Here is an 82030-nt window from a genome sequence, read left to right on the forward strand (position 1 = left end):
TTCTCGGCGGCATCTTGTTCGATGTTGAGGCAGGCATACCATGCACCCGTGTGGTCTTTTTTGACCGTGACGTGTTTCACGTCAACGTCGTCTGGGAGTGGTCGGTGGAGTCGTATCGGAACGTCGATGTTGTCGCCGTTGACTTTCTTGAGTGTCAGGAGTCCACGTCCATTGGGGCCACTCTTCTCATCGAGTTCGAAACCCCGTTGGCGATACGTGAAACTCCGATACTCATGTGGCGCTTTCCAGTTTACCGACCCAACCGAGTAGCCTTTCTGCTTGAGCTTCCCGAGGTTCTCGATGTTGGTGGCGATCTACTCGACAGCCTGTTGAAGGACTGTCGAGTAGATGTTCGTCAGATCAGTTCACCAGTCTTTCAAATCGGGTATCTCATCTCTGACCTGTGTGACGCGCTGTTTGACAGTCCCCTCGGTTTCGGGTATCCGGTTGTAGCGGTGGAGTGCGTGGTTGTAGAGTTGTCGCACGGTGTCACGCACCCAGTCCAGTTGCTCCCGCTGCTGACTGTCAGGAAACAACCGATACTTGAATGCGTAATCCATGCGCCGTACCCCAATTATCTACCTGTAGGAAGTTAAAGGAGAGGTGTCCTTTCAGGGCGATTCATCCCCACCCTACTCGCTCCCATTCGGTCGCTCTTTGAGGGGGGCTTCTCACCCAATCTGCTAAAACCACTCTCTTTCTCCAATATGCTTGATCTCCAGATCGAGGAGTCTGGAACCAACATAGACTACCTCATCTCTACTGTCCAAGCGAGAATAGAACAACCGTGTTCTCGTTCCTATGCCAGTACTGAACTCTCATCGAGATAGTTACTCTCCCACTCTCGCCGGGCTTCTATTTCGCGCTGGCCGCGCTTGGTTAATTTGTAAACATTCGTTCGTTGGTCTTTCGTGCCTTTCTCGACGAGTCCCTTTTCGACCAGCGTATCGAGATTCGGGTACAGACGTCCATGATGGATTTCACTCTCGTAATACTTGTCCATGGTTTCCTTGATTGCTAAACCGTGAGGCTCCTCAGAGCCGGCAATCACGTACAACAGATCACGCTGAAACCCAGTCAGATCGTGCATACTACTCACGTTCTTATCGGATGCATTAAATTATTTCGGCGGCACATCTGAAACCCTGTTCGGGCGTGAGCCTGCCGCCGAGTGAAGACCATGTAGGTCCCAGTTCTCGATTGGCCAAGGATAGAATGCGCCGTGTCAGAGTTACCTCACAGTAGGGATGATTTCAAATAGTGGGGCGATCAGAGCGGGGCTCCATAGGCAGAGTAGGCTCAGTTAGTCGGAATTCAATCTTGGGTGTGTCTAGTAATCGCTAATTTTAGATCCTTTGCCAGGATTGATTTTATCCAGGTTTAGACCGTCAAGGCGGGAGATTTCGTTGAGAACTTCGACAACGATATCGATCGCGACTTGCAGTTCGAAGTGCCATGCGGGGCCACCGACTGACCCGGCTGCTCGTTTGCGTGCGTCGATAATTCCCTGCATGTCGAGTTCCATGAGATGGTCTCGCATTCGCCGCTGGACGAGCTTATCCGCGCCGACCTCGTCGGCAATATTTTGATAGATTGCGTAGACTGGTTTGGTTCGGACTGGCGTATCTCCTGACTTCTCGAGGACAGTGATTGCGGCAAGTGCCAGCTGTGCCTGCGTTGTCATTTCTCGCATTGCTTCCGTGACGGTTTCTTTCTCCACCTGAGATTGTGCTTGTCGGACTGTTTCTTCATCTAATTGCTCAATCCCATTCGCATCAGCGATCTCTCCTGCTTTTCTGAGGTACTTAATCGCCTGCCGAGCATCGCCTTTGTCTTGGGCAGCGAATGCTGATATCAGCGGGATAACATCGGAAGTGAGCACTTCACTCCGGAAGACGTACTGCTCGCCACTGCAATCAATCTCAACGACTTCACCTGGATCAGATCCAAATTCGCCGGTATCAATAATCGTGTCGTCCTCAACAGTCACGTCTGCCTCGTCGACTGGGATCAGTTCTGTGTCCTGGAAGGCCTTTGCAGCTCGGCGGCGAAGGATCTGTTTCAGCTGGATGGCATCGTATGGTGAGAAGAGGATCTGATCGTCGTATAGTGAACTCTTGACTTTTGAACTCAGGTTATCTCGCCACTGCAAGTCGTTGCTGATGCCGATGACGCTTGGGTAGACATGATCTCCAACGTAGTTTTGCGCTCGAGCCCGTGGAAGGCTGTAGAGCAATCTGTCATCGTCACCCAAAGTATCGATCTCGTCTAGAACGATGATGATTGTCCCGCCGACATCGTTCATCGCCTCGAACATCATATCCATGACGGCGTCTGTGGAGTGACCTGTTGGCCGTTCGTTCCCCGTGAGTTCCATATAAATCCGTGAGGCAGCACGGAAGCTGGTAGAGAGATCGTGGCTTTCACATGAGATATACAGTGTTGTCAAATCCAGACGGTCTGATTCTTCCTCTGCGTGATATTCAAGTTCGGCAAGCTCGGTTTTGGCGGCAGCTGTCTTCCCCTGGCCTGCTTTGCCGTAGAGGAATGCATTATTTGCACCGACACCTCGTGCGGCAGGAGAGAGTGCCATGTGCAGATTATCTAGTTCATCCTCGCGTTCGGGGAGTTCATCGGGCCGATAGTCTTCCCGGAGAACCTCTTCTTCCTGGAAGATATGAGAGGTGGAAGCATACCGTGATGGCATTGACCGGGGATTGTAACCGACGATACATAAACCCCCATGTCCGCAATGTCAGTGTTGTCTGGCTTGTCCAGAAATGGACCAACCCAAAACCCACCCACACCCCCATGTCTGCAATTTTCTTCGATAGACGGGGAGGGGGTACTACAAGCTGAATCCTCAAGCAACCCTCTAAACACCGTTTACTACAGTCAATTGGGTCTCTTCCTCTCTTTTTAGAGATACTGTCGCTCCATCTTTGCAATATAAATAAATACTTTTCTACTAGGTAAGGTAAAGGACAAGGAAAAGCAGCTTAAACCCTTGTATTCCACCCACTATCAATCTCTTCCATCGCCATTTATAAGTGAAACCCTCTATTTGTATATTTGGTCCCGCACTATTCCAGCCAATAATTGCGGACACGGGGGTGTGTGGGGGTCCAATACATTAACGTTCGCACCCAGGATACGTATGGACTCTTCAGGAGACGGCACACTGTCGGACGGTTCTCCTATGTTTTGACAATCAGGATCTAGTGGAACGGATGTTATCCAGTCTGTCGGGAGTGGTATTGTCAGCTTGAATGTATGCTTCTTCAGACTGGAATTCCAGACATGGGGGTGTGTCCGTCCCACCTAAATCAGCGAGGGAGTCCCGCCGTTCACGGCGGGCAGGAATCGCGTAAGCTCCTATAACTACCTGACCCGTCACAGCCCGGTGATCCGAGGACTTTCTACATCAAGAGTCGAAGCGACTGGTTGCAGAGGCCGTGTCACAGGGCTGTTCGGTGATCGTGTTCGAGGACTTAAACAGATACGCGAGCGCATCTCGAACGCCCCGAAATTCCAGCAGTGGGCGTTCCGCGAGTTGAGACGGCAGACCGAATACAAAGCCCGTGCCGAGGGAATTGCCGTTGAGTCGATTCATCCAGCCAGGAAGCCTCTGGGCTTGACCCCGAGGCGATTCACTGAGGGCAATAATTCCGCAAACAGGAATTGCGGACATGGGGGGTGTGTCTATTTCACTTTCTCCTGATAAGGGTGTATAATTCTACGGACTGTAATTGCGGACAATGGGGTGTGTCCACCCCGCCTTCTTTCCCATGAGAATGCATTATTGCATAGACTGTAATTGCGGACAATGGGGTGTGTCCACCCCGCCTTCTTTCCCATGAGAATACATTATTGCATAGACTGTAATTGCGGACAAAGGGGTGTGTCCACCCCGCCTTCTTTCCCATGAGAATATATTATTGCACAGACTGTAATTGCGGACAAAGGGGTGTGTCCACCCTAATTCACCGAGAGAATCCCAACCTCCAGACCGGGACATGAATCGCGTATCCGCGGTCATCCCAGTCACCCACGATTTCCCGACTCGACTCCCATAGATATTTTAACAATAATTGCAGACATGGGGGTGTGTCTATACCTGGTGTACACCGCAGGCCCCATGGACATACCGAAAACCATGATGACAAATCGGTCTTTGAATCCCTTGTCTCCAAGCGGTTCATTCCTGAACCCGTCTCTGTTCCTGAATCGTTTACTCTGCGCACTCTTCAGCCCGTGGCGGGACGATATCTGATTAACCAACAGACCTATACTCATGGGCGTTTTGTTGGTTAACACGAGGCGACTGCCGATGTCATACGAGCCACCGACGCCGGCGGCGGAGCTCCCGACAGAGATCGTCGAAACCCTCAACGGCTACTCCCCAGATCAGCTCCAACGTATTGCACGCTACGCTGAGGAACTGGCAGAGCACAAAGCTCGCAAAGCCCGCCTCGAGAACGAGCCGGATGAGAACGAGATCAACGAACGAACGGACGATCTTCCGGACGATGTCCCGTCGAAGGCGACGATCACAACCAAGGAGATCAACGACAACCGCTACTACTACTGGCAGTGGAGGGAAGGTGACAAAGTGAAGTCCAAATACAAGGGGCCAGTCAATTCTGACGAGTAGGAAGATACCCGAAAGAACGCGTGGTTTGCTGTTGGAGTGGCTCTCCATATTCGAAGTGAAAATCCATGTTCCAGACGGCAAGAGTCGGAGACTGACCGATCTTCATATCGAAGGCGCAGGGAGGGAGTGTGACCGCGGACCTCCATTGGTATCATTCACTGCTCGGTCACTGAAAATCAGTTAGCTCCGGCTCACGTATCCCTGAGAGTTTTTGTTGAATGTCCGTGCGATCCCACCCAAGCGGAGAGAGGAGACTCTCTATCGCCCGGACGAGTTGCGTCTCGTAATACGACGCATCGTATGACTCGACCTCCTCATGAGCCAATGCGACCCGTTCTCGCGACTGCTTCTCATCGTCGACGATAACGTACTCGATGTCCTGTCCGGGGTGGACAGCGAGTTCTTGATCACGAGCCCGCTTCAGCGCGGCCACATTCTGCGTATTCTGCGTGTACCCTTCGAGTGGCTTGGAGACGCGATTTCGTTCGACGAGTTCCTCAACCGGCACCGTTCCAGAGTGAAGCCGCTTGATCGCGTCTTGAAGACGGTCGAGTACTGCGTCCGGCGACCGAGTTGCGTCGAATCGCTCGAGACAGTCTCGCTGGACGTCCTTGATGAATCGTGGGGTTGAGCGCTGCCGAGCTTCTATACCGCGTATCTTGAACTCATCTTCGCCGGCGACCTTTCCAAAGTACTTCGTCAGCGCGCCGGCGTCGCTCTCGCGTTGCGGGACGAACGCCACCCAGTCGTAGTGGGCCTCGTGTTCCAGGCGGATTTCGATGCGTTCCGTAATCTCCGTCGCGAGCGTCTCGAGGTCCTCGCGGTCGTCGCTCTCAACCTCAGGGTCTGGTGTGACCCAGATCGAATCGACGATCCCGTGGACGACGCGCCAGCCGCCGGCTTCCAGCCGCTGTTTTGCCGTCAGCAGAATTTCACGAGCGAATGCGTTGATCGCCTCGTGGCACTCGATGCGTCCAAACTTTGCGTTGCTGAACCCCTGATACCCGAAGCAGGCGACGAGAATCCACTTCAGCGCTCCCGACCGTCCTTCGAGTTCTGTAAGCCGTTCCTCGTCAGGATTCGTGCGCTGTTGTTCGCGACGGATGGCTGCCTTGATCTCGTCGCGAGCGTCGATGATGGGCTGGAGGACGTCGACCAGGTAGCCGCGGTCGTCGCAGATAGAGTACCCGAGCCCGGGGACGTCGTCGCGGTCGCTGTGGCAGTCACACCGGATAACGTCGGGCGAGACGTTCCGGGTACAGATGATGTTCGGATACAGGCTCGAAAAGTCGAGTTCGTGGACGTTCTCGTGGACGCCGACTTCGGGCGCAAAGATGAACCCGCCACGGTCGGCGTCGTGGAGTGTGCCCATCGGCTTGTAGAACTCGTGGCGCCAGGAATTCCACGGGACGAGGACGTCGCGGTCGTGGGCCTCACAGATCTGGATCGCCGTAAGGACGTTCCCGATCGATGCCCACGCAAGCTCCTGGACCGGTTTCTTCGAGCGCGACACGAGATCGAGGACGCCATCGAGGTTCGTCTCCCCATAGAAGAACGTGTTTGACTCGTCGATGATTGCCCGGCCGGGCACGTTGTAGCGCGCTGGTGAGTGGCCGACGCGACCGTAGCTCGAGTACGTCGACTGACTTGCGAGCTGTTGGTAGCCCACGTCGGGCCACCGACTCAGCGTGAAGCCGTCGATGCCGGCGGTCGTCGCCATCTCATATAGCGTCGGGATGATTTCGCTCGTCGAGCAGACGAGGACGTCCGGCTTGTGTGCTTCGAGCGCTGCTTGGACGGCGGTCAGAATATCTGTCGGCGAGCCGGTGACGGTGTCGCCGGCGACGGACAGCTCCCCATAGACGTCGTTGCTCGTTTCGGTCACCGGGACGCTGAGCCGGAGCGTCGACAGCTCGCTCGCCGGCGTCGGATCGACGCCGGTCTCCAGACAGTACCGAAACTCTCGCGAGAAGTCGACGTTGAAACAGGCGAGATCCCCGACTGGATATGCGGACAACTGGCGCGCCTGCTGAGCGAGTGAGGTGACCCGGTCGATGTGTTCGACATCGACGGCGAGGACTGGCTTCTCTTCACGACGAAATCCGGGGCGTTGCGTCACCATCTCGGTCGTGACGACGTCCGGGTGCCGGTCGTAGACTGCCCGGAGGGCCTCGAGATCGACATCTACGTCAGATGCACGAGGAGCCACGTAGAAGCGGGGCGTGTAGACGTCGCGCTCGGTCACGATGGCACCGTCACTGGTTGCCTCCCATTCGAGTACACGGCCGTCGTCGAGGAAGTCGATCGTGAATGACATCCGTTGGTTACAGTCCTCCAACAATGTACAGAACAGTCGAGTCGCTGATTACTTCTGGCGTGTCGCTTCCGGATTTCAGGAATGAGTAACAAGGACTCTCTTACCGCTGTATTCCGACTTTTTAGCCAATTATTGGCTGTTTCCGGAATGCTTTCCAGAATTCCCAAACCAGCGATAACCAACAATCTCCAACTATCCCCGATGTTGGTTAATAGGTAGCGATCACTACCGATCTCTGCTGCTGATCAGCAACAAACCCGACTTGCTCGACGAACACACTTGCTTCACCGGGTCGCATCGAGATACTGCTGGCGCAACTGGGCCACATACTGTGCATCCCAACCTTTGGTCTCAACATAGTAGGTGAGCACAGCATCGACGTATTCCCCGGGTAAGATTTCGTGGGCCGCGAGCGTGCAGAGGATGTGTGGTGTCGTGAAGAGCGTATTTCGGTCGTCGAGTGCAAGATTGATGAATAGATAGTTGGTCGTATTGAATTCGTCCGTGATGATGAGGTCCGCCTCCAAGTCGTTGGCCAGCCAGATGCAGTCGGATTCCCCGCGATCAAGCCCGTAGTCAAGGGGCTCGTCAGTCCGGTCATTGACATCGTGGGTCGTGAGCTGGTGGGCGGCCTGAAGGACGAGATCGGCAGCTACAGCTAGGAGGTCATCGCCCCCTGTTGCATCGGTGACTTCGCCGAGGACGCTCGCAGGTGTGTGGACATCGTACGCGGTGAGGAGGGCTTTGAGTGGGTCCGCACCGGAGGGTGCCTGCGAACGTCCGTCAACAACTGGTGTCGCGAGATTCAACAGTACGTTCGTATCAACAACGGCGACTGCCTGCTCCGACATTGTCAGAGGTGGGACTCATCGTCCGACGATTCGGACGAATTCGAGTCCGTCCATTCGGAGATCTCGTCGTCGTAGAACGCTTCATCACTCGGAAGGTCGTCCTCAAGTTGGGGCTCGGCAGGTGTCCTGTCTATCGATTCCCGGAGGAGTTTCAATCGCATCGCCTCCTGACGACCGAGGATTGCTTCGACGGTCTCGTAGTCGACGTGATCGTCGTAGTAGGCGTCGCTCAGCCGCCGTCGGAACTCGTCGTCAGTTGCCAGATCCTCGAGCTCGTCCTCCAGAGCGTCAATGAGGAGCCGGGTCCGCGAGATATCGAGGATTTCAACGACGCTGTCAGCACGTTCGACGAGGGATTTTGGAGCATTGAAATCGACGCGGGTTTTCTCGTCGGCCATCACTCTATGTGTAGGGTCTACACATACTTAGTTCACTCGCCGATCAGGCGATCGACTCGAGGGATTTCATCGAGAAGTCGGACTTCGAACAGTACCGTTCCGCGAGATCCATCAACGCTCGCGTCCGCCGAATATCTGCGACATTGTGGGTGAGGAGCGGTTCGAATGCTCCGTCCTGCCACGTCGTGACTGCTGCTTCGCTGTCCGTGAATGGGTCGAGATCGTTCAACCCGTGGCCAATCAGTTCCTCATAGACACCACAGAGTGTGTTTTCAGACGTGTTGAATCGCTTCTCGAAGACATCCATCACATCCACGTAGGGAAGACTCCCGAACGGCCAGTCGATGGCGTGCGTGCACAATCTGGTCCGCAGGAACGGGAGGTCGAACCCGCCGGACCACCGCTCGCCGTTGTATGCGACGAGTTTCGCGTCACGCTGGGTGAGTGTCGACGTCACGAACACGGACATCTCGTGCAGAAGCTCCTGCTCACTACCGTGAACCGAGAGTCGGACCGGTGCATTCAGGTTCCCGTTGAGCCGCTCTTCGAGGTCGTCAGAAGGCATTCCGCCATCCGTATTGAGGAACATACGTGAGGCGACCGTGGAGTCGAAGCCGATGACCGTGAGTTGGTCGGCTGTCTCGAAGCCGGTCGTTTCGATGTCGAACGCCACTGTAGAGAGGTCCGTCATGTGTCGCCTCCAGTGTCCTCCTCTGGGGCTGTTGCTGACTGCTGTGTGTCGTGTTGTGCTATGGCCTGTTCAAGCTCAGCGAGTCGCTCTTCGTGTTCGTCGAGACGGGCCTCCTGTTCGAGATCGATACTGAACAACGCCGGCAGCAGCGGGTTCTGATGATTCAGCAGGCCGCTGGCGTCGGCGTGCTCGCGAGCGTACTCGAAGAGCCGATCGAAGTGGGGCTGATCACGACGGCGAAGCGCACGCCGGAAATCCGCCCAGCGCTCTTCGATAGCCCGCAGCGCATCTCGATACGTTGGATTCGTGCGCCCCATCGCTATCGCCCTCCAGTGCCAGGTGCTGTCCACGCATCGAGCAGGGGATCCGCAGTGACCGACACCGTCTCGCCGTCAGCTGTGACGCCCGTCCCGACACCCTCCGGGGTCGGCGTCGACGGCGCCGGCGTCGTCGGTTCCATGCCGACCTGTGTGGCGCGTGCCGCGAGCAGCTGCCGCCAGTACGCGAACGTCGTCTGGTAGTACGCGCCGTCGTCGACGGGATAGACGAGCGTCTCGAACTCGTCGCCGACGAAACGTGGCCCCATTCGCGTTTGCTCGCATTTCAGGTGGTGGCTGGCTGCCGTCGCAACCGGTTCGGTGAATTCGTTACGTTCGTTTCGCGTAACGAGCACCGGGATGTCGTACCCATCGGCGTAGGTCGCCAACCGAGCGAGTGTTCGGGCCTGAAGGGTCTGGGACTGCACCTCGCCAAGGGTATCATCCGTACGATACTGGGCATCGACGTCCGGCACGACGATGAGCGAAGGGGTGTGTAGTGATCCATCGCCCTGACCCGTGGGCTGTCGCCTTCTCGAGTTGTCGTCGGCTGTCGATTCCCGGATCGACTGATTGACCGCTCCCGTGAGATCGCACACAGCACCGTAGTGCTGGTAAGCGGTGAAGCCGCGTGTAACGTGGATCCGGTCGAGTAAGCGCTGGCTGGGAGCGATCTGTGCGAGTGAGGTTGTCGTCGCGTGGCCGTTTGCGTCCACCCAGAACGCGGGCCCATCGTGCAGGAGGAGATGGTCAAGCACGAGCGACTGAAGGACCGGGACTCCACGGCCACCGTCTACGTCAAGCAGCGTGATCCCGTCATCAAGTGATGGGAGCAACATCCCCTCGCTGGCTGGGTCGGCCTGTGTTGTAAGGGACCGATTTTGATCCGCACTCCGTGTCGGTTGATCCACTGCCAACCGGTCTGATGTCGATCTTGAGTGATCGGGCATAGTTACCTAGATACCCACATCCCGAATAAGCCGCGGCGTGTCGTTTCCGCGTTTCATGGAAAGGAGGCCTCAGCTAATAATCTGGACTCAGTCACGGGATTTCTGCGTGAGTTGGGCTGTTTCCGAGAAGGTTTCCGGAATCTCTCGCTGGACTACTCAATCGATGATATGCCAAAGAGAGGATGCTGAATACAGGGCGCTTAGTCAGCATTGAGAAATTACTGAGCTTGGACTACACTAAGTGCTCAATACAGAGTGCGAATGTAGCAATCACACTAGGACCAGTTCGGTTGTAGTGTTCAATGTGGATTTGACTGTACCCGCTGTGACAAGTGTGGAATATTAGTTCAGAATTTAAACGTCGAAAAGCACCGCTCACCTGTGTTATTACATCCCCATTGTGGTTTTTTAACCAAATTGAAATGAATGTTTTATACTTCCCTCATGATGTCGCCAGACATGAACCGAAGAGAGTTTCTTCAGACAAGTGCCGGTGGCATTGGTGGGATAGCACTATCTGTAGTACCTGTTCATGGTCAACAGGATACAGATCCGAACCCAAAAGTAGTCTCACAATTTGCACCTCCCAAACCAAATGCGAGGGGGATTACATTTGACGGCGAAAGCCTGTGGGTCGGTCACGAAAAAGACAATGGCGACCTTATTTATGAACTTGGGACTGATGGCCGAATCAAGCAGTCGTTCTCATTCCCTGGCGACGATACGATGCCGGACATCTACGGCATCACAGCGATGAACGATCACCTTTTTGCTGTCGGTGATGAGTTTATTCTGCACGAAAGCCGCCAGCCTGTCTTGTACAAAATCACCAAACAAGGTGAGCGAGTGACCCGATACGAAACCAGTGGGTCGTTTGGCTATCAGGGAATAGCTAACGATGGCACCCGACTTTTCGTGAGTAAAGGAGAACAGATTGTCCGGGTTTTGACCACCGCTGCAAACCAGTATCGGAGTATTGGTGTTCCTCAGGAATTTCAGGGGCTCTGTTACGATGGCACCGACTTCTGGGGTACTGCAAATGCCAATATCTTCAGGTTTACGTCAGACGGAACTGTTAAACAGCGGTTTAGCTATCCAGCTGACTACGGAATCGGTATTGCGCACGATGGCCGCTATCTCTACATGATTGATAAGGATCAGAATCGAATTTTCAAGCTTGACCCAGATGTTGCTGGTGGGAACACCGAAGCCGGTCCGTCGACCCAGCAACCCGACAGCGATGGTGACGGCATTTCAGATTCTCAGGATGAGAATCCGCAGAAACCATCGACGGCTCGGTCACATCGCACAGAGCAAGATAGCGACGGAGATGGCGTCCCTGACTCAGATGACTATGCGCCCGACGACCCAGAAGTCCAAGCTAAATCTGATCTTGAAGAAAGTGGTTCAAGTGGCATCGGACCTGGATTCGGTCCTTTTTCAGCCCTCGCTGCACTCGGGGGTGCCTCTGCATACTTCTTGAAGAAACGGATGACAGACGAATAATACAGAGTAGCTATTGATTACCCTCATCCAGAAAAAATATCAGAAACAAACGTAAGTACTTGGTATGGTTAACGCACTTCCTTTCATCCTTTTTTGGCTCCCTATTGTTTTTGCCTTCCTCGTCGGTGCGTCTTATCTTGGAACAAAACTTGCTCTCCGCTCATATTTTGATGACGAAGACTCACCTTCGAGATCTTGAGGATGAAAACGGTGAACGATAAGCAGGTTTACTGAGCGGGCCAGTTCAGCATGAAGTGAGTGAAATAACCCAATTGTCGCTGCTGTATACATTCTCTCCATTCAGCAACTCTCATCTGGTAGATACTGAGCAACTCACCCCTTGGACTGTCCCAGTACTCGCCAGCACTCCCAGAAGCCCAGCAACACTCTGGCTTAACCAACACAACCACCGGTCCCTGCCGTGTGTTGGTTAAATGGGTGAGCCCATGGGTAGCAGATGCCCCGACCGCACCGCACGCTCGATGAAACCTGCAACAGCGGGGTGAGCGTGTGATGGACGACGTGGATCGCGATGTCGTCGAACGTAGCTCCCCCAAGCGTATACGCGGGCGATCCAGCCAGCCAATCGCGAGCCTATCCACCATCCAGCGTTGGTAGAGTTAGCGCCGAACCCGAAGGTTCACTGAGTTTCCTAACTGCGGGGCATGGTGCTGCCCGTACGTCTCCGAGACCACGACTGTTGAGTGCCCTCGCCATAGCTTCCATTCAGAGCGGGTGCTGTATAGAGAGCATATCCGTCATAGAGAGTCCGTTAAAGAAACGCGTTCCCTCGCTCGTAGAACAGCCGTCGCTCCTCAGGGCCGGGAAGCCCGTGGTAGTCTTCAGGGGTCGTCTCGTTGGGACGCTCGGCTGGCAATTCGGGATATGCGTCAAGCAACTCGACCGCGAGGGAGGCACCCGTCTCGGCGAGTTTGCGGTACACCGAATCGACGGTGTCGGCGTCGTCGAGGGGGAACGCCTGCTGGGCGAGAATCGGGCCCGCGTCGAAGCGCTCGGTCATGCGATGTGCTGTGACACCCGTTCGGGCGTCGCCGTAGAACAGCGGCCAGAAGGCAGTCGCCCGGCCACGATACTTCGGCAATAGCGACCCGTGGAGATTCACCGCGTCGTCGGCACTCTCCAGTACCGGCCTGGGCAGTCGCTGGCCCGCCACGATCGAGAGCAGCAGGTCCGGTTCGAGGGCCTCCATACGCTCGACGAAAGTCGGGTCACTCACGTCGGGGATGCGTTCAACGGTGACGCCATAGGCTCGCGCGACCGCCGAAACCGAGTGATACCTACCAGTTACGCGCCGGGCGACCTGCCCGGGCAGCGCGTCGAGCACCCGACTCCGTCCGTAGCGGAGCGCCATCCGGATGCCCGCGCTGGCACCGTACATACCCGCCTGCGAGCGTAGTTCCTCAACAGTGGATGTATCGAAGGGTGCGATGACGACCTGGTCGATGGTGTCAGCGTGAGCCTCAAAGATGGGTTGGAGGTACCGAGGGAGATAGAGTGGTTCCGCACTCGTGAACAGGACGACTCGCACAATCGAGGGAGGGGGCCCTGAGGCGCATATAACTTCTGCTCGATTGGCACAAAGCCTATTTCATCCGGTTTGGATACGCAACTATGTCCCCCCTCTCCATGGGCAACGCCCTCACCACGATGTTCAGAGACGCCTGTCGGACTGTCGGTGTCCTCCTCGTCAGTGGCCTCGCCATCGCCGTACTGTCGCTTTGGCACAGGACCATCTCGTCGGTTCAAGCAGTTAGAGACGGACCCGGAGATGAACCACACGACAACCCCGAAATCCTCGAGTACGAACTCGACTGGTACCGGTACATCAAGGCCTTCGACGCCCATCACGGCCCTGGCGGGGGCCCCGACCGGGCGATCGACTCAGGGATGTTTGTCCGCGGACTGCGTGAGTGGCTGGCAACTCGCTGTCTCCGAGGCTATACGCTGGAAAACGAAGTGTACGTATGCCCGAAGGCGCCACAGATACTGCGCGTCCACCAGGCAGGCCATGCCCCCGCGTTCGGGAAGGAGTCTGAGACGCTGGTCCAGCCACGACGCGAAAACGGCGGTCTCGACGACGAACCGCTCTACACTCTCGACGTAATGCTTCCGGGCGACTTCCCGCATACGTTGCTCCGCCTGCGCGACCCACGCGGACTCACGGACCGATATGAGGCGTGGCTACGAGACGGTAATATCACACGGGTTCGAGCTTGAGGGAAACTTCTGCCGTCACCGCTCTTCGGAACTGAGCCTCTATATTTAGCCACACAGAGAAAGGGGGTGTATGTATTTCTCAAATTCTGGTCATCCCTGGTTGAACGGCTATATCCGAATTCGACTGGCATAGCGAGACGATCTCGTGTACTGGTCGCGGTACCGACTTCGTTGGATAATCAACAGTGCCAGTTGACCTATTCATCTGGATGTCCCTTCAGTAGGCGCTGGACGTTCTTGCAATTGGCCATACCTGGATTATCAGAGACCGTCTCGTAGATGCGGCTGTACCGCATCATCGATCTGCAGATGACTATTCGATGGAACCCTCGAAATAGCGGTCATAGTGCCTGCGACAGCCTGGATTGAACTCGACACCACAGGCTGGACACGTATGCTCCCCATCAAGATACTCAGAGACGGACAGAGCAGTTTTACAGACGCCACAGAGGACAGCCGGCTCCCCGAAGCGCTCACGGGGCCACGGCTGTGACTCGTGGTCGGTGACCGACTCGTGACACCGGTGGCAGGAATAGAAGTCTTCACAGCAGCCCAGTCGAAGCGCGATGACGTCCCGCTCGCTCTCGTAGTGGGCACACCGCGTTTCTGGACCCACGTCGATCCCGTGGACCTCGTAGCTGCCGACAGAACGCGCCATATCCGTGTACGACTATCGCGACTATTCAATTACTCGCACGCTCTTCTAAAGTACATTGTTGGTGGAGGACCATCTTGCGGTTCGTAGGCTACTGAGAACCAGAGGTGACTGAGTCAAGTTATAGGCTGAACAGGCGCAATACCACGCCGTTCACGGCGTGGATACGCGCCGTCACTTCGGGAAACAGATCACCGTTCAACCGCCTGCCCTGAGTTTCCCACGGTGAGGTTTAAGTGATAGGCCGCCCAACTTGTGAGTAGGAATTGGTCGGAACGGAGCGGATTCCGAACCGTCCTTCGGAGGTCGTTCGAAAATCAAAGATTTTCGTGATCACGAGAGACGAAGTCTCTCAGACGACGGCCTGTCCGCCCACGTAACGAGGTAGTATCCGCAAGGGTAGTCGGTGAACGCACATGCTCGAAGCGTGTGTCTGTGCTGACTGCTCGAAGCGAACCAGACGATACCCTCAACTCTGCTGACACCTGCCGGCGTCCCGCTGGCAAAAACAACACCGGGACGCCGTACATGGTCGAGGATAGGGGTAACGGCCATTTGGCATGGCCAGCAGTCCACCAGACCGACACTGTGGGACTACCCGTGCCCGAAAGGTCTGATAGTCCGGTGACTGGACTGCACACCTGAAACTCCCACCGCTCGGGATTCCTCCGCGTTCACGCGGAGGAGGATGTCAAGGTTGGGACCAGCTGAATACGGGTTCTACTACCTCAAGACAAGATCCGCTAAGGCCACCAACAACCTGCTTCCCAAGAGCGTTCCCTGAGAGTGACTTCGGCGACCGGTGACCACTCGGCTGGATGTTGCTGATCGGTGCTGTCGATGATACAGACAGACGAAAGGCGCCGTCGGAGACAAAAACGGAGACAGCACACCGACTGCGAAACAGTCGAAGACTGACGCGACCTAGAAGCCGAAACTGGAGCGGTCCGACAGAAGAGCGAAAAAGAGGGGGGTTTGGAAGTAGCGGGTGACTAGCGGAGACGGCTCTGAACCGTGGTCAGATACTGGGAGTCCCGCCTCTGACCCGGGCGGGTATGTCTAGTAGGGGATGTGGGTGTATCAACCGGGTGGCACTATTGCAGGGTCTGAAACACTCGCTTTATTCAACCTCAATGGGCTCGGCTATCTCGATCGTCTCCGATTCCGAGAGGTCGCCATAGAGGGTGTAGGTGTGGTTAGCAGACTCCCAGATGAGCATCGAGGTGCCGTCGAACTTGTTGTACCAGCCAGTCTGGTTACCGATATCGACGGCCTCGAACTCGTCGTTGTCGCTGTAGTTGTAGCCGGTATCAGTTCGCTTTGAGAGGCTCACTTCGCCGTCTGACCCGTTCGTGTAACGAAGGCGCACCACCGAGTAGTCGTCGCTCTCGGTGAGGTATGCTGACTCGTACTCATATTCGTCGGGTACCTCGGGTGAGGGCACCGATATTTCGGCTTCCGAACGGACATCCGAGAGTGAATCGAACGTGTGTCGTTCGTGATGAGGCGGCTCGGGTTCACTGGCGTTTGCTGGGATGTCGATTGTGAATCGCGAGTCCGACAGGTCATCGTTCAGGCTGACGTTCGAGAACTGCATCGTCATGGTGTAGTTCATTCGCTCGGTGTCGGTGTCGACGGTCACCTTCGTCGGGAAGTACGTCTCGGTGTCTACCCAGACTGTCCCGGTTACGTCAGCATTCCGGTCCGCCGTGGTGTTCGGAATCGCACGGAGTCGATAGACCTCGTTGCCGTCGACTGTCTCACTGGCCTCGTACTCGAACTCGGCGGACCCGACCATGCGTGTGGCAATCGTCGAGACGTTCGAGCCCACGTCGTACGTATTGTACTGGTTCTCATCAGGTCTATAGGTGATCGTCCCGGTTTCGTTCCGGACGGTGATCGTCTCCGAGCCAGAGCTGGATTCGGCGACTTCGCGTCGGATTCGATCAGTCTCGAAGTCGACCCAGAGTTTCGTCTCGGTCGTCGAGGTTTGGTTCCCGTTCATGGTCATTTTTGTCGTCTTGGTCATCACCAGCGTGTCTATCGAGTCGACTCGCTGTTTGAACGTGTCGACGATTTCCTCGCCGGACGTATCGGAGACGTCAGATGGTCCGTCAGCGGTCGGTGTACTGCCTATCGGGGCTGCCATTGCGGCAGCACCGGTCACGGCACTGAAGACCAAGAGGAGGGCTCCGAGCATCGCGACCAATCTGGAGGGCGGAAAGTCGTCAGCGGACATTGCACTCCCATCTTTCATTTCCATCATAGTAAGACGGGAAACAGGGTTTCCGACCCGGAATCACACCCCAAAAGGTTAAATAATGGATACACTGCTCGATGGGGAGCGGTCCGTCTCCAAGGTGGCCTTCACGAGAGATGGAGGAGGGCTTCAGTTACGGCCTCGCGCTCGTGGTGAATATGGTGTGTGCGTTAGGGACATCCGTAGCCGATCGTCGTCACAGTAGTTCACACTCTGTTCACCCATCGAGGGAGCGAGTCCGAGGTCGTCTTCGCTCCAGTGGATCAATGTCGGATGGGGATCATGATCCCGTGGCGCGTCTGTCCAGACCACCGAGTACTCGCTGCCGCCGAAGAATCCGAGACGGCATCCGACGGAGTTTCTAGCTCTGAAACACTGGCCCTTCGTTTATTATTCAGTTCCCACAAGGGACAGGTATGCGTCCTACTCGAACACAGTTCGCAGGTATTGTCACCATTACCATCACCGTTCTCCTCGCTCTTCAGCGCTGGCGAGGCTCGGAGGACGACACCAGCCACGAAATCGCTCGGACTGGTGACTGAGACTAACGAACAGCGGACAGCCCGAACAGGTGCCGGACACGCCCCAGGCGCCGAAGACCCCGAATTCTCCCGATAGTGATCCACTGACGTGTCTTGAACAGCTTCCCAGAGATCCGCGCCGTCAATCGAATTCCAGTCCGGGATCTCATCGGAAAGTGCCTGCTCAAAAACCACAATACTGACCAGAGCATCTGGGCAGTAGGCATCGTTAAAATCTGCGACTGTTTGCCCAGTTCCGGGGACATCCCACTCACTGGCAACCGTACCAGGTTAATGGACTATCACCATACTCGTCTGCCCATCCTTATCTCGGTCTAGAACATGTCGGCCAACAGAGTAGCGGTGCGTAAATTCCGCATCAGGGCTTGTTTCAGTATCAGACATCCGTGAGAGTCTAGCTATTCAGTCTGTTACTCGCTACTTGACTCTTTAGGAGTACTGTCGAGGAAGAGAATCCACTTTCCGGAAATTTCCGGAAATCCTGGATTTCCGCATACAAAATCGCATGATGGCGGCACAGTGGATCGCGGTCTACAGGTGCAACCATGCCATTTCCGGAAATGACCCGGTTACGTTTTTATTACTTGCCGGTAAAACCAGTCAGTTACAGATGATCCGCGATGCTCGTGTCCTCCGTGCTGGCTTCGTCCCTCGAGAAGTCGAGCATCGCGACGCCGAAGTCAACCACCTTTCAACCGTCCTCGAACCCATCACCAACGAAGAACCCGCAGATACCGCTATCGTCACCGGGCCCAGCGGGACCGGCAAAACGTGTATCTCGCAGTTCGTCACCGAGCGCCTTCGCGAAGAGGTCCTCGGCGTCGAAGCCACCTACGTCAACTGCTGGCGCAACTACACTCGATTCCGAACGCTCTACCAGATCCTCGACGATCTCGGTGCAACCATCGACATCCACCGCCAATCCACGCCCCACGACGAACTCGTCGACCGCCTCCAGCAATACGACGGCCCGCGAACCGTCATCATCCTTGACGAGGTCGACCAGCTCGAAGACCCAAGCGTCCTTTACGACCTCCACAGCCTCTCGCAGTTCGCAATCATCTGCATCGCCAACAAGGAAGAGGAATTGTTCAGCCGTGTCGACGACCGTCTCGTGAGTCGACTCCGTTCGAGTGAACACGTCCAAATGGACAAGTACCACGACGAGCAGCTGTACGACATCCTGAGTGCTCGGGCTAAGTGGGGGCTCGACGAAGACGTCATCACCAACGACCACCTTTACCGAATCGCCGATGCGGCCGCCGGTGACGCCCGCCTCGCAATCGGCATCCTCCGAACGGCCGCCGGCAAGGCCAACCGCGAGAACCACGAGCGCATCACCGACGACATCCTCCTGGACGCCGCCGAGGACGCCCGGGCCCAGATCAAGCAGAAGAGCATCGATTCACTCACGCCACACCAGCGCGTCGTCTACGACATCGTTCGTGAGCACGGCCCGCTCGGCCCGAGCGAGATTCACGACCACTATACGGACGAGGTAGACGATCCCCGGACGAAACGGACAGTCCGGTCCTATCTCTCGAAGATGGCTCAGTACAACCTCCTCGAGGCCAAGGGCACGAGCCGGGATCGAGAATACGCGATCATTGAGTCACCGCCTGCTGCAACAACCACTTAAAACATTCCAGAACATCGATACACTATGACCACACTCCCCACACTGTTCGAGACCTTCCTGTCAGACATCCGCCCGCAGGACGAGCACAATGATGCCTACAAGGAGGGCCACGAAACCCTCCGCGACCACTTGCAGAATGACGATGACATCGACGATTTCTACGTTTCAGACTTTCTACAGGGGAGCTACCGTCGGTGGACGGCACTCAGACCGCAAGAAGACGAGAAATCCGACGTTGACGTCGTCTTTGTCTCTGATCTCAGCAGTGATCTCGATACCGATGTTGCGCTAAGAAAATGCGAGCCGTTCCTGGATGAACACTATGAGGGGCAGTGGGAACCGAATGCCCACTCCTACAAAATCGAGGAAGAGGAGGTGGAGATCGATCTCGTCTTGACAGCGGCACCGAGCGAGGCAACACGAGAAGCCGTCAAATCACTGGGTTCACTGGACGTAGGCACAGCCCTGACTCCGGACGACCTTTCGACCGTGGCGGAGGCCCTCAATATGTCGGCAGATGGCGACGACGAGTGGAAGGACGAACCGCTCAAGATCCCACATCGAGATGAAAACGAGTGGGAGAATACCCATCCCCTCGCGACTATCGCCTTCACCGTAAATAAGAACGATATCACGGATGGCCACTACGTGAACGTCGTCAAAGCCATCAAATGGTGGCGGCGAACGAAGACACCCGACGTCGAAGGACCGACAAGCTATCCCCTCGAGCACATCGTTGGTCAGTGCTGTCCAGATGATATCGACAGCGTCGCTGAAGGCGTGACAAGGACGCTCGAAGAACTTACACGGCAGTTCAAGACCGAAGCAATGGCCGAGGAAACCCCCGTCTTGCCGGCTCACGGGCTCCCGGAAACCCCCGAGAATGACGTCCTCAAACAAATCGACGGGGACGATTTCGCGGCGTTCTACGATGAGGCCGAGGATGCCGCCGCGCTCGCGCGGACAGCACTGGATGAGGAGGACAAAGAAACATCGAGGGATTACTGGTACCAGCTCTTCGGCGAGAAATTCCCTCCATTCGGAAGCGACGACGATTCTGACGATGGAGGGGAGAAAGCCATGTCAGTAGGGTCGTCCTCACAGGTAGAGGATCCATCTGATCACCAGTTCGCCGAGTCGGACAGCTGACGTTACAAATGCCTCCCCACGAAATTACAGAAGCCGTTGCATCCATTGCCGAACGGGACGGAGTCACCGTCCTCAAAGAGCCATATCGACACGATAGCAACGGACGGTGGATCGTCAAGATCAGGCTTTCACCAGACGACTTAGAACCCCATCCGGACGTGCCACGCGAGACGGACTGGTATCTCCATCTACGGGATACGTACCCCGCCGGTTCAATTGGGATCTACCCTGCGGATCAAGAAGAGAACACCATTACCGCCACATTCCCCCACCAGAAGCTGAACGTGGCTGGGAGCAACGATACTCCATGGCGAAGAGGCGATATCTGTGTTGCTCGGTATGGGCACACTCTCAGTCAAACGGGAGCCACCGGCGAACCCAGCACAAGCCGTGATCGACTCTGCTGGCATATGGACCGAGCATTACGGTGGTTAAGTAATGCTGCAAAAGGGGAACTCCGGAAACCAGACGAACCGTTTGAAATCCCGGCCTTCGATACGAACTCGGCTTCGGCCCCGACCATCGCATTCAACGAGACGCAGGAGTCGTTCTCAGACTGGAGGGAGACGTATGGACAGTGGGGTACGGTCAACCTCTGCTCGTTGCCGACCGCTGAAGAGACATACGCGACTGGAACGTTCAAAGACAGCGACGATGAAGTCGTCTATCAGCCACAATGGGGTGGATACATCGATGCGAATCCTGAGGACTCTGTTTCCGGAGCGTGGGCACTGTTAGAAGAGGTGCCGATTGAACCCCCGTGGGAGGCCCCGGGAACGTGGCAAGATTTGGAAGGGTTTTTCGATGGCACCGAGACCGACCCGTACGAGCTACGGGCAAATATCAAGCCTGTGTTGGACGATGAACCGGTCAAAGTTCTTCTAATCGGGTTCCCTATCCCGGCAACGGTCGACGGCGATCCTGAGATCATCTATTGGCAACCAATCGAGATAGAGGAGTTCAAAGATCCGAATGACCTCTCCGGCGGATTTCGAGATACTGGAAAGGGGCCAGAGATAGCCGAACGGCGAGAAGCAGGAGAGGAACAGATTCGGTGGCTGGACTCGGACAACTGGTCGCACGAGCAGCTCACCAGACGCGGACATATGACGGAGTGGTTCCTGGATCGCAACATCGTACTCATCGGAGCGGGAGCGCTCGGCAGTATGGTTGCCGAGAATCTCGTTCGAGCCGGCTTTCAGCAGCTTACCATCGTCGACAACGACACGTATGAGATCGGCAACGTGGCTCGCCACACACTAACAATCGATGAGGTGGGACGAAACAAGGCGACAGCAATCGCGGACCGGCTCGAATCCATTGCACCGTACGCCCAGATCTTTGATGTGGATAGCGCCTTTCCACCGAGCGGTGAGTTGCCGGAGCCAATTAGAGAAGCGGAGGTAGTAATTGACTGTACCGCATCACAGGGAGTTCGTCGCGCTCTGGATGCGATTAGATGGAATCACCCGGTCGTGTTTTGCTCCGCTGCGATGGGTCGGCGAGCGAACCGGTTGTTCTGCTTCACAGCTTACTCACATACCTTTCCGTACCGCGATTACAACGAAGCGTTCGATCCATGGCGGTTGCAAGAACAGATCGAATGGGACGAAGACGAGGATGCCATCCCCGAACGAGTCGGCTGCTGGCACCCAGCATCAGTTATCCGAACGGACCGGGTGATGACGTGGGCAGGAACAGTGACACGACTTCTCGATCAGGCGACGTCATTGAGCCTGCGCGAGAATCACTTCACCGTACTCGAGACCGGTAGTGACGACGAGCTGCCGACCATTTCACAGGCCACACCTCCCTTCCAGGACGGAACAATATGGCGAGCACCGGAATCGCCAATCACCGTACAGATTCCGGCCACGTGTCTTGAAGCGATGTATGAGCGCTGTCGGAAAGAACACCCCTGTGAGACGGGTGGTATTCTGGCTGGAACCGACCGTCTCGATGGACCAGCACTGGTGGTTAATGCCCGAGACCCACCGCGGGACTCCATTCAAGAACCAACTCGATTCCTCCGCGGAACCGACAAAGTCGAGGAGTGGCTCAAAGACGCCAAGGAGAGCATCGGCATCGACTATCTCGGTGAATGGCACTACCACCCCGGCGCTTCACCCGATCTCAGTCGGGACGATCGGACTGCGATGAATGACATCGCCAACGACGACGGCTACGACTGTCCCCATCCGCTCCTCTTCATCGTTGGACAGGACGAAGAAGGTCAATTCACGATCAACGCCTATCTATTCCACGATAGTAAGGAATACGAGCAGTTAGAACGGATTGACAACCCAGATGCAGCGACAACTCTCAACGTCGGTGACGATATATGACTGATCCAACTGGCCGTGTATTTCTCAGCTATAAGCACGAACAGACGGACGTCGCCAACTTCCTGCAAACGGAACTCGAGCGACACGGGGTGCCGATTTGGCGGGATATCTTCGATTTGAAGCCGGAGCCACTCAGAGACGAAATCATCGACCAGTTGGAGAACCCGGAAACGGCCAGTGGTATTGCGCTCGTCAGTGAGGGCGTAGCCGACTCCGACATCATTCTCAACGACGAGTTGCCGGGATTCAACAAGCGCTGGGACGGGGATGACGAGTTTTTCGTGGTCGTTGTGCCATGTCCCGATATCAGCGTTGGAGAAGCCAAATCGATACTCAACGAGGCACCGATCCTCCACGGCTTTTCCGCCTGGAAAATGCTCCCCCTAGAGGAGACCACGTCTGACAAAGCTACAGAGATCGTCCAGGCCGTCTTATCAGAGCGGATCGAGCGGATAAATGGGTATTTGCCGGACGGTGAGCCCCTCGAATGTTCACTTGATACCTACGAATCGCCCGCTCACGACATCGATCCAGCGATTGCTATCGACTGGTCAAGATCTTTCGAACATGGTCCGCCATCCCAAGAAGTATGGAACCAGCGTCTACTCCCGGCGTTAACTACGGTAACGGACAGTCTCATTCAAAACGCATCGGGCCGCCCCCTTCGATTCCGTGGCCGAACGCATCTTCCCGCTGCGTTCGCGGCCGGTTACTGTCTTCCAACCACACGTCGTATCCAAGCAACGTGGATGCAACCCACCGGCCCTGCCGGGATGACAGAATGGACACTCGATATCGACCAAGAGGAAAGCGGGTTAGAAGGAGATCTCCAGCGACAACCGAATCACGGAACCGAGCTTGCGGTGCTCGTCAACATCGCAGCCGATGTGCAACCGGAGATCGACCAAATGCATAACGACCTTCCGGATTTCAACGGTATCCTCAGATTGACACCAGAAGATGGACCTGGTGTGGAATTGTCCCCGGCACAGGCAGCCCATGCTGCAGATGTTTTCCGTACCAAGGTACGAGACGCAATCAAAAAACTGCCCAAAACATCGACTATTCATCTCTTCATGGCCGGCCCTACAGGGCTCGCCTTTCTCTTCGGGCGAAACTCAAACACTCTCAGACCGATCCAGACTTACCTCTACAGCAAAGACGAGGGTCGGTACTATCCTGCTGGTCGATTACAGAATCAGTCACTTTCAGACGGCTCAGACACCGCCTCAGAAGATCAATAGCAAATCAGTGCCCATTGCCAGAAGAGCATCGACTCGATCATTTCGCACCAGCGCGTCGTCTACGAGATGATTAAAGAACTGGTAGGTCGTGTTTTGTTGACCAAGAGAATGCACCCCCGTGATTTATTACTGCAGGAGCGATTATGTCCTATTATGAGCGCAAAGGGCCAGCTCCGTCGGTTCGAGAACAGGGCGCAGTTGCTGCGCCATATCTCTGAGGAGACCGGCACGGACATCGACACGCTTTGGGACGAGTACGAAGCCCAAGTCGAATAGAGCTCTTTGCTGTTTTTGATGCGTGGGCGACGACACTGATCTCGACGTATCGTTCGCAATAGACGCAGAGACAGTCTCTCTGAGCCCAATCGGGGAATATCAGGTTCTCGATCTGGAAGGGCCGGTCGTCATCGTTGGAGATGCGTCGTACCGGGTCGTGCCGGTCGGTGAAGAATCAGACCCGTCAGAAGATGTCCGGGAACTTAGCGTCGACGAAATACGTGCTGCACTCAGCGAGCTCGCTGACAACGACGACTTTCAGTCAATCGTAGACAATTGCCCGACGAATACGCCGCTCGTCTACGACGACATCGATTATTTGACTCGCCATCTCCCCACAACTTCGCTCCAGAAGTGCCAGAAGCTGAGTGAGAGCACCCCTTTCGAGAAGGAATTACTCCTCCAAGTTGCCTACGTAGAACGCCAAAACTCTCTCGTCGGGCACTCAGACAACGTCCTCGAGTATTATCTCGAACAGCGTACTGAAATCGCTGAAAAACTCCGGTCCACCGACGAGATAGACGGCGACGTTGAGCGGTCATTCTTTTCGTATCTCCTCCTCGCCTCGGCACTCATCGAAGAGTTGACGACAGAAACGGTCCTCAACGAGCTCTTTCGCGAGGAAGCTCGTCTCGACAGCATCACAGAGCACGTTCGGAGTATGGGGCACGCGAAGCGATTAAAGAAACTTTGTGATATCCAGATACTGACCGGAGGTGACCATGGATCGCTTGTCGAGGTCAAAGAACGCAGAAACAACCTCGTCCACGACGCGCAGAAGCGTGCAGGCCTTGACGAACTCGAATCGCGTCGTGAAGTCGCACAGATCCTCGAACAGACTGATCGATGTGCGTCCGTCCTACTGACGATCTCGGGAAAGAACATCGAGTCAGTCATCGCGAAGCGGGGGTGTGAGCCCTATATCGAACACGCTCAATCTGAGGCAGTAGCCGACACAATCACAACCTGGGAACAGGAGAATCCAGAGCGCCTGTCGAGACTTCACGACTGTGAAAGAGCGGCCCTCGAAGAGATTCGCTGGGATACGGAAGAGAGTGACCCTAGGAACAACATCACGGAGGGATTCACGTTTGATGGATTTGATGACGAGGAGCTGTATGAGATACTGATGGAGTTCGTTAGTGATGCCTCACAGGCGTTCCTCGACCGGATTGATGCCGATGCGAACGAGAGCAATCTCGATCGCTTCGATTTCGCAGTGATGGTGCTGCTCTGTGCTGGTCACAGTTACGAGGAGATTGGCCGCTGGCTAGATACCGACGAAAAGTACGTCCAGCGGAAGGAGAACGTGATAGCCTGGAGAGCTTCGCAGTTCGAGAAGGATCTGGTTGAGGAGATCCCCCGCCCAGAGGGCCCAACATGGCCATCGGACACAGCATCAGATGATCAGGATGGGTGCTAGCTCGATAACAGACGGGTCATCGTCGCATAGTACGTGCTGCTCTCTCAGCGGAAGGCACACTTAGATAAGACCGAGCGTAAGCATCTCGAAGACCGCCTCACGGCAGAAGGCATCCGGGATCGAGAGTACTCGCTCGTCGATTCGGCAGCTGCGTCGCCGATGCAGTGACTGTGACCCCGTCAGCTATCAGGAACTGAACTCGCCGAGGCCCGATTGCTCGTGGTCCAGCGGCTCGATGACCTGGGGATCGTCGTTGCCGGGGTTGTTGACTCGCGTCGAAATCTCGTAGGCGTCCAGATCGTCCTTCGGGTACGGCTGGCACAGTTCCTTGGGGGTGTCCGAATCTGCGGCGAGCCAGTCAGATTCCGCGTCCTGCGGGAGGACGACCGGCATCCGGTCGTGGATGGAGTTCATCAAGTCGTTTGGCTCCGTCGTGAGAATCGTCACGCACGAGATCGTCTCGTCGTCACCCTCCCAGACGTCCCAGAGTCCAGCCATCGCGATGGCCGGATCATCCTCGCGGTGAATTCGATACGGCTGTTTCATCTCGCTGTTCGGTGATTTCCACTCGTAGAACCCCGACGAGAGGACGAGACAGGGGCGGGATTCCCACGCTTGTTCGAAGACGCGTTTCTCGTCGGCAGTCTCGGAGCGGGCGTTGATGATTCCCTCCACAGACTCATCTGCCCAAAAGGGGATCAAACCCCAGTGGTAGCGGTCGATCTCGTTGGAAGCCTCGTTCGTGATGATGTGTAAGTCGTCGGCGGGCGCAATGTTGTATCGCGGTGTATAGCCCCCGTCCGTGACAAGCTCGGCGTCGAAGCGCGCCTCGAGGTCTCCTTGTTCGACGAAGAGAGAATTGCGTCCACACATATGCGCGTGTTCGTGGAGGAATGTCTTCAACGTAGTCGCAAAGGAGCATCGTCAACGGCGGCTCTCGTCTTAACCAACACGACTCGGGCTCATCAGGACAGGATATTGGTTACCGCTATCGACACTAGCCGAGTCCTATATGGCTTGTTTTTCAGTACGCATCAGAAGGCTGAAGCAATTTCTCTGAGGATTAAAGATCCAGAGTGAGTGCTTCCCAGAATTCTTCCATCTACCTGTTCGGGGACAACCGTCGGGACTCGCGTGGCGAAGTGAAGCAACGGCTGCACTCTGTAATCCCGGAAAGTGCTGAGGCCTTGGTTATGGAGCACGCTGAGAAGACTGGTGGAGAGGAACCCTCTCAGTGGGTGGTCCTGAAGAACCCGAGTATAATCCTGATTCAACTGCTTACGGTGTGGTGGCAGAAGAGGAAGAGATCGGCGTCGGACAGGGTTACGGAAGAGAGTCAAACCTCTGTAGCGGAGGAAGTGGCGGAGGAGCTTGAGCTCGAAGTGGAGTACACGGATCTGTCCTGGCTTCAGCGCTTCGACCAGCAACCGCTGTACTTGACAGCGGCCTCCTGCACCGCCGTACTACTGCTTTTCTTCGGCTGGATTCTACACCCCTCACTGAGCTTTCTGTCCATCCTGTTCGTCCCGACCATGGCGCTGTGGACTCACGGGGTACACATGGGAATGCGAGACCAGAAGATGGCCGAAGACCTGAGGAAGTACGGAGACCAGTACTCTGGGATCGTGTTCTTTGCAGGAGACGACCACATCGACTCGGTAGGCGGACTTCTCGACGGCGGGTTTGAGATAGTGGAAGACGAGGATTCACGGCCCTAAATCCTTGATCCTGAAGGCCTGGTTACTGGCCATTTAATTGGGCGGCACACGACGACTCCGGTAATGAGTCAGTCAAGGGTGGAAGTACAGGACTATATCGATGATTTGGAAGAGGACGCCGAGGAGATCGGGGAGCAGGCCCGGCAGTTTTTCTCTTCGCTCGATACGGAGAAGAAGCGGGTTAGAGCTAGTATTATGTCAAATAAGAAGAGTCAGAAGACTTTCTGGGTAGACCCTGAGGGCGCTCTAAGGGATACTCAACGCGATCTGAAGAGGCAGTATGAGTCCTGGTATACCAGGTCGGAGAATTTGGTAGCGGAGTATCTTCCCGGTCGGTTAGACGAGTTTGAGGAAGCTCGTTCAGAGATCAAGGAGTACTTCGACTTGGACAAGCCGAGTGCGGGACGAGGCTGGGAGAATGCGTTCAACGGGTTCGTGGATCTGTTCGATGAGCAGAGACACATCCTGAACTCGGTGCCTGGCAGGATCGAATCAGCTACGCTGGAAGCGTGGCAGCAGATCTCCCGCCGAGTGGAGAAGGAAGAGATCCAGCAGGCCAGGGAACTGTTTGACGAGGATTTCGTCAGGTCCAGTGGTGTAGTCGCTGCAGTAGCCCTGGAACGCCACCTCTTGACTCTTTGCGAGAACTCTGAAGAGGTCGAGGAGTACGAGCCGAACCACGGGATTTCTCGCCTGGCACAAACCCTTCACGAAGCAGATGTGATTGAGAAGACTACGTGGAACGATCTAAAAGCGTTAGCAAGTATCCGGGAGACCTGTGCCCATGCAGAAGAGCCGAAAAAGCCTGCTGTACGCAGGTTGATCAACGACTCTGAAGACTTCATCCGGCGAAACCCGCTTCATTGATACCGTCTTCTACTCTGTGACCTTCGTATAGACTGTGTTCCCGTATTTGTCCGTTCCGACCTTTCTCACGTTCATCTGGGTGATTCTTCGGATCAAGGGTCGGTTGCATTCGGGGCAGCGACGGCCACTCATGTCTAATTCTGCAACAGCCTCGCAGGAGGTACACTCGACGAAAGTGAGCTCTTCCTCAGGATCGTCGTATTCCTCTGCCTGTAAGGCCTCGTCGCACCAGTCTAAGTCGGAGACATCTCTTTCTGTGGGGTCCGGTCCGTCGTATCGGCCTTCCAGGTTTTCCTGATCCCACACCGGTTTCAGACCCTGGTTCTTTTCGAGCCATGCCATTCCCCAGCCGGTCTGGCAGACACTGTGATTGTTCCGAGAGAGCTCCAACCCAGGGTACTCTATATCCTGGTCAGAGGGGCGGCGGGCCAACTGCACCTCATCTTCTTCCCCATCGTAGACGAGCAGGCCTACATCACCCAATGTGTCGTGTCGGGTCTCCAAGAAATGAAGGCCGTCCTCTGCGTATTTCAGGGGTAGACAGAGATAGAGCTCTGTCAGGCCTCCGGAGTCGAGGTACCGCTTCAGTTGCTCGGCGATGTTCTCCTTGTTGGAGAGATCTGGCTTCACCTCGGCAGCAGTGATCTTGAACTGTTCTCGAGGATTCTCACCGTCACCGTCTTCGTCGTCTTCGGTTTCCATTCCTCCGAACCCGTACCGCTTGTCTTGGCGTTCGTGGTAGATCCTGAACGGACTCGCGTGTCCAGAGAAATGCATAATATCCGGTTGCTGCGGCTTCCTACTCTCCTTGCTGGGAATCACGGGCTCACGGATAACAGGTCCGTGGCTTTGTTCAATCAAGTGCTTCCACACACCGTGTGCGATATCAAATTCCCTGGGCTCGCCTTCTCCTCGCTCCGCTGCTTCCACGCAGGGAGGTAGCTCAGGAGAAGCACCGGAGGGCCGGTCGTCGGTCAACGCTCGAGGCTGGCGCACGATTTCGATGCCGCGAGGCCTGTCGAAGTCCCGTGGCAACCTTCTCTCGTCGACGTCGCCAGGTGCTAAAGGTGGTGCCCGGATCGCACCCACGTATTCTGGTGGCTCCTTGTCACCCCATTTGTCGAAGAACAGGCTCCACTTTTCGTCCCAGTTGTCCCTGTCCTCGATCGCCCGAATCAACGGCTTCGGACCTTGGGTAACAACGTACATCGAGTCGCAGTAACCGGACTCAGCGTATCGGTCAAGTTGCTCGGTCAATCTTCGGATCTCTGTAGGTTTGATCTCATCCTCAGGATCCGGAGCCTCGGTACCGAGATCTTCGTCGCGTGCTCCCTAGGCCACTATGTTCCAATGGTTCTTGACTTCGATACCCCACCGCTGTCCGTTCGGTGTGACGACGTAGAGATCGATCCGACCTGAGTCCGGCAGTGAGACCTCACCGTAGACAGAAAATCCTCGGGACTCCAGTTCGCTCCAGAGGGTTTCCTGGATCAAGGGTTCGATGATCCTCGCCATTACCCAGCTGTTTGTGGGTTAAAGACCTAATAAGTAGGTCTTTAGCCAGTACCGATGGAGTCGAATCCCCTCCAGAGAAAAGAGGTTCTGATAAGCCTCTAATCCTACATAAACAGCAGTTATTTGATGGTAGACACCTGATAACTGTTAAGAGGAAAATTATGGTCAGGAGAGTATTTTTCAGCTTCCACTTCGACCGCGATCACTGGCGAGCCAACCAGGTCAGGAACAGCTGGCTGACTCAGGACGACCGAGAATCAGCCGGATACATCGATGCAGCTGACTGGGAGAGTCTGAAACGACAAGGTGACGACGCGATCAAACGCTGGATCAACGACCAGATGAAGGGTACCTCGGTCACAGCAGTTCTCATCGGCAAGGAGACCTACGACCGTGACTGGGTTGAATACGAGATCAAGAAGAGCTGGAGAGACGGTAACGGCATTGTTGGCATCCGAATCCACAACTTAGAGGATGAGAGCGGATACACGGACTCGCGTGGAAAGAATCCGCTCAGCAAGATCTACATCGAGGAGAACGGGCAAAAGAAGTTCTTCGATGATATCTTCAGCACGTACCGTTGGAAGCGGGATAGCGGCTACGATAACTTGGGAGACTGGGTCGAAGAAGCCGCTCAAATAGCAGGTCGATAGAGAAATGGTTTCGGACGAGAGCTTCCATCAAGAGCTCGAACAGATTCAGAATGTTATCGACAGGCAGGCCTCTAACTCGTTCAAAATCAAGGGATGGACAGTGACCTTGGTTGTGGTCGCTCTGCTATTCCGGACTAACAACTTTCAGCTGTTCGCGGCATTCATCCCTCTAATTGGGTTCTGGTTCTTGGATGCATACTACCTGAAGCAGGAGCGTAGGTTCCGAGAACTCTACAACTGGGTGAGACAGAACAGGCCGGACAACGAAGACCACCTCTTCGATATGGATCCATCTAGGGTTGACGGTGACGTCGACGGCACGGCCAGGCTGATGTTGAATAACTCTTTGCTGTGGTTCTACGGCACGGTCGGCATCTTACTTATATTGTACTCGGCCATCCTGACCTTCATCAACGGAGGGACGATCTTTGGTTAGACGAGTTTTCTTCAGCTTCCACTACGGCCGGGACGTCTGGAGGGTGAATCAGGTCCGTAACAGCTGGGTTGCCAAGGAAAACCGGGAGGCTGCAGGGTTCATCGATGCGGCAGAGTGGGAGGAGGTAAAGCGTGAGGGTGAAGATACTATCAAGGATTGGATCGATGAGCAGATGCACGGCACTTCTGTCACTGCAGTCCTGATCGGGAACGAGACAGCAGACCGGGACTGGGTTCGCTATGAGATAAAGAAGAGCATCAAGCGAGGGAACGGCATCGTTGGCATCAAAGTCCACTCCCTGAAGGACAAGGAGGGCAGTACTGATTTCAGTGGGAGCAACCCGTTGAAGAAGTTCGTCGTCGAGGAGGACGGTGATGTGAAAACTCTCTCCAGCATTTTTCCGACCTATCACTGGAAGAGGGACAACGGCAGGGAGAATATCGGTAACTGGGTGGAGGAAGCAGCTCAGGCCTCTGAGCAATTATCTGGTGTTCAGCGGAGATCGGTTAGACGCAGAGAATCGATTGCTGAAGGATTGAATTTCGATGTTGGCGCAGTAATCGTACTCGGTATCTTGATCGTAATCTTCATCGAGAAATATACCGACATAGATATCCTGGAGAATATCGACCTCTCCCAGTTCCAGCAGGCTACTGGAGACGACAATATGTTCCCATAACTTACCCGTGTGGCAACTAAACTCCAAGCTACATACTCAGTATGCCTCCAGCAGATTCCTCCCAGCAACAGACGGACGACTTCCATAGTCATCCGCCTATCCAGTGTGATGCGTGCGAGTCTGCTCTCTACTCTAACAGAGGTCACACATTGTCCTTCCTTCTCGTGGATCAGCTCACACTCCCCCTTGTTGGATGTAATGACCACCTTGAGCAGTTCACCGCTGTCTGTGGATTCACTACCGAGAACACAGCTGAACTGATAGATCATCGGCCAGCCGGCGGTATCAACTGTCCTAGTTGCCACCTCGCACCCCATAATCCAGATCAACCGGTGGTTCCGGTACAAGACGGAGCAGTTGCGATCCTTGCCTGTCCAGAGCATCAAGTAGAGATCGTTGGTCGGTTCCACACAGGTCTTGATATGCAACAGCAGCTAACTGCTTCTCTCGATACGTGAGAATAGGCATCACATATTCTGATTTACCCGGAATCGGTCGATGAGATAATAGGGCCTCTATACAAATTCTGCGCGTTATATCCAGCACGACACTGGTACACATCACCGGAAGAGGGATTCAACTAGACCATTCTGGAAACAGTCTCGGAAACGGTCGAACTGTACAGAAACCCGGCGACTTGCGTCGTTCCATCGATGATCTGGTCGAGAAGGCTCCAAACGACGGGGAAGCCGCGATGGATCGCGGCTTCCACCTCCCGAATAGCCGTGTGAACGGTTTTGTAGACCCACCCGAGCAAAGTGCGGCCTGAGTGATGCTGAGCAACGTATCGGCAGATATAATAGTATTTCAATTTGATGGATTCATATCATGAATCGCAGGAAGTACTTGATGGGGGTACTAGCGGTCCCGTCGTTGACTGGATGCCTAGGTTCCGACACCGGAAACAACAATGAAGATCAAACGGAGACAGACGAGCCAGATCTATTAGTGAGATATAACGTTGAAATAATCAATGACGCCTACGCTCCCGGAAGTTCTGAGACTTACAGCGAAGGGCCACACGCAGTGTTCACAATCTGGATCGAGAATAAAATGAGTGACCTGCTTCCTCTCGGGGACCAAGAAGAACAGTTGGACCCACCTTTCGAACCCCCGTCACAAGGTGCCCAAGTTTGGAGTGTTTTCGAGAATATCCCAGCAGATGAAGAAGAAAAAGGCAATTATGTCTGGGTAGCAGACAGTATGGACGCTGATCCAACGCTCGTTGCGGCAAGTGACGAATACGAAGTGGTCGTCAACCGAGATGAGGAGTTCGACGTTGAGACGCAGATATTTAAAGGATAAACCCTAGAATCAGCAGTCGACGAGGAGCCAAGCCTCAACGACGGTTCCGTTGCCGTTCGGCGAACGTCGTGGATTATTATAACTCCGATGCTCACACCCACAATTTCTCTATATTCCTGACTATATCCCCTGTACTGACCAAATCAAACGTTTCTGATTCTCGGTGTTTAACGTGCTGATTATGCGCCCTGTATTCAGCAAATGCTATCTCTGAAAGCAGCACGCGACACTTTCTCCATTTGATGGGATCTAGTGATTCAGCCCCGATCGTCCGGCGACAGAAATTGTCTCCAGTGTCTGTCCTATAACATGGTGCCGGCTTGTGTCGTCGACAGCCGTTCGAGAGGTATACCACACAGTAACGGACCCAAGCTAACAACCGCGCGTGGGGTGTGATTTATTGCCGATCGTGGGAATTCGTGTGTCAGTTGGGGCGCATTCATCCCCCGGGGACAGCCCTACCCGGTGACAGCGTCTGTCTCCGGTGGGTCGTCGGTCACGACGCCACCGGGAATCTCGGCATCACTGGGGAGGACGAGCCGGCGTTCTGTGTACTCGAGCCCGTCCTTGCGGTGAGTGCGGCGTTCGATATACACTCGGGATTTGGCGAGTTCGCGCAGTCGCTCCATCGCCCGCCCGGCTAACTTCTTGGCGTAGTCGCGACTGAGTGACTCGTCGTCCCGTTCGCAGTTGGATTTGATGAACACACGGATGTCGCTGGCATCGACGTACTCGGCGACGTCCTTACAGCCTTGGGTCCAGAGACTGCCCGGGCTGTGGGTGGTTCGGGCCGTCCAGATGCGGGCCGCGATATAGTCCGCTCTGGTGTTGGTGGCCGTCGCCAGCGCGTCCTCGTCAATGCGTGCGAGTTGCTGGATTGGGAGGAGATCAGCTGCCGGTAATGTGTCCGGACCCCGATCGAGTGGATCCTCGTGGTCGGGCAATCGAACCCACTGGGTGCCGTCCTCACCGGTGAAGCGTTCGAGGCGATCGTCGGGTACGTCGAGTTGTGTCGGGGTGACGTGGTCGTATTGCAGGTGAGCGCCCTTTTCGAGTTCGCGGGCCTGGAGTTCGGCTAGCTGGGACTGGGTCGTGTCCGTGCGTTTTCGGAGTGCGTCGAGGAGGGCTGTCTGTTCCTCGACGGTGGTTTCGAGGTCGTCGACGCGTGCTTCGGCATCCTTGCAGGCTTGGCGTTCCTTTTCGAGGTCCGTCTGGAGTTGATCGATCTGATCTTGTTGGGCCTCGACGGTAGCCTCGAGGTCGGCAATGCGGGATTCGAGTGTTTCGAGGGCCGTCATCGTGGCTGCCCTCCAGCGGATGTGGTAGCGAGCGATGCGACTGGGCGTGCGGGGGATTGAATAGCCCCCGTGAATGTATCGAACATGTCGGCACTCCCGACTCCACATACGGCCCTGTGTCAGCAGCACATGGGCCGGTTTCTAGCCGACCCGCGGCCGTCGTGTAGAGTCATACTTGGCTGTGATACACCGGCATCATAAATTTGTTTGGTAACAACTGGTAGTATCCACACAAGAATTGCCAAACAGTCGATGTTTTGAGGCTGGTCGTGATGGTGTTATGTATGGCAGGACGGAAACCATCCGTTTCAGATGTCGAGATTCTTCGCGAGATGGCGATCTCGCCAGATCCCGTCCTGACTGCAGTTGAGTTAGCCGAACGTATCGATATGAGCCAGCAAGGCGCTCACTCACGGTTAGAGTCGCTCGAAGATCAGCAATACGTGAGAAGTAAGAAAGCTGGATCCCGAGCACGTGTCTGGTGGATCACGGACCGTGGTCGTCAACAGTTAGCTGAACTGGACTGATCTTCTTTCAACCACCACACAACCGCTCGAGACCCAACCTCCTTTTTACAGAGGGTCCCTGATTCCTTGAGTCGCTTCAGCCGATCATACGCTGCTTGTTGTGTGATATGGAATGATTCTGCTACCTCCGTCGCAGTCAGAACTGGCTCACATGAGTCTCGAAACAACTCTACAAGCTCTTCCTGAGTTTCTGTGAGGGACATATGGATGGCCTATCTGATCCTAAGGTTGTTACCAAACAAAATATTTATGGTGGTAGCGCCTTACCTATCTGGTAGGAACACCGGCTCTATTGGGCAATATTCTGTAGAAAGCTGCCCGCCTGCTAAGGACAGGCGAGCTGGGGTTCCAGACTGATTCAAGAACCCATGGCAACGAACACACGCACTGCTGAAAACGCTTCCGTCCGGCCACAGTGGCTCTTCTGTGGGACGGACAAGACTGGCACCGATCATGTGTACAACACAGTTACTGACTCCGTCGTCGCAGTCGCGCCGGATGGCCACCGCGAACATGTCGCTGACCTCTCGGAGGCGAGTATCGACGAGTGGATGGCCTTCGTCGCTCAGAAACGCGGGTGGGCCGATCGACGTCTCTTCGAAACCTTCGGCGACGCACTAGCTGCTCGGGTGAGTAGAGTATGACCGACTGTGTTGATACAGAGGCTCTCCAGCATCAGTTGGTCCAGGCGTACACTCGTGCTGTGCATCCCGATGTGATTGCCCATCTGCGGGCGGCGTTGGAAGAGTTCGACGACGAGCAGTTAGATGAGTTGGTAGAGTGTCCAACTTGTGGGCGACTTGGGATGGCTGAGCGGATTCAAGTGCACGACTGTCAGAGGTAGAACTCAACGGCGGGGAGACCTATGAATATTTGATTGATTACGGACACTCCCTAATCTATCCCGGCTTAGCGCGATAATCACTATCACAGACTGTCTCTGCGTTGTCCCCGACTACAACTGCCTTTAGGGCGTGCGCCCGAATTCAGGCGTTTCAGAAACGCCGATTCTGGCAATCGGATAAGCGCTACCTGCGACGCTACCTGCGACGAACATCTCTGACGATCAAATTGCCATCACAGCCAACGCAATGCCATCACTCGGGTGCAACGACAGTTTCACACCCAGGACACTCGGCCCAGATACCATCGGTTCCGTCATCTTTGGTGTATTCGACGAGAACCCACGCTTCGGGGATGGACTCGCCACACTCCGGGCAGTGTCCGAGTGAGGGGGTGTCGGTGTTCATGCCAGAGGGTGGAAGGAGCGTGTGACAGAGTTCTTCCGGGTGTCTGTTTTTCACCCTCAAAGGTAAATTTTCGCCACGAACGATGCAGTGAGTCCCGTGGTTCTGGTGGGTGAAAGCTCCGCCAGGATTAATTGGCTGTCACCGGAACTGAACATACGGATGGGAGTCCGAACAGTCATCACGGGCCTGTTGCCCGGTGGGGGATCAGACGTCGTCGTCGAGTGCCGCAACTGTGGCACGACCGTGTCTCCGGGGACCGACGCGTGTCCGGACTGTGGCAGAGACCAATTCTGCCGCTACGAAATCCCGGAGTGAGTGGCCAACGGTGACGCGTGGGCTGCTATTGTGGAGGACTCAGATTCACGAGTAGGCGGGTGTAGTACATTTCTTGTCCCAAAATCGCCGCTCAGACGTCGAGTTCGTCTGTAACGGCGTCGATATCGGTGAGATGAGAGTCCGGCGGACACGCGTCGAGAATCGACGTGATAGTGGTCAGCGAGATGGGCCTGAAGTTCAACAGGTCAACTCCCACGTTGACCCGTTTTCTCTCGGAGTTGATCAGGGGATACTGCTGGAGGTCGTTGTTGTGGTGGTGGCCGTGCAGGACCCACCCGTCCCAGTTGTCGGGACCGTGCTCGGGGCGATGGGTGCAGTAGAACGTGTATCCATTGTGGCTGAGGACACACGAGTCGACGACCGGGAACGGCGCCTGACCGTCTGACAGCCCGACGTCGTGGTTCCCCTGCACGAGCAGGTCACCGCCCAGCGCATCCATTCGCTCAACGGTCTCGCGGCCGTCTTGCATATCCATCGCGACGTCCCCGAGATGAATGACGACATCATCCGTCGAGACGACCTCGAAGTGCCGATTCAGCATCACCGTGTCCATCTCCCCTGGAGAGTTGAACGGGCGATCGCAGTACTCGATGATGTTTGCGTGCCCAAAATGGTGGTCAGAGACAACAAATCGGGACATGTCCCGTCGTTTCGTCGAATCGGGGAAAAGCGCACCTGTGGTGTGAGAGACAGTAACATTACGGCTTTCCTGACTCACCACAGAGCTTCCACCGTCGAGAATTGCAGGCCTTCCGGCCTGCTAGACTCACACGAGTGAGGAACCGAACCGCTGTCGAGGTGGCTCGTGTTGCACGAACAGTATGGCTTTCCTGCGAGCAGGTGAACATGAACATATGCCGTTCAGCGTCAGTTGGCACACGCTGCTTGACCACGCCGACGAATTAGCCGACAAGGCGACACTCGTGACGCCCCTTACCCACACCGAGTTCCGCCTCTCGGACGTGCAGGAACACCGGATCATCATCGACTACGTCCAGAAAGACGAGACCCGTCCACTCCAGCGCGAGCAGTTCAAGACACTGTTCCGCCGGATTCAGGACGAACCGACGAACGAGTTCGAGCTGGACCGATTGCCGCCAGACGCCGACCCGTACGCGGCGGTGTTCTCGTTGCATCCCCGCTTCGAGATCGACGAAGATGCTGGCCTCATCCGCGAGTCCGAAGATGCACTCGGCACGCAGGTTCTCGAAGACGGGACTGCCGACAGTGACGGTGACGAGGAACCACGTCAGGAACCGGACCTCCAGGTCTACAGTGACGCACTCCTGTTGACGGACACGCTTGAACGTCACGAAATGGCCGACCTGACCGACGTGGAGACGGACGCGCTGGTCAACCTCTATACGAGTCTCTCGGACGTCCAGCGCAGCGCCGACGACCTCCGGAAAGAGATCGCCGACGTATTGTTGTCGCGATTGCACCACGACCGGCCGGTCAGCGGGCAGTTTGGCTCCGTCCAGCGGACGAGTCGGCGGCAGCGAACGCTCAAAGACGAGGAGACGGTGCTGAACGCACTCGAAGCCGCCGGGATCGATCGCGATCAGGTCACCAGCGTCGACCGCGACAAGGTCGACGACGCCCTGGAGGTGACCGACCTCTCGGAGTCGGACCTCTACGAGATCGAGACTACCGAATACGTCCGCAAAGCCGACGTTGACGAGGAGACCAAGGAAACCCGCCTTCAGGGGCTGAAAGACCGCCTCGCCGCCAGCGACGAAGACAACGAGGAGGTTCAGCAACTACAAGCCGAAATCGAAGAACTCGAGAACCGGATCGAAGAGCTCACGTCATTCTCCTCCGGGACTGCTTACCATACCGAAACACAGCGTGGGTAACACGCTCGATATGCGCTGTCTCGTTCACTCGGCATTGCTGGCAGGTTCTGAGTCGCCCTGCTGCAAACGCTACTGATAGGTTAGTTCCCTTTCCTGTCTGACAGATACGTGTCAGAGAAAGTATAGTAGCGGTTCGTACTCATCGGCTACGGTGGACCGGGCGAATCAACCGCGCATCGGTTGGAAGCCCCGGTTGAGACACCCTCTCATTTCGACTGTCCCTTGGGTCAGAGGTACTGGTCTTCCCAGTCGCGACGAGCCTCGAGTTCCCGTTGGCCACGGGTGGTCACGATGTAGTAGTTGGTCCGGCGATCCTGTTCGCCCTTCTCGAGGAGACCTTTTTCGACGAGAGTATCGAGATTCGGGTACAGCCGGCCATGATGGATCTCTTTCTCGTAGTCGTCCTCAAGTTCGTCTTTGATCGCCAGGCCATGCGGTTCGTCTTGCCCAGCAACAACGTACAGGAGGTCACGCTGGAATCCCGTTAGATCGTACATTTCATTCCACGCATATAGAGAATATGACATCAATGTTGGGGGTTAGAAGGGTTGAGGAGACGCTGGAAAGGTCCCGAGTCGCGCGATAATCTCGATCGACTCCCACCGACCACAGCGAAACAGCGGCATATGACTGTGTATTGGCAGGTGAGCTGATGAGAGATAGAGAGTATGAAGTCAGCACGGCGCTCACCTTCATTCCACGCTCTCTCGAATGAATCGGCTGCTCACTGCGTGTGCACAGTTAGCGGTGTGACTCGATCTCGATGATCGGTGATCCCTGTTCGTCGGCATCGATAGTGACCGTTGTTGTATCTGCTTCGAATCGGAGTATCATATTCTGATTTCCCTCTTGAAACAGTCTATCAAGGCCATCAGGGTTGATGTCATTGCTTATGATCCAATCTTGCTCAAGGACTCCCTCGTGATGTGCCAATGCCACCGCTCTCACAACAGCCATGCTAAGTGATTCGCCTTCTTCAGGTTCGTAGCGATAATTTTCATCCATCATTATTTAAACGGTGTCCAAAGGAATAAACAGTGGCTTCAGTCATTGATTCGACCGATACGCGGTCTCTTACATCTACCCCACAACATGGAGTCGATTACCTGCAAGAGACGCGCGCTGTGTTCTGACAACCTTCGTATATTGCAAGCAGAGATAACAAATCGACGTTAGCGTCGGATACACCCGATTGTCACTCATTTCTGATCTGCTAACTGGATGGTGTCACTCTCCGGAGATCGTATCCACATGGTTTTGAGGTCCTCGTCGGCCGCGTCTTTTGGATAAAAAACGTAGATGTTGTCCTCGTCGTATTCCCCGAACTGTACCACATCAAGATTGTTTCGTTCAGCATCATATTCATCCGTGGGTGCCATACTAGAATGGGGGAGACAACTCAGTAGTGCTACTATGCGTCTGCTGATGGTGTTTGTCAATTACTTGGCAGCAGCGACTCGATAAGAGTTTGACTGCGGTTGCGTGTGCGTCTTTGCTTCGGTGGATGTCCTTCGGACGAGTCGGTTGTGTTTTGTAGTGAACAAAGACACCATCAGGTATCGATTCGTCTCGTGTGAGATGCTCCCCCACTTTGAACAGCAACCCGTGGAGGTGGATGAACTCCTGGTGTTTCATTATACAAGACAACACACCAGCGTACAAAAGCTAATTTTCCAATTGGGTGTCGTATTCTCAGGCATCTCTATTTTAGAACGCTCATACGCTACGTATTCACGAAATACTGAGTGAACCAACTTTGTGGAGTCAATAGAACGTCTGCACTGACCGAATCAGACGACCCCGATTCTCGGTGTGCGACGTGCAAGACTCGCGCTGTGTATTTCGCATGACAAGCTGTGACTGTGTCTATTTTCTTATGAGTGTATTACTCAATTCGATCACTCGGTTTGCACCTGTTCCCATATGTTCACACAAAGGGGAACAACTTATCAGACCAGGCTGCCTATCCCTAGCTATGAGTCAGGAATCGCTCGACGACACGATCAAATTCCGTGCTGGCCCGATCAAAGAGGCGGCAACCGAGTTGGATGCTGTCCATTTGGGCGGGATCAATATTAGCGAACTCGCACGTGAGGGACTCACCCAGATGCTTCGTCGAGCGATGACTGACGACGACAAGATCGCGATTTACGAGCGCTATTCGGCGGGCGAACTCTCGGAGGATGCTGCTCGAGTCCTCCTTGGTGAGGAGTTCGACCGCCTCGAAGAAGATATCGACGCCTTCCGCGAGGCCGCCGAGGACGATACCAGCGACTATCTCGTCTAGATGGCTGGTGACGACACACGGTATCCGATCCTCGTTGACACGGATACCCTGATTGCCGTTGCGACCAGTTCGCTGTGGACCCATATCACTGAGAACGTCGGCCTCACAACGACCAACGTCTGCAAACAGGAACTCGAGCGGCACGTCGAGGAAACGCGCGAGACTGCACCGGAGGGAAGTCGCCCCTACCGGCTCCATCACGGGAGCCGGGCAGCGCTTGATGCGCTTGCGGATAAGGACATCCCGCTCACCCAGGTGACCAGCGTGCCCCGGCCTCACGGAGCGGACGCCGGCGAGGAATCGCTCCGACAGGAAGTGGCACAGAATCCGGACGCTATCGACTACGTTATTTTGATGGACGCGGCAGGCCGACGCTCGATTCGCCGCGCTGTTGACGACCAAGACGAAGACATTCGTGTCCTGGCACCGCCGTTTCTGTTCTACATCCTCTACGATAACGACCTCATATCTCGTGGTGAGTTCTGTGAAGCCTGCGGTGAACTGTTGGAACGTGAGGGCTGGACCGGATACAACGCCGTGAAAGCTGCGTGGGAGGGAATTCCGATCGATTGCAGTGACATTCTGGACGATGATCTCCTTCCCTGACGAACTCGAATGGATCGGAACACCGCAGCGAGACGCGATCGCTCGACACCGCTGGTGGATTCGTTCGAGCGGTATCTCCGGGACAAGGGGAAAGGCCGTCGAGGGAACAGCGGAAACTACCGACGCAACGCAGCTCGCGAACTCGAACGATTCGCCGAGTGGACTGTCGGGAACCGTGGCGGTGATGACTGGAGTGGCATCGTCACTGACGCCGTCGACCGCGACCCTACGTTTGAGGACCTCGCCGAGTGCGTGTTCCGGCGGTACGCCCGACACCTCACCAGTGACCGCGGGCTCAAGGAGAACACTATCCAGACGTATTACAACTACATTTCAGCCTGGTGTGGGTGGTGCGTCAACGAGGGGTATCTTGACGCGCATTTAGCACAACGGTCGAGCGCGATGGCACCGCTCCCCGACGATGACGGCCGAAAGCCAGGGGATCAGCAGGTCTGGACGTCTGAGCAGCGCCACGGCCTCACCCGCCACGTTGACGAACGAGCACAAGATGCACTCGAGACGTACACAACACTTCCGGAGGATGCTGGCCGCCTCGACACGCAGCGAGCACGCTACGAGGCGCTGAAGGCGACTCGTGACCGTGCACTCGTTTACGTTCTCGCGTACACCGCTGTCCGTGTCGGGGAACTGCTCCGGGATCCGAACGATACGCGCCGACGTGGTGTTCGGTGGAGCGAGGTATCGTTTGCTGACGAGGGTATGGACGTCTACCGGAAGAAACAGCAGTGAGACGTTGCGAGTCTCCCAGAGCCGGTAATTTCCCCACTGCGGAGCTATCGACGGCTGCTGGAACCACCAACCGAACGGTGGCCAGTATTCCCCACGTTCGGCCAGCGGACCCTCGCGAGGCTCGTGCAGGACGAACTGGCGGATCGAGTAGGAGACCCGGATGCAATCAACGAGTACCGTGACGAGTACGCCCGTGACCTCTTACTGGCTCTCGATGAAGGTATTCGCCCGCCCTCGTTGACGACAGACGGAGCCCGCTCGATTCTCCAGCGGCTATCAGATGAGGCGGAGATCGAGATCGACCACCCGAAACACGAGTACCTCGCTCCGCATGGCGGTCGACGGGGAATGGGAGAAGTCCTCGTCCGAGGGTTCGGGTATACGGTCGCAGCCCGGTATCTCGATAACTCGGAGAAGATGGTTCGTGAACGCTACTCTCACATTGAGGCCGACGAACTGGGTGATATAGCGACGGAAGCGATCAACGAGATGGATTCCGTTTGAACTGGCGGAGAGTCAATCTGTGCTCGCCAGTGGTGCCACTGGGTTAGACCAATTGGACTCGCGCGATAATCACGACCAGAACGTGACTCACTTTGCCGTCCCCGACTACAACCAAGTCGAACGAGCAAACCCATATCAACAGACAGTAAAGGTTGAATAGGTTTGTCAAGAACTCCCGGCTGGACGCTCCAAGTGAATCAGTTCAACATTGTCGGAATTAATGTCATTTACTGTTGCTTGTGGCTCTTGAGGGCGTCCTCGGATTCCTTCTCGCTGTAAACGAGGTCGTCGCTGTAGAACTCGCTCTCAGCCCAGATGAGCGAGAGATCGTATCTATCGGCCATCACATTTTCGGCATGGAGATAGCCACCGTCGCCGGTGACCAGCTTGTCGACTTCACCCGATTTCGCCAGATAGACCGCATCCAGCAGAATGCAGAAGTCCTCCTCTTGGATCCAGCCGTCGGTGGCGTACTCGATGTCCTCGCGGGTCTTCTGCATCTCGTGATATTGGGACTTCTCTATCCGCATCTGGCTGAGGAGGGATCCCTTGTTCTCCTCGCTCGTATAGAGAATCCGATCTACCAAGTCCCGTACAGCGGCCTTGACCTGCCGCTCTACAAGGGCCCGTTCCTCGAAGTAGTCCTCAATGAACTCCGCCACCTGCGGTTCGGCCTGCTTGCGTATCTCGAAGTGGTCGATGACGGCATCAACCACCCCGTCAATTGTGAGCCCATCCATCGCGAGACGGCTCACCTTCCGGTGGAATCGGGGTAGTTTCTTCTCAACGTCATTACGAATCTGTCTGTATCTCCCCTCTACGGCATCGACAGATATGTCGAACTCCGACGGATCGTCAGGCATCGGAGGGTCACCGTCTTCTCGGTTGCAGTACTCGTACAGGACGGCCTCGCTCGCGTATAACCGATTGTTCTCAAACAGCGGTGTGACGTCTCTATGCCATCTATCGTGGAAGAACGTCAGCCCGATAAGGCAATTAGTGTCAATGAAGTATCGCGGCATCAATTAGAACGCGTCAGATAATACTCTTTCACAGTACCTTCCACCAGCGCGTCAGCCGCTCGGGTCTCCGGGGTATCGTACTGGCCGTCATCATCGAACTTAGCGGCGAGGGCGTCAGACTCGATGCTCCGCAGAGTCCGACGGCAGGACTCACGAGCGCCCTCGAAGGACTCGATGTCAAGAACATCCTTCACCTCGGATTTCGACATCTTGTGGCGATGCTCCTCTGCTAACTGCAGAGAGAAGATTCGCCAAAACTGGACGTTTACTTCCATCATCCCACCTGCGTCCATCTCCGGGCGGTTGAGTTCCCGAGTGATCATCGAGTACCACTTCGTCAGATCGGATTCCAGTTCGGGGAACCGGGCAGTCGGGAAGACATCGAAGACATCAAAGATGGACTCCTCTATCGAGTTCCGACTCGGCTCTACCTCGTAGAAATCGGGATAGTTGTCGTGGAGCGTCTGCAACTTCTTGTCGAGAGTGCGCCACGTCCGCTGAACGTCGTATGGTGCATCGCTGTAGGTCTCGTCGGTCACTTCCTCCAGAGACGTCGAATAGTAGCGATTCAGAACGCGCCTCACGATGGGGCGGAGTTCGGCCTCAAATTCACTCCCGGTATCGCCGCTGGCCTTTCCGCCGGCATTCAATGGATCGACGCCGATGTCCGCCTCGGCAGGTGTAACCACCCCGTACTGGAACCAGAAGTAGGGGATGTCAACCTCAAGCCCCTGTTCCTGGGCCTCTGCATTTAGGAGATACAGGAGCTTGTGAACCGCCTTCCGAGGAAGAGAGCTGCCGTCGTACTTGTGTTCCTCGTGGAGGAGGCGGTAAGCGAGGGTGAACTGAGGCCTCGTCATATACGTATCTCTATACGGTTGTGATAAATGTCTATTGGGGGATCGGCTCGATATCGCCGAAGCAGTTTTGCGGCCGGTCTTCTTGCATGGGCTTGTGGGAGGACACGAAACGCCAAGCGGACGGGAGGCGAACTCTCAGAAGGGACGCGACTACGCTGATGCTGTAATTCGGTTCATGGATAGTCGCGGATATATCTGCACCGACCGAGCCGAGGTCAGTGGTAGCGGGACTGACTTGAAGTTCAAGCCAAAGGTAAGCGGGCGCCCCATTATAGCCGAGGCGAAACATCGGGGACAGAACCAGCAGGGTCTCAGTCCGAAGAAGTACAAAGAGGGGTTCGCTGAGTACTTCATTCGCTGGGTAGAAAACCCAGAGTACGAATTCCACTTCTTCATCAGTAATGAGGCCAACGGGCAGCTGTGGCGCCGGTTGTTTCGGCAAGACCCAGACAGCGAGACTGTCCGGGAATATTTCGAGGAACTGCAGGAAGACATAGCAGGAGAGACTGGCGAAGAACTGTCTAAGTATACCGTTGAGACCTTTGAGGACTTTGCCGCCGACACCACCGTTTGGAACTGGGACTACGTCGAACTTGTACGTGAAGCGGATCGGGCGGAGCGGACGGGCGACTTGGATTACGAACCGTATCTCACGCCGTATTCGCCAATCAAAGACGGACAAGGCAAACTCCACACCAACTTCTTCGAGGTGACTAACCTCCCGAGTACGGTCTACCGATTCGCTGTACAGGACGGCGTGTCTCCGTCCTCCTTCTATGGCAGGCAGATGAATCGCCATGCCCCGGTAGCGCTCTATGAAGGAATGCTCTACTCGCTGCTCCCTCAGGAAGATCTTCCCGATGCTGCTGCCGATGCGACTGACGGCGGCGAAGACCAACTGAGCTTCGTGGAATTTTCCGACCGATCTGACGACGACAGCAAAAATTGGGCTAAGTCTCTGCTAGAAGGACTCCTCGCGTTTTATGCAAGGGAGAACGGTGCCGTGGTCGGTGAACGACACGACGGCCGTGTTACGCTAATTTATATGCCACTCAGTGATGGCGGGAACCACGGTAAGGAAAGGAAAGTAGGACGACGATGGCTGGCCAAGGAGGCTGACCGACATCCAGTTGTCAGACACCGTGCTATCGAAGTTGACGTCAAGCGGTTCGCCGGCCGATATTACTACGCGTTTTCGCCAAAGCAGGAGTTCACCGAAGACGGAAGGACGCTCGTCGATCCGGCCTACAAAGACAAGTTATCAGACGACTTCTCGCAGAGTCGCTACCCGCAGAACGCCCGCAAGCGGGGGAACATCGAGGCGTGGGCAGAGGTATTGGATCCACAAGAGTCGCTCATGGCCTACGGGGCGGCGAAGCCTATACAAGAGCTTGAATTCGAGCAGGTGAGAGACATCGAGACAAACTGCCGTCCACCGAGCGATGGCGATGAACGAACCGAACTCATCGAGCGACAATGACTGTCTACCATCCATTCCGCGTGGAGTATCTTGAGGAGCCCGAAATCCAGTTTGGAGATGGCAGATCGGAGTCTTCACCGAAACGTGGACTCTTCAAGTATGGCCCCCGACTCAGAGAGGACGAACACCACGCAATTCGGGTGGGGATTATCGGAGACAGAACCTCTATCCAACGCTTGTCCGGTCTCTTCCAGGACATGAGGTCGCCCATCCACACCAACCCTGATGACGACGATGTGAAGCCGTGGCAGGTTCCATACCCGGGCACCGGCGAACAGTCGAACCTGAACATCAGCATTGACGACACGAAGGCGTGGCAGCAGCGCATCAGCAAAGCTAGTCTGCGAGCGATCAGGACAGAGTCCAGTACTAAGGCGAAGATGGAGGAACTCCTCAACCAGCTCCAAGGGGACATCGAGTTCCTCGCCGACATAGACGGGCCAGATGTCATCGTCGTCTGCATCCCAAAGAAGGTCATCGACGAATGTACTCCAGACACCGAGTCGGAGTCGAAGATTCAGGCGGCCGGGAGCGACCTACGGAACCGGATCAAGATCCTCGGAATGGAAGCGGGAATTCCAACCCAGCTCGTCAAGCCGTCGACGTTAGACATCAACTCCGAGCGGCAACGTGCCTCACGGGCGTGGAACCTGACTGCGGGCCTCCTCTACAAGTCCCAGCGAGGGTATCCGTGGAAGACCAAGGATCTCGATGCCGGAACATGCTACGCGGGCATCTCGTTCTACCATAAGCGCGGCCGCGGGGATAGCGCCGTTCGCGCCGCGCTAACCCACGTGTTCACCCACCACGGGCACACGATCCTCCAGAGCAACCCGATGCGGAACATGGAAGAGGACGATAACGGAAAGCCACACCTGTCCTACGAAGGTGCCCAGCAACTCGTCAAGAGGATCATCGACCACTACAAGCAAGGCAAAGGAGGGTCGCCCCCCAGCAGGTTGGTACTGCACAAGACTTCCGCATTCTGGGAGGAGGAGCGCGAGGGATTCCTAGATGCCGCTTCGGACGTGGCCACACGGGACTTAGTCCACGTCCGAGAGCGCACGGACGTCCGACTGTTCACGGACGGGCAGTTCACTCCGCAGCGCGGCCGCCTCTTTAGCATTCCCGACGACGATCGCCACTACCTCTTCACAACCGGGTATGCGGCGAGCGTTGGGACGTACGAGGGGAGCAACATCCCCTCGCCGATTGAGGTTCGGCCTGACGAGTTCTGCGAGACACCGTCTCGCCAGCTCTGTGAGGAAACCCTCTTTCTCACGAAGATGGACTGGAACACGACAGCTCTCGCGGTGAAGATGCCGGTGACAATCAAAATCGCTCGAAAGGTCGGTCGCGTTCTATCTGATGTTGATGCCAACCCTGACGACGCGCAGGTGCAGTACTTCTACTACATGTAACCATTACAGTGGTTCCTCTATAGTCTCGCAACGGCTTATTTCAGTCCATTGTATCCCTCTACAACGGAGTTGGTATTAGACAGGAAGAGCAAAACAGAAGTTTTCGACGTTGGGGGCAAGAGAAATTACCTGTGCCTTCCGCTGCAACTCCTTTCGCCGGTTTTCAATACGCTGCTCGAGTTTATTCAGACGCTCCTGCTGGCCTCGAATAGCGATATCCATGTCCGTGCCAGCTTCGGCCTTCTGCTCGTAGTTCTGAATAAACTCTTGAATCCGCTGGCGTTCGGCTTCCGCGTACTCTTCAAGATCGTCCAGCTCTTGTTGCGTTTCTTCTCGCCGACGCTCATGCAATTCCTCTCTAAGCGATGCGACTTGCCGGCTAATATGGCGATCTGCAACTCCCCGCAACTGATCTTGACTCTCAATCAGAGACCGCAGGTGGTCAGCGTCGGGCGAGCCTTTGACGCTGTCGCCCTGGACGACGCGCTGACCCAATCGCTGTCGCGGGTCCTGATGCTGAGCATCAACATACACTGGAATCATGTCTTCGCGAATGACCTCGCCCGTGCCGTCTTCGAACGTCACGTGATAGTTGTACGCAATCCCTGGCTCGTCGACGAACGGGAGGAGCTTCAGCCCAACATCGCCGTGCTCACTATCCAGGATTTGCTGCATCAGTCGCTGGACCAGATCATCATCGGGTGAAACGTAGTCGATACCATCGTGGTCCATCGCGAAGTCTCTGCTGAACGTGAACGGTCCGTACTCTTCGTTTGTTCCTTGCCGAAGGGAGCGAGGGAGCTGGGCCCTGTAGAGGTTGCTCCCGGCTTTCTCGACCTCGCCACCGAGCGCCTCGACACCGCGCTCGACGAACTCGTGGATGTCAGCCTCCGTCCCGTAGACGTCTTCGGACTCGTCCATGACCTCTTGGATCTTCTCTCGGCTCTCCTGGTCGAACGTACTCGTGTCGATGAGACTGCGTTCGTACCACTCCTGAAGCGTGCGTTGGCGCTCGTCGATGAGTTCCTCGAGTTCCTCCTTTGTTGCGCTCGCAGGCTCCTCGTTCTGGATGGACTCCATAATGAGCGAGTCGACGTTGATGTCGTCGAGCATCCCCAGCACGTCAGCCGTGTTGCCGAGTTGGCCGCGGATGTTCTCGACCTTGTTCTGGAGCATATCGAAGATCTCGCCCTCGCGCGTATCCTCGAATGTGAAGTTCCAGACCTTGACCTCCTTGTCCTGCCCATAGCGGTGGAGACGGCCGATGCGCTGCTCAAGGCGGTTCGGGTTCCACGGCAGTTCATAGTTCACCATGATGTGGCAGCTGTGCTGGAGGTCGATACCCTCGCTCGCTGCATCCGTCGCGAACAGCAGCCGGGACTGTCCGTGGTTGAACTCTTCCTCGATACGGGCACGTTCCTCCTTGTCGACGTCGCCGTGGATCACGAGAATCTCGTCGGCCCAGGGTTCGTCCTTCACGAGGTCAAGCAGGTAGTCCAGTGTGTCGCGATACTCGGTGAACAGCAGGAGTTTCTCATCGGGTTGATCTTCGAGTAACTGTTGGATGTAACGACGGACCTTCTGGGCTTTGGAGTCGACCGAGATACCCTCGGCAAGCGAGACGAGATCGCGGAGCGTTTCGATCTCTTCTTCGAGTTGCGCATCGCTTTCGGTGACGGTCAGCGCGGAGAGTTCTTCCTCAGCCTGTTGTTTATCTTCCTCGTCGAGGTCCTCGCCGTCGAGATACGCAGCTGCCTCCTCTGAGAGAGTAGTGGAGGTCGACTGCTCGTCGACGAGGTCGCCCAAGCGACGACTCAGTGTCGCCTGGATGGCGCCGATGCTACTGACCAGGCGTTTCTGCATCAATGCCATCGCGAACCCCACTGCGGGCTCGTTCAGCTTCTCGGAGCGATTGTAGACGTTCTGAACATAGTCAGTAACGGCACGGTAGAACTGCCGTTCGTCGTGGGTCATCTCCACAGGAACGGTGTTGACCTCACGATCGGGGAAGATACGTTCCCCGTCATCATCGTATAAGGTCTGCTTCCCGCGGCGGATCATCACCCGGTCCACAGCTTCCTTCGAGAGGTCTTGATCCTCGGCGACGAGGAACGGGTCGATGTACTCGACGAGTGAACGGAAGGCCTCACCCTTGCCGTCGTGTGGCGTCGCGCTGAGCAGGAGAAGTGAGTCGGAGTTGCCGGCGACCCGTTCGACCATCTTCGATGTCTTGCTCGGGGATTCGCCCCGTTTGGCGGCCTTGTGTGCCTCGTCGACGACTACGACGTCCCAAAACGCCTCCTCGAGCGCAGGCTGGAACTCATCCTGACGGAGGAAGGCTTGGCTCGTGACCATCTGCTGGTGGTCTTGGTCCCAGATGTTCGCCTCTTCGCCGAGCCGGCGGCGCTCCGCTTCAACCCACTGTCGGTCGGCCGGCGTCAGATCGATGTCAAAGAAGCGGTCCATATCGCGAATCCACTTCTTCTGGAGATGGGCAGGAACGACGAACAAGACACGGTCGGCGCGGTTTCGCGCAGTGAGTTCTTTGAGGATGAGACCCGCTTCGATCGTTTTCCCGAGGCCAACGTCGTCGGCAATAAGCGTGCGCTGGCGCAGTTTCTGCATCACCCAGTTGACTGCGGCAAGTTGGTAGGGTTCGAGGCGGACCAGCGAGTTCGAGATACTCAGCAACTGCCCCTGTTCGTGAGCGATCTGGAGCTGGAGTGCTTGGGAACGCAGGTCGAACCACTCGGCTGAGACTGTTTCGTGGTCAGGATGCAACTGATCAGCTGACGCCTGATTTAGTTCGCCAAGTTGGTCGTGTTTCGGCTCGATATCGACATCGTCGATACAGACGGTCTTCACGCCCGCACCTTCGACGTAGGCCCGGAGATACTCGAGGTCGCCCACGGAGTAGGTTTTGATGACCTCGGCGGTGGTTCCGTTGAGAAGAATCGCGTCACCGGGCTCGAAATCATTCATGGGTGGTCACTCCTGCGTGATTGTGACGAAGTTCAGGACGAACTCCTGGGGGAGGACGCCACCATGGTAGAAGCGGGCGTCCGGGAGTCCCTGGTTGCGGAAGCGCTGAATCGGGTCCGCGAGAGCGCTGATCTTCGTGTCGTCATCGAGGTAGCCGAGGTGTGTGTCCTCGTCAAGAAGGACACCAGGTGTGTCTTCGTCAAAATTCTCTCCAGCAACCCACCGACGAGTCACTTTCTCGGCCTCATCGGGCGGGTGAATGTCGTCGATGTCGACGCTCTGTGGAAGGGAGACAAAGCCGTGATCGGCGAGGATGTACGCACGATCGAACCCGTTGTTGCCGAGTTTCTCACAGATGATTCGGGCAATAGAATCGATCCGGTCGCTGAACACGCCCTCGAAATCGGTCAGCTCCTCTTCACCGGCTTTGTCGAGGTCGTTCCAGTAGTAGGCGACACGAGGCTGCCCCCATCCTGATTCGTGATCCTCGCTTTGCATGATGTAGCTCCACCCGTCGTCTTTCAGCAGTTTCTCCCGGCGGTAGTTGGTGATCTTGCGGCCGTTGCGTTCCGGGAAGAGTTCGCCATCCTCCAGTTCGATATTGAAGCTGAACTTGCTGCCCGGCGTGAGTGCTGCCTTCCCGTATTCAGTGTCCGAGGGGAGCGTTCCGACCCAAGCAGTCTCGTCGACCTCAAGGCCCGGAAGCTCACGCCGGACGGCTTCAGCCAGTTCGTGTGCGAGGTCGAATCGCAGCGCGTCGACGATGAACAATGCGACGCTCTGGCCACTCTGGAGGTGGTCTTGCTCTTGTTCGAAGAACTGGTGGGCGTAGTTTTTGCCGACGAACGGCGAGCCGGCTTCGATCTGGTCGACAACGAGGTCACCGAGATCGCTGAGGTAGTCGAGATACCGTGATTCCGTCAGTGACGTGCGCAGATCCGCAAGCGTCGCCGTCGCGGGATGCTCTTCCGGAAGGTCTTGTTCGGGCTCACCAGAGATGATGAGGTTGAACACGGCATTGTCAATCTGCCAAGTTCCGTTATCGACGTCGCCATAGAGGTCAACGACGTCAGTGGTGTCGCCGCGTTCCTCCCAAGTCTCGAGTTCGTGAGCGAGGTTGGCGACTTCGATGGCCTGCTCCCAGACTAGAGTCCACGGAACGTCACCATAGGTCGTTTCCAGACGCTGGTGGCGCTTTGACGCACGAGTCTCACACGTCTCGTACTCGCCGTCGTGGAACGCCTGCGTCCACTCGTCCCACAGTTCGTGTTCGAGTGAGGCATCAACGGGACAGTCGGCAAGTTCCCACGGGTCATCATAGGTTCGCAGGATGTCGTGCCAAAAGGTGGTGTCAGGGTCGAGATAGATGTCGGCGAGTTCTTCAGCACGCTCGGGGTCGACCTTGCTCAGTAGAGACTGGAGTTCGGGTCGGGAGATTCCGAGTCCCGAACTGGGTTCGGGCCGGTACTCGGCATCGAAGAACGACTCGTCGAGACCCGCGTCGACGAGCCACTCGGCGACCGCCCAGCGGCGGGTTCGCGTCACGAGTGTGTCTTCGTCGGTGACTCCCTCGACGGCAGTGACGCCATCGTCGACCAACAGGTTACGAATTTTCAGCAGCTCGTCTGAATTGTCCGGGAGGTTCTCAACGCCGTGTTCGAGGATGAACTGCACCGAATCGTCATAGCCGTCCAGCACAATCCTCGTCTGGAGGCTCTGGAGATCAGGTAGGCCGCCATCGCCGTTGAGTTCCTGAAAGAGTGTCTTCGCGACCTGCTTGCGTTCGTTCTCGTCGGCATCCTCGTAGGCCGTGCGGAGTGAAGCAGCCTGCAAGCGATCGTTCTCGAAGCAGCGCGCTGCGAGCTTGCCGATGTGGGCTTCGACGACACTACCAGTGTTTTCGACATCCTTGAACCAGTCTACGTCGTCGCTGTGGCCCTGTGGCACGTACCAGACAGTTCGGTTGCGGGGTGCGTCAGTGCGGAGCTCAAGCGGTGTCTGATCGGCCGCGTGGAACTCACAGCCCAGCGAGTGACTCACGCTCTCAACGATGTCATGGAGGTAGCCGCCGTCGTCCCACCAGAGCACGACTGGATCTTCGTCAACTGCCTCGTCGATGGCAGTTTCGATGGCGTCTTCAGCACACTGTGGAAGGGTCTTCGTCGCGGGCATGGTTACAGGACGTCGTCGTTAACGGTCTTTGGAACGATCTCGGCGTCGGCGAGCGGCGTGATGTTGATCTCGACACCGTGCTTCCGGTTCGGCTGATAGCCAGCGGTTGTGATCTCCGAGAGGGCGCGGTCAGCCCAGTCTGAGGGAATGCGTTTATCGATTTCTTGGCAGCGATCATCGATTTCTTCGGCCAGCGCTTTGAACTCAGCCAGTGGCGGGAGGTCGTCGACGCTCTCAATGTCCTCGTCGTCGGCGATTACCTCTAGGTACTCCTCGTCGACGATCGAGCGGTCGTCAATACCCATCGCCAGAGAGGCGCGGAGCCGTTCATCTTCGGTGAGCGTATCGAACGGCTGGCCGTCGTCGTTGAGCAGGTCGGCCCCCTCGCGCTCAAAGTAGTAAGTCATGAACAGGATGCCCGTACTAGAGTAGTGGTCGGAGCCCTTGAGCCGCCAGTTGAAGTAGTCGAAAAGGTCGGCTAGGTGTGCCTCGACGGGCTCGTCGGCGGGCTTGGCGTACGCCTCGCAGGCACGTTCGAGTTCTTCGAGCGCGTCAATCCACTCGTCGCGCCACTTGTCGACGGCGTCCCAGAACTTTTCGGCGAACGTGTCCTGGAACCACTCTTCGTCGTTACGCTCTCGCAGTTCGACTAGCGTCTCGATCCGAGAGCGAGTCTCCTCGCGGAACGCGGCGACTTTCGGGGCGAGTTCCTCGACACGCTTGCGATCCTCGTCGTTGAAGTCCCGTTTATCAGTGCTTCCGAGGTCTTGAATCACGTCTTCGAAGACGGCGATTTGGTCAAGCCCGCTCGCACAGCGCTCGTACTGCTCGGCGGCCTCGGCCTGCTCGCTTGCCGAGAGCGAGTCGTCGCTCCGACGCCGGTTCGCCGCGCTCCGGCGCTCCCGCAGTTCGGCCTTCTGCGGTTCGAGGTACTGGTTCGCAAGTCGGTCGAACAGCCCGGCGTCGAGGCTGTGGTAGTCAACGAAGCAGGCGAAGCCTTCTCCCGTGGAGTCGGCAATGAGACGCTCGGTAGTGAGTCGCCAGAGAACCGGCGTGTTCTCCATCGTGTCAACGTGGTAGTCGAAGAGGTCGTCCTCGATGAAGGTACGGAGGTTGGGGTACGCCTCCTCGGTCGCCGACTCGGCGCCGAGGATCTCGTCGACCTCGACGAGGCGGTCCTCGCCGTACTCGCCGTACGCTTCCTCGAAGCGCTCGACGATGCGGTCAACCATGTCTGCCTGATCGTCGGCACCATGGATCGGGACGATACCGTCTGGCTCCTCGCGGACAGCCTCCATCGCGAAGTGGTGGATGAGGTCTCTTACGTAGTCATCAATATTTTCTGGAGTAACGGTAACTGACTCTGGATCAGGGACTTCGCGATCCTCAGGGGATTCCGAAGTACGGAGAAAGATTTCTTGACGTATCTCTTCGCGAGAGGTCTTCGATATATCTAGAGTATTATAAACTAGCGAGTCTATCCTCTCGCTCAGGTTTTCCATTCTGTTGTCGTGAGAATTGCTATCTTTTTCTGCCTTTACTGCCGCAGTCTTGATTTTATCAGATCGGTCAATTACTGTCTCTACCTCCGGTACCTCAGCATTTCTGTTATGTGGATGATCATAGAAGAAATTCTCCCGATTATTAGAAGGAAGGATGTTTGGACCGATATAATACGGACTCAACGGACTTCTAGACCTACGATTAATCTGCAATGAATACTGATCTTTGACTATTTGTTGTATTTCATTTATCTTGTCCAGTGATTCCATCCATGGAATTCGTCCTACTTCCCCAGGATTCCAATGCCTACCTGCGGTCAAGGACAGGAAAAGAGCATGGTAAATATCAGAATTTAGTACACCGATTAGCTTCCATGTATTATAGTTTTCATTAGGGAATAGCATTGATCCAGAATAGCCAAAAACACCATCTTCCGGGAAGTAACCAAACCTTCTTCCTGTCTCTTTTATATAGGTCCAAGTTGCGCCTGATTGACCATAGTATTGGGAATTCTGGAATCTAGAGCCAGATATTCTCTGTAACTCTATACCACTATTCTCAAATTGAACTGTAGAGTCTACTTGAGGGAGGACCCACGCTTTTTCGCCTCCATTTGAGATGGGGACGAATGATTCGTCGTTTTCCGTTTCCCAGTGCGATCTTAGGAACCGATCATTATTTCCAGTTAGCAATCCTTGCGCAGCATTTCCTACTGAGCCAGTCGCTTTTTCAGAGTCAATCTTTATATCCGACTGATGCAGCTGTCGTACCTCGCTCGGGATAGAATAACTAATCGGAGTTCCCGGAATACTGTCAAATTCTCTCATGGGTACTCGATAAAACCGTCGTATTCCGTCTACTCTCCGTGATTCTAGTGTCCGCAAGAACACGTCCTCTTTCTCCTCGGTCTGAACATCATGTAATCGGATAAATGAACCATCTGGCTCCTGATCGACGCCAATTCTCAGAACGGACCCCACAGTTCTTACGTGAGCGTTATCTAGAACGCCGAGACCATATTCTGAAAGGAAGTCAAATGAACCAGACCCTCCAACAAAGTCTTCTCGGAAGTCCTGATAGGTTTTCTTAAACATAAACTCTCTCTTAATCAGCATACCGATTCTACCGTTATTCTTGCAGAGATTGTTACATACTTCAACAAAATTACTACAATATTCTGTATTGTATTTGTATTTATTTTTGATATATTTTTTAACACTCTTTGGCATCCGATTTCCGGACCCATACGGCGGGTTCATCAGCGCCACGTCGTAGTCCTGCGCCAGAATATCCAGTAACCTCACAAAACTCCGCAGGTCCTGTGCGAGGAATGAATCCGACTCCCGATGCTGCTCGACGGCCTCACGCAGACTATGCAATACCTGCCCGAGGGTGTGGCTCTCCCGAGGGTCGTCGCCGAGGGTCAGTTGGGTGCCCCCAACGTCGGCGTCGTCTTCAAAGAGGTCGCCGAGCGTCCCACGCACGTCAAGGAGACTCCCAAGGCCGTGAACCTCCTCGAACGCGTCGAGGATACGCCGCAGTGCCTGCTCGACATCTTCATCATCGCCGGCGACTTCCTCGAACACCTCCTCGACGCCGTCGATCTCAGCGACTGTCGCGTCGGAACAAACGATGCCGACCTCGGGCATATCGAAGCCACTCGCACCCTCCACCTCGGTACGGGTCCGTCCCTTCAAGTAGAGATTGAACGCCGCGAGCTGGCAGGCCCGCATGTCGAGGTCGACGCCATAGAGGTTATCCCGGAGAATCTTCCGCGGGATCTCCTCGTAAGGTAGGTCGGTCTCGGCGCGCCAGATGCGCTCCAGCACGTCGAAGGCATACAGCAGGAAGTGCCCACTCCCACAGGCTGGGTCGATGACCCGAAGCTCTTCAGGGTGGTCGAAATCAGTGGGCTCGCCCTCCTCTTCAGACGGAACGAGGTAGGTACAGAAGTCAGCAATGTCAGGCGATTCGTCCGGTGAGAGAGGGCGGTTCTTCCGCTCGTCAGGGGAGAACTCCTCCTGCGCTTTCACGACGTCCTGCAACTCGCCGGTGTGTTCGAGATAGAGCTTCCCCAGCGAGTTGTCGGTGAGCATCCGGACGACCCAATGAGGCGTGTAAAACTGGTTCGCCGGCGGGACATCTTCGGGGTCGAGTCCTTCACGGTCGCCCTTGCGGCGCAGGTCGTCGAGGAGTTTGACGTTGTAGTATTCGTAGACCCACCCGAGCACGTCGTCGGCCCGCCAGACCTCGTCGGGTACGGAATCAAGCATTTTGCAGAGTTCCTCGAGGGTGTCGTCGTCCGGGTCGATCAGGCTGTACGCAGACGAGCGGTCGAAGAGTATCTCGATCTCTTCGGCGAGGTTGTCACAGGCGTTGTGGTAGGCTTCGAGGATCGCTTCGTCTTCCAGCAAGAACTCCTCGTGGACGAGCGTCTCGGCGGCAGGTGTCAGGCCGTTATCCTTGAATACGGTGACTTCCTCGTCGATGAAACCCCGCACTTCCATGCAGCGCAGTGCGGCCAGACGGTTGACGATGGTATAGCCCACGCCTGTGACGTATTGATCGAAGGCCTCAGCCCACGTTTCGCCGTCGACGGCTTCGAGTTCAATCGCTTCCACGAGCTGCTGGGTGTTCTCGTCCAGTGAGTCGGAGTCTCCCTGTTCGTCGTCAAGCCCCTTCTGCGTGAGTTGGAATTCGACGTTATCCTCAACGCGCTCACGCATCTCGGTGACGACATCTTCGAGATGTTCACGCTCTGACTTATCGAGTTGAGCCTTCCGCTGGGAGAGAGAATCACTTGCCATAGGGGATATGTATGCTTTTCCCGAGACAGAGAAGCGTCTTTAATGTTGCCGAAGGGTAACGAATGCTAATCAGTCCGAGTTTTCAAGGAGAACAATTCTCCCATCCTCGAGACCGTCCAGACGTTCCTTCACGCCCCGGATTCGCTCCAAGACCGTTTCCGCTTCCGAAAGCAGCTCGTTCACCCGTTCTTCAGTCGGCCGCTCGTCGGCATCGACAGCCGCAGTAACTTCGTCAGTCACAGTAGCATTCGGAAGCTCTTGGCGTAGTTCCTCAGCAACGGTCTGAAGCTTGGCCCACGCATCATCGTCTGCCCCAGGCGGTTTCGGTTTCTTGGCACGCTCGATGAGTTGGCTCACACGTCTCTTCGTGGGTGGCCGCGAGGAGTCGAGTGCCGTCTCCACGGCGTCAGTTGTCGGCGAATCTGGGTGCTCTTCACGTAGCCGTCGACCTGCATCCTGTAGTTCCGACCAAAGGCTCTGCCCCTCAGTGTCGTCGAGCAGTTCGCGAACCTGCTCGTACATATCGGCCTGCTGCACGACGGTAGAGTCGACAAGGTCAGATTCCAGTAGCTCTTCCCCGGACCACACATTCTCGAATTTCGCTTCCAAATCGTCAAGGACGACATCGTCGAACTCGTCGGTGGCTGCGCTGCTGATTTCTCGAACGCCGTCCTTGTTCGATTGAAGCCACGCGCTCAGGTCGCCACAGATGGTGTCGGGATCGGATTCGGCAGTGGTGTCACCCGTAATTCGTCGGTACTGTTCCGACGTTTCATCGACGCGGTGTCCCTTCGCCTCCTGGAGCCGTGACTCGACCGTCGCCACACTCGGGACGGTGTTGCTTTCGGCCGTCGCTCGCATACTGTCAGTGACCGACGCACTCGGATAGAGCGACGCCATCGTGTCCAGTTCGTCACTAAAGCGATCCCACAGCGTTTCCCCATCGTCCTCAACGCCGAAGAGCTCGCGAGCGTCCGCGAAGGTCTTCGCTTCGTCGAGTACCGTCTCCAGGTCATCTTCAGCTCCCAGGTCGGATGTGGACAACTCATCGCCCCCGAGGGCGGGTTCGATCGTCGCCTCGAAGGCGTCGAGCGTTACGTCGAATTCCTTGTTGGCCCCTTTCAGTGTCCGCTTGATCACCGCACTGTTCTCGTCGACCCACTGCCCGAGTTCGCCCAGCCACTCGTCCGGGCCATCGCCCCTTGGCTCCTCGCCGAGTACCGTCGTGACGAGTTCTCTCACAGCCTTCGGATCGATAATCTCAACCCCAAACCGGATCTGGAGTGACGTCAGTCTACCTTTAGTCCGCACTTGTCGGCCGATATTGGCGGGGTCGGTCACGTACTCGGTATCTTGCTTGAGCGCGACTGACTCGTTGGAAGTCGCGAGCGTGATCAGGAGCGCTGCAATTGACTCCTGTGGCGTCCCACGATAGTCGCCGTTCGCAGTCTGGGTCTGCTGGAGGAGTTTCTCGACGTCGACCGACTTCTGTGATTCGTACTTGTCGATGAATTCGCGACACCAGCCGCTATCAGCGATCTCGGCAGTATCGGTATCGACGCCAAGCATGGCTGCGTCTGCGTCCGAAAGCGGCCATTCACCGCTGCCGCGGAAGAACGCCGCCATCGCCTTCGAATCGTCGACTTCGACGAGTGGCTGCATGAGCGTCTTTCGAGACGATCCGAACACAGTGTCGACCTGGTCCTCAACGACATCGGCGAGTACGCTAGAGCGTGCGCCGCGGTGTCCGTGTACTGTGTACACCGATGCATCTTCGAGGATTTCAGCCACCGACGCTTCCAGGCGGCGTTTGTCGGCGCTGTGTTCGCGTTCGAGGTCGTCGTGGGACTCCGCTTCTTCATCCAGTACCTGCCCCATCCCGATGACGTTGCGAATCCGTTCCAGCATCGTCCCAGGTACCTCAATCGTAATCAAAATGTGTTCGCCACCATCGTGCCCGTCGTTCACGTCTCGCCACGTATCCACTTGTTCAGAGACAGTATCGTGATCATCTGCCAGCACTCGAACACGGAGTGCGTCATACTTGGGTGACGGTGCCCGGTCGACCGGTTCGAGAATAGAGTAATCATACCGAAGTGGGACGGAGCGCTCGTCGCCGATATCCGCCTTCTGTAGGCTTCCGTCACTTTGGAAGAAGTCGTCGTTCTCGCGCAACCGCGTCTCCAGCCACGCTGATAGCTGGTGTGGGGAAATCTTCGCGGCCTTGTCCTGTGCGCGACTGAGGATGCTCTCCTGTTCCTCAGAGACGAGCGTGTACACCTCGTCACCCTCTTCATTCGTCTCGGTGAGGGCCTTCTGCTTCTCGACAAGTGTCTTCAGACCTGACTCAGTTCGCTCGACAACGTCGTCGGCTGACGCTGTGACGTCGTCAATCATCAACCGACCGAGGTTTTCTGGTGTTGAGGGGACAGCGGGTATCTGGTTCAGGAGGTAGAGTCCCTTGGCGAGGCGAACCTCCCACGCGTCTTCGTCGCCATCGAACGTTGGAACCAGCGTGTTGTCGATCATTTCCTGAACCCACAGTGGGAGGTATGTCGTCTCTTCGACCAACAGGTCGAACAGTACGTCCCACGTGACCAGTGACCCCTCCTCTTTCGACGCCCACCCGAATTTGGTGAACAACGACCTGACCAAGACGAGCAGCGCTCGACCCTGGATGTAGTCTCGGTCGGTCGACCGGCCCTGCGTGATGAGGTCCTGCATCACCGCCCGCAAGAGCGATAGGTCGTATTCCCGGAACGGATAGGATTCGATCGGGTTTGGATCTGCGCTCGTCACAGAGGAGTACGTGTGGAGTGAGAGATCAGGCATCGACGTCATCATCGACTCGACACGCTCCTTCCCATCGGGGTCAGATTTCTGGAGCCACCGCTTCCGGACAATAATCTCAGTGTCTGCTCCTTCGAGCTTCACCTGTTTGTTCGTCCAGTGGTCGTCAGAGCGCTCACCGATGAGGCTCTCACGCGTATCTGGGAGTGAATACTGCCCAGTGGTGACGACGACGGGATTCGGGCCCCGCTGGAGCGCTTCCATCGTCTCCTCGAACTCACGGTAGCGATGGCTGCTATCGCCGACGAAGAGTGCAACTTCGTCTAGTCCCAGCAGCAATTCCGTTCGCTTGCCTCCTTCATTTAAGGATTCAGTGGCAGTCTCGACACGCGAGACGAGATCCTCGGAATCGAACGCTTCAGGCTCAACGTCGTCTTCAGCGGTTTCGATCGACGCTTTTACCTTCGAACGGCTGTCGAGATCTGTCCCTGATGTTTCTGGTATCGCTGGCAACGCATCGTAGAGCCAGCTTCGGAGTGTGGCGCGTTCACCGAGCACGTCGTCGAACGTCTGCCCGTCGTGTTCATACTCCTGAAGCGCCTCCCAGACGCCGTCGTACTCCATGTCGAGAGTCCAGGCCCACTCGAGGAGCCAGTTCGGGTCAGTCGGGTACCCAAGCTCACGGCCAATCGCCTCAAAGATGAGGAACGGCAGGGGAGGCTCTTTCGACGCGTCGCGGTCAAGTAGGTTGAGGAAGACCGGCTTGAATTGGTCAGCGTGTGAGTCAGTGATAGACTGTTGGAGTTCATCGAAGCCTGGCCACTGCTCAGCCAAACGATCACCGAGATAGGCAAACTGGGACTCGTCGTCTGCGAGGAGGCCGACTAGCTTCAGGAGGTGGGTCTTCCCCGAGCCAAACGTCGCATGAATGTAGAGGAATCGTGCAGCCTCACTGGGATGTGTCTGGATGACATCACCGAGTTCCGTGAGGACGCGCTCGGCGCTGTCTGTTTCGTAGAACTCCCTAACGTCTGTCTCGGCCCGTTCACGGGTATTGACCTTCTGGACTTCTTCGAGTTGACGTGTCGGGTCGCTGTGGAAGAGGTCGACGATAGTCATTGGAGATGCACCTCTTTGATCGGGGTGTCGATTTGATGGGCTGGATAGTAGTGGCGGGATTCGTCGCTGAAGAAGCTCAGCTTCCCGCCAATGACGTCCCCAGGGAATGGGATTCCAATTGTGGACTTGACGTTCCGTCGGTCAAGTTCGTCGAGCAGTTCTGATGCACGCGTGAACGGATACAGACTGCCGAGGTTGAGCAAGAGCACCACGTGGCTCTGGGTCTCCAACTGGTCTTCGCTGAGTTCGTCCTCGATCATCTGTTGAACGAGTTGCTCGGCGAGGCGGTCCTGCATCGTCTCCTCGATACGCTCTCCCGGCGACCGATCGTCATCGAGATCGGCCAGGGGCTCGCCCAAATCAACGAGGAGTTTGTACACATCTGTCTGGGGGAGAAGTTCGTCGAGCCAGATCGGCTGAACAGTGATGTCGCTGGGGAGCTCCGGTGGCTCTTTTCGGCCATCCGACCAGGTTGCCAGACGGTCTGTGACCTGATGTTCGACTTCCGGGTCGACAGCAGCGATTACGAACGGGTTTCGGATACCGTGCTGTCCCTGCGCGAACGTCCGTAGCTTCTCTTTGAATTCGCGATACGGTGATGAACTGCTCTGACTCATCGAATAATCACTCCTTCATCCGTCTCCTCAATCTCAAGATCTTGTTGTTCGACAAGACGCTCCAAGCGCCGGTTCAGTTTCTGCCGATCATCCGGGACAATGCCGATTTGATCGACATCATCGGGTGTCCGATCACCGACGATCGAAGACAGTTCGTCAAGCCGGGCATCCAACTCAGTCGGTCCGTATTTGACAGCGCTGTCAAGCGGGTCTAATTGGGCTATGTCGTCGGTTATCTCAACAATCTCATCTGGGTTGGCATCCCCTGACAGCGTCGCCACGGCATCTTCTATTGTTTCGTACCACTGGTGAAGTTGGCGCAGTGGCGTGATGTATTCGCCCTCGAAAGCGATGTGAACACCTGCCGGGAGGTCGGTTGCTGGGAGCACCCATGGATGCACCTCAATACGGCTGACCAGTTCACGCAGGTTCTGGTCGTCAGCGAACGCGTCCCACGATCGTTCAAGTTCTGGAGCGAGATCTGGAACCAGTTCTCCGGAAAGTGTACTCCACCCGTCTGTTGTCCACCACTCGCCATCGAACGACGATACATCCGACGAGCGAGAGTCGATCGAAGACTGGGCATCCTTGTCAATCCAGTCGAACTGTCTGTTGCCAATCGTAAGCACCGCGTCAAGCTGGTGAAGTGTTGAAAGACGACGATTCCAGACGTCAGTAACCTCTTCGATCCACTCACGGGTCTCGTTGGTCTTCTCAATAACCTCCTCGATGCCGTCGTCTTGTGATTTTATGGTCGAAAGACGGTCGTCGGTAGCGTCGATTTGTTCGGTTAACCGGTCGGCAAACGCAGTGAGTAATCTAGTGACCTCATCAGTCCGAATGTCGGTGTCGACAACCAACGTAACATCTTCGCGAAGTCCAGCCAGCTTCGATCGGATTTGCTGGTTGGCGTCCTCGAGGTGAATGAGACCCTCCGCGACAGTTTCAGTCGTCTCCTTGAATTCTCCCTCTTCCAGAAGCTTGCCCAAGTTCGTGCGTGGGAGTAATTTCAACCTCGTCTCAGAGAGGTTGTCGAGGTTGAGGACAGCCTCGTCTGCCAGTGTATTCCCGTCTTCGTCGATGGGGAGCAGTCGGCCTTCCCGACAGAAGCCCCAAATAATCGCGCGGAGGGCAGGTCGAGCCTCGTCGTAGAATGGCTTCTCTTCGACGATGCCATCAAGGACAGTAATCATGTTCAGCCCCTCGTCGCGGTCTTTCAACTGGCGACCAGTGAGAGACATGACGTTCCGCTGAATAGTCTGCTTGCCTTGCCCTCCATTCTGATTCGACGAGGGAACCTGAATCGTCCGTGCCCATGCTGGAAGGGGTGCGTCGCTATCGAGTTCGCGCAATTCTCGCAGTCGACTCTCGTCGACCTGAAGCATCATCGGATGGAAGTCAGTAGGATAGGTGACGTCCACTGCGACCCGAACGGCATTCGAGAGACCGTTGATATTCGTCCGGTCTTTCACCCTGTAGGACCCGCTCATCATCGCACTGGTCAACTTGCTACGAACGGCACTTGCACGGTCCTCGAGATCTCGCTCAACCGCTGGCGGAGTGTCGCGCGTCGCGATTGCATCACGGAGCGCCCACCACTCAACCAACCGATCGCGCAAGTCTTGGAGACCGTCAGTGTCGATTTCCCAGTACAGCGTGTCCTCGTCTGTTTGTTCGGTATCTGTATCTGGCTGAACACCCTGAATGGCGACATCGATATCCAGACCGCCCTCAGACACAATACTGGTCTCGAAGGTCGTCCCGTCGAGTTCGAAATGGTATGAGACTGGGAATTCTTCCCCGGACTCGCCATACGGAACTGACTCTGGGAAAGGAACGTCCTGGATGAGGTCTTCCCAGAGGTGGTCGTCTATCGTGTTGACCACGGCGTCCCAGTCTGGATTGGCTTCGTTCTCCTCGGTCTCATCGTAAATGAGACGCTCTTCCTGTGTCGCAAACCGATAGCGAGGTCCACTTTCGTCTTGCGTCGGGCGGATGAATTTCTCAAGCCGATCCAGTGATTCCTCAACGCGGTTTGTTGTACTAATCCACGATTGACCGTTCAGATCAGACATCACTGCCACTGCGATGTTCCCTTCGGTCAGCGGGACAATTTCGTACACAGGGCGGAGCAACAGTACCACCTTCGCGACATCAAGATCGAACTCCCGAATCTCACTCACATCCTCATCAACTTCGTCGGCGATGCCAGTCGTCTCTTCAGCACCCTCAACGACACGCATATCTCGAGGAAGGATTTCACGCAATTCGGGTTCAATTAGCTCGAAGAAATCGACCAGCGTGATAATCTGGTCTTCCGATCCTTCGTCGACCCAGTCCTCCAACAATCCATGCATGAGTGCGAGAATCGCCCGTGCAGTTCCCGAGAAGATAGACTTCGCTGGATCATTGGCGTCTCGCCGGAGGTTGAACAGGATTTCAAGGAACAGTGGTGCATGATACGGCAAGAAGGGGTAGAACTCGACGAGGTCTTTGCCGTCAATCTCCCCGAGCGGTGGCTTCGTGTTCTGCTTGATATCGTTGTAGATGAGCGATTCAGATGGTTTCACATCGGCTTCATCAAGGATACGCCGAACCGCCTCTTCACCTGGTTCTGACTTCTGGAAGAGCCGGCGTTTAGCGATGTCGCCGACGTGCTTGCTCGGTAGCTGATATCGGTGTGGGAACCGGTCTTTAACGATACTGAAATCAGCGCCGTGAGCTGCGAATTTCGGTTGGACGTCTTCGATTTTCGCCTGCGCCGTCGCGACGAGTTGGATGTCACCATCACCGATGTCGTCGACGTTTTCAGCGAGCGTCTGAAGCTCTGTGAGACGCTCGAAGTCGGTCCCGATGAAAAGACTCACTTCGTCGAGCAGGAGAACGAGTTTGACTGGTTCCCCGATCTCCTCTTCGCGTTCCTGTCGAAGCGATTCCAACCGACTGACGACCTCCTCTGGATCAATGTCAGATGGCTGGAGGTCAGTATAGCCGTCACGCGTGCCCGTCCTATCCTTGAACAACTCGGGAAGCACAACATCGGAGAGCGCGCTGTACTGCTGGACATCAGTCCAGATGTTTTCCGACTCCCACTCATATCGAGGTGAGTCCGGCGTCACCCCGTCGACAACTGCTGCCGCTCGGTCTTGGCGATCCGGCCACGCTTCGGTCGTTTGATACCAGTCCTCGAAGTACGCAACATCAAGCTGGGATGACAGCCCAGTAGAAATTGTATCATCGACGCCTGTGAGGAGTGGATTCTGGTGAGCGTGCCGAAGGACAATCTCACTGAAACTGCGTTGCTTCTGACCTTGATACTTCAGCAGGTTCACCGAAACGGGGATGATGTGGTAGTCGGAATGAACGGTTTCCCACCGATCGCGCAACGTGTCAAGGTCGCTGCTCGTCGACGCATTTGGAACGAGTGCAGTCCAGACGTCGTCGGAGCGGGTCTGGAGCCACTGGGTATCCATCAACCCATCCAGAACGGTCAGCAGATGGCTCTTCCCGCTTCCGTAGTACCCATAGAGCCAGTAGTTCGATCCTGTACGCATATCCTCGGTCTCTCCGAGCAATCGGTTGATGAAATCCTTGAGGAATTGTTGGGAATCGGCTGTCACGTGGTACGTGTCGATGGCCTGCTTCCGGTGCCTGTGCCCGTCTTCAGACTGGTCCTCGCGGTCGATACGTACCGATTCCTCGAAATCCTCAGGAAGGTCTTCGAACCAAGATGCATCAACCATCAGTCGTCTTCCTCCTCCTGAATGATCCACGAGTACGACTCGTCGGCCGGCCTGAGTTTGAGACCACCGTGGAGTTCGACGAATTCCCACGCGTCTGTCTCAGCGGCCCTATTGTAGAGCTCATCCCACCGATTGTTCGGCTGAAACAGGTACTGAAGGCCAATCGGTGACTCAACCCAATCGTCGCCGTCTTCCTCGTGCGAGTAACCCATCGCGACAAGAAGTGGGGTGGTCCCAAGCGACGGAGGATTCCCAACAACAGCTTGCTGGCTCTCTAGAACGCCGATATCCCGCATAACCGACCGGAAGCCTTCACACCATCTTTCCGTGGTCGAATCAGCGTAGTCGTACGCTGTCCCGTCAGTGTATTCGAATTGAGTAAGAAGCGACGTCAGTGTCTTGTTCGAGAAGTCAAGCGCCTCGGGGTGATCCCTCGAAAGCCGTTGGACGTATTCGTGGACGACGTAGCGAACGAGCGCGTCGTCAGCAACGAGATATGGGTAAAGTACCTGCGCTTTGTCTCGTACTGTCGCACAAGCATCGAACACAGCGGGTAGATCACGTGGATTTGGAAGACTGGCGGGGGCGTTCTTGAACCGGGATGTGAGGACACGATAGATTTTCTGTGAACTACCCCTGGTACTGCGGTTCGCACGCCGTTCTTCGAACCAGACTTCCTTGACTTGATTCCAGTTTTCCTTGCTTCGATACAGGCGGGCAAGCTCTTCGGCTCGGTTAACGAGAAGCCCGCACATGGTTAGATCCATGTTGACTTCTGAAGACGGGAATTGACGGGATAAGGAGGGGAGTTGAGTTTTCCCGCCATCTGAGAGGGATACCATGTGTTGGTGGAAGTCTGCCATCCCACTTTATTGTTCGTCATGCTATAGACACGCCGTCCGCTGACCTCATGCCGCTGTTATGAAGGATGCTATAGAAAATAAGCCAGATGTTCCGCCTGCTTACATGTTGACGGACCCCATTTGTAGAAGAAACCCCCCTCGTAGCGGATCAAAATATCCGAGATTTCGTTTTATAAATGATGCCTCCAGCAACTCAATATCTAGCTCAGAATCTTCTGCGAGAACCGCTCCGCGTAACGTGTATTCTTCAACCAAGGTTGGGAAATCCTCAGAGAACCGGTCTAGATACATAACCAACTGTCCGAACGCCTCGTGGATGTCGTTAACACCCTCTATACGCTCGTTTCGGGTCTTCACCTCGAAAATATCGATGGTGGTATCTCGAACCATGATGAGGTCAGCACTACTGGTGTATGCCTGCCGCCCGAAGCCGTGGTTTTGTGAGATATCTTTAGCTGTCGGGAAACCTATCGGTTTCCCATCGTAACGCTCGCTGAGAATGTCGTCTCGCGACCGGTCAGAATTAATCTCAATGCTAAACGCATTGGCAACCCGCTGGAGTCCGAGCGGAACCTCGGTCTGGATGAACTCATAGGTCGACGGGTCGACGTCAGCCTCGGCGATGAACCCCCCGAGTGCCCGCTGCTCGTTCTTGTTAGGCTTGTTGCGGGTTAGCATCGCCACTTCGTCCCAGTCATCCATCGTTAGTTGTGTTTTCGGAGATCCCGAATGACCTCTTTTCGCCGTTTTTCGGCCTCCGCCTCGGCTACCTGTTCAAAGGCTTCCTCCTGTGCGTCAGCTCGCTCAAAGAACTCTCGATGTTCGCTGCTGGGTTCGTGGAGAATGCCCTGATCGATCATGTCCTCAAGGAGCCATCGCGCCCGGTCAATGTCACCACTACTGGCGAACGCTAACGGGATGTCGAGACATTTCGGAAGTTGCTCAACGTGGTGATTGATGTTGATTTGCTCTTGTCGCTCTCTCCAGGTTGGTCCTTCTAACTCGGCGAAGAACCGTTGAGCTGTGAATACCTGCAAGTCCGGTGCTTCTTCACGAAACTCGTGTTCTTCGAGCCCGACATAAATGAGGTGTGCCTGGGTGATAGCGTCCGAAGTCAGACGGTCCTTGTTTGCAACCAAGTACAGTGGCACCTCGAAGTTCTTCATGTATTTAGGATATAACATCTCCACACCATTCATTGTTAGTGCTTGCGCAGGGCCTTCTTTTGTTATTGGCGCGTCTACTCTTGACCGGCCTGTGCGATGTAGCACGACATTAGAAGTGTGGTTTCAATTTGATAATGTGGTTACTTGATAACGTAGCTCCAGCTTCACCCTTGGAGCTACACTAGTCTGGTCTAGTCTGGCTTCTTCAGATGCTGAGACCGCCCGTTGACATATCGGAGGAAATGGTCCAGCGAACGCCCCCGTCTATTTGCTGGGTCATCGAACTCACGGATAGATGCTTCGTGTAGTGGATCGTCTACTTTTTTGGCCATCCCAAGGAGAGATTTTTTCTGCCCATTGATTTCTTTTGCAGTGTATCCGTCACGGGAAGCGATTTCATCGATATATGCCGTAATAAGTCGGAAATCGTGCGGGTGGATACTCCCAAGCTTGCCCCCTGCGCGGATATCAGAAACGGTCCAAATCATCTCACATCCGTTGCATCGGACAAATTCGTCACCGTGATGAGATGGTTCGATGGGGAATCGAGCTCGAAAGAGATTCATACAGCCACAGTCTGGGCACGTCCCTTTGAACTCAGAATCCATACCATCGATTGTGTTGGGATACCGAAAAAACTGGGGTTGGGCGCAGGATACGAATGGGTGCAAAACGGGCAAGACGCCGTTCGGATGCAGTTGAGTCTGTGAATAATCAGAGAGTCAAGATTTCCACAGAAAGGTAGTGCTTCCTGCGCTCCCGCAGAAAGGTGGTGTAGTTTATAAGTAAGCCGGCCACCAGAAGAAGTATGTCCGATATCGGGATCTACGCCCGTGTTTCGACAGCTGATCAGGATCCCCAACGACAACTCGACGAGCTTCGGGAATTCGTTGAGGATACCTACGACGACCCAGAGGTACATACGTACGCCGACATCATCAGCGGTACGCAGACAGATCGAGGCGAGGAGTACCAGTGCCTTCGCCAAGACATCGAGGACGATGCTCTGGATGTCGTCGTGGTACACGAACTCTCGAGACTATCTCGTCTTGGCGCCGGCGAGATCCACGAGTTTCTCGAGTTCTGCCTCACCAACGAAACCGGCGTCCGAGATCTGGAAGTCGGCCTGGAGATCAGCCTCGCTGACGACCTCGTCGACCGCGCAGTCAGCCAGCTCATTGCCGGCGTGATGGGCGACCTCGCCCGCGTTGAGCACAAGCAGAAACTCCGCCGAATTCAGTCGGGCATCGAAGCTGCACAGGATGCCGGTCGCTGGACTGGACGTCCACCAGCCGGCTTCGAGGTCGAGGAGGGATATCTCCGTGTCGATGCCGACGAATTCCTCACCATTCGCCACGCGCTCGAACGCGTCGAGCAGGGCAATACCTACGGCGAAGCAGCGAACGGCACTCCCGTCGCCGAGTCAACATTGCGAACGCTCCACGATCAACGGCGAGACCTCTATTTCTATGCCGAGGCTGCCGACGAGCGGCTGCAAGTTGCGGTGGAGGAACTCGAACCACTGGGAGAGCCGACAGTACCCGCAGACAGCGACCTACCAGTACAGGAGATTAGGGCAATCGTCCGCGACGAGATTCAACGGCACAAAGAGTGAGACAGTATCTGGGTCCCAGAAATTGTCTGTATCTGCGCCTCTTCAAAGCTTTGTCTGTTCTTGTCACCACCTTCGTCACGCTATTAGTCAATAGACAAATCTGAGTCAAGAACATAAGAGATGAGGTTACACAGCGCCGGCCCAGCGTTGTGCCGGCGTCCTCGAACTCAGACAGGGATAAAATCCGGGTCAACGTCGTTGAGTCGGCCGGTTGTCGCGAAGAAATCGCGAAAGTCCTGGTATAGCTCGGTCGACTTGCCATCGGTATCGTATCGGAGCGTGTGGAAATCGCCGACCACAGCACAGTAGCGCTTCGCTCGCGTCAACGCGACGTTCAGCCGCCGGGGACCGTCCTGTGGTCGCCCGAGGAAGCCCAGGTCACCCTCGGCGTTACTTCGGACCAGCGAGAGGACGATCGCAGTTTTCTCGCTGCCCTGGAACGAATCGATGGTATCTACCGTGATCGCGTCGCTGGCATCGACGTGGTCGTCGAGTTGCTCCCGCACGAGCCGGACGTGCGCGGCGTACGGCGAGATTACGCCGATTTCGGCGGGTGGAACCTCGTCGAGTAACTCCGAGACGAGGTGGACGACCAGTCGGGCTTCGGTCGTGTTTGCTCGGGAGTGGTCGATGAGATCGACTGATCCACCGACGTTGTACCCCTGGATGGCCGGTCTGTCCGGAAGCGGCGTAACGACTTCGCCGTTCCGGAGTGTCCGGTCGTAAAACTCCCGATTCGAGAAGTAGGCGATGTCCGGGTGCATCCGATACTGGGTCTTGAGCTGGAGGCCAACCCCTTCGTAGACACCGCCGTCGGCGTAGAGATGCTCGAACAGCGAGAGCCCGTAACTCGACGCGGGTGGATCCTCGGTCGCACTGAACGGCGGGAGCTGTCGGTGGTCACCCGCCAGCACTGCGCGATCGGCCCGGGCCAACGGGATGCAGGAGGCGGTGCAGGTGGACTGCGTCGCCTCGTCGAGGACCACCAGATCGAAGTCTCGTGCGAGCGCGGCAGCGCTACTATTCGTCGCTGCAACGACATCCGCGCGCTCGGGAACGTCGCCGTACTGTCGGCGGACGAGATCGTGCGCCGACCGCCCGGCGTTCGCACGGTCGAGCGTGAATTCGCCGTCGCCGTGTTGCCCGTGGGCATGCAGCGACTGGGCGTCGGGTTCGTCGGGCGTGGACGACCCGACGACGAGGTTGTCGAGCGCCTGGTTAGAGTCGGCACAGACGAGCACGTCCTCGCCGGCGTCGACCGCCCGCCGGATGATCTCCAGCAGGGTACGGGTCTTCCCGGTGCCGGGCGGCCCGTGGATGCAGAACAGGTCGTCGGCCAGCAAGGCGTACTCGACCGCCAGTTGCTGCTCCTGGTTCAGTTCCGCGTCGAACGACTCACTCAACGCGGCCGCCTCGTTGGAGAAGGTTAGCGGACGGTCACCGACCAGTACCTCGCGGAACGTGTCGTCTCGAAGGTCGTCGACTGCGTCCAGCTCCCGCTGGAAAGGCACAGGATTGAGCAGCTCCGAGAGCCCGAACTCTCGGTCAGGTTCAAGCTGTGCCCCGACCGCAGCGGAGTCCTCGACGGCGCTCCAGTCGACTGTCAGCCAGAGGGTCAGCCCGCGGATGCGCTGGACGGTGGCTGCGATCGGGAATTGATCAGTTTCGTCGTCGGCGTGTAGCAATACTTCGTTGTCTTGGTAGATGCCGAACTCGTTTTCGACGAAGTACGCCCAGTCACCCTCCCTGCGATCCGCTTGGCTGGAATCCAGTTCGACCCGGAATCGGTAGGCGTCGTCGTCCTCGCCGAGACAGGTAAGCGCCGGGATCGCGGATTCACCCTGTTCGTACCGCTTCCGCGCCGACTGTCTGTATGCGCTCTCCCAGTTGCCGTCGCGAGTGGCGTCCCGCTCGTCAGCCACGTACGACCGAAACTCATCGAGTAGGTCACCGTCGACGGGATTACGCGGCCGTTCGTAATCATCGATCGGTGCGTCGTACCCCGGCGGGTACGATTCGGGCAGGTAGTCGGAGTGCCAGAAGCGAATACGGTCCGCCACTTGAGTTCGTCCGAACTCTTCGGCCGCGATCGGTTCGTAGTCGCCGTCGCGCTCGACGAGAAAAATCTCACCGCGCACGTCATGATCGGTGTACGCGACGAACTCGTTGGTGGGCTCGGCGTCGTCGCGGCCGTGAAGCGGAATGCAGGTCCAGTCCCGCTCGGGGTGGGCGAGTGACGCGTGGTGCCTGGCGAACTCGCCGATAGGGCGAACCGGCACGTCCGTGTCGGTCGTGTTCAGATCGCCCTCGTCGACTGCACACAGTGAGGCACGGGCTGGAGAAAACTGCTCGACAGCGTGCTCGAACAGCAGTGACATCTATTCGAAACTGCCACCCCGGACACACATAATCGTTCGTGGATTTGTGACACCGTCCGCGCCGTAAACGGCGCGGTTTCCCTCACCGGCGGAACGCGGAAGCGTTGAGAACTTACGTTCGCACACCGACGAGTGCAGGGAGTGTCACGTCCCCGTTACGACATCACAAGTGTCGCGGTGAACCGCGGTTCTGTGCCGTTCGAACGACAAGTGTTCCAGCGACGGCACCGATACCTGCAACGATGAACAGTGAACTCGAGTAAAACAGTGCTACTGTCCCGGCGATGAGTAATGGTCGGGACAGTTCACCAGCCGGCACGCCAGCCATCATTGCAGTCAATCCGACCACAGAACCGATTCCAGGGACTATGTGCGCGAGTGCTGCCCCAATGGCTGCACCTCCAGCCAAAAGCGGAAATATTGGGCCACCTTTCCAGCCAGTCTCCAGCATCACGCTCACCAGCATAATTTTCGCGACCCCAGCCACGAGCAACACCTCGGCTGTGAGCGGAAGCCCAGCAAAGAGCGTACCGATAGCTTCCTGACCTGAGAACAGTAATCTCGGTGCCACAGCTCCAGCGAACCCCAGAGCGAGACCTCCAACCGTTGAACGAATGAGGTGATTTTCCTCTCCTTGATGGGCTTGTAATAGATGTCGAAAGCGGAGGTACATCATGGAAACGAACCCTCCGAGTGCCCCAAAGAGAGCTGCTGCGATGAGACGCCATGTCGGGTTCGTCGAACGGAACTCGGGGACGGCGTACCCGAAATGTAACCCGTTTCCAGCGGCTACTTTGAGAGTCGTGAGCCCAAGAGCAATCGCAGCAAGCCCCGGTAGCCACTTCCACCATCGTGGAACCAGGGGGACGTCGCCATTTTTGACGGGGCGATTGAGTCCACCGGTCGCAGGAAAACAGAGGTCTTGGAACGACGTACTCGTACCCGCGATCGTCCCAGTCCACGCAGTACGCCTCGCATGTTTCAACCTCGCGAGAGCGTGTGAGCTCATCCCACCGCCAATCGCCATTAACGCAAGTTCGGGACCGAGACTCGCCCCGAAGGAGAGCGAGACCAGCGAATTTATTGCCCCTTTCGAGATTTCATCGTGATCAACGGTCCCGCCGCCACGGATTTCGGCCAGTAATTCTTCGACACCGCCCGGATAGTCGCCAAAATGGATGCGCCCGAGTCCGAGCGTGATACCTCCGACAGTACAGATAAGAATTGTATACACCGGATGATTCGGCAATACTGTGATCGCCTCTGGAATTGTTTTCCAGAGGAGAGACGTAATCCAGTAGAGAATGCGAAGGAATGCACCCGTCATAAGCCCGATGACGGTAGCGAGACAGACTGCGAGAAGGACGACGCGGGAGAGGTTGCGAACCGCGAGCGAGATGGTGCGTCCTTGGTAGCCGTCCCTCGGTATACCAACCATCGCCGTGTGGGCTACTCTACCGGATGGAGTAGGTAATCAATTTTGCTTTGACCATGACCGCCTTCAGAGCGACGCTATCCATTTGCCTTCTGGGAATTCAGCAGAGCAATTCTCTGAGGATGTCAACAGGGAAACTCGAAGTCACGGCACGAAACGAAACCCACTACACAGGACGATTTGTATACTCTAATCTATGCTGGCTCTGCCAGCCGCGAGTATGATATCGGCAGTTCTAGTACAACTGAGTGAAATTGGTATCACGAGTGGCTACGGACTGGTCGTGTTTTTTCTGATTGGCCTCCTCGGCGGTGCACACTGTATTGGAATGTGCGGACCGCTCGTTGCAACCTACGCCGAGCGTCTGGAAACCGACGACCGCTGGTCGGGCGCACTCACCCTCTATGAAGTGCGACAGCACACGCTGTTCAACCTCGGCCGGACGATGAGCTACGCCCTCATCGGAGCTGTCTTCGGGACTGCCGGCGCGCTCCTCTACGGGACGATCGGGCTCGCCGGGATTCTCGGGCCAGTCCAGGGTGTCGTCGGCATCTGTATCGGCGTGGCAATCCTCGGGATGGGAGTCACCCGGGTAGCCGGCTACCAACAAGGAGCCGTCGAAGGTGTGATTGCCGATACTGGTATCGGATCAGTATTCGCGCGAACCTACACAGTGATCTCGACACGGATCGACCGCTGGGTCAACGGCATCGGCATCGTCGGCCTCGGCGCACTGCATGGACTGTTGCCGTGTATGCTGCTCTATCCCGCATTCCTGTACGCGTTCGCACAGGGCTCGCCTGTACATGGCCTCCTCTCGCTCGCCGCGCTCGGCCTCGGGACGATCCCGAGTGTGTTCCTCTACGGAACGGTGATCCAGACAGTGAGCGCCCGCCAGCGACAGGTGGTCCACTATGGACTCGGTGTGTTGTTCATCGGGCTCGGATACGTACTGTTGGCGATGGGGCTCATGCGGTTTGGCGTCATGCTCCCGTTGCCCGACATCCCGTACTACCAACCGATCGCCGACTCGGGGGCGGTTGCGTAACATGTCCACCTGCACACTCTGTGACCTCCCTGTCGAAGACCCAATCATCGACGAGGCCATCGACGGCGAGTTCTGCTGTCGGGGGTGTCTAGAGGTCGCACGCCTGGTCGACAACGGTGAGGATGTCGACCTCTCCATTGCGGCCGTCCGTGACCGCGTCGCGGCCGGGGATTCCCGACCCGATGTCCCCGAGGGTGCCGAGACGGCCTACCTCTCGATCGACGGCATGCACTGTCAGACCTGCGAAGGATTCATCGAACTCCTTGCCGAGGAAGCGGACGGCGTTCACGAGGCACGTGCGAGCTACGCGACCGAAATGGCGCAGGTGGTGTACGATCCTGACCACGTCGATCACGACGCGATCGCCGCTGCACTCAGTCGACTTGGCTATCAGGCCCACGATCCCGACGAGGAAAACGACTCGCTGCGTTCACGCGTCGAGTTCGGCAAATACCGTGCAGTACTCGCGGCGGTACTGATGATGCCCGTGTTGATTCTCTACGTCCTGTTCATCTATCCGGTGTATCTCGGCATCTATCCCGAGAGCTTCCTCTACGGGAGTACCGTCGAGGCGATGGTGTTCGGGCCGCTCGCGGTCTGGAGCACACTCATCGTTATCGGGCTCGGATACCCCATCTTCCGCGGGGCCTACGTGAGCCTGAAAGTCGGGCGCCCGAACATGGACGTGTTGATCGCCATCGCGGTGCTCGCAGCGTATCTCTACTCGCTGGCCACCTACTTCACGGGCGGGCGCGACCCGTACTTCGACGTCGCAGTGATGGTCCTTGCAATCGTCACTATCGGCAACCATCTCGAGTCACGGGTCAAACGCGCTGCGCTCGGGAATCGCGCTGACCTCACTGATTCACGCGTCGAGGAGGCCCGCCGGCTCGACGACGACAGCGAGGCCACCGAAACCATCGACATTGCAGCGTGTGAGCCCGGCGATCAGCTATTAGTCAAACCCGGCGAACGGATCCCAGTCGACGGCCAGATCATTGACGGGACTGCCGCGATCGATGAGGCACTCATCACGGGTGAATCTCTCCCGCAACGAAAATCCGTCGGGGACGACGTACTCGGCGGGTCGATCCCCACTGACAATGCGGTTGTCGTCGAAGTTGGACCAGAAAACACCAGCACGATGGATCGCCTCGTCGAACTCCTCTGGAACGTCAAGAGTTCTGCGACAGGCGTCCAGCATATGGTCAACCGTTTTGCGGTACTGTTCGTCCCGCTCGTACTCGGGCTTGCCGCACTGACTGCGACTGGCTGGTTCGTCCTTGGCAACGACCCGAATACCGCTATACTGGCCGGTGTCTCCGTGTTAGTGGTCTCGTGTCCGTGCTCGCTCGGGATCGCTACCCCGCTCGCCCTCGCGGCGGCCACCCGTGATGCCACCGACAATCAGGTGCTCGTCCTCAACGAGACAGTGCTCGAGCGGATCGACGACTCCGAAGTCGTCGTGTTCGACAAGACCGGGACGCTCACCACGGGAGACATGGAGCTTGTGGACGTCGTCGGCGACGACCCCGACGAAGTGCTTGCGATGGCGGCCGCCGTCGAACGACGGTCGAGCCACCCCATCGCCGCTGCGATCGACGATGCTGCCCCGCCGACCACACGTTCTGTATCAAGTTTCGAGAGCGCCGACCGTACGGTATCGGCCCTCGTCGACGATACCCGCGTAGTTGTCGGCCATCCAGACTCCTTCGACGCCGACGAGTGGACGGTTCCTGCGGAGATCGACGCAGCCATCACGGACGCCTACGAATCGGGTACCCATCCCACGGCGGTTGCCTGGGACGGTGTCGTCCAGGGGATCGTCTCGGTCCGAGATACGCCGCGCGAGAACTGGGACCGCGTGGTTTCCGATCTCGCGGCTGCGGACCGGGACATCGTCGTGCTGACCGGTGACGACGAACGGATGACCGAGACGTTCGCGAACCATCCAGCAATCGATCACGTATTTGCAGGCGTGCGCCCCGAGTCGAAGGAGGTGATCGTTCAAGGACTCCGCGAGCGCGGGACGACGACGATGATCGGTGATGGAACGAACGACGCGCCCGCTCTCGCGAGCGCAGATCTCGGGATCGCTGTTTCGAGCAGCACCGATCTGGCGATCGAGGCGGCCGACGCGGTAGTACTGGACGACCGTCTCGACGCCGTTCCCGAGGTCTTCGAGCTGGCGAGTGAAACGCGAGGCCGAATCAAACAGAACCTCCTCTGGGCGGCTGGCTACAACGCGATCGCGCTCCCACTGGCGATGGCTGGCCTAATCACGCCGTTGATCGCCGCCGTTATGATGGCAATCAGTAGTCTCATCGTCGTCTTCAACTCGAAGCGCCGACTCCTTCCGGCGAACGGAGAGCAGGTGGCCGCGACCGACTCTAGCGAGGGCAACGACCAACTGGGATCTCCCGCACACTCGGACTGAACGGTCGACCGCCAAGCATCGGGCCTGACATCCTCCCTGCCTCAAAGGGAGACATTCTCCCAGACTCGCCGTAACTCCACACGCGGCCCTAGCCCTATTGCTGTAGACCCACGATAGTCCACACACAATGAACGTCGCAGTGATCGGCGCGAACGGTGGCATCGGCCGCGAACTGGTCCAGCGACTCGCGGACGCCGGGCACGACCCGATCGGGGTCGTCCGTGACGAGGCCCAGTTCGAGACAATCCGCGAACGGGGTGGGGAGCCCCGCCTCGGTGACCTCGAAGGTGAGTTCGCCACGGCACTCGAGGGCGCCGACGCGGTCGTGTTCACGGCCGGTGCCGGCGGGGACACTGGCTGGGACAAGACACTCATGATTGATCTCTGGGGCGCACGGCGAACGATCGACGCCTGTGTCGAGCAGGGCATCGACCGCTTCGTGATGATCAGTTCCATCCAGGCCAGCAACCCACTCGCTGCCCCGGAGGCCATTCGGCCGTATCTGGTCGCCAAGCGATCCGCCGACGACTATCTGCGGTCCACAGGACTCGAGGCGACGATTGTGCGACCGACCGCGCTCACCGACGACGAGGGAACTGGTCAGATCTCGGTGGCCTTCGAGCACCGGGGTGAGGACGGCGACGATATCCCGCGAGCCGACGTGGCACAAACGGTCGTCGCCTGTCTCGAAACTGCGGCGACGACCGGCGAGACCATTCGCCTCTTCGGCGGTGAGACTCCGATCGAGCAGGCGATCATCCCCGACGAGTAAATCACGAGTTCCGACGATCGCGTCGACATGCAGTTCGAGCCACTGTTCGACCGCAATGTGGCGATCAACCTGGGACTCCTCAAGACCATCCAGCATTAGGTCTTCGGCCACTACTCGGGGTCGCTCGTCCTCGACGACGGAACTACGCTCGAAGTTGACGCGGTTATCGGGTTTGCCGAAGAAGTACAAAACCGATGATGAACGGCCGCCGATCAAGCCCCGAGACGTACCGGGCGGTGTTACAGTCTTGCCGAGGCCGTCTGCATCGGCAGTGACCAGCGAACGGCCACGAGGCTTTATTCTCTCGTCTCCAAATATGTCGAGGTATGTCAGCGCTGGCGGCGCAGTCGGTACGTGAACTCGCAACGGCAGTGCGTGATGGAACGCACTCGTCTCTAGCACTCGTCGAGACGGCGCTGGAACGTATCGAGGCGACTGCGGAGTTGAACGCGTTCATTACTGTCCTCGAAGACACGGCTCGTGAGCGCGCCCGTACGGCCGATCGAGCGGCCGCTCGCGGTGAGAATCTCGGTCCACTTCACGGCGTCCCGGTTGCGATCAAGGATCTCCGGAGTCGGAAAGCAGGAGTTCGAAATACGATGGGTCTCGCGCCACTGGCAGACAACGTCGCCGAGGTGGATTCGATTGCTGTCGAACGGTTGGAAGCCGCTGGCGCAGTCATCATCGGAACTACCAATACACCAGCCCTTGGTCACACGATCAAGACGGAGAACCGCATCGCGGGGGCGACACCGACACCGTTCGATCACGACCGATCGGCTGGTGGGTCCTCTGGCGGCTCGGCGGCTGCACTCGCAACAGGTGCAGTGCAACTCGCGACCGGCTCGGATATTGGCGGCTCGCTACGTGTCCCCGCCGCCTGCTGTAACGTCATCGGCCTGAAGCCCACGTTCGGACTGGTTCCCGAGCGCGTTGCCGACGATGGGTTCAGCACCCACTCGCCGTTTTTCGTCGGCGGGCCGATGGCCCGGACCGCCGAGGACACAGCTGTGTTCCTGGATGTCCTCGCGGGACAGGACAGACGAGATCCGTTCAGCGTCCCTCGTCCGGAGTCGGACTACGTGCAGGCGACCGACCGGGCGACAGACGAGCTCGCGGTGGCATATAGCCCGAATTTGGATCTGCAACCGGTCGCACCGGCAGTGCGTGCGACGGTTTCGGCTGCTGTCGATGATCTTGCAGCGGCGGGTGCGACCGTCGATACTGTCGACGTGTCTCTCCCACCGTACGAGGACCTGTCGATGGCCTACGTCGAGCAGGTCGGCGTCTTCTTCAGTGCGTTCGCACAGCAGATCGCCGAGCGGTACGACATCGACTTCGAGACGGCTGACGTCGAGGAGACTGTCCGCTCGACGATCGCACTCGGAACGGAGACCGACGCCACTGCCGAACGACTCCAGAACGTCCCCCGGACGGCTGCATACGACGGCATCGAAGCCATCCTCACAGACTATGATGTCCTCGTGACGCCGACACTTACGGTCCCACCGTACAGCAAACATCTCGCGAACGGCTACCCGACAGCAATCGACGGCCAGTCGGTGATGGGTGTCCCGACCGATGCGATGCTGACGTGGGTGTTCAACCTGACCGGCCATCCTGCAGCGTCAGTGCCTGCCGGCCTCACCGATGACGGGCTTCCGGTTGGCCTGCAGATCGTCGGCAACCGGTTTGCTGAAAAGGATATCCTGAGCACCGCCGCAGCGCTTGAACGAGCCCGGCCCTGGACGGATCGCTATCCCGCAGCCAAGTAGACGGTACACTCTGTTACCCTGCAGATTCACAGAACAGGTCGTCAGGTGATTGATTTCAGGCTCATCGATTTCTGTCCACCGATAGCACGAATCTTAAGAGATTTCAGGCGCAGCCCCCTGCCATTCGATAGTGGGTTCTCGCGACCGACGCGTCCCAAATCCAATTCGTTGGCTACTGCTCGGTGTCGGTGCCCTGCTGGCACGGGGCGGCGTCGTCGACCGTGGGCGTGCCGAAGAGACGACAGATCTGGCGTGGCCGCGCATCGTGACCGGTGTGGCGCGGATGTCCAAGTCCGCGGCCGATGTCGCGATGGTCGGCACGGCGTTGGGAGCGGCAGCCATCGCGGGCGTCGGGTTCGCAACGCCGTTCTGGGCGCTCGCGTTCGCAACCGGGGGCGGCGTCGCCGGGGCCACCATCAGTCTCGTCTCCCAGCGGTACGGGGCCGACGCGCCCGAATTCATCTCGCTGGCGGTCACGACGAGCGCGTTCGTCGTTCTCGCGACGATGGTGCCACTGGCCGTCGTCTTCTGGGCCGTCCCCGAGTGGTTCGTCGGGCTCATCGCCAGCGACGGTGCGGCGCTGTCGTACGGCACGGAGTATCTCCGTGTCGTGGCCTTTGGCGTCCCGTTCGCCGCACTCAATCTCATCGGGAGTCGCACACTCGTCGGGGCCGACGATGCCTGGACGCCGATGATGCTGCGGGGTACTGGCGCGGTCATCAACGTCGCCATCAACGCCGTCCTCATCTTCGGGTTCGGACTCGGCGTCGTCGGTGCCGCCATCGGGACGGTCGTCGCCAACGTCGTCGTGCTCGCATGCTTCGTCGCGGGGTTCGTCGGCCTCCGACTACCGATCGTCGGCCAGTTCCCGGTCACCATCGACCTCTCGGCACCACCGGTGACGGCGAGTGAACTCCGCGATATCGTCACCATCGGCGCACCGCTGGCGTTCACGAACCTCGCACGGCGCGGGGCCCAGATCCCGATGCTCGCCGTCGTAGCCCTGTTCGGCCCCAACGTCGCAGCCGCGTACGTCGTCGCACGTCGTGTGCGAGACCTCCTCGATACGCCCGGGTGGGGCTTCTCGCTCGCGTCGAGCAGCCTCGTCGGCCAGGTGCTCGGCACGGGAGACGAACAGCACGCGGATACCTACGCTCGCGAGATTCTGCTCTTCGGAACCGTCGTGTACGCGATCGGTGCGGTGGCTGTGATCGTGCTCGCCCGTCAGGTTGCGGGTCTGTTCGTGTCCGACCCTGGGATGGTGCCGCTCGTCACCACGTTCGTCGTCGTCGCCGCTATCAGCGTCGTCTTCCGTGGCATCAACGCCGGGACGACCGGACCACTCAGGGCGAGCGGTGACACGCGCTGGCCGCTCTATGGACAATTCCTCGGGCTCTATGCCGTGACACTTCCGCTGGCGTACGCTGGCGCGGTCACTATCCCGTTTGGCCCGCTGGCTGCGGTGACGCCGCTGGGACTGCCAGCCCTGTATGTTGCCCTCGTCTTCGAGACACTCGTCCCTGCGCTCGTCACGTACTATCGGTTCGATACCGGGTCGTGGAAGGTCGTCAGCCGCGCGTACCGCCCGGAGCCGACAGCCGACGACTGAGGTCACGAGCCGACAGCCGACCACGACGAAACGACTGCGTCGCTGCCAGTCGTGTCCAACGAGACGCCACAGGTCGCCGAAACGCTCCCTTCACGAGGAACGTTCACTACACCGGGAGCGGGCTCTCTTCGAGGGACTGATCTTCCCACTCGCGTTTGGAAACGAACAGAACGAGAAAAATGAACGGATTGAACGCATTCTGAGGAACGAACTGGTTGAGGAGAACCGGGCTGTCCGTACTTGATGAACGGAACGAATAAAAGAAACGAACGTAACGAATGAGTTGATGGCAACGAGTGCATCAGACTCAATGAACGAAACGAACAATTGGTTTTAACATAGTAGTAGTCCTCTCATCGAGTGAAATACCCTCACCGAACGCACCGAACTAAACGGCCAAAACGAACGAAACGAACATAACGAAGTTAACGAAGAAATGACCGATACCAACACCGCACGAATCACTGTGGCGAATCAGAAGGGAGGTGCCGGGAAGACGACTGACGTCATTCACACAGGGGGCGCACTCTCCGCCCGGGACCACGACGTCCTCCTCGTCGACATCGACTATCACGGGGGGCTCACCTGCTCGCTTGGCTACAACGATCTATACTACGATACCGACCGTACAACGCTGTTCGACGTCCTTGATTTCGACCAGATGGAGTTGGTGAATGACATCATCGTTGAGCACGAGGAATTCGACATCCTCCCCGCGAGTGAGAAACTTGCGAACAACAAGAACATCCAGACGTTGCTTGAGGCACCGAAGAGTCGAGAACGACTGGAGATGACTCTCGACGAACTCGACGAGGACTACGACTACATCATCGTCGACACACCGCCATCCCTGAACGTCCTCACCGACAACGCTCTCGTCGCGACCGGCAACGTCGTCATCCCAGTCATTCCCGAGAAGCTCAACGCCAACAGCCTCCAGATTTTCGCAAAGCAGCTGAGTTCCCTCGAACAGGCGTACGGAGACATCAATCGGCTCGCGATTGTTTGTAACCGTGTCGAACAGAACGGCGAACATCGCGACACCATCGAGGAGATCAAGTCAGCGTACTCACTCCCAGTGTTCGAGATCCCGAAGCGGACCGACCTCTCCCAGTCGATTGGCGAAGGAGTGTCTGTCTTCGGCTTCGGCAAGGAGAACCAGCGCGTCGAGGATGCACGCGACTTGTTCAACGAGATTGCCGACCTGTTCGACGAGACGTTTGAGAAGGCCACACCTGAGGAGGTGGAAGCATGAGCGACGGCTGGGGTGATGCTTCCGGCATTGAGGGCAACTACGAAGAGGAGGACGACGAGGTCGATTCCGGCGAAACGAGTGAGGTGAGTAAAACCGTGGAAACTAGTTCATCGACTGAAACGACCGAACCGACTTCAACGAGTGAAACGAACGAAACGAGCAAAACGAAGACGAATATCAAGGACGAGTGGAACGGGCGGACGATCTACATCCCCGACGATGTCCTTGAGGAGATGGAGGATACCTACCTCGAAACCCAGCTAAAGCTCCGCAAGGCGGGCCAGAACGAATTCAAGAAGAACCGCCACTTCTACCCGCTACTTGTGCAGATCGGTGTTGATGCTCTCTCTGAGGCAGATGCTGAGGAAATCCAGGCTCGGCTTTCAGAACTCGGTGACGGATGACTTCACGTAGAAGTGGATCTGAGATATTGTATAATGGGATATTCCCTGCCATTTGGGACGGCTTCGCCGCTTTGTGCGAGCGCACCCGCGTGTGAGGCTTAAGTGGGACTCACTTTACAGCAGAAACATACACACAATGACTGAAGACGCTCTCCAAAGAACTCGTTCGGATGGCTGACGAGACGCTTCCCACACCAGAGGAAACCCTCGCGATCCATGAAGAAACCGAGGCCGGGTACCCCGCCCCACCGTGGGCGGGGGTGAAGGCCGACACCCGCGGCAGCTTTTAACACCGTAGAGTCGCACATTCGCCATACAGCGATGGATTACTCGCACCGCTTTCAAGCGTACCCCGAGCAAGAAGGGCACGAGGAAGCGTGTGAGTACCATCTTGACCACCACCGCCAACTCTACAACCACGTTCTCCACGACTACGAGAACGCCCCTGAGAACGACAAGCCCACGCGGTACGACCAAAACCAGAAAGTGAAGGACTGGCGCAGCAGGTGGCCCGAATGGAAGCAGCTCTCCAGTACTGCTATGCAGGCCACCGTCCGCCGTTTCCACCACAACCTCCACGGTCTCTCCGCGCTCAAAGAAAACGGCTACAACGTCGGCAAACTCCAGTGGAAGGCACCACGGGACTACCGTTCGATTACCTACGTCGGGAAGAGCTTCGACCTTGACGAGAAGAGGGGCTCTTCCGACACTGGGT

General features: G+C 56.6%; 66 protein-coding genes and 4 pseudogenes. 35 read left to right on the plus strand and 35 right to left on the minus strand.

What is annotated here, in order from left to right:
• A partial coding sequence (locus BMX17_RS27710; protein WP_244515032.1) for a hypothetical protein occupies positions 1 to 596 on the plus strand: 596 nt, incomplete at its 5' end.
• Between the two features lie 203 nt (positions 597 to 799).
• Here BMX17_RS27710 and BMX17_RS16800 read toward each other — a convergent pair.
• A complete protein-coding gene (locus tag BMX17_RS16800; protein ID WP_092662216.1) occupies positions 800 to 1090 on the minus strand; it encodes a PadR family transcriptional regulator in 291 nt (96 codons plus the stop codon).
• Between the two features lie 240 nt (positions 1091 to 1330).
• Complete coding sequence (locus BMX17_RS16805) at positions 1331 to 2707, minus strand: Cdc6/Cdc18 family protein (protein WP_092662218.1); 1377 nt, start codon at positions 2705 to 2707, stop codon at positions 1331 to 1333.
• 1623 nt (positions 2708 to 4330) lie between these two features.
• On the opposite strand from BMX17_RS16805, the gene BMX17_RS16815 reads away from it, so the two are divergent.
• A complete protein-coding gene (locus BMX17_RS16815; protein WP_092662220.1) occupies positions 4331 to 4654 on the plus strand; it encodes a DUF6788 family protein in 324 nt (107 codons plus the stop codon).
• 166 nt (positions 4655 to 4820) lie between these two features.
• Here the strand turns inward: BMX17_RS16815 and BMX17_RS16820 are convergent, their stop codons facing one another.
• The 6 genes from BMX17_RS16820 to BMX17_RS16845 all read right to left on the minus strand — a co-directional run bounded on the left by BMX17_RS16820 (position 4821) and on the right by BMX17_RS16845 (position 10178).
• The gene (locus BMX17_RS16820) at positions 4821 to 6971 is read right to left on the minus strand and encodes a type B DNA-directed DNA polymerase (protein ID WP_092662222.1); all 2151 of its coding nucleotides are present in this window, start codon (positions 6969 to 6971) and stop codon (positions 4821 to 4823) included.
• Positions 6972 to 7255: 284 nt separating this feature from the next.
• Positions 7256 to 7822 carry a hypothetical protein gene (locus BMX17_RS16825; RefSeq protein ID WP_092662224.1) on the minus strand — a complete coding sequence of 189 codons (567 nt, stop codon included), beginning with the start codon at positions 7820 to 7822 and terminating at the stop codon, positions 7256 to 7258.
• Positions 7823 to 7824: 2 nt separating this feature from the next.
• Complete coding sequence (locus BMX17_RS16830; RefSeq protein WP_092662226.1) at positions 7825 to 8220, minus strand: hypothetical protein; 396 nt, start codon at positions 8218 to 8220, stop codon at positions 7825 to 7827.
• Between the two features lie 43 nt (positions 8221 to 8263).
• The gene (locus BMX17_RS16835; RefSeq protein ID WP_092662228.1) at positions 8264 to 8911 is read right to left on the minus strand and encodes a ribonuclease H-like domain-containing protein; all 648 of its coding nucleotides are present in this window, start codon (positions 8909 to 8911) and stop codon (positions 8264 to 8266) included.
• Positions 8908 to 9228 carry a DUF8156 family protein gene (locus tag BMX17_RS16840; RefSeq protein WP_092662230.1) on the minus strand — a complete coding sequence of 107 codons (321 nt, stop codon included), beginning with the start codon at positions 9226 to 9228 and terminating at the stop codon, positions 8908 to 8910. The genes BMX17_RS16835 and BMX17_RS16840 overlap by 4 nt, the downstream gene beginning before the upstream one ends.
• Before the next feature lie 2 nt (positions 9229 to 9230).
• On the minus strand, positions 9231 to 10178 hold the full coding sequence (locus tag BMX17_RS16845; protein WP_170845455.1) for a hypothetical protein: 948 nt from the start codon (positions 10176 to 10178) through the stop codon (positions 9231 to 9233).
• 459 nt (positions 10179 to 10637) lie between these two features.
• Between BMX17_RS16845 and BMX17_RS26735 the strand changes: the two genes are divergently transcribed.
• Complete coding sequence (locus BMX17_RS26735; protein ID WP_211611376.1) at positions 10638 to 11684, plus strand: hypothetical protein; 1047 nt, start codon at positions 10638 to 10640, stop codon at positions 11682 to 11684.
• A gap of 772 nt (positions 11685 to 12456) precedes the next feature.
• On the opposite strand, the gene BMX17_RS16855 is transcribed toward BMX17_RS26735, so the two are convergent.
• Entirely contained in the window at positions 12457 to 13233 is a 777-nt protein-coding gene (locus BMX17_RS16855) for a methionyl-tRNA formyltransferase (RefSeq protein ID WP_092662235.1), read from the minus strand.
• Between the two features lie 83 nt (positions 13234 to 13316).
• On the opposite strand from BMX17_RS16855, the gene BMX17_RS16860 reads away from it, so the two are divergent.
• Positions 13317 to 13922 carry a hypothetical protein gene (locus BMX17_RS16860; RefSeq protein WP_092662237.1) on the plus strand — a complete coding sequence of 202 codons (606 nt, stop codon included), beginning with the start codon at positions 13317 to 13319 and terminating at the stop codon, positions 13920 to 13922.
• A 313-nt stretch (positions 13923 to 14235) separates the two neighbouring features.
• On the opposite strand, the gene BMX17_RS16865 is transcribed toward BMX17_RS16860, so the two are convergent.
• Together BMX17_RS16865 and BMX17_RS16870 are read right to left on the minus strand one after the other, a co-directional pair.
• Positions 14236 to 14580, minus strand: a complete 345-nt coding sequence (locus BMX17_RS16865; RefSeq protein WP_092662239.1) for a CHY zinc finger protein — start codon at positions 14578 to 14580, stop codon at positions 14236 to 14238.
• Positions 14581 to 15697: 1117 nt separating this feature from the next.
• Positions 15698 to 16726 carry a DUF4367 domain-containing protein gene (locus tag BMX17_RS16870; RefSeq protein ID WP_170845456.1) on the minus strand — a complete coding sequence of 343 codons (1029 nt, stop codon included), beginning with the start codon at positions 16724 to 16726 and terminating at the stop codon, positions 15698 to 15700.
• Positions 16727 to 17989: 1263 nt separating this feature from the next.
• Here BMX17_RS16870 and BMX17_RS16875 point away from each other — a divergent pair.
• The 7 genes from BMX17_RS16875 (at position 17990) to BMX17_RS27340 (ending at position 25623) form a co-directional block, all read left to right on the plus strand.
• Positions 17990 to 19018 (plus strand): Cdc6/Cdc18 family protein, encoded by a 1029-nt coding sequence (locus tag BMX17_RS16875; protein WP_092662243.1) that lies wholly within the window; start codon positions 17990 to 17992, stop codon positions 19016 to 19018.
• A gap of 24 nt (positions 19019 to 19042) precedes the next feature.
• The gene (locus BMX17_RS16880; RefSeq protein ID WP_092662245.1) at positions 19043 to 20167 is read left to right on the plus strand and encodes an SMODS domain-containing nucleotidyltransferase; all 1125 of its coding nucleotides are present in this window, start codon (positions 19043 to 19045) and stop codon (positions 20165 to 20167) included.
• An 8-nt stretch (positions 20168 to 20175) separates the two neighbouring features.
• Complete coding sequence (locus BMX17_RS16885; RefSeq protein ID WP_211611377.1) at positions 20176 to 22512, plus strand: ThiF family adenylyltransferase; 2337 nt, start codon at positions 20176 to 20178, stop codon at positions 22510 to 22512.
• Positions 22509 to 23756, plus strand: coding sequence for an SAVED domain-containing protein (locus tag BMX17_RS16890; RefSeq protein ID WP_139203564.1), 1248 nt, complete (start codon positions 22509 to 22511; stop codon positions 23754 to 23756). The genes BMX17_RS16885 and BMX17_RS16890 overlap by 4 nt, the downstream gene beginning before the upstream one ends.
• Positions 23757 to 23909: 153 nt before the next feature.
• The gene (locus BMX17_RS27335; RefSeq protein ID WP_008528531.1) at positions 23910 to 24032 is read left to right on the plus strand and encodes a hypothetical protein; all 123 of its coding nucleotides are present in this window, start codon (positions 23910 to 23912) and stop codon (positions 24030 to 24032) included.
• A 22-nt stretch (positions 24033 to 24054) separates the two neighbouring features.
• A complete protein-coding gene (locus BMX17_RS16895; RefSeq protein ID WP_092662249.1) occupies positions 24055 to 25455 on the plus strand; it encodes a hypothetical protein in 1401 nt (466 codons plus the stop codon).
• A gap of 33 nt (positions 25456 to 25488) precedes the next feature.
• Positions 25489 to 25623 (plus strand): hypothetical protein, encoded by a 135-nt coding sequence (locus tag BMX17_RS27340; RefSeq protein WP_280141407.1) that lies wholly within the window; start codon positions 25489 to 25491, stop codon positions 25621 to 25623.
• A gap of 18 nt (positions 25624 to 25641) precedes the next feature.
• Here the strand turns inward: BMX17_RS27340 and BMX17_RS16900 are convergent, their stop codons facing one another.
• The gene (locus BMX17_RS16900) at positions 25642 to 26328 is read right to left on the minus strand and encodes an SOS response-associated peptidase (RefSeq protein ID WP_092662251.1); all 687 of its coding nucleotides are present in this window, start codon (positions 26326 to 26328) and stop codon (positions 25642 to 25644) included.
• 320 nt (positions 26329 to 26648) lie between these two features.
• Here BMX17_RS16900 and BMX17_RS16905 point away from each other — a divergent pair, with 320 nt between their 5' ends.
• Both BMX17_RS16905 and BMX17_RS16910 read left to right on the plus strand, forming a co-directional pair.
• Positions 26649 to 27173: a hypothetical protein gene (locus tag BMX17_RS16905; RefSeq protein WP_139203565.1), complete on the plus strand. Its 525-nt coding sequence runs from the start codon at positions 26649 to 26651 to the stop codon at positions 27171 to 27173.
• 63 nt (positions 27174 to 27236) lie between these two features.
• A complete protein-coding gene (locus BMX17_RS16910; protein ID WP_092662255.1) occupies positions 27237 to 28040 on the plus strand; it encodes a hypothetical protein in 804 nt (267 codons plus the stop codon).
• A gap of 9 nt (positions 28041 to 28049) precedes the next feature.
• Here BMX17_RS16910 and BMX17_RS16915 read toward each other — a convergent pair whose 3' ends face one another.
• Positions 28050 to 29249 carry a hypothetical protein gene (locus tag BMX17_RS16915; protein WP_092662257.1) on the minus strand — a complete coding sequence of 400 codons (1200 nt, stop codon included), beginning with the start codon at positions 29247 to 29249 and terminating at the stop codon, positions 28050 to 28052.
• Between the two features lie 123 nt (positions 29250 to 29372).
• Positions 29373 to 29555 (minus strand): hypothetical protein, encoded by a 183-nt coding sequence (locus BMX17_RS16920; RefSeq protein ID WP_092662259.1) that lies wholly within the window; start codon positions 29553 to 29555, stop codon positions 29373 to 29375.
• A gap of 161 nt (positions 29556 to 29716) precedes the next feature.
• Here BMX17_RS16920 and BMX17_RS16925 point away from each other — a divergent pair, with 161 nt between their 5' ends.
• The 3 genes from BMX17_RS16925 to BMX17_RS16935 are packed head-to-tail and all read left to right on the plus strand — an operon-like array spanning position 29717 to position 31323.
• Positions 29717 to 30208: a TIR domain-containing protein gene (locus BMX17_RS16925; RefSeq protein ID WP_092662261.1), complete on the plus strand. Its 492-nt coding sequence runs from the start codon at positions 29717 to 29719 to the stop codon at positions 30206 to 30208.
• Positions 30209 to 30212: 4 nt separating this feature from the next.
• Entirely contained in the window at positions 30213 to 30644 is a 432-nt protein-coding gene (locus BMX17_RS16930) for a hypothetical protein (RefSeq protein WP_092662263.1), read from the plus strand.
• Entirely contained in the window at positions 30637 to 31323 is a 687-nt protein-coding gene (locus BMX17_RS16935) for a TIR domain-containing protein (RefSeq protein ID WP_092662265.1), read from the plus strand. Before BMX17_RS16930 ends, BMX17_RS16935 begins: the two co-directional genes overlap by 8 nt.
• A 634-nt stretch (positions 31324 to 31957) precedes the next feature.
• Here BMX17_RS16935 and BMX17_RS27010 read toward each other — a convergent pair.
• Positions 31958 to 32115 (minus strand): annotated as a pseudogene (locus BMX17_RS27010) (IS1595 family transposase); the annotation flags it as partial.
• Between the two features lie 57 nt (positions 32116 to 32172).
• On the opposite strand from BMX17_RS27010, the gene BMX17_RS16945 reads away from it, so the two are divergent.
• Positions 32173 to 32628, plus strand: coding sequence for a hypothetical protein (locus BMX17_RS16945; RefSeq protein ID WP_139203566.1), 456 nt, complete (start codon positions 32173 to 32175; stop codon positions 32626 to 32628).
• A gap of 458 nt (positions 32629 to 33086) precedes the next feature.
• On the opposite strand, the gene BMX17_RS16950 is transcribed toward BMX17_RS16945, so the two are convergent.
• A complete protein-coding gene (locus BMX17_RS16950; protein ID WP_092662271.1) occupies positions 33087 to 33926 on the minus strand; it encodes a DUF8008 family protein in 840 nt (279 codons plus the stop codon).
• A 284-nt stretch (positions 33927 to 34210) separates the two neighbouring features.
• On the opposite strand from BMX17_RS16950, the gene BMX17_RS16955 reads away from it, so the two are divergent.
• Together BMX17_RS16955 and BMX17_RS16965 are read left to right on the plus strand one after the other, a co-directional pair.
• Complete coding sequence (locus tag BMX17_RS16955) at positions 34211 to 34453, plus strand: winged helix-turn-helix domain-containing protein (RefSeq protein WP_092662273.1); 243 nt, start codon at positions 34211 to 34213, stop codon at positions 34451 to 34453.
• A 368-nt stretch (positions 34454 to 34821) separates the two neighbouring features.
• Entirely contained in the window at positions 34822 to 35097 is a 276-nt protein-coding gene (locus BMX17_RS16965; RefSeq protein ID WP_092662277.1) for a hypothetical protein, read from the plus strand.
• A 453-nt stretch (positions 35098 to 35550) separates the two neighbouring features.
• Here BMX17_RS16965 and BMX17_RS26740 read toward each other — a convergent pair whose 3' ends face one another.
• Both BMX17_RS26740 and BMX17_RS16975 read right to left on the minus strand, forming a co-directional pair.
• Positions 35551 to 35703, minus strand: coding sequence for a DUF7837 family putative zinc-binding protein (locus tag BMX17_RS26740; RefSeq protein ID WP_211611378.1), 153 nt, complete (start codon positions 35701 to 35703; stop codon positions 35551 to 35553).
• Positions 35704 to 36109: 406 nt separating this feature from the next.
• Entirely contained in the window at positions 36110 to 36679 is a 570-nt protein-coding gene (locus BMX17_RS16975; RefSeq protein ID WP_092662281.1) for a metallophosphoesterase, read from the minus strand.
• A 214-nt stretch (positions 36680 to 36893) separates the two neighbouring features.
• Here BMX17_RS16975 and BMX17_RS16980 point away from each other — a divergent pair, with 214 nt between their 5' ends.
• Complete coding sequence (locus tag BMX17_RS16980; RefSeq protein ID WP_092662283.1) at positions 36894 to 37895, plus strand: DUF7983 family protein; 1002 nt, start codon at positions 36894 to 36896, stop codon at positions 37893 to 37895.
• Between the two features lie 227 nt (positions 37896 to 38122).
• Here the strand turns inward: BMX17_RS16980 and BMX17_RS16985 are convergent, their stop codons facing one another.
• The 4 genes from BMX17_RS16985 to BMX17_RS27545 form a co-directional block, all read right to left on the minus strand.
• Positions 38123 to 38392 carry a PadR family transcriptional regulator gene (locus tag BMX17_RS16985; RefSeq protein WP_092662285.1) on the minus strand — a complete coding sequence of 90 codons (270 nt, stop codon included), beginning with the start codon at positions 38390 to 38392 and terminating at the stop codon, positions 38123 to 38125.
• A gap of 244 nt (positions 38393 to 38636) precedes the next feature.
• Entirely contained in the window at positions 38637 to 38900 is a 264-nt protein-coding gene (locus BMX17_RS16990) for a HalOD1 output domain-containing protein (protein WP_211611379.1), read from the minus strand.
• 194 nt (positions 38901 to 39094) lie between these two features.
• The gene (locus tag BMX17_RS16995; RefSeq protein WP_092662289.1) at positions 39095 to 39274 is read right to left on the minus strand and encodes a hypothetical protein; all 180 of its coding nucleotides are present in this window, start codon (positions 39272 to 39274) and stop codon (positions 39095 to 39097) included.
• A gap of 1 nt (position 39275) precedes the next feature.
• Entirely contained in the window at positions 39276 to 39530 is a 255-nt protein-coding gene (locus tag BMX17_RS27545; protein ID WP_092662291.1) for a UPF0058 family protein, read from the minus strand.
• 340 nt (positions 39531 to 39870) lie between these two features.
• Here BMX17_RS27545 and BMX17_RS17005 point away from each other — a divergent pair, with 340 nt between their 5' ends.
• The 3 genes and pseudogenes from BMX17_RS17005 to BMX17_RS17015 all read left to right on the plus strand — a co-directional run bounded on the left by BMX17_RS17005 (position 39871) and on the right by BMX17_RS17015 (position 42042).
• The gene (locus tag BMX17_RS17005) at positions 39871 to 40182 is read left to right on the plus strand and encodes a DUF8065 family protein (protein ID WP_092662293.1); all 312 of its coding nucleotides are present in this window, start codon (positions 39871 to 39873) and stop codon (positions 40180 to 40182) included.
• On the plus strand, positions 40183 to 40788 hold the full coding sequence (locus BMX17_RS17010; RefSeq protein WP_092662295.1) for a hypothetical protein: 606 nt from the start codon (positions 40183 to 40185) through the stop codon (positions 40786 to 40788).
• 9 nt (positions 40789 to 40797) lie between these two features.
• Positions 40798 to 42042: pseudogene (locus BMX17_RS17015) on the plus strand (tyrosine-type recombinase/integrase).
• A gap of 227 nt (positions 42043 to 42269) precedes the next feature.
• Here the strand turns inward: BMX17_RS17015 and BMX17_RS17020 are convergent.
• Both BMX17_RS17020 and BMX17_RS17025 read right to left on the minus strand, forming a co-directional pair.
• Positions 42270 to 42905 (minus strand): hypothetical protein, encoded by a 636-nt coding sequence (locus tag BMX17_RS17020; RefSeq protein ID WP_139203567.1) that lies wholly within the window; start codon positions 42903 to 42905, stop codon positions 42270 to 42272.
• Positions 42906 to 43063: 158 nt separating this feature from the next.
• Positions 43064 to 43924 carry a hypothetical protein gene (locus BMX17_RS17025; RefSeq protein WP_092662299.1) on the minus strand — a complete coding sequence of 287 codons (861 nt, stop codon included), beginning with the start codon at positions 43922 to 43924 and terminating at the stop codon, positions 43064 to 43066.
• 94 nt (positions 43925 to 44018) lie between these two features.
• Here BMX17_RS17025 and BMX17_RS17030 point away from each other — a divergent pair, with 94 nt between their 5' ends.
• A complete protein-coding gene (locus BMX17_RS17030; protein WP_092662301.1) occupies positions 44019 to 45404 on the plus strand; it encodes a hypothetical protein in 1386 nt (461 codons plus the stop codon).
• Positions 45401 to 46825, plus strand: coding sequence for an argonaute/piwi family protein (locus BMX17_RS17035; RefSeq protein ID WP_244515034.1), 1425 nt, complete (start codon positions 45401 to 45403; stop codon positions 46823 to 46825). The genes BMX17_RS17030 and BMX17_RS17035 overlap by 4 nt, the downstream gene beginning before the upstream one ends.
• Positions 46826 to 46900: 75 nt before the next feature.
• Here BMX17_RS17035 and BMX17_RS17040 read toward each other — a convergent pair whose 3' ends face one another.
• From BMX17_RS17040 to BMX17_RS17080, 9 genes are all read right to left on the minus strand, one after another.
• Positions 46901 to 49807: a helicase-related protein gene (locus tag BMX17_RS17040; protein ID WP_092662303.1), complete on the minus strand. Its 2907-nt coding sequence runs from the start codon at positions 49805 to 49807 to the stop codon at positions 46901 to 46903.
• A 6-nt stretch (positions 49808 to 49813) separates the two neighbouring features.
• Positions 49814 to 51979, minus strand: a complete 2166-nt coding sequence (gene pglZ, locus BMX17_RS17045) for a BREX-5 system phosphatase PglZ (RefSeq protein WP_092662305.1) — start codon at positions 51977 to 51979, stop codon at positions 49814 to 49816.
• A 2-nt stretch (positions 51980 to 51981) separates the two neighbouring features.
• Complete coding sequence (pglX, locus tag BMX17_RS17050) at positions 51982 to 56289, minus strand: BREX-5 system adenine-specific DNA-methyltransferase PglX (RefSeq protein ID WP_092662307.1); 4308 nt, start codon at positions 56287 to 56289, stop codon at positions 51982 to 51984.
• 69 nt (positions 56290 to 56358) lie between these two features.
• Positions 56359 to 60198, minus strand: coding sequence for a hypothetical protein (locus BMX17_RS17055; RefSeq protein WP_092662309.1), 3840 nt, complete (start codon positions 60196 to 60198; stop codon positions 56359 to 56361).
• Positions 60195 to 60815 carry a BREX protein BrxB domain-containing protein gene (locus BMX17_RS17060; RefSeq protein WP_092662311.1) on the minus strand — a complete coding sequence of 207 codons (621 nt, stop codon included), beginning with the start codon at positions 60813 to 60815 and terminating at the stop codon, positions 60195 to 60197. The genes BMX17_RS17055 and BMX17_RS17060 overlap by 4 nt, the downstream gene beginning before the upstream one ends.
• Positions 60812 to 64558 (minus strand): hypothetical protein, encoded by a 3747-nt coding sequence (locus tag BMX17_RS17065; RefSeq protein ID WP_092662313.1) that lies wholly within the window; start codon positions 64556 to 64558, stop codon positions 60812 to 60814. The genes BMX17_RS17060 and BMX17_RS17065 overlap by 4 nt, the downstream gene beginning before the upstream one ends.
• Entirely contained in the window at positions 64558 to 65400 is an 843-nt protein-coding gene (locus BMX17_RS17070) for a BrxA family protein (RefSeq protein WP_244515035.1), read from the minus strand. The genes BMX17_RS17065 and BMX17_RS17070 overlap by 1 nt, the downstream gene beginning before the upstream one ends.
• A gap of 120 nt (positions 65401 to 65520) precedes the next feature.
• Positions 65521 to 66123, minus strand: coding sequence for a hypothetical protein (locus BMX17_RS17075; protein WP_092662317.1), 603 nt, complete (start codon positions 66121 to 66123; stop codon positions 65521 to 65523).
• 2 nt (positions 66124 to 66125) lie between these two features.
• Positions 66126 to 66587: a hypothetical protein gene (locus BMX17_RS17080; RefSeq protein WP_092662319.1), complete on the minus strand. Its 462-nt coding sequence runs from the start codon at positions 66585 to 66587 to the stop codon at positions 66126 to 66128.
• Positions 66588 to 67395: 808 nt separating this feature from the next.
• Between BMX17_RS17080 and BMX17_RS17085 the strand changes: the two genes are divergently transcribed.
• A complete protein-coding gene (locus BMX17_RS17085) occupies positions 67396 to 68202 on the plus strand; it encodes a recombinase family protein (protein ID WP_092662321.1) in 807 nt (268 codons plus the stop codon).
• Positions 68203 to 68369: 167 nt separating this feature from the next.
• Here BMX17_RS17085 and BMX17_RS17090 read toward each other — a convergent pair whose 3' ends face one another.
• On the minus strand, positions 68370 to 70580 hold the full coding sequence (locus tag BMX17_RS17090) for an AAA domain-containing protein (RefSeq protein ID WP_092662323.1): 2211 nt from the start codon (positions 70578 to 70580) through the stop codon (positions 68370 to 68372).
• A gap of 163 nt (positions 70581 to 70743) precedes the next feature.
• Positions 70744 to 72018, minus strand: a complete 1275-nt coding sequence (locus tag BMX17_RS17095) for a chloride channel protein (RefSeq protein WP_092662325.1) — start codon at positions 72016 to 72018, stop codon at positions 70744 to 70746.
• 193 nt (positions 72019 to 72211) lie between these two features.
• On the opposite strand from BMX17_RS17095, the gene BMX17_RS17100 reads away from it, so the two are divergent.
• From BMX17_RS17100 to BMX17_RS17140, 9 genes and pseudogenes are all read left to right on the plus strand, one after another.
• The gene (locus BMX17_RS17100; RefSeq protein WP_092662327.1) at positions 72212 to 73063 is read left to right on the plus strand and encodes a sulfite exporter TauE/SafE family protein; all 852 of its coding nucleotides are present in this window, start codon (positions 72212 to 72214) and stop codon (positions 73061 to 73063) included.
• Position 73064: 1 nt separating this feature from the next.
• Positions 73065 to 75500 carry a heavy metal translocating P-type ATPase gene (locus BMX17_RS17105; RefSeq protein ID WP_092662329.1) on the plus strand — a complete coding sequence of 812 codons (2436 nt, stop codon included), beginning with the start codon at positions 73065 to 73067 and terminating at the stop codon, positions 75498 to 75500.
• Between the two features lie 127 nt (positions 75501 to 75627).
• Positions 75628 to 76272 carry an SDR family oxidoreductase gene (locus BMX17_RS17110; protein ID WP_092662331.1) on the plus strand — a complete coding sequence of 215 codons (645 nt, stop codon included), beginning with the start codon at positions 75628 to 75630 and terminating at the stop codon, positions 76270 to 76272.
• A 111-nt stretch (positions 76273 to 76383) separates the two neighbouring features.
• A pseudogene (locus BMX17_RS27550) lies at positions 76384 to 76470 on the plus strand (DUF2804 family protein); the annotation flags it as partial.
• 128 nt (positions 76471 to 76598) lie between these two features.
• Positions 76599 to 78047, plus strand: a complete 1449-nt coding sequence (locus BMX17_RS17120) for an amidase (protein ID WP_092662333.1) — start codon at positions 76599 to 76601, stop codon at positions 78045 to 78047.
• A gap of 130 nt (positions 78048 to 78177) precedes the next feature.
• Positions 78178 to 79656, plus strand: a complete 1479-nt coding sequence (locus BMX17_RS17125) for an MATE family efflux transporter (protein ID WP_280141408.1) — start codon at positions 78178 to 78180, stop codon at positions 79654 to 79656.
• A gap of 436 nt (positions 79657 to 80092) precedes the next feature.
• Positions 80093 to 80911, plus strand: a complete 819-nt coding sequence (locus tag BMX17_RS17130; protein WP_092662335.1) for a ParA family protein — start codon at positions 80093 to 80095, stop codon at positions 80909 to 80911.
• Positions 80908 to 81315, plus strand: coding sequence for a DUF8160 family protein (locus BMX17_RS17135; RefSeq protein ID WP_092662336.1), 408 nt, complete (start codon positions 80908 to 80910; stop codon positions 81313 to 81315). Before BMX17_RS17130 ends, BMX17_RS17135 begins: the two co-directional genes overlap by 4 nt.
• A 321-nt stretch (positions 81316 to 81636) precedes the next feature.
• Positions 81637 to 82030, plus strand: a pseudogene (locus tag BMX17_RS17140) (RNA-guided endonuclease TnpB family protein); the annotation flags it as partial.

Origin of the sequence: Halorientalis persicus, from assembly GCF_900110215.1 — an archaeon.
Taxonomy (GTDB): domain Archaea; phylum Halobacteriota; class Halobacteria; order Halobacteriales; family Haloarculaceae; genus Halorientalis; species Halorientalis persica.

What these genes read in the sequence shown, in the direction of transcription:
- BMX17_RS17085 (WP_092662321.1), top strand. Translation starts at nt 67,396, where the DNA reads ATGTCCGATATCGGGATCTACGCCCGTGTTTCGACAGCTGATCAGGAT.
- BMX17_RS16990 (WP_211611379.1), bottom strand. Translation starts at nt 38,900, where the DNA reads ATGGATGAAAATTATCGCTACGAACCTGAAGAAGGCGAATCACTTAGC.
- BMX17_RS17035 (WP_244515034.1), top strand. Translation starts at nt 45,401, where the DNA reads ATGACTGTCTACCATCCATTCCGCGTGGAGTATCTTGAGGAGCCCGAA.
- BMX17_RS16860 (WP_092662237.1), top strand. Translation starts at nt 13,317, where the DNA reads ATGTCCCCCCTCTCCATGGGCAACGCCCTCACCACGATGTTCAGAGAC.
- BMX17_RS16840 (WP_092662230.1), bottom strand. Translation starts at nt 9,228, where the DNA reads ATGGGGCGCACGAATCCAACGTATCGAGATGCGCTGCGGGCTATCGAA.
- BMX17_RS17040 (WP_092662303.1), bottom strand. Translation starts at nt 49,807, where the DNA reads ATGAATGATTTCGAGCCCGGTGACGCGATTCTTCTCAACGGAACCACC.
- BMX17_RS16890 (WP_139203564.1), top strand. Translation starts at nt 22,509, where the DNA reads ATGACTGATCCAACTGGCCGTGTATTTCTCAGCTATAAGCACGAACAG.
- BMX17_RS17110 (WP_092662331.1), top strand. Translation starts at nt 75,628, where the DNA reads ATGAACGTCGCAGTGATCGGCGCGAACGGTGGCATCGGCCGCGAACTG.
- BMX17_RS17105 (WP_092662329.1), top strand. Translation starts at nt 73,065, where the DNA reads ATGTCCACCTGCACACTCTGTGACCTCCCTGTCGAAGACCCAATCATC.
- BMX17_RS16825 (WP_092662224.1), bottom strand. Translation starts at nt 7,822, where the DNA reads ATGTCGGAGCAGGCAGTCGCCGTTGTTGATACGAACGTACTGTTGAAT.
- BMX17_RS26735 (WP_211611376.1), top strand. Translation starts at nt 10,638, where the DNA reads ATGAACCGAAGAGAGTTTCTTCAGACAAGTGCCGGTGGCATTGGTGGG.
- BMX17_RS16885 (WP_211611377.1), top strand. Translation starts at nt 20,176, where the DNA reads ATGCCTCCCCACGAAATTACAGAAGCCGTTGCATCCATTGCCGAACGG.
- BMX17_RS17065 (WP_092662313.1), bottom strand. Translation starts at nt 64,558, where the DNA reads ATGGTTGATGCATCTTGGTTCGAAGACCTTCCTGAGGATTTCGAGGAA.
- BMX17_RS16925 (WP_092662261.1), top strand. Translation starts at nt 29,717, where the DNA reads ATGGTCAGGAGAGTATTTTTCAGCTTCCACTTCGACCGCGATCACTGG.
- BMX17_RS16975 (WP_092662281.1), bottom strand. Translation starts at nt 36,679, where the DNA reads ATGTCCCGATTTGTTGTCTCTGACCACCATTTTGGGCACGCAAACATC.
- BMX17_RS16910 (WP_092662255.1), top strand. Translation starts at nt 27,237, where the DNA reads ATGAGTCAGTCAAGGGTGGAAGTACAGGACTATATCGATGATTTGGAA.
- BMX17_RS16805 (WP_092662218.1), bottom strand. Translation starts at nt 2,707, where the DNA reads ATGCCATCACGGTATGCTTCCACCTCTCATATCTTCCAGGAAGAAGAG.
- BMX17_RS27335 (WP_008528531.1), top strand. Translation starts at nt 23,910, where the DNA reads ATGAGCGCAAAGGGCCAGCTCCGTCGGTTCGAGAACAGGGCGCAGTTG.
- BMX17_RS17120 (WP_092662333.1), top strand. Translation starts at nt 76,599, where the DNA reads ATGTCAGCGCTGGCGGCGCAGTCGGTACGTGAACTCGCAACGGCAGTG.
- BMX17_RS16980 (WP_092662283.1), top strand. Translation starts at nt 36,894, where the DNA reads ATGCCGTTCAGCGTCAGTTGGCACACGCTGCTTGACCACGCCGACGAA.
- BMX17_RS26740 (WP_211611378.1), bottom strand. Translation starts at nt 35,703, where the DNA reads ATGAACACCGACACCCCCTCACTCGGACACTGCCCGGAGTGTGGCGAG.
- BMX17_RS27545 (WP_092662291.1), bottom strand. Translation starts at nt 39,530, where the DNA reads ATGAAACACCAGGAGTTCATCCACCTCCACGGGTTGCTGTTCAAAGTG.
- BMX17_RS16835 (WP_092662228.1), bottom strand. Translation starts at nt 8,911, where the DNA reads ATGACGGACCTCTCTACAGTGGCGTTCGACATCGAAACGACCGGCTTC.
- BMX17_RS16955 (WP_092662273.1), top strand. Translation starts at nt 34,211, where the DNA reads ATGGCAGGACGGAAACCATCCGTTTCAGATGTCGAGATTCTTCGCGAG.
- BMX17_RS17010 (WP_092662295.1), top strand. Translation starts at nt 40,183, where the DNA reads ATGGCTGGTGACGACACACGGTATCCGATCCTCGTTGACACGGATACC.
- BMX17_RS17020 (WP_139203567.1), bottom strand. Translation starts at nt 42,905, where the DNA reads ATGCCTGACGATCCGTCGGAGTTCGACATATCTGTCGATGCCGTAGAG.
- BMX17_RS17055 (WP_092662309.1), bottom strand. Translation starts at nt 60,198, where the DNA reads ATGACTATCGTCGACCTCTTCCACAGCGACCCGACACGTCAACTCGAA.
- BMX17_RS17060 (WP_092662311.1), bottom strand. Translation starts at nt 60,815, where the DNA reads ATGAGTCAGAGCAGTTCATCACCGTATCGCGAATTCAAAGAGAAGCTA.
- BMX17_RS17135 (WP_092662336.1), top strand. Translation starts at nt 80,908, where the DNA reads ATGAGCGACGGCTGGGGTGATGCTTCCGGCATTGAGGGCAACTACGAA.
- BMX17_RS16945 (WP_139203566.1), top strand. Translation starts at nt 32,173, where the DNA reads ATGGGGGTACTAGCGGTCCCGTCGTTGACTGGATGCCTAGGTTCCGAC.
- BMX17_RS16830 (WP_092662226.1), bottom strand. Translation starts at nt 8,220, where the DNA reads ATGGCCGACGAGAAAACCCGCGTCGATTTCAATGCTCCAAAATCCCTC.
- BMX17_RS16875 (WP_092662243.1), top strand. Translation starts at nt 17,990, where the DNA reads ATGATCCGCGATGCTCGTGTCCTCCGTGCTGGCTTCGTCCCTCGAGAA.
- BMX17_RS16900 (WP_092662251.1), bottom strand. Translation starts at nt 26,328, where the DNA reads ATGTGTGGACGCAATTCTCTCTTCGTCGAACAAGGAGACCTCGAGGCG.
- BMX17_RS16965 (WP_092662277.1), top strand. Translation starts at nt 34,822, where the DNA reads ATGGCAACGAACACACGCACTGCTGAAAACGCTTCCGTCCGGCCACAG.
- BMX17_RS16920 (WP_092662259.1), bottom strand. Translation starts at nt 29,555, where the DNA reads ATGGCGAGGATCATCGAACCCTTGATCCAGGAAACCCTCTGGAGCGAA.
- BMX17_RS16985 (WP_092662285.1), bottom strand. Translation starts at nt 38,392, where the DNA reads ATGTACGATCTAACGGGATTCCAGCGTGACCTCCTGTACGTTGTTGCT.
- BMX17_RS16995 (WP_092662289.1), bottom strand. Translation starts at nt 39,274, where the DNA reads ATGGCACCCACGGATGAATATGATGCTGAACGAAACAATCTTGATGTG.
- BMX17_RS16865 (WP_092662239.1), bottom strand. Translation starts at nt 14,580, where the DNA reads ATGGCGCGTTCTGTCGGCAGCTACGAGGTCCACGGGATCGACGTGGGT.
- BMX17_RS16820 (WP_092662222.1), bottom strand. Translation starts at nt 6,971, where the DNA reads ATGTCATTCACGATCGACTTCCTCGACGACGGCCGTGTACTCGAATGG.
- pglX (WP_092662307.1), bottom strand. Translation starts at nt 56,289, where the DNA reads ATGGCAAGTGATTCTCTCTCCCAGCGGAAGGCTCAACTCGATAAGTCA.
- BMX17_RS17095 (WP_092662325.1), bottom strand. Translation starts at nt 72,018, where the DNA reads ATGGTTGGTATACCGAGGGACGGCTACCAAGGACGCACCATCTCGCTC.
- pglZ (WP_092662305.1), bottom strand. Translation starts at nt 51,979, where the DNA reads ATGCCCGCGACGAAGACCCTTCCACAGTGTGCTGAAGACGCCATCGAA.
- BMX17_RS16845 (WP_170845455.1), bottom strand. Translation starts at nt 10,178, where the DNA reads ATGCCCGATCACTCAAGATCGACATCAGACCGGTTGGCAGTGGATCAA.
- BMX17_RS16905 (WP_139203565.1), top strand. Translation starts at nt 26,649, where the DNA reads ATGGAGCACGCTGAGAAGACTGGTGGAGAGGAACCCTCTCAGTGGGTG.
- BMX17_RS16880 (WP_092662245.1), top strand. Translation starts at nt 19,043, where the DNA reads ATGACCACACTCCCCACACTGTTCGAGACCTTCCTGTCAGACATCCGC.
- BMX17_RS17130 (WP_092662335.1), top strand. Translation starts at nt 80,093, where the DNA reads ATGACCGATACCAACACCGCACGAATCACTGTGGCGAATCAGAAGGGA.
- BMX17_RS16930 (WP_092662263.1), top strand. Translation starts at nt 30,213, where the DNA reads ATGGTTTCGGACGAGAGCTTCCATCAAGAGCTCGAACAGATTCAGAAT.
- BMX17_RS16870 (WP_170845456.1), bottom strand. Translation starts at nt 16,726, where the DNA reads ATGGCAGCCCCGATAGGCAGTACACCGACCGCTGACGGACCATCTGAC.
- BMX17_RS17005 (WP_092662293.1), top strand. Translation starts at nt 39,871, where the DNA reads ATGAGTCAGGAATCGCTCGACGACACGATCAAATTCCGTGCTGGCCCG.
- BMX17_RS17070 (WP_244515035.1), bottom strand. Translation starts at nt 65,400, where the DNA reads ATGGTATCCCTCTCAGATGGCGGGAAAACTCAACTCCCCTCCTTATCC.
- BMX17_RS17080 (WP_092662319.1), bottom strand. Translation starts at nt 66,587, where the DNA reads ATGAAGAACTTCGAGGTGCCACTGTACTTGGTTGCAAACAAGGACCGT.
- BMX17_RS17025 (WP_092662299.1), bottom strand. Translation starts at nt 43,924, where the DNA reads ATGACGAGGCCTCAGTTCACCCTCGCTTACCGCCTCCTCCACGAGGAA.
- BMX17_RS16950 (WP_092662271.1), bottom strand. Translation starts at nt 33,926, where the DNA reads ATGACGGCCCTCGAAACACTCGAATCCCGCATTGCCGACCTCGAGGCT.
- BMX17_RS17100 (WP_092662327.1), top strand. Translation starts at nt 72,212, where the DNA reads ATGCTGGCTCTGCCAGCCGCGAGTATGATATCGGCAGTTCTAGTACAA.
- BMX17_RS17090 (WP_092662323.1), bottom strand. Translation starts at nt 70,580, where the DNA reads ATGTCACTGCTGTTCGAGCACGCTGTCGAGCAGTTTTCTCCAGCCCGT.
- BMX17_RS17075 (WP_092662317.1), bottom strand. Translation starts at nt 66,123, where the DNA reads ATGGATGACTGGGACGAAGTGGCGATGCTAACCCGCAACAAGCCTAAC.
- BMX17_RS16815 (WP_092662220.1), top strand. Translation starts at nt 4,331, where the DNA reads ATGTCATACGAGCCACCGACGCCGGCGGCGGAGCTCCCGACAGAGATC.
- BMX17_RS16915 (WP_092662257.1), bottom strand. Translation starts at nt 29,249, where the DNA reads ATGTACGTTGTTACCCAAGGTCCGAAGCCGTTGATTCGGGCGATCGAG.
- BMX17_RS16800 (WP_092662216.1), bottom strand. Translation starts at nt 1,090, where the DNA reads ATGCACGATCTGACTGGGTTTCAGCGTGATCTGTTGTACGTGATTGCC.